Here is a 114,772-nt window from a genome sequence, read left to right on the forward strand (position 1 = left end):
CGTACCCTGGGGATGATCGTCGCACCCTGCTCGATCCGCTCGATGTCCGAGATCGCCGCCGGCACCACCGCTTCGCTTTTGACCCGCGCAGCCGACGTGGTGCTCAAGGAAAGTCGTCGGCTGGTGCTGATGGTGCGTGAAACGCCGCTGCACCGTAACCATCTGCGCCACATGACCGAGCTCGCCGAGCTGGGGGCTATCATCGCGCCGCCGGTGCCGGCGTTCTACGCCCGCCCCGGGAGCCTCGAGGAGATGGTCGATCACAGCCTTGGCCGTGTACTCGACCTGTTCGACATCGACGTCGGCGTGGTCAAGCGCTGGGGCGAACAGCAGCGTTGAGGAGGGGCGGATGGAACATCTCGACCTCCGGGTGGTGGAACGAGCGCTGCAATGGGCGCGCGAAGGCGCGTCGGTGTGGTTCGCCACCGTGCTCGCCACCTTCGGCTCGGCGCCTAGATCGCCCGGTGCGCTGCTGGTCGCCCGCGATGGTGGCGACTACCTCGGCTCGCTATCCGGCGGCTGCGTCGAGGAGCGTTTCATCGAGCAGCTCGCCGAGGGCGAGTTCGAGCGCCCGGCGACGCTGATCCGCTACGGCGAGCACGCCGATGAGCGCGAGCGGCTGCGGCTGCCTTGCGGCGGTGTGCTCGAGGTGCTGGTCGAGCGTCGCGCGGCGGATGATGAATGGATCACCCACCTCGAAGTGCTTCACGCCGCCCTGCTCGGGCGCCAGCCAATGCTGCGCCGGGTCGAACTCGACAGCGGCCGCTACCGGCTGCGTCTCGACCATGAGTTGGGCGAGGCCGCCTGGGTCGAACAGCGTGACACCGCACAGGCCGCCGCCATGGTGCGCATCGGTCCTGCGCTGCGCTTGGTGCTGGCCGGACTCTCTCCGGTCGCCGAGTACTGCGTCGAGTTCGCCCGCGCGCTCGGCTTCGAGGTGATCGTTTGCGAACCGCGGGAGCGGGAGCGGCTGGCTTTCGCTCCCCGTGCCAAAGCCGAAGGGATCGAACTGCAGGCGGTGTGGCCTGCGCTGTTCGTCGCCTCGGGGGCCTGCCATGCCGCCACCGCGGTGGTGGCGACCACCCATGACCCGCGTCTCGACGACCCGGCCATGGTCGAGGCGGTGCGCACCGACGCATTCTACGTCGGGGTGATGGGGTCGAAGGCCTCTTCGCGCAGCCGCGCCGAGCGCCTCGCCCGGTCAGGCGGTCTGACACAGGCGCAGATCGAGCGAATTCACATGCCGATCGGGCTGGATCTCGGCAGCAGGCGCCCAGCGGAGATCGCGCTGTCCATCGTCGCCGACGTGCTGCGCGTCTATCGCGGCGTCGGCCAGTGAGCCGGCTCGCGATGCTGGTGCTCGCCGCGGGAAGGGCGCGGCGCTTCGGCGCCGACAAACGCGTGGCGCGGTTGGACGATGGGCGCGGCCTGCTCGAGGCGAGCCTTGCCGCGCTCGAAGGCGTCGATGCCGAGCGCTTCGTCGCCCTGCGCGCGGGCGAGACGCTCGCCGGCCTCGCGCCGGGCTCGCATGGGTGGCGCACGCTGGCACTGGCCGAGAGCGAGCAGGGCATGGGGGCGACGCTTGCCGCCGCGGTGACCCGCATCTCCATCGCAAGCCGCGCGAGCGCACTGCTGGTGCAGCTCGGCGATATGCCCTGGGTCGCTGCGCGCACGCTCGAGGCGCTGATCGATCACATCGATGAGCGGCGGATCGTGCGCCCGCTGCATCATGGGCGCGGCGGTCATCCGGTGCTGTTCGGGCGGCGCTTCTGGCCTGCGTTGTGCAGCCTCGAAGGCGATCGCGGCGCGCGCCCGGTGCTCGAGCGCGCGGGCGAGGCGCTGATCGAGCTCGAGTGCCTTGATCCCGGCGTGCTCGCCGACGTCGATCGCTGCGAGGCGCTGCACTGGCCGCGCGGCTAGCTTGGGGGCCGGCTCAGTCGATGGTCAGCGTCTCGATCGGCGGGTCCAGGTCGGGGCGGCCGAGGGAGAACTCGGCTCGCCGCTCGGTAAGGTTCATCACGATGGTGAACAGCGTCGCCGAACGCCGTGCCGGCTCGGCCGCGGGATCGACCTCGCGACTGATCGCATTGGGGGCGCCGTCCCGGTCGCACAGGCGGGCGCGCAGCGAGGCGAAGGAGGGCGCTTCACCCAGGCCCAACTGCTCCAGCCGAGCGAGCCGGGCGAAGGAGTCGGGGGAGGGCGCATCTTCCAGGCCCGGCGGCAGGAATCTCGAGATCAGATGGTTGGTATGGCACAGCCGCCCGCCGCGCGGCAGCATCGAGGCGCCGCCCAGCGGCGAGACCTCCATCGCCACCGCATGGCAGTCGCCATCGGCGATCAGCAGGTGGGCCGGGGAGGCCGCGCCGTCGCTTTCGATTCTCGCCTGCGCCGAAGGCGCATCACCGCACTCGAGCACCCGGCGCAGCAGCACGTGGATCGGCACCTTCGGCCGGCACAGCGCGCTGCGCAGGGCGTTGAGGCAGACCCCCACGCCCGCGGCATTGAAGCCGATCTTGCCGATGATCCCCGCTTCGGTGATCAGGGTCAGGGCGGGTTTGCCGAGCGAGGGAGCGGGCCGCAGGGTGAGGCGTATCAATGCCGCCTGCTGTTCCGGCTTCCAGTCCCAGTTCTGCGCCAGCCACTGGGTTTGACCATGGCGCTCGGAGAATGCCGAGCAGCCGTCGCTCTGGGCTGGCCGGCCGGTGATCTCGGCACGGGTCAGGGCGATTTCGCTGCGCGCGTTGAGCACCAGCACGTCGAGCGGGTCGACCTTGGCGCCGAGGGCGATCCCGGCCATCTCCTCGAGCAGCTCGGGACAGCAGGCCTCTATCGGCGCCTTGAAGCCCTCGGCGATGGTGCGCGCTTCGCTCCAGGTGATGCCGTCGACCTGGTCGAACAGCTGGGCATAGTTGGACAGGCTCAGGCGGATCTCTTGCGCCGCTTCGCGCCCGTGGGCAAGGCCCAGTTGGTAATGGCTGCCGCTGGCCTCGATGTGCTTGATCATTACGCCTGCCTTGATCGCTCGTGGGGGGTCTCGTCGACCTCGTTGTCGTTGATGCCTTCGAGTGGCTCGATCGTGTCTAACCTCGCCCTCACCATAAGCGCTCGCCGCTGGGCCGTCGAGGGTCCGCGTCGGGTGGCAAACGTGCTCTAATGGCGCTCATGGACCAACCGCTGGATATCCCCCGTCTTCCGCTCAGCGGCCGCCGCCTGATCGAGGCCAGCGCCGGTACCGGCAAGACCTACACCATCGCCGCGCTCTACGTTCGCCTGGTGCTCGGCCACGGCTCGGAGCACGGCTTCGCACGCCCGCTCGCGCCGAGCGAGATCCTGGTCGTCACCTTCACTCGCGCCGCCACCGAGGAGCTGCGCGAGCGCATTCGCGCGCGCCTGCGCGAGGCACGCGATGCGCTGCTCGGGCGCCTTCCACCGGATGCGACACTGGCGGCGCTGCTTGCCGAGTACCAGGGCGACGTGGCCCTCGCCCAGGCGCGGCGTCTCGACCAGGCGGTACGGATGATGGATGACGCGGCGATCTTCACCATCCACGGCTTTTGCCAGCGGATGCTCAAGCGTCATGCCTTCGACAGCGGCACCCGCTTCGCGGTCGAACTCACCGCCGAGGGATCCGCGCTGTTCGAACAGGGGCTCGAGGACTACTGGCGGCGGCACTTCTATCCGCTCGACAGCGACGCCCAGGCGTTGATCCAGAGCTACTGGGAAGGGCCCGCCGCGCTTAGCGAGGCGCTGGCGATACCGCTCGGCGCCGATGTCGAGCGTCGGCTGCTGTGGCGCGGGAAGGAGGGCGAGGCGCTGGTCGAGGCGCCTGGCTCGGTGTTGGATGCGCTGGCTCCGTGCCGTGCCGGGCTGGCCCGTGCCGCCGACGCGGCGGCACGGGTGCGCGCGGCTTTCGATTCGCAGGCCCTCGAAGCACTGTTCGAGCAAGCGCTGGCGGAGAAGGTCTTTGCCGCCAACCGGGTCTCCAAGGCAAGCCTCGCACCTCGGCTCGATGCGCTGCGCCAGTGGTGTGCCGGCCATGCGCCGCTGCTGCCCCAGGCGCTGCTCGACGACAAGGGGCGCGCCTGGCTCGGCGCGGCGCGGCTCGAGGCGGCGGCGAAGAAAGGATGCCAGCCGCCGGAGCATGCGCTGTTCGACGCGCTCGATGCGCTCGCCGAGTGCCAGGCCGGGCTGGTCGACGCCCGCCCGGCGCTGATCGCCCATGCGCTGGAAGTGATCGAGCGCGAGCTCGCCGCGCGAAAGCGCAGCGAGGCGCTGCTCGATTTCGACGATCTGCTGGTCGAGCTCGACCAGGCCCTGGCCGGCCCGCTCGGCGAACGACTCGCGCGCAGCATCCGCGCCGAGCTGCCGGTAGCGCTGATCGACGAGTTCCAGGACACCGACGCTCGCCAGTACCGGATCTTCGAGCGGATCTATCCAGGGGGACCCGGCGCTGGCGCGCCCGGTGTCCAGGGCAGTGAGGCCATGCCCCATGCGCTGCTGTTGATCGGTGATCCCAAGCAGGCGATATATGCCTTTCGCAATGCCGATGTAGGCACCTATCTTGCCGCTCGCCAGCGGGTCGAGGCGCGCTATACGCTGAAGCGCAACTTCCGCTCGAGCGTGGCGATGGTCGAGGCGGTCAATCGCCTGTTTTCGCTCTCATCGATGCCCTTTCGCGATCCCGGCATCGTGTTCACCCCGAGCGAGGCGCAAGGGCGTGCCGAGCGATTGGCCTGCGACGGCGAGACCATCGCGGCGTTGACCTGCTGGCTGCCGGCGTCGGACGCGAGCGTGGACCGCGCTAGCTACCTGCGTACGATGAGCGAGGCGGTGCGGGCGGACATCCAGCGGCTGCTCGAAGGGGCCGGCGCTGGCCGGGCCGGCTTCGTCGGCGAGCAGGGCAGCCTGGTTCCGCTGCGCGCCGCCGATATCGCCATCCTGGTGCGCACCGGCACCGAGGCGCTGGCGGTGCGCGAGGCGCTCGCCCGCGGTGGGATCAAGAGCGTCTACCTGAGCCAGAAGGCCTCGGTGTTCGAGACCCAGGAAGCGTTCTGGCTGCTCCAGCTGCTCGAGGCGGTGGCGCAGCCCAAGCGTGATCGCGCGCTGCGCGCGGCGATCGCCACCCGATTGCTCTCCGACCAGCTCGATGAGGTCGCTCGGCTGATCGATGACGAACGCCATTGGGAGTCGATGGTCGAGCGTTTCGAAGACTATCACCGCGACTGGCGTCGGGTCGGCGTACTGGCGATGATCCGCCGGGTGATGCATGACTTCGATGTCGGCGCGCGGCTGCTCGCCCGGGACGACGGCGAGCGCATCCTCACCGACCTGCTCCATCTCGCCGAGCTGGCCCAGAGCGCGAGCCAGGCGCTCGATGGTGAACAGGCGCTGCTGCGCTGGCTGCACCGCGCGCTGAGCGGGAGGTTCGAGCGTGGGCTCGACCCCGAGGCGCTGATCCAGCGGCTGGAAAGCGACGAGGAGCTGGTGCGGGTGGTGACCATCCACAAGTCCAAGGGGCTCGAGTATCCGCTGGTCTACCTGCCGTTTCCCTGCGATTACCGGCGGCTCGACCGGCCGCAAGGCCCGCTGGTGGTCGATCACCCCGAGTATGGCCGGGTGGTGGCGCTGGCGCCCGACGATGGACTGGTCGCGCTCGCCGACGAGGCTCGTCTGGCCGAGGATCTGCGCCTGCTCTATGTGGCGCTGACCCGGGCCCGCTACGCTTGCCGTATCGGCATCGCGCCGCTTTACAAAGGCCGTCGCCTGCGCGGTGACGACGATGACGCCACCACGCTCGAGCATAGCGCGCTGGGCACATTGCTCAATGATGGTGCCGCGCTCGGCGGCCGCGTGCTGCGTGAGCGGCTCGAAGCGCTGGCCGATGGCCGAGTGATCGCGCTCGCGCCGCCTCCCGAGCCGCCGCCGCGGCCCCTGGTGGCAACGTCCGAGCCTCTTGTACCGCGCCAGGCGCGGCGCTTCGGCGGCGAGATCGCCCGCGGCTGGTGGATCTCCTCCTATACCGCGCTGGTCGAGGATGCCCGGCGCGGCGACGGCGATGAGGAGACGCCCGGCATCGCGCTGTTGCCCGCGGGGCTCGATCTCGAGGTATCTGATGAGCGCACGCCGGTGCCCGCGCCGCCGCTGGGCCGGATCAACGACTTTCCCAGGGGCCCGCGTGCCGGCACCTTCCTGCACACGCTGCTCGAGGCGCTCGACTTCGACCGGCTGGCCGAGCCGGACTACCGTATCGAGCTCGATGCGCTGGTCGAACACCGGCTCCGGCGCAGTGCCTTCGATCCCGGCTGGCGACAGCCGCTGCAAGAGTGGCTCGGGCGACTGCTCGGCGCGTCGCTCGACCCCGAGCTTCCCGGGCTGCGTCTCGATGCGCTGGGGGCGTGGAAGGCCGAGCTCGAATTCTGGCTGCCGGTGGCACCGACCCAGGCCGGGCATATCGATCGGCTGATCCGCCGTTTCGAGCCGCTAGGCGCAGAGGCGGACTATCCGACCCTTGCACCCAGGCGGCTCGAAGGCATGCTGCGCGGCTTCATCGACCTGGTGTTCTGCTTCGAGGGGCGCTGGTACCTGCTCGACTGGAAGTCCAACCATCTGGGCGATAGCGGTGAGGCCTACCGGGAGCAGGGGCTGCTCCAGGCGATCGTCAGCCACCGCTACGACGTCCAGTACGTGCTCTACACCCTGGCGCTACATCGTCACCTGAGGGTACGGATCGAGGACTACGACTACGAGCGTCACTTCGGCGGCGTGCTCTATCTGTTCCTGCGCGGGGTGGACGCGGAGCGCACCGACCAAGGGGTATTCCGGCGCCGTCCTTCGCCGGTGTTGATCGAGGCGCTCGACCGGCTGCTGGCGGGGGATGCAAGCGTCGGGGTGGCTGTCGAGGAGATCGCAAATGGCGGCTAGAACGCAGGATGACAGCCATCAAATGGCACTGTTCGAGGAGCCACGGCCGACCGCGCCGGAGCTCGATACGCTGTTCGAGCGTTGGACCGAGCTTGGCTGGCTGCGCCCGCTGGATGCCCACTTCGCGCACTTTCTCGGCACCGATGATCCCGCTGTGCGCTTGGCGGCGGCACTGGTCAGTCACCAGCTCGGGCGCGGCCATATCTGCCTCGATCTGGGTCGCGCGCTGCTCGATCCCGACGCAGTGCTGTCGCTGCCACCCCAGGATGGCCGGCGCGGCGGTGGCGAGCCGAGCGGGCCCAGGCCGCTGCTCGATGCGCTGGGGCTCGATCGCGGTGCGACCTGGGCTGCGCGACTCGTCGCCTCGCCGCTGGTGGCGCCGGCCGCTGACCTGCTCGCCGGGCGCCGGGCGCCGGCGCCGCTGGTGCTCGATGGTGAGCGGCTCTATCTCTACCGACTGTGGTCCTGCGAGGGCGCGGTGGCGCGCGCCCTCGGTGCCCGGCTCGGCGCGCCGGAGCCGCTTGGCACCGGCGTCATTGACGCGATCGCGCGGCTTTTTCCGCGCGACCCGGCGCTCGAGCCGGACGAACCTGACTGGCAGAAGATTGCCTGCGCCCTGGCGCTTTGCCAGCGGCTTACGATCATCTCCGGCGGTCCGGGCACCGGTAAGACCACCACGGTGGTCAAGCTGCTCGCCTTGCTGCAGCAGCAGGCGATCGAGGGGCAGGGCAGGGCGCTGCGGGTGCGCCTCGCCGCACCCACCGGCAAGGCGGCGGCACGGCTTTCTGCTTCGATCGCGGGCGCGGTGGAGCGCCTGGTCGACGATCCCGCGCTACGCGGGACGATCCCGCAGGAGGCGACCACGCTGCATCGGCTGCTCGGCGCGCGACCGGACACCCGTCATTTCCGCCACTATGCGGCCAACCTGTTGCCGCTCGACCTGCTGGTGGTTGACGAGGCCTCGATGATCGATCTCGAACTGATGCAGGCGCTGCTCGAGGCGCTGCCACCGGAGGCCCGGCTGGTGCTGCTCGGCGATCGCGACCAGCTCGCCTCGGTCGAGGCCGGTGCCGTGCTCGGTGAGCTCTGTGCCGATGCCGACGGTTTCGCCTTGCCGCTGCGCGAGCGCTTGGCCACGCTCACCGCGCAGACGCTGCCCGATACCGACGCGGCCTCACCGCTGGCCGATCACGTCGTCACCCTGAAGCGCAGCTATCGCTTCGATGGTGGCAGTGGCATCGGTGCGCTGGCGCAGGCGGTCAACGCAGGCGATATCGAGGCATTGCGACGCTGCTGGAGCGCAGGCTATGCCGATCTCTCGCGACTCGAGCTCTCCGGCGAGCACGACACCCGGCTGGTCGAGCGGGCCGTGGAGGGCTACCGCGGCTATTTGCAGGGGCTGGAGAGCGAAGACGATCCGCTGCTCGCGCTCGAGCGTTTCGGGCGCTTCCAACTGCTCTGCGCGCTGCGTCGCGGCCCTTGGGGCGTAGAGGGGCTCAATTCGCTGGTTCTCGCGGAGCTCGCCCGTGCGGGACTGATCTGCGCCACCCGCGGCTGGTTCGCCGGTCGCCCAGTGATGGTGACCCGCAACGATCCGCGCCTCGGTCTCTACAACGGCGATGTCGGCCTGACCCTGCCCGACCCAGAGTCTCCGGGGCGGCTCAAGGTGTTCTTCCAGCAGCGCGACGGCCTGCGCGCGATCACCCCAGGACGGCTCAACGACATCGAGACCGTGTTCGCGATGACCGTGCACAAGTCGCAGGGTTCGGAGTTCGAGCGCGTGCTGCTGGTGCTGCCCGACCAGCCGAATCCGATCCTCACCCGTGAGCTCTTGTACACCGGCATTACCCGGGCGCGGCGCCACTGCGAACTGGCCACCGCCGCGCCCGGGTTGATCGAGGCGGCCGCGGGGCGCGGGATCTGGCGCGAATCCAACCTGCGGGCGCGGCTCGAGCGTGGCTGAGCATCGGCGGCGGCTGGCAATGCTCGCTCGCCGCGCCATCCGGCTCATGCCATCATCGCCGCTTCGCCCTGTACCCTGAGGCCCTTGGTTTGAGTACCGGACCCCACAGGCTGCGCCCAGACTTCGAGATCGCCGGTCACCGCATCTCTCCGGGCCAGCGTCTCAGCCTCGACGTGCCGATCGTTCGGCTCTACACCCACGCGCCGCTGCCGATTCCCGTCGAGGTCATCCACGGCCGCCGGCCCGGACCTGTGCTGCTGGTCTGCGGCGCGCTTCATGGCGACGAGATCAACGGCGTCGAGATCGTGCGCCGGCTGCTGCACTCGTCCCGCCTCGACGGGCTGAGCGGCACCCTGGTCGCGGTGCCGATCGTCAACGTGCTCGGCTTCGTCCAGCACTCGCGCTACCTGCCCGACCGGCGCGACCTCAACCGCTGCTTTCCCGGCCGTGAGGACGGCTCCCTCGGCGCCCGGGTCGCGGCGCTGTTTCGTCGCGAGGTGGTCGATCGCGCGAGCCATATCATCGATCTGCACACCGGCGCCCTGCATCGCAGCAACCTGCCCCAGGTGCGTCTGCAGCTCGGCGTCGACGACGCATCCAGACAAATGGCCGAGGCCTTCGGCGCACCGGTGATCCTCAACGCGCCACTGCGCGAGGGCAGCCTGCGCGCCTATGCCCAGGGCAAGGGCATCCCGGTGTTGACCTTCGAGGCTGGCGAAGCGCTGCGCTTCGATGAGTGGGCGATCAGCGCGGGCGTACGCGGCATACTCAGGGTCATGCGAAAGCTCAAGATGATCTCCGCGGGACGCAGCGGCCGATCGGGCGCCTGCGAAGTAGCGCTAGGGGCAAGCTGGGTGCGCGCACCGCAGGACGGCATCCTGCGGCCTCGAATCCGACTCGGCGCCCGGGTCTCGCCCGGGCAGATCCTGGGCCTGGTGGCGAGCCCGATCGGCGACGTCCAGGCGGAAGTACCTGCCCCCGGCGATGGCATCGTGATCGGGGTCAACAACCTGCCCCTGGTCAACCGCGGCGAAGCGCTGTTCAACATCGCCCGGTTCAAGGAGCTCGACGACGCCGAAAGCGCGGTGGAGGAGTATCAAGAAGCGCTGGAGCTGGGGCTGCGCTGAAAGTCGGCATCTCCAAAATCCGCCACCGTCGTGCGCCGGAACCTAAGCGCTTCAGCGTCTGCCATGCGGTCATCATGCATAATGCGAATCCGCGCAGTGTATGAGAGACTGCGGTCTTTTTTCCGCCGCTTGGATCGCGACCCAACGTACGGCTGCGTGAAGGCGAAGGCAGATGTAGCGAGCCATGCCGCAGCGATATTTGGCTTGCTGGCCGAGTTCGGCGGCCGGGCACAGATTCCGCTCGAGGAGGTGGCCGAGCGCTACTTTGGCATCTGTGCCAAAACGGCCGCGTCCAGGCCTCTGGCGCAGCGATTGCCGGTGCCGGCGTATCGCGCGGTGCGCTCGCAGAAGGCGCCTTGGCTGGTCAGCGTGGCTGACCTTGCGACTTACCTCGATGAGTGCCGAGAGTAGGCGATGCGGGATTGGCAGAAGATGAACGAATGAGCGCCTAAACCGTGATCTGCCTTTCGAGCGAGTGTATGATTCAACATACGGATTGCAGACGGATAGGAGGACGCATACATGCGCGATGTATCTTTGGCCACCAAGCGGGCTTACTTCGAAAGGGTTAAGCTAGCGAACTATCGGCACAGCCTACGTCTCGAAGGTATTGAGCCTGCACCTGAATCTGAGCTGGGGCTTTCTAAAGACGAGCTGATTCGAAAATACCGTCGAGCGCCGGACGGAACGATACGTGACTGATAAGTATGGTATTGAGGGCGATCCCTATTGTTATAAAGGCACCGGCACGCTGCTAAATCTGCTCAATATCAAGGATTTTGATGAGCTGGAGCGAGCCGAGCGAGACATAAGCTTTATTGCTGCCAGTTCAATTAAATTCTTTCCACCGCCTTACGATCTGGGTTATCTCCAAACGCTCCATCACCAGCTGTTCTCTGAGCTCTATGAATGGGCTGGTGAATTGCGTCGTGTCGACATCTCGAAAGGCTCGACCCGCTTTTGCAACGTGAAATTCATCGAGCGAGAAGCGGATAAGTTGTTTGGACGTCTTGAGCGGGAACAATGGCTTGTAGAGCTTAACCGTGATGCCTTAGTTCCCGCTGTCGCCGAGTTCTATGGTGACTTGAACGTAATTCACCCCTTTCGCGAAGGTAATGGTCGCACGCAGCGCTTATTGTTCGAGCACTTGATTATCAATTCAGGTTTCGAGATCGACTGGGAAGGCATTGAACATACTGAATGGATAGAGGCCAATATCTCAGCCTATCTATGTGATTATGCGCCACTCGAAAGAATCTTTGATCGAGTGATCGGTATCGAGCTAAATTGATCGCCTTTAATCCCGCAATTCCAGCTCCTCGGGTTTCAGATTGGTATAGCGCGTGAGCATGTCCCAGCTCTTATGCAGCGTGAATTGCTGCACCTCGACTATGTCGTAGCCCCTTTCGAATAGCCTGGACGTGCCTTCGTGGCGTAGGTTCATGGAAGCGTAGATCATCAATCGCGAGCGCCGCCGTTGCCCGCGCCCAGCGGCTTCCGATCGATTTTGATTCATAAGGAAAGATGAAGTCGCCGCTGAGCATCTGGGCGATCTCGCGGCGGGCGAGGGGGAAGCGGCGTAGCGCATTCATCGTCGCCTTCTTCGTCCGCCCAGCACCGGCCATGTACTCTTGCTGGTAACGCTCGATCGCGTCATCGAGCGTCACTCCTTTCCATCGAGCCAGCAGTACCCCGCCCGGCTCGGCTAGCTCAAGTTCGCGGCGCTTGGCCCATTCCACGGCCATTGCCTTTCGTGGGAAGGTGCGCGCTTCAGTGTGCGCCTTGCGTCCATGACGCATAATGCGAATCTGGGCAGTGTATGAGAGACTATCGTCTTTTTTCTGCCGCTTGGTGATCGTGGCCAAGCATCGTGCTCCATGTAGCAAGGGGAGAGGGCGCGGTGTAGCAATTTGGTAGCAATCCACAGCGTAAAATCTAGTAAAACGTCCATGAATCATGCCAAATCCAACCATGCTCGACAACGCTGCAAGCCCCGTGACACCTGAGATTCCGCGCGCTGACCGGGCGCGGCGGTTTTCCGTCGCCCCGATGATGGAGTGGACTACGCGTGAGTATCGCGCTTTCGCTCGTGGTCTGACCCGCGAGGCGCTGCTGTACACCGAGATGGTGACCACCGGGGCTTTGCTGCATGGCGCGCCGCGCGAGCGTTTCATTGGGTTCGATGAGCTCGAGCAGCCTTTGGCGTTGCAGCTGGGAGGGAGCGATCCTGGAGCGCTGGCGGAGTGCGCGGCGATCGCTGAGCAGTGGGGCTTCGACGAGGTCAATCTCAACGTCGGCTGTCCGAGTGATCGGGTGCAGAACAATATGATCGGGGCCTGCTTGATGGCGCACCCCGGGTTGGTGGCTGACTGCGTGAGGCGGATGCGCGACGCGGTGGGCATACCGGTGACGGTCAAGTGCCGGATCGGTATCGACGATCAGGATGCGGAGGAGGACTTCGATCGGTTCGTCGACACGGTGGCCGACCTGGGGGGGTGCGAGACGTTCATCGTCCATGCGCGCAAGGCTTGGCTCCAGGGGCTGTCGCCGAAGGAGAACCGCGAGGTGCCGCCGCTGGACTATGCGAGGGTGCATCGGCTCAAGGCGCGTCGCCCGGAGCTTTGGGTCGCGATCAATGGGGGACTCAAGAGCCTCGAGGCTTGCGTCGAGCAGTTGGCGCCGCTTGACGGGGTGATGGTCGGGCGCGAGGCCTACCAGAATCCTTATCTGCTCGCAGAGGTGGACCAGCGGCTGTTCGGTGCCGAGCGCCCGGTGGTGAGCCGTGCCGAGGCGCTGCTGGCGTTTCGTCCCTACATGGTCGCGCGACTCGAGCAGGGCGCTCGGCTCAATCACCTCACCCGTCATCTGCTCGGGCTGTTCCAGGAGCAGCGTGGTGGGCGGCGATTCCGTCGTCATCTTTCGGAGAACGCTCATCGACCGGAAGCTGGGATCGAGGTGCTTGACCAGGCGCTGGCGATGGTGGAGGCCGTGCCTGCTTCAGCGTGACCCGCTGGTAATTTTTTTCTCCCAACCGTAAGCAAGTTCGCGATTGGCATTAAATGGATGCAATTGACGGATTTTGCCGGTTTTTCACCCCCAGATTGCGCGATTCATCGTGTTAGGCTTTGGGCTGGCATGACCGGTGTGGACTTTAGTCGCCGGTCGGCTCGGCTGCCCCGCAGCGGCTGCTTGCCGGTTCGCGAGCAACGGGGTCTTAGCCGTGCCATGCCCAATGACCCATCGCCCTCGCGCCGAATCTTTCCACTACCCGAGAAGGTGGTTGGGTCTCCTTTCGCATGATCAGAGGGAGGTCTGGATGTCGCCGGATTCGAGCCTGCTCGCCCGGATGTCGTCGCCGGCGCAGAGAAGAACGAAGATCGACACGCTGCGGGGACTCGCCTGCCTGCTGCTGGTGTTCTATCACGCGGTCGACGGCTATACCCGTGCGTCGCTTTTGAAAGAAGGCTCGCTCCTGGTCAGCTTCGGAGACTCCTTCACCTACCTGCGCATGCCGCTGTTCACCTTTCTTTCCGGCTATGTCTATGCGCTGAAACCGGTCCAGACGGCGATGCTGGTTCGTTTCGCCCAGGGCAAGCTGCGCCGCCTCGGGCTGCCTCTGCTGTTCGTCGGCCTGCCGCTCGCCCTGCTGCAGGTCTATCTCGGCAGCGAGGGTGAACATAGCCTGATTGACGCGCTGTGGTCCCCGCTCTATCCGATCACCGTGCTTTGGTATCTCGATGCGCTGCTGCTGATATTCCTGCTCGTCGCCGTGCTGGAACTGGGGGGGCTTTTGAGAACGCCGCTGCACTTGGGCGGCTGCCTGGCCGTGGCGCTGGTGGCGACGCTCTGGTCGGGGGATGGCTCTGGGCTGCTTGCGATCAGCGGTGCGCTCTATCTGCTGCCGTTTTTTCTTCTCGGCGTCTGGGCACAGCGCTTCGCGGTGCGCCCTTCGCGCTCTACCCGCCGTGTGGCGGTCGCAAGCCTGTGGCTGATCGTGCCGCTATGCGGCCTGCCGGTGCTGTTGCTCGACCGTGACACGCTGCTGGAGAGTAAGACCTTGCCGTGGGCGATCGGACTCTCCGCGGCAAGCTGCCTGGCGCTCTACTTCCTCGACTGGCGAAACATGACGCTGGCCCGCTTGGGCGCGTATTCCTACGCCGTGTTCCTGTTCCATACCCTGTTCATCTCCGGCTCGCGGATCGTGATGAAGCAGCTGCAGCTCGACGACTACATCGCTAGCGAATGGCTGCTGGCGATGAGTTTCGCCTGCGGCCTGGTCGGGCCGATCCTGCTGCAGCGCCTGGTCAGGCATTGGCGCCTGGTCCACATGGTGCTGCTCGGCAGCGCTGCCTCGCCGCGGCGGGAGAGGGGCGAGGTATCGCGGGCCTGAGCGTTAGTTTCCCTACCATCACCCTGGATGACGGAGATCGTCGCGCAGTATTGCATCGAGGGCGATGTCGATCATCGCGGTGAAGCTACGCTCGCGCTCCTCGGCGCTGGTGGCTTCACCGCGCTTGATGTGGTCGGATACCGTGCAGATGGTCATCGCTCGGGCGCCGAACTCGGCGGCGAGTCCATAGAGACCGGCGGCTTCCATCTCGACCCCGACGATGTTGAAGCGTGCCATGGTGTCGAACAGCGCGGGCTCGGGGCTGTAGAACAGGTCGGCGGAGAACAGGTTGCCGACCTTGACCTCGGTGCCGCGCGCCTCGGCGGCCTCCACCGCCGCGCGAACCAGATCGAAGTCGGCGATGGCGGCGAAGTCGTGGCCGTGGAAGCGGCTGCGATTGACCTTGGAGTCGGTGCAGGCGCCGGCGCCGATGACGATGTCGCGCAGCCCGATCGAGGGGTCGACCGCGCCACACGAGCCGACCCGAATGATGCGCTTCACTCCATATTCGCGAATCAGTTCGGTGGCATAGATCGAGCTCGATGGAATACCCATCCCCGAACCCATCACCGAGACGCGGCGGCCCTTGTATTCGCCGGTATAGCCGAGCATGCCGCGAACCTGGTTGACCAGTTCGGGGGCCTCGAGGAAGGTTTCGGCGATGTACTTGGCGCGCAGCGGGTCGCCTGGGAGCAGGACGACATCGGCGAATGCGCCGGGCGCGGCCTCGATATGGGGCGTCGGCATGGAAAGAACTCCTTGCGGTGCGGGCACTCGGCCCGCGGATGGAATCAGGCGCTGACCAGTTCGTGGATCAATACCGGCGGTTCGGCGTGTTCGCTGATCACTACCGCGCGGCCGACCAGCTCGAGCACCTCGTCGAGATCGTCCTGGTTGGCGTGCAGCACCAGCAGCGGGTCGCCTGCGCGGACCCGGTCGCCGACCTTGGCGTTGAGCACCATGCCGGTGGCGAGATCGATCGTCGAGGTCTTGGTCTCGCGACCTGCGCCGAGTTTCATTACCGCCGTGCCGAGCAGCGCGGCATCGAGCCGGGCAACGACGCCGTCGCGCGGCACCTCGACCGTCACCTGGCGGCGCGCCCGGGGCAGCCGCTCGGGATGGTCGATCAGCGAGGCGTCGCCGCCCTGGTTCGCGACGAAGCGCCTGAAGGTCTCGATCGCGCGGCCGTCGGCCATCGCCGCCTCGAGCAGGGCGCGGGCTTCATCGAGATCAGCTGCGCGCCCTGCGAGTACCACCATTTGGGCGCCGAGCGTCAGGCACAGCTCGTGCAGGTCAGCGGGGCCTTCGCCGCGCAGGGTCTGGATCGCTTCCTCGACCTCCAGGGCATTGCCGATCGCGCGGCCGAGCGGCTGGCTCATATCGGAGATCACCGCCATGGTCCGCCGGCCGACCTGATTGCCGATCCGCACCATCGCCTCGGCGAGGTGTCGGGCGTCGTCGACGCTCTTCATGAAGGCACCTTCGCCGCACTTGACGTCGAGCACGATCGCATCCGCGCCGGCGGCGATCTTCTTGCTCATGATCGAGCTCGCGATCAGCGGGATCGAATCCACCGTCGCGGTGACGTCGCGCAGCGCATAGAGCTTCTTGTCCGCAGGCGTCAGGTCGCCGCTCTGGCCGATCACCGCAAGCCGATGGCGATTGACCTGGTCGATGAAGTCGGCGCTCGAGAGCTCGACATTGAACCCGGCGATCGATTCGAGCTTGTCGATGGTGCCGCCGGTGTGGCCGAGGCCGCGTCCGGACATCTTCGCCACCGGTACGCCCAGCGCGGCGACCAGCGGGCCTAGCACCAGCGTAGTGGTATCGCCGACGCCGCCGGTGGAGTGCTTGTCGACCTTGATGCCTTCTATTTCGCTGAGGTCGAGGGTGTCGCCCGAGTTGGCCATCGCCAGGGTAAGGTCGGCCCGTTCACGATCATCCATGTCGCGAAAGTAGATCGCCATCGCCAGTGCCGCGGCCTGGTAATCGGGGATTTCGTCGCGGCTGTAGCCATTGACGAAGAATTCGATCTCCTCGCGCGACAGCGACTCGCCGTTTCTCTTCTTCTCGATGATGTCGACCATTCGCATCGGCTTTCTCCTGGGAATAATTCAGTTGAGCTCGACGAGAAAGCTCTCGCCGTGGTCGGGTGCGGCAACGCCGAAGTTCTCGGCGATGGTGGCACCGACGTCGGCGAAGCTGGTTCGCTCGGGCAGCACGCCACCGCCAGCGAAACGCGGCGAGCAGGCGATCAGCGGCACCCGTTCACGGGTATGGTCGGTGCCGCGGAAGGTCGGGTCGTTGCCGTGATCGGCGGTGATCAGCAGCAGGTCGTCGGCCTGCAGGGCCGCGAGCAGCTCGGGCAGCCGGGAGTCGAAGGCCTCGAGTGCGCGGGCATAGCCTCGTGGGTCGCGCCGGTGGCCGTAGATCGCATCGAAGTCGACCAGGTTGAGAAACGATAGCCCCTCGAATGGCTCGTCGAGGAGCTCCAGCAGGGTATCGATTCCGTGCGCGTTCGACTGGGTGCGCAGGCTCCTGGAGATGCCTTGGCCATCGAAGATGTCACCGATCTTGCCGATGCCGATGGTGGCGAAGCCGCTGGCCTCGAGCGCATCGAGCACGGTGGGGGCGAATGGCTTCAGTGCGTAGTCGTGGCGGTTGGCGGTGCGCATGAACTCTCCTGGCCGATGGCCGAGGAACGGGCGGGCGATCACTCGACCGACCCGGCAGTCCGGCGCCAGGGTGAGCTCGCGCACCTTCGCGCAGATCGCATAGAGCTCATCGATCGGCACCACCTCCTCGTGGGCGGCGATCTGCAGCACCGAGTCCGCCGAGGTATAGACGATCAGGGCGCCGGTCTCGATCTGCTCCATCCCAAGCTCGTCGAGCACGTCGGTGCCGCTGGCGGGTTTGTTGCCGATCACCCGGCGGCCACTGAGCGTCTCGATCCGCTCGATCAGCGTAGGCGGAAAACCCTCGGGGAAGACCTGGAAGGGGGTGTCGATCTTAAGCCCCATCAGCTCCCAGTGCCCGGTCATGGTGTCCTTGCCCTTTGATGCTTCGATCATCCGGGTGACCCGGCCGGTCGGTGCCGCGGCGGCCGGCACGCCGTCGATCGGCGCAAGTCCATGCGCGGTGCGGATATTGGAGAGCCCGAGCGCGGCCAAGTGGGGCAGGTGGAAGTCCTCCACGGTAGCGCCGATATGGCCCAGCGTGTCGGCACCGAGATCGCCGAACGCCGCTGCGTCAGGCGCTTCCCCGATACCCACCGAATCGAGCACGATCAGGTGGATGCGCTTGAATCGCCGCATGTTGATACTCCTTCGGTCGGTGTGGCTGCTCGGGAGGTTCCCCTTCATAGGAACAGACTAGCGATGGTTCCCGACAGCAGGCTGACCAGGGTGGCGCCGTAGAGCAACTTGAGCCCGAAGCGGGCGACCTCCGTACCCTGGGGGTCGTTGAGCGCCTTGATCGCGCCGACGATGATACCGATCGACGAGAAGTTGGCGAACGAGACCAGGAAGACGGAGATGATGCCGATCGTGCGCGGCCCGAGCTCTGGATACTGGCCGAGCTGGAGCATGGCGACGAACTCGTTGCTCAATAGCTTGGTCGCGATCAGGCTGCCCCCGGCCACCGATTCCGCCGGCGGGATGCCGATCAGCATCGCCAGCGGGGCGAACAGATAGCCGATCAGGGTCTGGAAGTCGACCCCGACCAAGGACTCGCAGAGGCCGTTGATCATCGCGATCAGCGCGACATAGCCGATCAGCATGGCGGCGACGATCACCGCGACCTTGAAGCCATCGAGGATGTATTCACCGAGCATCTCGAAGAACGCTTGATTGCGCGGATTCTCGACTTCGAGCAGGTCCTCGTCCGCGGAAACCCGGTAAGGATTGATGATCGACGCGATCATGAAGCCGCCGAACAGGTTGAGCGCCAGCGCGGTGACCACGTAGCGGGGCTCGATCATTTGCATGTAGGCACCGACGATCGACATCGAGACCGTCGACATCGCCGAGGCGCAGAGGGTGTAGAGCCGCTGCCTGGGCAGCCGGCCGAGCTGCTTCTTGAGCGAGATGAAGACTTCCGACTGGCCGAGCACCAGTGAAGCGATGCCATTGTACGACTCGAGCCTGCCCATGCCGTTGAACCAGCTGAGCACCCAGCCGATACCGCGCATCAACAGCGGCAGCACGCCGATGTACTGGAGAATGCCGATCAGCGCGGAGATGAATACGATCGGCAGAAGCACTGCGACGAAAAACGAGAACGCGCCTTCATTGACCATGCCACCGAAGACGAACTCGATGCCCTCTCCCGCGAAGCCGAGCAGCGCTTCGAATCCAGCGGCGAAGCCACCGATCAGCCAGGCGCCGGCAGTGGTATTGAGCAACAGGAAGGCGAGCACCACCTGGGTGAGCAGCATCACCAGCAAGGGGCGATAGCGAATGCCGCGGCGATCGCTGGAGACGGCCCAGGCGAGCAGGTAGATCACCGCCAGACTGGCGGGAACGAGCAGCAGCTTCATCGGTGTGGCTCCACATGAAGGCCCGGCGGCCTCGTGATTATGATTGTTCGTGGGATGCGAGCGGCTCAGTCTTCGTGCATGTCGCGGGCGCGGAAGGCGCCGGGCAGCAGTTCATCGATGCTGCATTCGCACACTTGTCCGCCGAGGTTGGCGAGCAGGATGCGGGTATGCTCGTCGCAGAACTCGGCGAGCACCTGGCGGCAGGCGCCACAGGGCGAGACTGGCTCGAGGGTGTCTGCGACCACCGCGATCGCCTTGAACCGGCGCTGGCCGGAGGAGACCGCCTTGAACACCGCGGTTCGCTCGGCGCAGTTGGTCAGTCCGTAGGAGGCGTTCTCGATGTTGCAGCCGAGGAAGACCTCACCGTCCTCGCTGAGAATCGCTGCACCCACCGCGAAGGAGGAGTAGGGCATGTAGGCCTGTCGGCGGGCCTCGATCGCCTGCGTGACGAGTGCCTGGACCTGATCGTCGTCGAGCATCGGGTGAATCTCCTGGAAGGTCAGTAGTTGGTTTCGCCGCGTTCGCCCCGGGCTATCGATACCCCTGCGCTGGTACCGAGGCGGCTGGCGCCGGCGTCGACCATGCGCTGTGCATCCTCGCGCGAGCGGATGCCGCCTGAAGCCTTGACCTCCATGCCGGGGGGAATCGCTTCGCCCATCAGGGCGACATCCTCGACGGTGGCACCGCCCGAGGCGAAACCGGTCGAGGTCTTGACGAACCGAGCACCGGCCCGCGAGGCGATCGCGCAGGCACGGCGCTTTTGTTCATCATCGAGCAGTGCGGTCTCGATGATTACCTTCACCAAAGCTTCGCCCGCCGCCTCGACCACCGCGCGCACGTCCGCCTCGACCAGCAGATCATCGCCGCTCTTCAGCGCGCCGATGTTGATCACCATATCGATCTCATCCGCGCCGTGGGAGACGGCCTCCCGGGTTTCGAATGCCTTGGTCGCGGTGGTGGTGGCGCCGAGCGGGAATCCCACCACGGTGCACACCCGTACTTCGACATCCGCCAGCCGTTCGGCGCAGGTCGCCACCCAGTAGGGATTGACGCAGACCGAAGCGAACCCATGCTCCCGGGCTTCCTCGATCAGGGCGAGGATCTCCCCGCGGGTCGCGTCAGCGCGCAGCAGGGTGTGATCGATCAGGCGGGTGAGGGACATGGCGGTCTCGTAGCAAGGGAAGTGTCTGCGCGATGTGATAGCATGAACCTGATCAGGTGTAAAACAGGATGTGAAATTTATTTCACCAATGGATCAGACATGGTCGAGCAGTGCCCGTGCGGTGTATTGATCGGTGATCAAAACGTTTGCGTAGCCGCCGCGCAGTGCCGCGTGGATGGCATCCAGGCGCTCCGCGCCCCCGGCCACCAGCACCGAGCTCTCCTTGGTCTTGAGCTCCTCGAGTCGGATGCCGACGGTGCGCGCGTCGAGGTCGGGGCTGACGATGCGCCCCTCGGCGTCGATCACCCGCGAGCAGATGTCGCCGACGCCGCGCGCGAGCAGCCCGGCGATCTCGCCCTGGTCGAAGTAGCCGAGTTGGAACAGCAGGGCTTGCGGGCTGACCACGCCGACGGTGAATACGGCGATGTTGGCGCGGCGGCCCAGCTCGATGATTCGACGCACGTGGGGATCCTCCTCGGCCATTCGCTTGACCGGTTGGCAGGCGAAGATCACCGGTAGCGGCAGGTAGTGGGGCACGGTGTGGAAGGCGTCGGCGAAGCGGTGGGCGATTTCGAAAGCGTGGGTGTCGACCTCCGAGTGGCTTATCCCGCCCTTGAGCTGGACCACCTCGACGTTCTTGATCGGCTTGGCGGCGAGTCGTCGCGCCACCGCGTACATCGTGGTGCCCCAGGTGACGCCGATGATGTCGCCGTCCTTGACGTTGTCATGGATCCACTCCGCCGCGGTCTCGCTGAGATGGCGCTGGATCTCCTCGTATTGATCGAGCGGCGAATGGCACAGCCGTGCCTCTTTGAGGCCAAAGTGTTCGACCAGGCGTGCGGCCAGCTCGTCCAGGGTATCGCGCGGGTCATGGATCTCGATGCGCACATAGCCCTGCTGCTTGGCATGCTGGAGCAGGCGAGAGACGGTGGGGCGGGAGAGGCCGAGGCGATTGGCGATCTGCTGCTGGCTGTAGTCGGCTTGGTAGTAGAGGCGGGCGGCTTCGATGCTCAGTGCTTGCTTGTCGTCGCTGATCTTGGACACGTGAGGGCACTCGATTCGGGAAGGAGGCGTGTGGCGCCGAGTGGAGCAGTGTAAGCAAAAAAGGAGCAACGAAAAAACGCGAAGCCGAGGCTTCGCGTTCGTTGGTAGCGGTCGGATGGCTCAGGCCATCTGGAATCAGAACTGGGCGCCGATGGAGAGCTGGGTGGTGTCCAGTTTGAAGTCCGAATCGATGTCGTAACGGGTGTACTCGAGACGGGTGAACAGCGGCACGGTTTCCCACTGGTACTTGACGCCAAGACCGTAGACCGGGGCCCACTCGCTGTTGACGTCGACACCCACATCGCTGCTGCTGATGTCGGAATCGATGTAGGCACCGCCGACGCGGCCATAGCCGATCAGGCCGGCCCAGACCGGGATCTCACCGATCGCGCTCAGGCTGTAGGCCTTGGAACCCAGCTCCGAGGTGGAGCCATCGGCGTTGTTGAAGCGCAGGTCGCCGAAATCGTTGAAGCCGAGTTCAGTCGAGAACCAGTTGTTGAACTTGTAGCCGACGAAGGCGTTCAAGTTGGTGTCGTTGTTGTCGTCCAGACCGGCGCTGCTCTGGACATCGTGAGCGATGGTGTTACCCACGCCGATACCGGAATACAGACCGCTGCTGACGTCTGCCGCGTTGGCGGCGTTGAGGCCGATCAGTGCGGAAGAGAGAACCACTGGTGCAGCTAGGAAAGTGGAAAGTTTCATCGACTTGCTCCTAATCAATAGTCGTTGCAAGGCATCCGCCTGGGTGTTCGATACGTTGCCGAACAGTGTTTTTTAATATGCACCCGCCGGGACATTAAATCAAGCGCCTGAGGTCGTGCAGCCAAAAAAAACTCTCGATTAGTGGAACTGTCGAGAGTATGTACATCGTATAGACGGGAAACAGTGTTCGCGCAAGAAAGGATGCTCGCCGCCGCAATGCCGAGGGCACCGCGGCGGCGAGTGGATCAAGCCTGCTCGAGCGGAATCACCGTCGATGCCGCCTGCTGGTACTCGGCGATCTCGTGGAAGTTCATGTAGCGGTAGATCTCGCCGGCCATGGCATCGAACTCGCCCATGTAGCCCATGTACTCCTCGACGCTCGGCAGCCGGCCGATCACCGCAGCGATCGCCGCCAGCTCGGCGGAAGCGAGGTAGACGTTGGCACCGTCGCCGAGGCGATTGGGGAAGTTGCGGGTGGAGGTCGAGACCACCGTCGATTTCGCCTCGACCCGCGCCTGGTTACCCATGCACAGCGAGCAGCCCGGCATCTCCAGCCGTGCGCCCGCGTGCTCGTAGATGGCGTAGTAGCCTTCCTCGGTGAGCTGGTGCTTGTCCATCTTGGTCGGTGGTGCGAGCCACAAGCGGGTCTTCAGCGAACCGGGGGGCTGCTTCTCGAGCAGTTTGCCGGCGGCGCGGAAGTGACCGATGTTGGTCATGCACGAGCCGATGAACACCTCGTCGATCTTCTCACCGGCGACTTCGGAAAGGCGGCGCGCATCGTCGGGGTCGTTCGGTGCGCAGAGCACCGGCTGGTCGACCTCGGCGAGATCGATCTCGATCACCTCGGCGTACTCGGCATCGGCATCGGCACGCAGCAGGCTGGGGTTGGCCAGCCACTCTTCCATCGCCTTGATCCGGCGCTCGATGGTGCGTACTTCGCCGTAGCCGTTGCTGAGCATCCACTTCAACAGCGTGACGTTGGACTTCAGGTACTCGGTCACGCTCTGCTCGGACAGCGTGATGGTACAGCCCGCTGCACTGCGCTCGGCGGAGGCGTCGGAGAGCTCGAAGGCCTGTTCGACGGTAAGATCCTCGAGTCCTTCGATCTCGAGGATGCGCCCGGAGAAGGCATTCTTCTTGCCGGACTTCTCGACCGTCAGCAGGCCCTGCTGGATCGCGTAGTAGGGGATCGCATGGACCAGGTCACGCAGGGTCACGCCGGGTCGGCGCTCGCCCTTGAAGCGGACCAGGATCGACTCCGGCATGTCGAGCGGCATCACCCCGGTGGCGGCGGCGAAGGCGACCAGCCCGGAGCCGGCGGGGAAGGAGATCCCCATCGGGAAGCGGGTGTGGGAGTCTCCGCCGGTGCCGACGGTGTCGGGCAGCAGCATGCGGTTGAGCCAGGAGTGGATGATCCCGTCGCCCGGGCGCAGCGAGACGCCGCCGCGGTTCATGATGAAGTCGGGCAGGGTATGCTGCATCTCGACGTCGATCGGCTTCGGGTACGCCGCGGTGTGGCAGAACGACTGCATCACCAGGTCGGCCTGGAAGCCGAGGCAGGCGAGGTCCTTGAGCTCGTCGCGGGTCATCGGTCCGGTGGTGTCCTGGGAGCCGACGGTGGTCATCCGCGGCTCGCAGTACATGCCTGGACGCACGCCTTCCATGTTGCAGGCGCGACCGACCATCTTCTGCGCCAGGGTGTAGCCCGCGGTGGAGTCCTTCGGCTGTTCGGGCTTGGCGAACACCTCGCTCGGCGCCAGGCCGAGGAACTCGCGCGCCTTCTGAGTCAGCCCGCGGCCGATGATCAGCGGAATGCGTCCCCCCGCGCGCACTTCGTCGAGCAGCACCTTGGTCTTGAGCTCGAAGGTCGAGATCACTTCCGAGCTGTCATGACGGGTGACCTTGCCTTCATAGGGATAGACGTCGATCACATCACCCATCGCCATCTTCGAGACGTCCATCTCGATCGGCAGCGCACCGGCATCCTCCATGGTATTGAAGAAGATCGGCGCGATCTTGCCGCCGAAGCAGAAGCCGCCGCTGCGCTTGTTGGGCACGAAGGGAAGGTCGTCGCCGAAGAACCACAGCACCGAGTTGGTCGCCGATTTACGCGAGGAGCCGGTGCCGACCACGTCGCCGACGTAGACCACCGGGTAGCCCTGGGAACGCACCGCCTCGATCTGGCCCTGGGGACCGCGCTTGCCGGGCTCCTCGGGCTCGATGCCCTCGCGCTGGTTCTTCAGCATCGCGTTGGCGTGCAGCGGGATATCCGGACGCGACCAGGCGTCCGGCGCGGGAGAGAGGTCGTCGGTGTTGGTCTCGCCGGGAACCTTGAACACGCTCAGGGTGATCTTCTCGGCAAGCTTCGGCCGCTTGGTGAACCATTCGGCTTCCGCCCAGGACGCGACCAGCGCCTTGGCGTGAGGATTGCCGGCCTCGACGCGCTCGGTGACATCGTGGAAAGCGTCGAACATCAAAAGCGTGTGCTTGAGCTGCTCGGCGGCCTCGGCGGCCAATGCCTCGTCGTCGAGCAGTTCGACCAGGGTGGCGATGTTGTAGCCGCCCTGCATGGTGCCGAGCAGTTTGACCGCGTGGACCTCGTCGATCAGCGGCGAGGTGGCTTCACCTTTCGCGATCGCAGCGAGAAAGCCCGCCTTGACGTAGGCGGCTTCATCGACGCCGGGCGGCACGCGATGGGTCAGCAGGTCGAGCAGGAACTGCTCCTCGCCGGCCGGCGGGGCCTTGAGCAGCTCGACCAGCTGAGCGGTCATCTCGGCGTTCAAAGGCTGCGGCGGCACGCCTTCCTGGGCGCGCTCCTCTACGTGTTGGCGGTAGGCTTCTAGCACGGGGGCATCCTCATCGGTCCGGTTGTAATGGCGCGAATTCTAGCGCGGAATGTCGACAATGTTAAGACGGATACCCCGATTGGGCGTCCGGTCTCTCCTCCTCGGCATCGATGCATTATCATGCCCGCGGCGGAGCGTGTAAGCACGTCTTCGACCATTCTATCCAGTCACTGAAACCAAGGACCTGCCGATGTCCAGTCCCGAGCTCGCCGAGCCATTGCCCCAGGCGCTGCGCGATTTTCTACCCTGTCCCACACCGGCGGCGTGGATCGAGGCGGCGCTCGGCAACGAGCGCCTCTTGCTGATCGATCACGCGCAGTGCGAGAAGAAGGCCGCGACCACCGCGATGAACCTGATGTATCGCTATGTCGACCGGTCTGAATTGTTGACAAAGATGTCGCAGCTCGCCCGCGAGGAGCTGCTCCACTTCGAGCAGGTGGTCACGCTGATGCGTGAGCGCGGGATCGAGTATCAGCACTTGAGCGCCTCGCGCTACGCCGAGGGGCTGCGACGCCATGTGCGCACCAGTGAGCCGGGCCGGTTGATCGACATCCTGATCGTCGGTGCGCTGATCGAGGCGCGCTCCTGCGAGCGCTTCGCGGTGCTGATCCCGCATCTCGATCCAACGCTTGCGAAGTTCTATCGCACGCTGGTGCGTTCGGAGGGGCGCCACTTCGAGGACTATCTGGCACTCGCGCAGCAGTACGCGCAAGAGCAGGGCGTCGGCCCGATCGACCAGCGGGTGGCGTTCTTCTGCGCCTGCGAGCGCGAGCTGATCGAGGCGCCCGACGAGGAGTTTCGATTCCACAGCGGCCCGCCGGCGGCGTAGGCGGGCACCAAGGTGATGGGCGGCGGGCTAGTGGTAGGCGAGTTCGCTGAGCGAGAACTGCTCGAGCGTCAGGGTCAGGCCGTCGTGGCGCACTTCCCAGCCGATGTCGACATCGGCCTCGCGATCGAGCCGCCAGTCGCCGACCACGTAGCGGCGTACCACCTCGTCGTCGATCAAGAAGTCGTGCACGTCGGGGCGGTGGGTGTGTCCCTGGATCAGGGTGCGTACCTGGCACTGGCGCATGATCCGTTCCACCGCCCCGGGGTTGACGTCCATGATCTCGTCGCTCTTGTTCGAGTTGGACGCGCCCGAGCGCTCGCGCAGCTGCGCGGCCATCCGCAGCCGCTCGGCGATCGGCAGGGCGAGGACCGATCGCTGCCACTGCGGGTCGCGGACCATGGCGCGAAACGCCATGTATTCCTGGTCGTCGGTGCACAGGCTGTCGCCATGCATCAGTAGAAGCGGTACGTCGCCGAGCATGATCAGCGAGGGATCCTCGATCAGTTCGGCGCCGGCCGCCGTGGCGAAGTCCTGTCCAAGGAGAAAGTCGCGGTTGCCGTGCATCAGGTAGAGCTGGGTGCCCTTGCCTGCGTACTCGGCCAGTTTGTCGGCGACCGAGCGCTCGAATTCGCCGATCGCGTCGTCGCCGATCCAATAGTCGAACAGATCGCCCAGTATGTAGAGCGCGTGCGCACCTGCAGCGCGGTAGTCCAGGTAGTCGAAGAGTGCCTGGGTGAGCTCGGGATGCTCGGGCGAGAGGTGCAGGTCTGCGATGAACAGGGTGATCATGAGGTCTCTTTGTAATGAGGATGTGACTTGAGCATATCGTGTCGTCGCGGCGGCGCAACACGGCCGCCGCGACGAGTCGCTCAGGCGTCGACCACCTGGGCGCGCTCGATCACCACGTCCTCGCTCGGAACGTCGGCATGCATGCCGCGGCGACCGGTGGCCACGCCCTCGATCGCCTCGACCACATCCATGCCTTCGACCACCTCGCCGAACACACAGTAGCCCCAGCCTTGGGAGGTCGGCGCGGTGTGGTCGAGGAAGGTGTTGTCGGCGACGTTGATGAAGAACTGTGCGCTTGCCGAATGCGGGTCGGCGGTGCGCGCCATCGCCAGGGTGCCGCGGCGGTTGCTGAGGCCGTTGTCGGCTTCGTTCTTGATTGGCGCCTGGGTCGGTTTCTGCGCGAAGTCGGTGTCGAAGCCGCCGCCCTGGATCATGAAGTTGCCGATCACGCGGTGGAACAGGGTGCCGTCGTAGTGGCCGTCGCGGACGTAGCGCTCGAAGTTGGCGGCGGTCTCGGGTGCCTTGTCGTCGAACAGACGAACCTTGATGTCGCCCTTCGAGGTGGAGAGGAGAATCATGCGGAAATCCCTGGTTGAGCGCCTTGATGGCGCAGGAGGGGGACCGGCGCGTGCGGCGGTCCCGCTGGATCGGCGCTTGGATGCGTACAGCATCGCTGCGTGGCGTTATAATAGCGGTTTCGATCGGATCGGCGAAACCGCCCTCCGCGCGCGCCCGGAACCCGGCGCCAAGCCATTTTTCCCGCGCCTCGAGCGGCGCGGTAGCCAACCACGAGGTTCAGCGACGCCCCATGAGTGTTGAGAGCAGCAGCGCCCCGAATTTCCTTCGCAACCAGATCCGCGACGAGATCGAGCGCGAAGGTGAGGTGTCGATCGTCACCCGCTTCCCGCCGGAGCCCAACGGATTCCTGCATATCGGCCATGCCAAGTCGATCTGGGTCAATTTCGGCCTCGCCGAACAGTTCGGCGGTCGCTGCAACCTGCGCTTCGACGATACCAACCCGGCGAAGGAGGAGCAGGCCTACATCGATGCGATCCAGGAGGATATCCACTGGCTCGGCTTCGAGTGGGCGGGCAAGGTACGCTACGCTTCCGACTATTTCGACCAGCTCTACGCCTGGGCCCAGCACCTGGTTCGCCAAGGGCTGGCCTACGTCGACGACCTCAGCGCGGAAGAAATGCGCGAATATCGTGGCACGCTCACCGAGCCGGGGCGGCCGAGCCCCTATCGCGAACGCCCGGCCGAGGAAAACCTCTACCTGCTCGAGCGGATGCGCCTGGGCGAATTCGCCGAGGGCGAGAAGGCGCTGCGCGCCAAGATCGATATGGCGGCACCGAACATCAATCTGCGCGATCCGGTGCTCTATCGCATTCGCCATACCAGCCATCATCAGACCGGCGACAAGTGGAAGATCTATCCTTCCTACGACTTCGCCCACGGCCAGTCCGATGCGATCGAGGGCATCACCCACTCGATCTGCACCCTCGAGTTCGAGGACCATCGCCCGCTCTACGATTGGCTGCTCGAGCATCTGCCGGTGCCGAGCCGTCCGCGCCAGATCGAATTCGCGCGGATGAACGTCAACTATACGGTGACGTCCAAGCGCAAGCTCAAGCTGCTGGTCGACCGAGGCATCGTCGAAGGTTGGGACGACCCTCGCATGCCGACCCTCTCCGGGATGCGCCGGCGCGGCTATACCCCGGCCTCGCTGCGCAAGTTCTGCGAGATGACCGGCGTCGCGCGCGCCAATGGCGTGGTCGACATCGCCATGCTGCACCATGCCATTCGCTCGGATCTCGAGGACAACGCGCCCCGGGCGATGTGCGTGCTCAAGCCGCTCAAGGTGGTGCTGACCAACCTCGACGAGGCGCATGAGGAGATCATCGAGGTGCCGGGCCATCCGGCGCGTGACGACATGGGCGTGCGTCGACTGCCGCTCAACCGCGAGATCTACATCGACGCCGACGATTTCATGGAAGAGCCGCCGAAGAAGTTCTTCCGCCTCGCGCCCGGCCAGGAGGTGCGGCTGCGCAACGCGTACGTGATCCGCTGCGACGAAGTGGTGAAGAACGCGGCCGGCGAGATCGAGGCGCTGCACTGCAGCGTCGATCTCGCCACCCTCGGCGCCAACCCCGAGGGCCGCAAGGTCAAGGGCGTGATCCACTGGGTCAGCGCACGCCACGGTGTGCCGGTCGAAGTGCGCAACTACGACAACCTGTTCACCGTCGAGGCGCCGGACAAGGACAAGGAGGGCGATTTCCTCTCCCATCTCAATTCGCACTCGCTCGAGGTGGTGCAGGGGATCGCCGAGCCGTCGCTGGCCGGTGCCGCGTCGGAGGATCGCTTCCAGTTCGAACGGGTCGGCTACTTCTGCGCCGATCGACGTGAGCATGGGGTCGACGGTAAGCGTGTATTCAATCGCACGGTAAGTCTCAAGGACGGCTGGGCCAAGGCGCAGAAGAAGGGGTGAAGTGATGAGCGTACGGATCTACAACACCCTGACCCGGAGCAAGGCACCGCTGGTGCTGCTCGATTCCAAGCGGGTGAGGATGTACGTCTGCGGGATGACCGTCTACGACTACTGCCATCTCGGTCACGGTCGAGTGATGGTCGCCTTCGATGTGGTCACCCGCTACCTGCGCTCACGCGGTTACGTGGTCGAGTACGTGCGCAACATCACCGATATCGACGATAAGATCATCAAGCGCGCCCAGGAGAACGGCGAGCCGATCGATGCGCTGACCGCGCGGATGATCGAGGCGATGCACGAGGACGAGGCACGACTCAACGTGCTGCGGCCCGACCATGAGCCTCGCGCCACCGCGCACATCGGCGATATCCAGCGGATGATCCAGACGCTGATCGTCAAGGGCCACGCCTACGCGGCCGACAACGGGGACGTCTACTACCGGGTGCGCAGCTTCGCTGGCTACGGCAAGCTCAACAACCGCAACCCTGATGAGATGCGCTCCGGTGCCAGGATCGAAGTCGGCGAGGCCAAGGAGGACCCGCTCGACTTCGTGCTATGGAAGGCAGCGAAGCCGGGCGAGACGCGCTGGCCTTCGCCCTGGGGCGACGGACGCCCCGGCTGGCATATCGAGTGCTCGGCGATGTCGACCTGCTGCCTGGGCGACAGCTTCGACATCCATGGGGGCGGGCCGGATTTGACCTTCCCCCATCACGAGAACGAGATCGCCCAGAGCGAGGCGGCCACCGGCAAGCCCTACGCGATGGTTTGGATGCACGCGGGAGCGCTCAGGGTCAACGACGAGAAGATGTCGAAGTCGCTGGGCAACTTCTTCACCCTGCGCGAGGTGTTCGAGCACCACGATCCCGAGAGCGTGCGCTACCTGCTGCTGGCCAGCCACTATCGCAGCCCGATCAGCTACACTGCGGATTCGCTCGAGGATGCCCGGCGCTCGCTGGTTCGCTTCTATACCGCGCTCGAGGGAGTCGAGGCGGCTGCCGGAGAAGTGGATGGCAGCTTCGCCGAGCGCTTCTTCGCTGCGATGGACGACGACTTCAACACCGCGCTGGCGCTGGCGGCGCTGTTCGATCTCGTCCGCGAGCTCAATCGCGCCAAGGGTGAATCGCCTCAGCTTGCGCCCGCGCTCGCTTTCGAGCTCAAGCGGCTGGCGGCGATCCTCGGCCTGCTCGAGCGTGCGCCGAGCGATTTCCTCCGTGGCGAGGCGGCGCTGCCACTGCCGGCCGAGGAGATCGAAGCGCGTATCGAGGCGCGTGCGCAGGCCAAGCGCAGCAGGGATTTCGCCACCGCTGATCGGATTCGTGACGAGCTCGACTCGCTCGGTATCGTGCTCAAGGATGGTCGCGAAGGAACCAGCTGGGTGTTCGACAAGCGCTGAGCACGGTCAGGATTCAAGGCCCGCCTTCCGTTGGATGGCGGGCTTTTTTGCGCCCGGCGGAAGGGGCGGGAGGAAGGGGCGGCGAGCGCTGCGGCGGGCCTTCACGGTTTAAGTGAATCGCTGCGGCAAAGCTGCTAGTCTTGCTCGGCTCGTCTGCAAACCAATGGGTAACCCTATGCTTCGTAAGTCGTTTACCGCCCTGGCGCTGACCCTGGTCGCGCCGCTTGCCTTCGCTCACGCCAGCCTGACATCGAGCCAACCCGCCGATGGCGCCGAACTCGCGACCGCGCCCACCGAGCTGGTATTTGATTTCAGTGAAGGCGTCGAGACCTCGCTGAGCCAGGTGACGCTCGAAGATGAAGCCGGACAGGCGATCGAGATCGGTGCGCTCACCGCCGATGCTTCGGGGACCCATCGTTACCGGGTCGAACTGCCCGAACTGGCGCCAGGCCAATACAGCGTCGAGGTGAAAGTCACTTCGGTCGACACGCATCGGATCGAAGATAGCCTGGAATTCACCGTCCAGCCGGACTGATCCATGGTGCTCAATCTGTTCGGCGAGCGGGTCAGCGAGACTCCTCTGCAACTGCTGCTCGCCGCCGTACGCGCGAGCTACCTCGGGTCGGTATCGGTCGCCCTCGCCAGCCTGGTAGTGGCGTGGCTGCTGCTGCCGGCCAGCCTAGATGGCGTTGGCGCGCTGCGCCGACGCCTGCTGTGGCTCAGTCACTGCTGCCTGCCGCTGGCGATGCTGCTTGCTTTGGGCTGGTGGCCGCTGATCGGGGTGCAGATGACTGGGGTGGAGACGCTTGGTGAGGTGCGTCCCTACCTCGAGGTGATCCTGTTCCAGACCTTCTTCGGTGGCGAGCTGCGCGTGCGTCTCGCACTGCTGGCGCTTGCCTGGGTGTTGGTCGCATTGGCGTGCTGGTCGCGCTTGAACGTCGTGGTCAAGGAGCTGCGCGGCGCGGCGCTGGTGGTGTTGGCGCTGGTCGCGCTGCTGCAGCCGATGATGGGGCATGGCGCTTCGATCGCACCCGGCTATCTATGGCCGATGACGGTGCATGTGCTGGCGGCGGCGCTGTGGCTCGGCAGCCTCCCAGGCCTGCTGATCGGCTGCATCCTGGCGCCCAGCGCGGCGGGCGTGATGCTATCGCGTTTTTCGCTGCTGGGAATGGGCTGCGTGGTGGCGCTGTTGATTAGCGGGCTGTTCCAGTCCGCGGCTCTGGTCGGCAGTTGGGAGGCGCTGTTCAACACGAGCTACGGTGTGCTGGTGCTGCTCAAGGGGATATTGTTCCTTGGCTTGCTCGCACTGGCAGCGATCAACCGGTTTTGCTGGCTCGCGCGCGCCGAGCACTCGCCGGGTGGCCTGCGAGTCACGCTGGGAATCGAGATCCTGCTTGGCTGCGCCATGCTGCTGGCCGCGGCGCTGCTCGCTGGTCAGCCTCCCCCGGGTCACATGGGGCATTGAGTGAGACGGGTGGGAGGCGCTCAAGCCCCAGTGGGAAGGTCTTCCCGTCGGGGCTTTTCGCATTCGCTAGCGGATGGAGCGTGGAGTCAGTCGAGGCGCTCGAGCATCGAGGCCACCATTCGCGCCGAGTTGGCCGCAGCGATGCCGAGGAAGGTCTCGAAATCGACGCTGTTGGCCTCGCGCTCGGGCAAGTCCGAGACCGCGCGGGTGACCACGAATGGACAGCCATGGCGATGGCAGGTCTGGGCAACGGCGGCGGCTTCCATCTCGGCGGCGATCATTTCGGGAAACCGGCTGCGCAGGCTCGCGACCACAGCGCCTCCGGCGACGAAGACATCGCCTGAACCGATCAGCCCCTCATGGGCGGTGATACCGTCCAGCCCCTCGAGCGCTTCGCGAGCGAGGGCGACCAGCCGCGGGTCGGCGGCGAAGCGAGCCGGCATGCCCGGCACCTGGCCCAGTGCGTAGCCGAACGGGGTAACGTCGACATCGTGATGGCAGACTTCGCTCGAGATCACTACGTCGCCGATCGCGAGCCGATCGCCGAAGCCGCCGGCGGAGCCTACGTTGATCACCGCCCTAGGCGCGAAACGCTCGAAGGCAAGCGTAGTGGCGATCGCTGCATTGACCTTGCCGATCCCCGACTCGAGGACCACGACCTCGATGCCGCGCAGGCGGCCGAGGTGGAAGGTCGAGCCGCCATGCTCCAAGCGCTCGCCTCTCTCCAAATGAGTGAGTAGCGCGTCGACCTCCTGGGCCATTGCGCCGATCAGCGCGACCTGCACACCGCTACTCGCCGCCATCAGGCGAACACCTGCGACCACTCGTCACGCTTGGCGAGAAACGCCTGGGCGAGGCGCTTCGCGCCGTTGAGGCTGTGGCTGGCCGCCCAGCCGCACTGCACTTCGTTGCAGGCCGGCACTTCATCGGCCTCGAGCACGTCACGCAGGGTCTTCTCGAGCAGCGCGAGTACGTCGTCGTAGTCGTCGTGGTTGATCAGCGCGACGTAGAAGCCGGTCTGGCAGCCCATCGGGCTGATGTCGACGATCTTGTCGCTATGGTTGCGCGACAGTTCGGCCATCAGGTGTTCCAGCGAGTGCAGCGCAGGCATGTCCATGTGCTCCACGTTGGGCTGGCAGAAACGCATGTCGTACTTGTGGATGCGATCACCGTTGACGCCTTCCTTGATGCCTGCAAGGCGAACGAACGGCGCCTTCACCTTGGTGTGATCCAGGTTGAAGCTTTCGACGTTCATTCTCTTCTCTTCGCTCATGGAGTTCTCCAGGTTGAGTGTGTGGGCGCTGGCTTGAGGGCGGCCGCTGGATGAGAAGTATAGAGGATCGGCTCAGTGCGCAGCGTCGTGCAGCTGTGCCGCCAGCAGCGTGTTCTCCAGCAGCGAGGCGACGGTCATCGGCCCGACGCCGCCGGGCACCGGCGTGATCCAGGCCGCGCGCTCGGCGGCTGGAGCGAACTCGATGTCGCCATAAAGCCGGCCGTCTTCCATGCGGTTGATCCCCACATCGATGACGATGGCGCCCTCGCGGATCCATTCGCCCTTGACCAGCCCAGGCTTGCCTACCGCGACCACCAGCAGCTCGGCATTGCGCACGTGGCGTTCGAGGTCGTGGGTGAAGCGATGGCAGATGGTGGTCGTCGCGCCGGCGAGCAGCAACTCGAGCGCCATTGGACGGCCGACGATGTTACTGGCGCCGACGATCGTGGCATCGAGGCCGCGAGTGGGCAACTGGTAGTGCTCGAGCAAGCGCATGATCCCTTTCGGCGTGCAAGGACGCAGCACCGGCAGGCGCTGGGCGAGGCGGCCGAGGTTATAGGGATGGAAGCCGTCGACGTCCTTGTCCGGGTGAATGCGCTCGAGGATCGGGCGTGCATCGAGGTGGGCGGGCAGTGGTAGCTGAAGCAGGATGCCATCGATGCTCAAGTCTGCGTTGAGGTTGTCGACCAGCCGCTCGAGTTCGGCCTGGGTCGTATCGGCGCCGAGCCGATGCTTCACCGAATGGATGCCAGCCTGCTCGCAGGCGCGCTGCTTGTTGCGCACATAGACTTCCGATGCGGGGTCCTCGCCGACCAGGATCACCGCAAGCCCCGGGGTGCGCTGGCCGTTACGATGGCGTTTCGCTATTTCGGCGGCGACCTCCTTGCCAATGAGTTGGGCGACCGTCTTGCCATCGATCAATTGCGCGGCCATCGATTGAGTATCCTCTTGCTTGAAGCCGGTGATTGGAAGGAGAGGGGTCCGTATCCCGGCGGGAATGGCGAGGGTGCGCGGGTGACCACGGCCGTGCCGGCGGAGTGCGCGCAGCGCAAACCGCAGGGACGAGAATGCGACGATTGTCTCACGCCACCGCGAGCAGGCAAAGCCGCCGGCGCGGGCATCGTGGAGGAGGATGCTTGACCGTCGCGAGAAAGCCGGTAGAATGCGCCTCGCATCGATGGAGATCGACGCCGCCTCGGGGTATAGCGCAGTCTGGTAGCGCGCCTGCTTTGGGAGCAGGATGTCGGGGGTTCGAATCCCTCTACCCCGACCAACTCTTTGATTTGGAATGAAAATTTCAAAAAAGAGTTTGACGAGAAGGGTTGCTGGACGTACCATGCGCCCATAGCTCAACCGGATAGAGCAACGGCCTTCTAAGCCGTAGGTTGCAGGTTCGAGTCCTGCTGGGCGTGCCAAGCATCGTCCGCATGGGTGAGGCCCAAGGTTGGGTGAGTCGGCGAAATCCGATGCGTTGTTTCGGTAGTGGTGGATGTAGCTCAGTGGTAGAGCCCCGGATTGTGGCTCCGGTGGTCGTGGGTTCGATCCCCATCATCCACCCCATTGCCGAATCGCCTCTCGTCTGCCAGCGGTTGGCTGAACGGGAAGGAAGAGAAAAAAAGAGAGCCTTGATGCTCTCTTTTTTTATGCCTGTCAGTTTGTCCGAGGCTGAACGCCGATTCGCCTCTCTCGACCAAATAATCCCTGGAAAACCGCTGCCAGGCTTGAATCAGCCGATTTTATCCCCATTTTTAGCCTTCGAGTGCGCTTGCCAGCGCGGGGCGGGGTTCTTAGAATCTTCGCCTTTGATATCCAGTCTCGATTCATTCCTGTCGCCGTGCGAGCGTCGTTTGACCAGGATTCGCACGGTGCGCCAACACGCAACTCCCAGCGGGTAGAGGATCATCCATGCAAGTGTCTGTCGAAACGACTTCTGCGATCGGGCGCCGCCTGACCATCCAGGTACCGGCCGCTCAGGTCGACCAAGCCGTCGATGCCCGTCTGCAGCAGACTGCCAGGAATGTGAAGCTCAAGGGTTTCCGCCCGGGCAAGGTGCCGATGAAGGTGGTGCGCAGCCGTTTTGGTTCGGAAGCGCGCAGTGAAGCCGTAGGCGAGCTGATTCGTCAGAACTACGTACAGGCGCTGACCCAGGAGTCGCTGAACCCGGCCGGTTTCCCCGAAATCGAGCCGACCGTCAACGAGCCGGGCAAGGATCTTGAATTCGTCGCCAGCATCGAAGTCTATCCGCAGATCGAGCTGGTCGGCATCGAAGGCGCCGAGATCGAGCGTCCCAAGGCCGAGATCACCGACGCCGACGTCGACGAGATGGTCGAGACCCTGCGCAAGCAGGCGGCCGACTGGAGCGTGGTCGAGCGTGCGGCCGAAGATGGCGACCAGGTCACCATCGATTTCGAAGGATTCATCGGCGATGAGGCTTTCGAGGGCGGCAAGGGCGAAGGGCACAAGCTGGTGCTCGGATCCGCAAGCTTCATCCCTGGCTTCGAAGGCCAGCTGGTCGGCGCCAGCGCGGGCGACGAGCCGACTCTCAGCGTGACTTTCCCGGCTGACTACCAGGCCGAGCACCTGGCGGGCAAGGAAGCGACCTTCAAGACCAAGGTGCACAAGGTCGAGGCGCAATCACTGCCCGAGATCGACGCCGAGTTCACCAAGCGTTTCGGTGTCGAGAGTGGCGATCTCGCCGAATTCAAGGCCGAGGTCCGCAAGAACATGCAGCGCGAGCTGGATTCGGCGGTCGAGAACCGGGTCAAGCAGCAGGTGATCGATGCGCTGAAGAGCGCTAATCCGATCGAGGTGCCCAAGGCGCTGGTGCAGCAGGAAATCGACGCGCTCAAGCGTCAGGCTGCGCAGCAGTTCGGGCTCGGGGATGACTTCGACGTCACCCAGCTACCGAACGAACTGTTCGAAGAGCAGGGGCGTTCGCGCGTGCAGGTCGGTCTGCTGCTCGCCGAGGTGATCAGCCAGCAGGGCGTCGAGGCGAGCGACGAAGAGATTCGCGCATTCGCCGAGCGCGTCGCCCAGCAGTACCAGCAGCCCGAGCAGGTGGTCGAGCAGTACCTCGCCAACGAGCAGATGAAGAATCAGCTCAAGTCCGCGGTGCTTGAGAACAAGTCGGTCGAGAAGCTGCTCGAGCAGGCCAAGGTGAGCGAGGTCGAAATGTCCTATCAGGATGCGCTGGCCGCCGCGCAGGCGAAGGAAGAGGACGAGCAGGATGCCGATGCCGACGCCGAGGAAAAGCAGACCCAGGCGTGATTTCTCCGGCGGGTGCGCGGTCGCACCCGCCTGGGGAGGCGATGCGCTGATCGCAGCGGGTCGCGCGCGACCCGGCTTCGGCCGGGTCGTGGGTTTGCAATGCAGGGTCATTGGCATGACAGCCCCATGACGTGCGTTGAAGAGTGTGCTTTCATTGGCTAGTCGCGTGGTGATCGCCGTCGAGCCTCTTTCCACGGCGATCTTCAAGGCTAGGCACGACGATGGATCTACATGACTAAGGGCAGGGTCACGATGCGCAGCGAGTTCGATATCAGTAACGCCGGTGGACTGGTCCCCATGGTCGTGGAGCAGAGCGCGCGGGGCGAGCGCGCTTATGACATCTACTCCCGGCTGCTCAAGGAGCGGGTGATCTTCCTGGTCGGCCCAGTCGAAGACTACATGGCCAACCTGGTGGTGGCGCAGCTTCTGTTCCTCGAGTCGGAGAACCCCGACAAGGACATCCATCTCTACATCAATTCGCCGGGTGGTTCGGTCACCGCAGGGATGTCGATCTACGACACCATGCAGTTCATCAAGCCCGACGTCTCCACGCTCTGCATCGGTCAGGCGGCCAGCATGGGCGCGCTGCTGCTGGCAGGCGGCGCGGCCGGCAAGCGCTACTGTCTGCCCCATTCGCGGGTGATGATCCATCAGCCGCTGGGCGGCTTCCAGGGCCAGGCGAGCGACATCGAGATCCACACGCGGGAGATTCTCACCATTCGTGAGAAGCTCAATCGGATCCTCGCCCATCACACCGGGCAGGACATCGAGACCGTCGCGCGTGACACCGATCGCGATAACTTCATGGATGGCCAGCGCTCCGTAGAGTACGGTCTGATCGATGCCGTGCTAGAGAAACGTCCAAGCGTCTGACGTCCGATTGCTCTTGCCCGACGGGTGAGGGAAGAACCAGCTAGAGCGGCGGGCTCATTGGCCCGCCGCGAATCGAAGAGGTACACGAATGGCCGACGGTAAAGACAAGGACCGGGATGAGAACGGTAAGCTTTTGTACTGCTCGTTCTGCGGCAAGAACCAGAACGAAGTACGCAAGCTGATCGCGGGCCCGTCCGTCTACATCTGCGATGAGTGTGTCGATCTCTGCAACGACATCATTCGTGAAGAGGTACTGGAGGCCGAGGGCGAGGAGGATCAGGAACGCCTGCCCACGCCGCACGAGATCCGCCAGACGCTCGACGAATACGTGATCGGGCAGGAGCGCGCCAAGACCGTGCTCGCAGTGGCGGTGTACAACCACTACAAGCGTCTCAAGCTGAGCGCTGGTGACGATGTCGAGCTGGGCAAGAGCAACATCCTGCTGATCGGTCCCACCGGCAGCGGCAAGACGCTGCTGGCCGAGACCCTCGCGCGACTGCTCAACGTTCCCTTCACCATCGCCGATGCGACCACGCTGACCGAGGCGGGTTACGTCGGTGAGGATGTCGAGAACATCATCCAGAAGCTTCTGCAGAAGTGCGACTACGACGTCGAGAAAGCGCAGCGCGGCATCGTCTACATCGATGAGATCGACAAGATCTCGCGCAAGTCCGACAACCCCTCGATCACCCGTGACGTGTCCGGAGAAGGGGTACAGCAGGCGCTGCTCAAGCTGATCGAGGGCACCACCGCCTCGGTGCCGCCGCAGGGCGGGCGCAAGCATCCCCAGCAGGAGTTCCTGCAGGTCGATACCGGCAACATCCTGTTCATCGTCGGCGGTGCCTTCGCCGGGCTGGACAAGGTGATCCGGGATCGCGCCGAGAAGGGCGGGATCGGCTTCAACGCCACGGTGAAGAGCAAGGAGTCCAGCAAGGGCGTGGGCGATATCCTCGCCGATGTCGAGCCGGATGATCTGGTCAAGTTCGGCCTGATTCCCGAGTTCGTCGGGCGTCTGCCGGTGATCGCCACGCTCAACGAGCTCGATGAAGCGGCTTTGATCCGGATCCTCACCGAGCCGAAGAACTCGCTGGTGCGCCAGTACGCGCGCCTGTTCGAGATGGAGGGCGTCGAGCTGGACTTCCGTGAAGACGCGCTCAAGGCGGTCGCGCACAAGGCGATGTCCCGTCGCACCGGTGCACGTGGCCTGCGCTCGATCATGGAGTCGGTGCTGCTGGACACGATGTACGACATCCCTTCGGCGAGCAATGTCTCCAAGGTGGTGGTCGACGAGAACGTCATTGCGGGCTTGAGCGATCCGCTGCTGATCTACTCCTCCGCCAAGGATGAGGAAAAAAAGAAGCGTACCGTCAACCGCGACGCTTGAAGCCGCGATAGCGATGACGGCAAAAAGGGGCCCGATGGGCCCCTTTTTCGATCCCGATGCGCGTGTTCGCACCAAATGGTGGTTGCAATCGCTTCGTATTGCCCTCATCAAGGAAGCAATCCAGGTAGCTGCCGGTCGATGATTCGCCAGGCAGGGCCGCTCATTTTAATCACGAGGACAGTCTGCGATGGCGAACTCTCCCGAACAGACGCAAATCCTGCCTCTGCTGCCACTGCGTGACGTGGTGGTCTATCCGCAGATGGTGATCCCGCTCTTCGTTGGTCGCGAGAAGTCCATCCGCGCGCTCGAAGCGGCGATGGAGGAGAACAAGCGCGTGCTGCTCGTTGCGCAGCGCGAGGCCGGCCAGGACGATCCGGACGGCGAGGATCTGTTCTCGGTGGGAACGGTCGCTGAGATCATGCAGCTGCTCAAGCTGCCTGATGGCACCGTCAAGGTATTGATCGAAGGCGTTGCGCGTGCCGATGTCGGCGCCATCAACGAGACCGAGGAGTACGCCAGCGCCGAGGTTCGCCTGCGTGAGAGCCAGGCGTTGAGCGAGCGTGAACGGGATGCGCTGGTGCGTGTACTGCTCGAGCAGTTCGAACAGTACGTCAAGCTGTCCAAGAAGGTGCCCAACGAGGTGCTGACCTCTCTGCAGGGCATCGATGACCCTGGCCGGCTGGTCGATACCATCAGCGCGCATCTTTCGCTGGGCATCGGCGACAAGCAGTCGCTGCTCGAGATGGACAAGGTCCGTGAGCGCATCGAGCACTTGATGGCGCTGATCGAGGCCGAGATCGACCTGCTCCAGGTCGAGAAGCGCATCCGCTCGAGAGTCAAGGAGCAGATGGAGAAGTCCCAGCGCGAGTACTATCTCAACGAGCAGCTCAAGGCGATCCAGAAGGAGATGGGCGAGCTCGATAACGTTCCCAACGAGGCCGAGCAGTACGAGAAGCGCATCGAAGAGAGCGGGATGCCCAAGGAGGCCGAGGAGAAGGCCCGCCAGGAGCTCGGCAAGCTCAAGATGATGGCGCAGAGCTCGGCCGAAGCGACCGTGGTGCGCACCTACCTCGACTGGGTGCTGTCGGTGCCATGGAAGAAACGTACCCGGGTGCGCCACGACATCCCGCGTGCGGCCAAGATCCTGGACGAGGACCACTACGGTCTCGAAGAGGTCAAGGAGCGCATCCTCGAGTATCTCGCGGTGCAAAAGCGGGTCAAGAAGCTCAAAGGACCTGTGCTCTGCCTGGTTGGCCCTCCTGGCGTCGGCAAGACCTCACTCGGCCAGTCGATCGCCCGGGCGACCAATCGCAAATACACCCGTCTCGCGCTCGGCGGGGTGCGCGACGAGTCCGAGATTCGCGGCCACCGGCGTACCTACATCGGTTCGATGCCCGGCAAGCTGCTGCAGCGGATGGGTAAGGTCGGGGTCAAGAACCCGCTGTTTTTGCTCGACGAGATCGACAAGCTCGGTATGGATCACCGCGGCGATCCCGCCTCGGCGCTGCTCGAAGTGCTCGATCCTGAACAGAACGACAAGTTCAGCGACCATTACTTCGAGCTCGACTACGATCTCTCCGACGTGATGTTCATCTGTACCGCCAACTCGATGAACATTCCCGGGCCGCTGCTCGACCGCATGGAAATCATCCGGCTGCCTGGCTACACCGAGGACGAGAAGCTCGCGATCGCCAGGCGCTACCTGGTGCCCAAGCAGCTCACCGCCAATGGGCTCAAGGATGACGAACTGGCCTTCGACGACAGCGCGTTGCTCGAGCTGATTCGCTACTATTCCCGCGAAGCCGGGGTGCGCGAGCTCGAACGCCAGATCGCCAAGGTCGCGCGCAAGGTGCTGCGTGAACGTGTCGAGCGTGAGCGCGACGCGGCGGCGCAGGCCAGCCAGACGCTCGGGTTCGAGGACATCGAGCGCTACGCCGGTGTACGCAAGTACAGCTACGGCCTCGCCGACCAGACCGATCAGGTAGGGCGGGTCACTGGACTTGCCTGGACCTCCGTTGGCGGCGAGCTGCTTTCGATCGAATCGGTGACCACTCCCGGGAAAGGGCGGGTGAACAAGACCGGCTCGCTTGGCGATGTGATGAAGGAGTCGGTCAGCGCCGCGCTCACCGTGGTACGCTCCCGCGCCAAGTCGCTGGGGATCGATCCCGATCGGTTCGAAAAGGAAGACCTGCATATCCACGTTCCCGAGGGGGCGACACCCAAGGATGGTCCCAGCGCCGGTATCGGCATGGTCACCGCCATGGTCTCCGCCTATACCGGGCGCGCGGTGCGCTGCGATGTGGCGATGACCGGCGAGGTCAATCTGCGCGGTGAAGTGATGCCGATCGGTGGCTTGAAGGAGAAATTGCTGGCCGCTAGGCGCGGTGGTATAAAGACGGTGCTCATTCCTGAGGAGAATCGGCGAGATCTCAAGGAAGTTCCCGATTCGATCAAAGGCGCACTGGACATCCGTGCCGTCAAATGGATTGATGAGGTACTGAGTGTGGCGCTCGGGGAAAAGACGAACGTCGAAGCCGAAGACAAGCGCAAGGATGAGCTTGGCGCTAATCGGACAACGATTAGTACCCATTGATCACAAAGTTTCACCATGCTGCAGCAAAAACTGCGGCATGGTGCGGCCCGTACGCTGCTATTGCTTGACGCTATTTGGGCTCATTGCTATACAATGATGCCCGATGCGATCCTTCATTTTGCATTGATCACCGCGTACAGGCCTAGTCATTATCCGTTAACCCAAGGGGTGAAAAGTGAATAAATCCGAACTGATCGAAGCCATCGCGGCTTCCGCCGACATTCCGAAGGCGGCTGCCACTCGTGCTCTTGACGCGATGATCGATTCTGTCACTGATAGCCTCAAAAAAGGCGACACCGTTGCGCTGGTAGGTTTCGGTACCTTCACCATCAAGGAGCGCGCCGCTCGCACCGGTCGCAACCCCCAGACCGGTAAGCCGATCGAGATCTCAGCGGCTAAAGTCCCGAGCTTCAAAGCCGGCAAAGCACTCAAGGACGCGGTCAACTAAGCCGTTCCCACGTCAACGGGCGGTGAATGGCGCAATGACCTGATAGCATTCGTTTATCTCCTAGCCCGTGATACGTAAAGCGCATCGGATCCGATGCGCTTTTTGTTTGTCCGTGGTCATGGCGTCAAGCCGGAGCTTCGATCCCAGCGACCTCTCTTAAGCAGGTGAGTGGGCGTCGCTTGGCGTGGCGCGGGCCGGCATGGGTATAATGCTGCGCCATACCGGGACAGCCAGCGATCAATCGAGGTCTGAATGCTGCAAGATATCAGGGACCGCTCCAAGGGGTGGGGCGCGAAAATCATCGTTGGTGTGATCGTCGTCGTGTTTGCGCTGTTTGGCCTCGAGTCACTCGGCTACTTGCTTTCCGGCTCGAGCAACGATGCCGCGACGGTGAACGGTGAAGGGATCAGTCGACAGAGCGTCGACGAGGAGCTGATGCGGGCGATGCGGATGGGCCAGCTGCCGCCCGGCCAGGAGCAGGCCGCGCGCGGGCAGTTCCTCGACCAGCTGATCCAGCGTGAGCTGCTCTCGCAGTACGCGCACGGGGGCGGGATGGGCTTCTCCGATGGCCAGATCGACCAGCTGCTGGTGGGGCTGCCGGACTTCCATGACCAGAGCGGGCGTTTCTCGAGCCAGATCTTCCTGCAGCGGCTGGCCCAGATCGGCCACTCGCCGGAGAGTTTCCGCGCCTACCTGCGCGAGGACATGGTGATCCGCCAACTCCAGGATGGGTTCGGTCTCGCCAGCTTCTCCACGCCGAGCGAGCGCAGCCGTCTGGCGAGCTTGAGCAACGAGACGCGCAGCTTCCGCTATGCGACGCTTTCGCCTGATGACCTGGGCGAATCACCCAGCGTCGATGAGGCTGAGCTCCAGGCCTACTATGAGGCCCATCAGGCTGACTACCTGCGCCCGGAGCAGGTGCGCCTCGATTACATCGTGCTCGACAAATCGACGCTCGCGCAGAACATCGAAGTGAACGACGAGGAGCTGCGCGAGGAGTATGCCCGCCAAGCGGCGGACGTGCCGCGCCAGGTCTCCGACATCGTCGTCTCGATCGACGACCAGCGCGATGAGGCCGAGGCTCGGGAGCTGGTCGCGACGATCCAGAGCCGGCTGGCCGAGGGCGAGGATTTCGCCGCGCTCGCCCGCGAGTTTTCCGATGATGCTGCCTCCGCCAGACGCGGTGGCGACCTGGGCAGCGTAACGCCCGGCATCTTCGGCGATCCCTTCGACAGCACCATCACCGCGCTCGAGGTCGGCCAGGTCGGCGAGCCGATCCTGTTCGACGGTGCTCTCCACCTGCTTAAGGTCACCGGTCTGGACATGCCCTCGTTCGATGAGCTGCGCGATCAGCTTGCGGATCAGCAGCGCATGCAGCGTATCGATGGCGAGTTCCAGCAGCTGGCGCAGGAGCTCTACGACCAGAGCTTCACCGCCGATGACCTGTCGAGCGTCGCCGAGGCGACCGATCTACCGCTGCAGCACAGCGAGTGGATCTCCCGCGACACCGACGAGGCGCCATTCAGCGAGCCCGGTGTGATGGATGCTGCGTTCTCCTCCCAGGTGCTCGAAGAGGGCTTCAACAGCGACGTGCTCGAACTGGGCGACGATCGCCGCCTGGTACTGCGCGTCGCCGAGCATCGCGACCAGGAGACCCTGCCATTCGAGCAGGTGCGTGATCAGGTGCGCGAGGCGGTGATCTTCGAGAAGAACCGCAGCGCACTGGCGCAGCGGGCCGAACAGCTGATCGAGTCGCTGCGCAGTGGTGAACAGCCGAGCGTCGACTGGCAGCGTGCCGATGCGGTGGGACGCGATGCGCAGGCGCCGGAGCGTGCGGTGATCGACGCCGCCTTCTCACTGCCGCGTCCGCAGCAGGAGGGTCCGCGCTACGGTCGCATCGCGCTCGAGGATGGCCGCGAAGTGGTGATCGCGCTCGATCAGGTCGGCACCCGCGACGATGCCGCCGCAGAGGGCCAGATCGCCACCTCGCTGCGCCGCGTCGAAGCCCAGAGCGCAGTGGGTGGGCTATTCAGGGAGTTGAACGAGCGGGCCGAGATCGAGCGTCACTGAGCTCGGCCCCTCACGCAAACGGGCAGCCTTCGGGCTGCCCGTTTGCGTTTGCGGGAATCATCAGGTGCTGGATTCGAGCCAGCTCAAGCGTACGAGGGCTGTCGCTGCATCGCTTGCGCAGATCTCGCGGTCGAAGGAGAAATCGAGGCATACCTTCGGCCGCGAGGGCTGGCCGAACAGCCTGCAGCGATTGTCCTCATCGAGCTGCACGCAGCGTACTCCCGCCGGCTTGCCCAGCGGCATGCCTGGAATCGTCGAGCTGATCGACGGCGCGATGCAGCAGGCACCGCAGCCGGCTCGGCAGCCCGCTGCGGTCATCGCTTCGCCTCGGCGGTGGCACCCTTGCCGATTCCCTCGAAGGCCTGTACCCGGATTCGACCGCCATGGGCCAGCGCGGTCTCCTCGGCGAGCCAGTGGGCGATCTGCTCGACGGTGGTGGTGAAGGGCATCAGCACCACCCGTTCCCGCGGCAGGCGAATACGGAACTGGCCCTGGAGGGATTCATAGGCGAAGCGCAGTGACTCATCCTCTTCGCTGCCCACCAGGTCGGCGCGATCGGCGAGATAGATGTCGGCGAGCCGTGCGCACCAGCGCTGGATCAACGCCTCGTCGAGCTCTCCATCGCGCCAGATTCCGAGCCGCGAACGGTGCCCGTGGGCGATGCGCTGGCAGTTGCCGGCATGGTGCTTGAGGCCGTGGCTATAGGTATAGCCAAAGCCCGGCGCAATGGGCTCCTCGCGCAGCTGCACGCGGACTTCGCCGACCCGGGGCGGTGGGCGCTTGCCGAGCTGCTCGCCCAGGTAGCGGCTGAGCCGCTGCGGCTCGATCGTCGACCAGGGCAGCAGAGTGAAGGCCTGGCGCGGCGCGCGTACCTCCATCGGCCAGGGCAGCTGGGTACGCACGCAGAGCCCTTCGGCGCACTCGCTGACGCTTAGGCCCGGCATTTGCGTCGGTACGATCAGGGTATGGTCGAGGGTGGCGTCGATCTGGCGCTTGGCCCAGGGTTTGACCTCGCCGAAGTCGAACAGCATGCCGTCTTCGCCGAGCTCGCCGTCGAGCTCGACGTCGACCTGCCAGCTGGCGCCGACCAGGCCACGCTCGGCGCACCAGTAAGAGGCGTCGAGCGCGGTAAGGGAGTGCACGAACAGGTTCATCAGTCGATTCCTACGATCTTGTGCATCTGCAGCGACAGCCGCCAGCGCGGATGGCGCATGCAATATTCGAGCGTCTCCTTCAGGGTATCGCCTTGGCCGCCGCGCGGTGCAAGATCCATCGCCTGGAGGAAGAAATGGGTGAATCCAAGCGCCTCGAAGCGCTCCGGCGGCGCTTCGAGCTGCGGATAGACCAGTTTGATCTCGTCTCCGCCGCTCACCGCAAGCTGGCTCGCGCCCTTGGGGCTGACGCAGAGCCAGTCGATTCCCGCCGGTGGCGCCAAGGTGCCGTTGGTCTCCACCGCGATTTCGAAGCCGCGCGCATGCATTTCTTCGATCAGCGCGGTGTCGAGCTGCAGCAGCGGCTCGCCGCCGGTGAACACCACGTAGGGCACGACGCCCGCCGCGCGGCTCGGCCACAAACGATCGATATGTTCACCGAGCGCCTGCGCGGTGCGAAAACGCCCGCCGTTCTGGCCGTCGGTGCCGACGAAGTCGGTGTCGCAGAAGCGACAGATGCTGCGCTCGCGGTCCTTCTCCCGCCCGGACCACAGATTGCAGCCGGTGAAGCGGCAGAACACCGCCGCCCGGCCGCTGCGCGCACCTTCCCCCTGCAGGGTGTAGAAGGCTTCCTTGACCGCGTACATCAGCGCACGCCGTCGACGTAGTCGAGCGGGTCCTCGAGCCCATGGGCGGCGAAGGCGGCCAGCCGCTCGCGGCAGCTGCCGCACTCGCCGCAGGCCTGCGCCTCGCCGAGGTAGCAGGTCCAGGTCTGCGCGTAGTCGAGTCCCATCGCCAGGCCATCGGCGAGGATGCTCGTTTTGTCGGCATGCAGGTAGGGGGCGACCACCTCGACCGGCTGGTAGTTGGCGATCGCCGCCACCGCATTGATCTTTTCGACGAATTCGGGGCGGCAGTCGGGGTAGATCGCATGATCGCCACCATGGGCGCCGTAGAAGCACACCGGCGCTTCGATATTGACCGCATGGCCGATCGCCAGCGCAAGCAGGATCATGTTGCGGTTCGGCACCACGGTCGAACGCATGTTGTCGCCGGCATAGGCGGCCTTGGGCAGCGGCTTCGACGCATCGGTCAGCGAGGATGCATCGATCAGGCCGTGGATCGCGCGCAGATCGACGACGCGATGGTCGATGCCGAGCCGGCTGCAGACCCGTGCGGCGACCTCGAGTTCGCGGCGGTGGCGCTGGCCGTAGTCGAAGGAGAGGGCGTGGACCTCGAAGCCTTCGTTGATCGCACGGTGCAGGACGGTGAAGGAGTCCATACCGCCGGAGTAGATGACGACGGCGCGGCGGGAAGCAGCGCGAGGGTATTGGGCATTACTGGACATGGCGGAGAATTTGTTCCGATGGATGATCGGGCCCGGGATCCGGTCCGGGACGTCAGGAGACGCCGATGGCGTGCCATTGGCGTCGAGAGCGCGCGATTGTAACGCCCCAAACGCGGCGAGGCCAGTTGGCTTCGCCGCGGTGCGCCACTGCTGGGCGGGTGTGGGGCGGCGAGACTCATCGATGTCATGCCGCCGGTTCGCTCAGCTCTGCAGGTAGGTCATCAGCGACTGGAACGCCAGCACCACGCCGACCACCATCAGCGCGGCGGTGATCCAGCCGATCACCAGCATCCAGCGCGGGTGCCGGTAGTCGCCGACGATCTCGCGGCGGGTCGCCGCGACCAGCAGGCAGGCGAGCGCCAGCGGCAGCACCAGGGCGTTGAGCGCACCCGCTGCGACCAGGATCTTCACCGGTCGGCCGATGCCGGTGTAGATCGCGGTGGAGATCACGATGAAGGCGATCACCGCCCAGCGGCTGTAGGGTTGGATCAGCCTGTGCCAGGAGTACATGAACGTGGTGCTGGTGTAGGCTGCGCCGATCACCGAGGTGAGCGCGGCACAGAACAGCACCAGTCCGAACAGCCGGTAGCCGATGTCGCCGAGGGCATAGCCGAATACCGATGCGGCCGGGTTCGAGGCATCGAGCAGGTGCCCGGCGGTGACCACGCCGAGGGTGGCGAGGAAGATACAGACGCGGATCACACCGGTGATCAGGATCCCGGTCACTGCGATGCGGGTCACGTCACGGACGTGCTCGACGCCGGTGATCCCGGCATCGACCAGCCGGTGGCCGCCGGCGAAGGTGATGTAGCCGCCGACGGTGCCGCCGACCAAGGTGACGATCGGCAGGAACAAGAGCCAAGGCGCCTCGGGCACGAAGGCCTGGCGCAGTGCCTCGAGCACCGGCGGTCGCGTGAGCAGCATGGCGTAGATGATCATCACCAGCATCACCAAGCCCATCACCTGGATCACCACGTCCATCGCTCGGGTGGCGTTGCGAACCAGGAAGATGGCGATCACAAGTGCCGCGGAGATCACCGACCCAAACACGGGATCGATGCCGAACATCGCATTGAGGCCGAGCCCGGCACCGGCGATGTTGCCGATGTTGAAGGCCACGCCGCCGAGCACGATCAGCACCGCGATCAGGTGCCCCGCGCCCGGGAACACGCGGTTGGCGATGTCCTGGCCGCGCAGCCGGGAGACGCTGATGATGCGCCACACGTTGAGCTGCACGGCGATGTCGATCAGCACCGAGACCAGGATCGCGAAGGCGAAGCTGGCCAGGTACTGCTGGGTGAACACGGTGGTCTGGGTCAGGAAGGCGGGGCCAACGGCGGAAATCGCCATCAGCGACATCGCACCGCGCAGGGCGCTGCGCTTGCCTGAAGCACTAAGATTCGGAGCTTCTGCCATGGGGGTCTCGATTTGTTGTCTTTGAATTGAGCGCTGCTCGGCATCGATGCGACGAACTCATGCTGTTTAGTGCAATGGCTCGATGCAGTCCCGCGTGAGTCGGCTGATACTGGATCGGTGGTACATGCTGTTGGCGCGGCATGGGCGCAGTGCTCGACGCTGGACCAGACCGGGTGGAAAACCACACGGATCCGGTGAAGCGCGCACCATGACCGGCGATCGTGTTGTTGATCTTTTGTCGATCGTGCTGTCGTCGGTCGCAGCGAGGCATCGCTGCGTCGCTGTATGCTGGTCCATCTTGTTGAGCTGGCCGGACATCGTCCAGCAAAAAAAATCGTTCGCGGGAGATAAGGAAAATACGATGGGCGCGAGTCTTTCATGTCGCTCGGAGGTGGGGCGGTGAACGTCCGCTTTCTCGAAACCTTCGTCTGGGTCGCACGCCTTGGCAGCTTCAGGCTCACCGCCGAGAAGCTCTCGACCACCCAGGCCGCGGTCTCCAGCCGCATCGCCGCGCTCGAGAATTCGCTCGGTGCCAAGCTTTTTCTGCGCGACGCCCGCGGCGCCACGCTGACCACTGCCGGGCGTACCGCGCTCGAACACGCCGAGCGGATGCTCGAGGAGTTCGGCGCGCTGCGCCGCGCGCTGAACCACGATGCGCCGCTCGCCGGCCGCCTGCGCCTGGGGGTGATGGATACCGTGGTCCACAGCTGGCTGGGGGCCTTCTGCCGACGCATGGTCGAACGCTTCCCAGGGGTCGAGATCGAGCTCAGCGCCGACACCTCCTTCGGGCTGATCGATCTGCTCCGCCGAGGCCAACTCGACGTCATCCTGCAGACCGACGTCGTTCGGGTCGAAGAGGTCTTCAACCGTAGGTTGATGGGGTTTCCACTCGGCTGGGTGGTGGCGGTGGGCTCGGAGCTCGACCGTGACCCCGCTGATCTGGAGGCGCTCGCCCGCGAGCGCCTGTTGACCTTCTCGCGGCTGTCACGTCCGCACCAGGACCTGCTCGAGTTCTTCGGGCGCCGGGGCATCAAGTCGCCGCGAATCGGTACGGTCAACTCGGTAGCGGCGATCATCCAGCTGGTCAGCGATGGCTTCGGTATTGGGGTGATTCCCCCAGCGCTGATTTCGACCGCGCTCGACCAGGGGCGAATGCGCTGCCTGGCGCTGCCGACGCCGCCCGCGGTCGAGGTCTATGCCTCCTGGCGCGGCGGCGTGGGACTCGAGCTCGGCGAGGCGGTGAGCGAAGTCGCCGTCGAAGTGGTCGAGGCATTCTGCCGCGAGCAGGGAGAGGCGCGCGCCCGGCTCGACTGAGAGCGTCACCCGATGCGATCGTCGCAAAACCCCCCGTCCATCCCGTCCCACACCCTCTAGCACCCCGCGCACCGACGGCGCTTCCGACCCAATGGAGGCGCCACTCTATTTGCACACCGTCACTCACATACGAATAAGCGACGCATTGGCCCGCGGACGATTGTCGAGCATGCGCTTGCCGCCGTAATTTCGTCGCATGTCATATCGCGAACAACAACTCAGGCCTTCACATCGTTGCCGCTGGCTTCCAGGAGCGTCCCACCGTGTCAGACATTTCCCAACCGAAGGATCAGCCTCGCATCGTCATCATCGGTCTCGGTGTGGTGGGTGCGGCGCTCGCTGATGAACTCACGCAGCGGGGCATGAAGCACGTCACGGTCTTCGAGCAAGGTCCGTTGTACGAGACTGGCGGCTCCTCGTCCCACGCCCCGGGATTCGTCTATCAGACCTCGCCGAACAAGACCATGAGCGAGTTGGCGACCCGCACGCTTGACAAGCTCGACGGCCTGGAGCTCGATGGCCAATGGCTTTTGAAACGGGTCGGCGGGCTGGAGATCGCCTGCACGCCGGAGCGCCTGCACGACATCCACCGCCGGCACGGGCTCGCCCGTGCCTGGGGCATCGAGTCGAGGGTCATCTCCGCGGCCGAGTGCGCCGAGCTGTGGCCGGGGCTCGATCAAAGCAAGATCCTTGGTGGCTTCTTCACCCCCGGCGATGGGATCGTGAAATCCACCCGCGCGGTCGAATGGCAGGCCAGGAGGGCGGCCGAGCACGGCGCTCGAATCGTCGGCCACACCCAGGTGACGGCAATTTTGCGCGAGGGCGGGCGGGTCACCGGGGTCGAGATCCGCGCGACGCCGAAAGGCCCGGATGATCGCGTCTCGGATGCCACCGAGACCGTAGCGGCGCAGATCGTGGTCTGCTGCGCCGGGCTCTGGGGGCCGGGAGTGGCCAAGAACCTGCTTGGCTTCGAGCTGCCGATGCTGCCGGTCGAGCACGGTTTCGGATTCAGCCGGCAGGTTCCATCGCTGGCCGGGCTCAACGACGAGCTCGACGAGGCCAAGCGGCCGATCCTGCGCCACCAGGACTTCTCGATGTACTTTCGCGAGTACAACGACGTCATCGGCATCGGTGCCTACAATCACCGCCCGATCGGCCTGGAGCAGGAGCAGATCAGCACGCCCGAGGAGTTCGCCAGAACCCAGGTGCATCCGGCGATGCACCCGTTGACCTGGGAGGACTTCGAGCCGACCTGGCAGGAAGCGCAGAGGCTCCTGCCCGAGCTCGAGGAGGTCGAGTTCGATCACGGTTTCAACGGCATCTTCTCGTTCACCCCGGACGGCGGCCCGCTGCTAGGGCCGGTGCCGGGCAACGAGGGGCTGTGGCTCGCCCAGGCGGTCTGGGTGACCCAGTCCGCCGGGGTCGCCCAGGTGGTCGCCGACTGGATCGTCAGCGGCGACCCTGGCATCGATACCCACGGCCTCGAGTTCACCCGCTTCGACCCCCAGGTGGTCAGCCACGCATTCACCGTCGGCCGCGGCGAGGAGTCCTACGACGAGGTCTACGACATCCGCCACCCGCACCAATCGACCCAGGTGCTGCGCGGCCTGCGCACTTCGCCTTTCTACCTGCGCCAGCAGGCGCTCGGCGCGGTGTTTGGCGAGGCCAATGGCTGGGAGCGCCCGCTGTGGTTCGAGTCGAACGAGCACCTGCTCGCCACCCTCGACAAACGTCCGCGTCGCGACCCCTGGGCGGCCACCGATTGGTCGCCGATCGCCGCGGCGGAGGCCAAGGCCACCCGCGAGGGGGTGGCGCTGTACGACATGTCGTCTTTGACCCGCCTTGAAGTCGAAGGCCCCGGCGTGGTCGATTTTCTCCAGCGCGTGCTGACCAACCAAATCGATAAATCGATCGGCTCGGTGACCTACTCGCTGATGCTCGACCAGGGCGGGGGATCCTCTCCGACGTCACCGTCACCCGGCTCGGCACCGAGCTGTTCCAGATCGGCGCCAACGGCCACCTCGACGAGGTCTATCTCAACTCGCTCCTGCCGAGGGATTCGATGATCCGCGTGCGCGACATCACCCCGGGAAGCTGTGGTCTCGGCCTGTGGGGACCGAAAGCCCGCGAGGTGCTCGCCCAGCTCACCAGCGACGACATTTCCAATGAGGGACTCAAGTACTTCCGCGCCGCCCGCATAGAGGTCGCAGGCGTCCATGTGCTCGCCCTGCGAGTGAGCTATGTCGGCGAACTCGGCTGGGAGCTCTATGCCAGCGCCGATCACGGTCTATGGCTCTGGGACAGGATCTGGGAGGCGGGGCAGGCGTTCGGCATCGTCGCCGCGGGCCGGCGGGCGTTCAACAGCCTGCGTCTCGAGAAAGGCTACCGCTCCTTCGGTACCGACATGACGCGCGAGCATTCACCGCAGGAGGCCGGTCTCGGCTTTGCCGTGCGCCCCGCCAAGGGCGAGTTCATCGGCCGGGAGGCGCTCGAGGTCAGGCCGGTCGAGCGCCGTCTGGCCTGCCTGACCCTGGACGATCCGGAGGCGATCGCGCTGGGCTCGGAACCGGTGTTCGCCGCTGGAACGGACGAGTGCATCGGTTATATCACCAGCGCCGACCAGGGTTACACCATCGGTGCGACGATCGCCTATGCCTGGGTGCCGGCGCGGTTCGCCGAAGCGGGACAGCGACTGGAGCTCGAGTACTTCGGCAAGCGATTCGCCGCCACCGTGCGTTGCGAACCGCTCTTCGACCCTGAAATGGCGCATATCAAACGCTAGAACTTCCACCAATGAACAAAGCGAGCAGAGTGTGATGGAACATTACGATGTCATCGTCATCGGGGTCGGCTCCATGGGTGGTGCCGCGGCCAACGTGCTGGCCGAACGAGGCGTCAAGGTGCTAGGGCTCGAGACCTTCTGGCCGGGACATGACCAGGGTTCGGCCCACGGCGGTACCCGGATCGTCCGCCAGGCCTACTTCGAAAGCCCCGACTACGTGCCGCTGCTGCGCCGGGCCTACGAGGGCTGGCACAAGCTCGAGCGCGAGTCCGGGCGCGAGATCGTCAATCTCTGCGGTGGCATCTACATTGGCGATCGCGACAACTTGGTGTTCAAGGGCAGCATGGAAGCGGCGCAGCTGCATGGCATCGAGCACGAGGTGCTCGATGCCACCGAGGTAAAGCGCCGCTTCCCGACGATGAACCCGACCGATGACGCCTTCGCGCTCTACGAGCCCAACGCGGGCTACGTGCGCCCGGAGGAGACCACCATGGCGAACGCCGAAGTGGCGGCGCGCAAGGGCGCGACGATCCGCTTCGGCGAGCCGGTGACCCACTGGTCGGCGACGCCGGGCGGCGGTGTCGAAGTGGTCACCAGCCAGGGCCAGTATGGCGCCGACAAGCTGATCATCACCCCCGGCGCCTGGGCACCGCAGCTGCTACCGGAGCTGCGCTTCCCGCTGAGCATCGAGCGGATGGTGTTCTACTGGTTCACTCCCGAATTCTCCGACGCCGTGCCCTATGAGCTCTACGAGGACAAGCGTCACCCGATCTACATCGAAGAGACCCACGGCAACCAGCAGATCTACGGCTTCCCGATGACCGACGGCCGCGAGGGCGGTTTCAAACTGGGCTTCTTCCGCCTCGGCACCCCGACCACACCGCAGACCATCGACCGCAACGTCTACGACGCCGAAGTCGAGCAGATGCGCCGTCGCGCGCTCGAGCTGTTCCCCTATCTGACCGGGGGGCTGGTGCAGGCCAAGACCTGCCTCTACTCAGTCACCCCGGACGAACACTTCATCCTCGGCCCCTACCCGGACAAGCCCCAGGTGGTGCTCGGCTGCGGCTTCTCCGGCCACGGCTTCAAGTTCGTACCGGTGATCGGAGAAGTCCTCGCCGACCTGGCGACCACCGGCACCACCGAGCATCCGATCTCGCTGTTCGATCCGAAGCGGTTAGTGCTCAGCCCTGGCTGACCTTTACACTGGTTTTCACGAGGGCGGTTCTACGAACTCACTACGAACGGATATGTAAGTTCCGCCACTACGGGTTGGTCGAGGGATCTGTACGACGCATCTCTCTCCCGGGTTTTCGCGCAATTCCTAAGCCGGCCTTGAGCCGGCATCCCTCCCTTTTGGTCTAGCAGCAGGCGCATCGATTCGCGTGCTAAGCTGGGCCGAACCGTGGCTTGCGTGCTTGGCGGCATGCGGCCGGCTTACTGGGATCGCCCCCAGCAGAGGGGCGGCGAATGTCCGGTATCGACGCTGGATGAGGAGAGGTGATGAGTATCAGAGTGACCCGACGAGGGTTTTTCAAGCTCGGGGCGGCGGGGGTGGCAAGCTCGAGCATGGCGATGATGGGCTTCGCCCCGGAGGCCGCCGCGGCTTCCGTGCGCCAGTTCAAGCTCACCCACACCCGCGAGACCCGCAACATCTGCACCTACTGCTCGGTAGGCTGCGGTGTGTTGATCTACAGCCGGGGCGATGCGGCGAAGAACGCCCATCAGCAGATCATCCATATCGAAGGCGACCCCGACCATCCGGTCAGCCGCGGCGCGCTGTGCCCCAAGGGCGCGGGGCTGCTCGACTTCGTCAAGAGCCCGTCGCGGCTCAGGTTCCCCGAGGTGCGCGAGCCCGGCACCAGCGAGTGGAAGCGGATTTCCTGGGATGAGGCGCTGACGCGCATCGCCCGTCACATCAAGACCGACCGCGACGCCAACTTCGTCACCACCGACGAGCAGGGCCACACGGTCAACCACTGGGCCACGACCGGCTTTCTCGCTGCCTCGGCTTCTTCCAACGAATCCGGCTATCTGACCCACAAGGTGGTCAGGAGCCTCGGCATGGTCGCATTCGACAACCAGGCGCGCGTCTGACACGGACCGACGGTGGCAGGTCTTGCCCCAACATTCGGTCGCGGTGCGATGACCAATCACTGGGTCGATATTCGCAACGCCGACGTCATCCTGGTCATGGGTGGCAACGCCGCGGAGGCGCATCCAGTGGGATTCCGCTGGGTCACCGAGGCGAAGGAGCACAATAACGCCACGCTGATGGTGGTCGACCCGCGCTTCACGCGGACCGCGTCGGTGGCGGACTACTACGCGCCGATCAGGACCGGTACCGACATCACCTTCCTCGGTGGGTTGATCAAGTACCTGATCGACAACGACCGGATCCAGCGCGAGTACGTGCTCAACTACACCGACGCAGCGCTCCTGGTCGACGAGGCGTTCGGCTTCGAGGATGGCCTGTTCGACGGCTACGACGAGTCGCGCCGCAGCTATGCCAAGGAGAGCTGGCGCTATCAGACCGGTGCGGATGGCTTCGTGCTGCGCGACGATTCCCTCAGTCACCCGCGCTGCGTGTATCAATTGATGCGCGCGCATTTCGACGCCTACACCCCGGAGATGGTCTCGAGCATCTGCGGTACGCCGGTCGACCGGATGCTGCACGTGTGGGAGCAGATGGCCTCCACGGCGACCGAGGATCGTACGCTGACGATCCTCTATGCGCTCGGCTGGACCCAGCACTCGATCGGTGCGCAGATCATCCGCACCGCGGGGATGGTCCAACTGCTGCTCGGCAACATCGGGCTGCCGGGCGGTGGGGTCAATGCGCTGCGCGGCCACTCCAATATCCAGGGGCTGACCGACCTGGGGCTGTTGTCGAACCAATTGCCTGGTTACATCGCGGCCCCCGCGGCGATCGAGCAGTCGCTTGCCGGCTTCCTCGACGCCCGGCGCAAGATGCCCACGGTGGCTGACCAGGTCTCCTACTGGCAGCACATGGACGCCTTCTTCATCAGCCTGATGAAGGCGTGGTACGGCGAGCGTGCCCAGGCCGACAACGACTGGTGCTACGGCTGGCTGCCGAAGCTCACCCAGCCCCTGTACGACGTGCTCGACACCTTCGATCGGATGTCGCGAGGCGAGATCTACGGCTACTTCTGCCAGGGCTTCAACCCGCTGGCGGCGATCCCCGACAAGAACAAGGTGTCGAAGGCGCTGGCCAAGCTCAAGTACCTGGTCTCGATCGATCCGCTCAATACCGAGACCGCCGAGTTCTGGCGCAATGCCGGCGAGTTCAACGACGTCGACCCCAGCGAGATCCAGACCGAGGTGTTCCGCCTGCCGGCCAACTCGTTCGCCGAGGACGAGGGCTCGATCGTCAACAGCGCCCGCTGGCTGCAGTGGCACTACGTCGCCGCCGATGGTCCGGGCGAGTCGATGCCGGACACCCACATCATCGGTGCGTTGTTCCACCGGGTGCGTGAGCTCTATGCCAGCGAAGGCGGCGCGTTCCCTGAGCCGATCCTGAACCTTGCCTGGGACTACAAGCAGCCCGAGCGTCCGGAAGCCGACGAGATCGCGCGCGAGTTCAACGGCCGCGCGCTTGCCGATATCCGCGACCCGAACGGTGTGCTGGTGCGCCGGGCCGGCGAGCAGCTCTCAGGGTTCAGCGAGCTGCGCGACGACGGCTCGACGCTCTCCGGCTGCTGGGTCTTCGCCGGTGCCTGGACCGAGCAGGGCAACCAGATGGCCAACCGCGACAACTCGGACCCCTACGGCAATGGCCAGACGCTCGGCTGGGCCTGGGCGTGGCCCGCCAATCGGCGGATCCTCTACAACCGTGCCGCGGCGCGGCCGGACGGCACACCCTGGGCGCCGCGCAAGGCGTTGATCTGGTGGAACGAGGCCCAGTCGCGCTGGGTCGGCTCCGACGTGCCCGATTTCCCAGCCAACTCGCCACCGGCGCTCGGCCAGATGCCATTCATCATGAATCCCGAGGGGGTGGGGCACCTGTTCGCCGGCCAGAGCATGAACGATGGGCCGTTCCCGACCCACTACGAGCCGTTCGAGAGCCCGGTGCCGGAGGGCAACCTGCTGTTCCCGCGCAAGGAAAAGGTGAAGAACAACCCCGCGGCGCGGATCTTCGACGCCGACCGCGCGATGCTCGGGGATTGGCAGGAGTTCCCTCACGCCGCGACCACCTATCGGCTCACCGAGCACTTCCACTACTGGACCAAGCACTCGCATCTCAATGCGGTGGTCCAGCCGGAGCAGTTCGTCGAGATCGGCGAGGCGCTCGGCAATGAGTTGGGGATCCGCGCGGGCGATTGGGTCAAGGTGTCGTCGAAGCGCGGCTACATCCGCGCGGTGGCGGTGGTGACCAAGCGGATCAGGGCGATCACCGTGGGTGGCCGGATCGTCCACCAGGTCGGTATCCCGATCCACTGGGGTTTCCTCGGCCAGGCGCGCAAGGGCTTTCTCGCCAACACGCTGACCCCTTCGGTCGGCGACGCCAACACCCAGACGCCGGAGTACAAGTCGTTCCTGGTCAAGGTCGAGAAGGACGATGCCGATCATGGAGGTGAACGATGACCAACCCGCAGAACATCGTGCGCCGCTCGGCGACCACCACCACCCCGCCGCGGGTGCGCGAGGAGGTCGAGGAGGTCGCCAAGCTGATCGATGTCTCCAAGTGCATCGGCTGCAAGGCCTGCCAGGTCGCCTGCATGGAGTGGAACGACATCCGTGACGAGGTCGGGATCGTCGATGGCACCTACAACAACCCAACCGACCTCACCGAGCACTCCTGGACGGTGATGCGCTTCACCGAGCACGAGAACCCGGCGGGCGATCTCGAGTGGCTGATCCGCAAGGACGGCTGCATGCACTGCGCGGAGCCGGGCTGCCTCGAAGCCTGTCCGGCGCCGGGGGCGATCGTCCAGTACGCCAACGGGATCGTCGATTTCGACTCCGACAAGTGCATCGGTTGCGGCTACTGCGTCACTGGCTGCCCGTTCGACATCCCGCGGATCTCCAAGCACGACAGCAAGTCGTACAAGTGCACGCTCTGCTCAGACCGCGTCTCGGTCGGGCTCGAACCGGCCTGCGTCAAGACCTGTCCGACCGGCTGCATCGAGTTCGGCTCCAAGGATGCGATGCTGATTCGCGCGGCCAAGCGGGTGGACGATCTCAAGGCGCGCGGCTTCGACCAGGCAGGGATCTACGACCCCGCCGGCGTCGGCGGCACCCACGTGATGTACGTGCTGCACCACGCCGATGAGCCGGGACTCTATGCGGGTCTGCCCAAGGACCCGCGCATCTCGCCGCTGGTCGGCGCCTGGAAGGGTGTGACCAAGCCGCTGATGAGCGCGATCCTCGGCATCACCGCCTTCGCTGGCTTCATCCATTACGTCACCAAAGGGCCCAAGGAGGAGCCGACGGATGAAGAGGTGTTCGGCGCAGAGGGTGAAGAGGGCTACCTGCGCGACACCCGGGGCGAGGAGGCGGCCGCGACGGTGCGCGACCCGGCCAAGGAGGAAGAGCGATGAAGCACGACGAGGTCAAACGCAACCAGCGCGGCCAGCGGATGATGCTGCGCTATCCCGCCTCGACCAGGGTCAACCACTGGACCATGGCGGTGAGCTTCATCCTGCTGGCGCTCTCGGGGCTGGCGTTCTTCCATCCGGCGTTCTTCTTCCTCTCCCATACGCTTGGGGGGCCGGTGTGGGCGCGGATACTCCACCCGTTCATCGGCGTGGTGTTCTTCCTGCTCTTCGTCGCCATCGCGGTGAGCAACGTGCGCTACAACCTCTGGATCAAGAACGACCTGCGCTGGGTGCGCCAGATCGGCGATGTGCTCGGCAACCACGACGAGCGGCTGCCGCCGATCGGCAAGTTCAACCCCGGCCAGAAGCTGGTGTTCTGGTGCCTGGTGATCAGCGTGCCGCTGCTGCTGGTCACCGGGGTGATCATGTGGCGGCCGTGGTTCGCAGGCTACTTCCCGATCCCGCTGATCCGCCTGGCGAGCCTGCTCCATGCGCTCGCTGCGTTCGTCGCCATCGCCACCATCATTGTCCACATCTATGCGGCGATCTGGGTCAAGGGCTCGATCAGGGCGATGACCCGCGGCTGGGTCAGCCGGGCCTGGGCCAAGCACCATCACCCGCTTTGGTACGAAGACCACGTCGACCAGGATCTCGCCGAGCAGCGTAAAGCGCGAGACGGGCAAGGCGAGCGGCCGGGCGCCGAGCGCGATCTCAAGGCACGGGAATGACCATGAGCGAGTGGATATCGGATACCCCCTTCGACCCCAAGCCCGCGCGCCACGGCGAACCGCCCCAAGTGGTGGTCGCCGGGCAGCGGATCTTCGCCCATCGCGCCGAGCGCCTGCGCCAGCTGGCCGCGCGCCTGCCGGCAATGGGCGAGTTCCTCCACTTCTCGGCGCTGCTGTGTCAGGCGCAGCACCGGACCAGCCTCGACCGCGTTTCCACCGTCGGCTTCGATGCGCGTGCCTGGCGCGTCGCCGTCGAGCAAGGCGTACCGCCGCTGACCCCGGCGGCGCTGCTCGGCTCGCTGGACTGGCGGGACGATCTCGATGCGCTGCTGGAGACGCTCGACGCAATACTCGCGCGGGAGGGCGAGCGTTTTGCCGCCCAGCGCCTGCTGCTTGGGCGGCTCATCGACGTTGCTGCGCAGCGGCGCCTGGCGCTGGCGCGACGGCTGCTCGACCATGCACCGATCCCGCGCGATACCCGGGCGCTTGCACCTTTCGTGGGTGGCGCATTGCAGGTCGCCTGGACGCGCCTCGCCCGCACGCTCGAGCCGCTGCCCGGCCGACCGCTGGCCGGTGCCGAAGGCCGCTGCCCGTGCTGCGGCTCGGCACCGCTCGCCTCGGTGGTGCAGCTCGGCCGCCAGCGTTCTCGGACGCGCTACCTGCACTGTGGCCTGTGTGCCACTGAGTGGTACTTCGAACGCGCGCGCTGCAGCCAGTGTACCGGCACCGCCAAGCTCGACTACATCGGCTGCGAGGATGAGCAGGGCAAGCGTGGGCTCGCGCTGCGCGCGGAGTGCTGCGGCGAGTGTGGCGGCGGCCTCAAGCTGGTCGACCGGGAGTGGGAGGCCGACGCGGAGCCGCTCGCCGAGGACCTCGCAAGCCTCGGGCTGGACGCGCTGCTCGACGCCGAAGGCTACGCCCGCGCCGGCTTCAACCCGCTGCTCGCCTTCGGTGATTAGGCAAATGCATGGAACGCCGCTCGGTTCCACTTCGCTTCTTTCGGGACGAACTGCAAGGGTCGATCCACGGCCTGGCGCCGATGTCCGGCTCCTCGCGTCGGGTTGACCCGGATGGAACATTTGCCCCGCAGGGTGCCGTTGAGATGCTCGAAGCGATTGCCGGGCGGGACTCTCAGGTCGGCTTCGCTCGTCGAGGCATCGATGAGGTCCAGTTTTCTGGCCAAGGCCCCTTCGAGGCTGGCCAGAATGGATCGATGGCTGGCACCGAAATTGAAGAAGTCATGCAGCCACCCGTAGCGAAATCGAATGGACATCCATCTCCTTGTGCGTATGACCGCTATACCGCCTTGTGTAATAGGAGCAAGTCGGTGCGTTACCGGTGTTGCCGAACACGGGCGTTTCGCTACTACGAGATATCCCTGAATGCAGGTCTCGGCACAGAAGCGGGAATGTTTAGCCATCGGCCCGCTGCGGGTGTCCCGCGTACGGCCTGAAATATGAACCCGACGGGCGTTGGCTGGCGTCGGGTTGATCGCTGAGCGATCCTGATTTCATCAATCTTCGTTGATCGAGAGTCCCATGCCTGATCTTCCCGCCTCTATCGTCGATGCCCGCCGGCTGCTGCCCTCGGTGGACCGTCTACTGCGCCATCCCCTGCTGCAGGCCGCGGTCGAGCGCTACGGCCACAAGCTGAGCCTGCGCATGGTGCGTGACGAGCTGGCCTCGGCGCGTGAAGGGGCGACCCTCGAGGCAGTGACCGAGGAAGCGCTGGCGCGAGCCGTGCTCGAGCGCCTTAGCCGCTGGACCCGGCCCCGGGCGCGGGCGGTGTTCAATCTCACCGGCACGGTGATCCACACCAATCTCGGCCGCGCGCTGCTCTCGGAGCCGGCGATCGAGGCGCTGGGCCGAGTGGCGCGCGCGCCGGTGGCACTCGAGTACGACCTCGAGGACGGCGGACGGGGCGATCGTGATGCGCTGGTCGAGGCGCTGCTCTGCGAGCTCACCGGTGCCGAGGCCGCGACGGTGGTCAACAACAACGCGGCCGCCGTGGTGCTGACCCTCGGCGCGCTCGGCGCCGGGCGCGAGGCGATCGTCTCGCGCGGTGAGTTGATCGAGATCGGCGGGGCCTTCCGCATGCCCGATATCATGGCCGCCGCCGGCTGCAGGCTGCGCGAGGTCGGCACCACCAACCGCACCCACCCGCGCGACTACCGGGATGCGATCAACCAGGAGACCGGGCTGCTGGTCAAAGTCCACGCCTCCAACTACGCGATCGAGGGCTTCACCAGCACGCTCAGTGAACGCGAGATGGCCGAGATCGCCCACGCCGCCGGGCTTCCGCTGGTGGTCGACCTGGGCAGCGGCGCGCTGATCGATCTCGCCGATTTCGGGCTGCCCCACGAGGCCCTGCCGCGCGATGCGATCCTTGACGGCGCCGACGTGGTCACCTTCAGCGGCGACAAGCTGCTCGGCGGCCCGCAGGCCGGCATCATCGTCGGCCGGCGCGACTGCATCGAGCGAATCAAGCGCCATCCGCTCAAGCGCGCGCTGCGCCTCGACAAGCTGGTGCTCGCCGCGCTGGAGGCGACCCTGCGCCACTATCGCGACGACGACCATCTCGAGCGAACGCTGCCGACCCTGCGTCTGCTATGTCGCGACGAGGGCTCGATCCGCGCCACCGGTGAACGCCTGCTGGCGCGGCTGGGCAACGACCTCGACGCCCGCTTCGAAGGATTCAATATCGAGCTCGCCGCCTGCATGAGCCAGCTCGGCAGCGGCTCGCTGCCGGTCGACCGACTGCCGAGCCACGCCTTGGTATGGCGCCCCCGGGCCGAGCGACGCGAGGAGCGCGAGCGCGCGCTGCGCCGGCTCGAGGCGCAGATGCGCGGGCTCGAGCGCCCGGTGATCGGACGGCTCAAGGAGGGCGCACTGTGGCTCGACCTGCGCTGCCTGGAAGAGGGCGACGAGGCGGCCTTCATCGACCAGCTCGCACGGCCCACCGGGACGGAGGGGCTGCGGTGATCATCGGTACCGCCGGCCACGTCGACCACGGCAAGACCGCGCTGATCAAATGCCTCACCGGCATCGACACCGACGCGCTCAAGGAGGAGAAGGCGCGGGGGTTGACCATCGAGCCGGGCTTCGCCTATCCGCAGGGACTCGAAGGCGTCGAGCTCGGTTTCATCGACGTGCCCGGGCATGAGAAATTCATTCACAACATGCTCGCCGGCATCGGCGGCATCGACGGTGCGCTACTGGTGGTCGCCTGCGACGACGGGATCATGCCGCAGAGCGTCGAGCACCTTGCGATCCTGCGGCTGCTGTCGATTCCGGTACGCGCAGTGGCACTGACCAAGTGCGACCTGGTCGACGCCGATCTGATCGAACAGCGCCAGTTGGAACTCGCCGATTGGCTCGGCGAGCCCGCGCCGATCTTCGCGCTGTCCAACCGCAGCGGCGAGGGGATCGAGGCGCTGCGCGACTGGCTCTGGCAGTGCGCCAGCCGCTGGCGCGCCCGCCCCGCACCGGGGCTGTTTCGTCTCGCGGTCGACCGTGCCTTCGTCAAGACCGGCGCGGGGCTGGTGGTCACCGGCACCGTGGTCGATGGCGAGGTCGAGGAGGGTGCCCAGCTGCGGCTCTTTCCCGCCCAGGAGAGCGTCCGGGTGCGCGGGCTCAGGCGCCAGAACCGGCCCGCCGAGCGCGCCCGGCGCGGCGATCGCTGCGCGCTCAACCTCGCTGGCGTCGAGCGCAACGAGATCCAGCGCGGCGGCTGGGTGGTCGAAGCGAGCGAGCCCCCCGAGGGCCACGAGCGCTTGGACATCGACCTGCGCCTGCTCGCCGATCTCGACCGGCCGCTGGCCCACTGGACCCCGGTGCACGTGCATCTGGGCGCCGCCCACCTCACCGGCCGGGTAGGGCTGCTCGAAGGCAGCGAGCTTGCTCCCGGTGGCCGCGCACTGGCCCAGCTCACGCTCGACCAGCCGGTGCTCGCCTGCTGCGCGGACCGGGTGGTGATTCGCAGCCACGGCGCCGATCGCACGCTTGGTGGCGGCCGGGTGCTCGATCGCCGCCCACCGCGGCGCGGCGCCCGGCGAGCCGAGCGGCTGGCATGGCTTGGCATACTGCGCCGCGCGCTCGATCACGGCGCGACCGAGTCGGCCGAGGGCTTCGACTCCGCCCTCGCCGCGCTCGCCGAACTGCGCGGCGACGGCATCGAGCTGGCGCCGCTCGCCGCCAACCTCAACCGCCGGATGGAAGCGCTACGCCTGCGCGCCGAGGCCCAGGGTCTGGTGATCATCAGCGCCGACAGCGAGACCCGGCTGTTCGCCCCGGGCCACCTCGCCGCGCTGGAACAGCGCCTGTGCGAGGTCGTCGCCGCCAACCACCAGCTCGAACCCGCCGCCGCCGGCACCGAGCGCGAGCGCCTGCGCCGCCAGGCCGCCCCCAGGCTCGCCAGCCCGATCTTCCGCCAGCTGCTCGAGCGGCTGCTCGCCCAGGGCCGGCTGGTCAGCCACGGCCCCTTCATCGCCGAACCCGGCCATCGCGCCCGGCTGGGGGAAGAAGACGAAGCGCTATGGCAGCGCATCGCACCGCTGCTCGATGAAAGCTTCGATCCCCCCCGGGTCCGCGACATCGCCCAGAGCCAAGGGCTCGCTGAACAGCGGGTGCGCGAAGTACTCAGCGCCAGCGCCCGGCTCGGCGCGCTTTACCAAGTGCGCAAGGATCACTTCTACCCACTCGCCACCATCCAAACCCTGGCTGAAATAGGATTGGCAATCGAGGCTGAGCATGGCAGCATCCTCGCCCGTGAATACCGTGATCGCATCCAGGTAGGCCGCAAGCTCGCGATCCAGCAGCTCGAATTCTTCGACCGCATCGGCTTCACCCGGCGGGTACGCGACGTGCACCGCATTCGACGGCCCGATATGTGGCACTGAAGGACCGAGCGGCAAGCGCATCAAAGGAAGAGGATCGACCCCCGGTGGGGCGACCGGACTTCAACTCCGTGTGGGGGCTGCCAAGCAGTCCTCGGTGGGTTCGACTCCCACGCTCTTCCGCCATCACTCCCCTCTACCGTTCGTCCCGAGCGGCGTCCTTACGCGCCGAAGCGGCGATTCGTCTCGGCATTGATGGACGCCTGTCGAGGGATACAGACGAAGCCCCGGCGTTAGCTTGCTCGAGGTGATTCAATACCCGCTATAAGCTTATGGTTGGAGCGATAGGCTAGGCGCCGCGCGCTGATCGACCGGCTGTCACTTCGGTATCCCTGTGCCATCTTGTGCCCGAAAGGCCGAGAGTGGAGGCGAGACACCACGCACTGCTACTGCCAATGGCTCGAAGCGCTGATCGGCTGGTCTCACGCAATAGGGAGGGCGACGCTATCACAGTTCATTCTTCTGTCTAGTGTCAGTACCCTTCGCCTGGAGCGGGAGCAGGCCATATAGCGCCAGCGCAGCTGATCGCCAACAACATTCACCCCAGGCCTGATCGCGTACTGCACGACCTGTCCTTTGGTGCACCGATTTCGCCATCGTGCTGCGACCCTCGCCTGCGCATTTTCGACTCTCCGCCCCGCGTGCGCGCTAAATGGGTGGGTTTTTCGGCAGGCCGGACACGGCCGAAAGCCGCGCCAGTGCTGGGGCGGCGGACAGGGGAGGGAGGGCAAAAAATTATGCGGATTTATGCGTTTTTTCGAGAAGGGAAGGAAAAATGCGGCGAGAGTCTGGAAGCTATGCTACAGATTGTGTCAAATTGATTCAAAATGTGTTCTTGTTGAAGCCACGGTGTTCCTGACAGGTCTGACGTTCTAAGCAGCCGCCGCCTCGGCGAAAGTTGAGAGCTGTTTTATTGGTTTGAATTTGTTAAAGCGTATTTAGACTAAAGAGCGATCTGGGAATAGAGGACTATCACACAAAATGATTCTCTGGCTTTAGTAGATCCGCGTTATAAATTAAGAATAAGTCTTGAAATTCCGCTGTTCGCAAGAATAATAAGTCCCAGTCGGAGGAATGTTGATTCAATGAACTATGAAAAGCAGGCACAAGATTATTATAGTAAGGCTCCTTTAATAATATTAGGAAGCGGAGCTTCTTGCGCCCATGGAATGTCAGGCATGGAAGCATTGGCGGAATATTTAGTAAAAAAAATTGACATATCAGACATTTCTGCCAAAGATAAAATCACTTGGTCTGAATTTTGTAGGGTTCTTGAGTCAGGTACCGACCTGGAGACAGCTCTCCATCAAGTGGCAACTTCAGAAGAGCTGACATCATGCATAATAAGAAAGACATGGGAGCTTATAAATGCTGAAGATCTAGGAATATTTCACGAGTATCTTCAAAATAACCAACGCTTTAGCTTGGGAAAGATAATTTCCCATATGTTTAAATCTAGCATATCTAACATCAATATTATTACTACTAACTATGATAGACTCGCTGAGTACGCATGTGAAAGGGAAAAAATCCACCACTATACAGGATTTACTCATGGCTTTTTTCGGCAGTTAAGTCAGCCGAAAGAAATAAAAGTAAATCGGAAGGTTAACATATGGAAGGTTCATGGATCGATCGACTGGTTTAAGTCTCCTTTAGAAGATATTATAGGATTACCGCATCTTCAAGACATCCCTAAGGGATATGGCCCTCAAATAGTCACTCCTGGCACACAAAAATATCAGAGAACTCATTTAGAACCTTATCGCTCCATTATTAATAATGCTGATCAGGCTATTACAGCAGCGACTTCATATTTATGTATCGGATATGGGTTCAACGATGAGCATATACAGCCTAAACTCATGACCAAATGCGCTCGCCAGGGTGCACCTATCACTATAGTGACATATGCACTTTCTGATGCTACAAAAAGGTATGTCATTAATGGCGGTATGAGCAACTATTTGGCGATTGAGCGTGGTGATCATGACGATCAGTCTGTGGTTTACAGTTCTCTAGAAGAAAATCCTGTAATAGTTGAAAAAAACTTCTGGAACATCGATGGCTACTTAACTCTAATAACGTAGGAGAGTAATAATGTCTATTTTCAATTTTGTTGATGATGAAGCGCTTGGAAAAGTAGCATCTGTTGACACTGCAACGGTAATTGTTGATGTCGAAAATATAAATCAATTGAAAAGGTTACAGGTTAATCATTTGGCTGTATTACAAAGCAGTAGGCCTGGCCAGCATTTGATTGGTCTAATTACTCAAGTTACTCGAAAAAAGTCTGCTGCTGAAGAGTTAAATGATGGTATTGTCGATCAATATGCGGAACTCAATCTTTGCAGAATCGCATTAATAGGGACATTATTAGATCGCGATGGGAATAAAGAGAATGTGTTTCGTCGTACCTTAGAGTCTGTTCCAGAAATAGACGCCAATTGTTTTTCTTTAGAAGGAGATAATCTTACCGGCTTCATGAGAACCCTGTCGAGTATAGCTGCAGATAAAAACTCATTGACGCTGGGAAGATATACTCTTGATGAACATGCTGTGGCTTATTTGAATGGAAATAAATTTTTCCAGCGACATGCTTTTATTGGTGGTAGTACAGGATCCGGAAAGTCATGGACAACCGCTAGGATTATTGAGCAGATGGAGAGGCTGGACTCAGCAAATGCGATAATCTTTGATCTTCATGGTGAATATTCACCTTTGGTAGGCGACGGCATTCAACAGCTTAAAGTGGCAGGCCCAGCCGATGTGGAGAGTGCGCGCACACTAGATGAAGGCATAGTTTTCTTGCCCTATTGGTTGCTTTCTTATGAAGCATTAGTTTCTATGTTTGTCGACCGTAGTGACCAGAATGCGCCCAATCAAGCCATGATTATGGCAAGGGAAATAAACCAAGCAAAAAGGAAATACCTTGAAGATAGAAATTATGTGGATATATTATCACATTTTACCGTTGATAGTCCCGTTCCATTCGATCTGAAGGAGCTCTTAGCAAGATTGAACTCTATAAATACAGAGATGGTCGCGGGTGCAAGAGGAGATAAACAAGGCGAATTCTATGGAAAACTGGCAAGAATGATTTCTAGGCTAGAGAATAAAATTTCTGATAGACGTTTGGGTTTTTTGTTTAGTGGCGGTGAAGATGTTTTAGATTTTTCATGGTTGAACAAGCTTTCTGCTAATTTAGTAGGGTGTACTTCAGAAAATAATATTGCAGGAATAAAAATAGTTGATTTTTCAGAAGTTCCATCAGATATTCTCCCATTAATCGTTTCACTGGTTGCACGTGTCGCATTCTCTATCCAGCAGTGGACTCCCTCTGAATTGCGCCATCCAATAGCGTTGCTATGTGATGAGGCTCATCTCTATATACCACAAAGAAGTATGGCGGATTCTGCCAATAATATATCAATTGATATATTTGAAAGAATAGCTAAAGAGGGTAGGAAATATGGCCTGAGCCTTGTGGTTATAAGCCAAAGGCCTTCAGAGGTTAATAAAACCATACTTAGTCAATGCAGCAATTTTATTTCAATGAGATTAACCAATGCTGAAGACCAAGGGGTAATTAAAAAGCTGCTTCCAGATAGCTTGGGTGGTTTTGGAGATATTCTCCCTACTTTGGATACAGGAGAAGCATTAATGGTTGGCGACGCAAGTTTACTCCCTAGTCGAATAAGGGTAGACGAGCCAGCGAATAGACCCAATAGTGGAACTGTAGATTTTTGGGACGAGTGGCAGGCACCTGTTGAGGAACATCGACTTACAGCGGCAATCGATAATTGGAGAAAGCAAAATATTCAATAGTCAGGATAAGGTATGTATAAAGATGAAAATAGTAAATAGTTTTACTAGAAAACTTTTCGGAATATAGCATATGGTTGCTAGCTATTTATATAAATTGTTTGTGTAATGAATTTAGCATGTGAATTGTCAATAAAATACGTTAATTGCACAACTTAAAGGAGTTTATATGTCAACCAATTTAGAAAAAGAGGTTGCTTGCCTCCTCTGCGGTATACGAGTGAAAAAATATAATTTACAGCGCCACCAGATCAAGCATCATTGCCTGAATCCAGATGACTATATATCGTGTTCTTTTTGTCGGTTTCCTGTCAAGAACAAAAATTACCATAAGCATATTAAGTGCCATCTTAAAGATATTACGATCAAATCCGGTCGGACAAAGCTTTGTGATATGATGCCTGCTCAACGTCGTCGCTGGCTTGATAATCTTGACCGACCGGATCGAGAATACAGTGAAGACGCGTTATCACCTGGACGATATCTCTTAGGTGGTAGTTATGGGCTTGGTAAAAACCGGAAAAACTAAAGGGAGTAAGGTAAACAAATTGTCAAACTTTCATTAAATAAATTATTTATGACGCCTGAATCTATTTAGAATATTTTGTAGCTGGGCTATTTACATGTTCAGTCTTGGATTCTGTTGACCAAGTCTGGCTTAATAGGTATTAATTAGATCCTTGAGTTACTATTAATCCAGTCTGTCCAGAAAGGAAAATGGTTTGACTATATTTAAATAATATTTTGACTCCACAGTGTAGCCATGCTCGATGGCAGGAGATCGAAGGTTGTTGGCATGACATGGCTCATGCGCTTTTCGATAGGGTCAAGCGAGCGCGTGGTAGGGAAGAATCCGCAAGCGATTCTATGCTTTCTTTACGTGTGCAAAGACATAAGCGGACTTGATGAAATTTATTAGGTATATTCGTGACCTGATATTTCATTAGGTATATTGATAGGTATATTTGGTATGGAAAAAAATTTCATTCCTCCATTAATCAATGGGTTGCATGCTTGGTTATCATCCCGCCAGGCCTGTATTCTTACCTCGCAGATCATCGCGAGGCAAAAAGCCCCGAAGAACAGCTAATTCGCTGGCTTTCGGGGCTTTTCCATTGTGGGCATTCCTTGGCATTCGAGCCTCGGAGATGCGCTGATAGCGCGTCTAGGCTAGCGTAGTGGAAGGCCTGCGTCGTGGCCTCCTTCAGCGTCCGATTCATCCGCTCGACTTGGCCGTTGGTCCACGGATGATAGGCCTGGGTCCGCCGATGCTCGATGCCGGTGGCAAATGAGATCGAAACGATGGGGCTTGTATGTCTCGGTCCTCGGACGCTTGGCGAACTGCACACCGTTGTCGGTCAGTACCGTGTGAACACGGTACGGTAGTTGGGACAGCGTTTCCTAGAGAAAGGCAGCGGCCTCGTTTCGGCCCGCTTGGCGGTTCAGCTTGGCGTGCACGAACTTCGAGGTACGATCGACGGCGACGAACAGATACGCCTTCCCTTCGCCAGTGCGGATCTCATTGAAATCGATGTGCAGATAACCGATCCGATAGGATTTGAAGCGTTTGGGGGTGGGCTGTTCATGGCTGTCTTCCGGCAGCCGGCTGATCTCATGACGTTGGTAGAGTCGATGGAGTTTCGCCCGGGTCAGGTGCGGGATGAATCGCTGCAAGGTGAACAGACAATCATCGAGCGGGTGCAAGGTCCGTCGACGAAACTCGAGCGCCGCGCTTTCCTCCAGCGGTGCTAAGGAGTGTGAGCGAGGGCGTTTGGGTCCCATGGCCACGTCCTCGACCGAGTCCCGTGCACGCCATTTGCGAACGGTCTTGGGATTGAGGCCATAGCGGCGGCTCAATGCCGCGACCGAAGCCTTCGATCGCTGTATTTCTTTTCGGATGGCGTGCACGGTCTTGGCGCGTGAGTGAAGAATCTGAGCCATGGGTCCTCTGCAGACATAGGTTGATACCACAATCCCCTACACCTAGACTCTGATTTACCGACTCTTCAAATATTTATGGTATATGAAAGGGTATATTACGATTGGTTTGCATCGTATTTAATGCCATTAAAATCAATGTGTTATAGTGCATTGTGGCATCTCACGCTCTCCGCCACATTGCTGTTCTGAATCATTGGGTTGTGATCATATTTCTGGGTTCTTGGGACTTGTCTGGGGCAAATCTCCTTTGAGTGCTGTGTCCAGCCCCACCATCTCCATGTGGCTTTGAGCGCCATCCAGCCACCTGGAGTGGGTGTACAAGATCACCTCTATGCTTTGGCCCAGTTGCCTTGCGCAAAATGCCGGCATCAAAGCCCCCACCTTTTTCGATCTTTGCTTGATCCTCGCCAACCTTGGCAATCCCTTCGCTAACCATGAGAATCCAGGCTCCGATGTTTTCCACCCCTTGGATGGAGGGAGCGGCGATGAGTGAGCCGATCCGCTTGACCCAGTACAGCCACGGTGCGGGCTGCGGCTGCAAGATTTCGCCCAAGGTGCTGGAGGTGATCCTCGCTGGCAGTGGGGCGCAGCATCTCGATCCCAGGCTGTGGGTGGGCAATGCCTCGCGTGACGATGCGGCGGTCTATGCGATCGACGAGGAGCGCGGGGTGATCTCGACCACCGATTTCTTCATGCCGATCGTCGATGATCCGTTCGATTTCGGTCGGATCGCGGCGACCAATGCGATCAGCGATGTCTATGCGATGGGGGGTGATCCGCTGATGGCGATCGCGATCCTCGGTTGGCCGGTCGACAAGCTCGGTCCGGAGGTGGCGCGTGAGGTGATTCGCGGTGGACGGGCGGTGTGCGATGAAGCGGGCATTCCGCTGGCTGGGGGCCATTCGATCGATGCGCCGGAGCCGATCTTCGGTCTCTCGGTCACGGGCCTTGTCGACAAGCGTTGGATCAAGCGCAACGACACCGCCACCGAGGGCTGCCGGCTCTACCTGACCAAGCCGCTGGGCATTGGCATCCTCACCACCGCGGAGAAGAAGGGCGCGCTCTTCGATCAGGACGTCGGCGTGGCGCGGGATCTGATGTGCACGCTCAACCGCGCGGGCAGTCGCTTCGCTCGGCTCGAGGGGGTCAGGGCGATGACCGATGTGACCGGCTTCGGCCTGCTCGGGCATCTGGTCGAGATGGCCGACGGCAGCGAGCTCACCGCCAGCATCGATGCCGCCAGGGTGCCGGTGCTCGAGCGGGTGGATGAGTACATCGAGCGCGGCTGCGTGCCGGGCGGGACGCAGCGCAACTTCGCAAGCTACGGTGAGCGGATCGAGGGGCTGAGCGAGCGTCAGCGGCAGGTATTTTGCGATCCGCAGACCAGCGGTGGGCTGCTGGTCGCGGTCGAGCCGCGCGAGGAGGGGGCGTTCCTGGCGATGGCCGCGGAGCTCGGCCTTGCGCTGGTCTCTTTCGGCGAACTGGTGGCGAAGCGGCGCCATGCGGTCGAGCTGCGTTGATGCGCACTGCGCGACCCGCCCCGCGAGCGTTCAGTCCCGCGTGGCCAGCGCAGGGCGCGCTTGCCTGAAGGAGACCAGCCGTCGTTGGTCTTCGTCCCACAGCATCAGGCGCACCAGGGCGAGGCTCTGCCCCAGGGTCAGCCGGCCGATGTCGCGGAGCTCGGGATGTTCCCGCAGCACTTCGGGCAGGCGGTAGCAAGGGATGCGCGAGCACAGGTGGTGGACATGGTGGACGCCGATGTTGGCGGTGAACCAGCGCAGCACGGCCGGCAGGTCATAGTGCGAGCTGCCGTGCAGCCCCGCTACGCGCACGTTCCACTCCTCGTCGCGGGCCCAGAAGGTCTCCTCGAACTGGTGCTGGACGTAGAACAGCCATACCCCGATCGAGGCGGCCAGCAGCATGATCGGTAGCTGCACGAGCAGGAAGGGGACGACGCCGACCAGCCAGATCATCGCCGCCGCCACGGTGGCGATCGCTAGATTGGTCGCCATGGTGCTCAGCCAAGGCATCGCGCCTGCACGCATGAAGCCCACCGGCAGCCGGTTGTCGAGCAGGAAAATGTACGCCGGGCCGAGTCCGAACAGTACCAGCGGGTGGCGGTAGGCGCGATAGCGCAGCCGCTGGAGCGGCGTAAGCGCACGATACTCGCGCACGGTCAGGGTGTCGATGCCGCCGACGCGCGAGCGGTCGAGATTGCCTGAGTTGGCGTGATGGAGCTCGTGGGTGTGGCGCCAGAAGTCGAACGGGGTCAGGGTCAGCACGCCGATTGCCCGGCCGACCCAGTCGTTGGCGCGCCGGGAGCGAAAGAACGAGCCGTGGCTGCAGTCGTGCATGATCATGAACATGCGTACCAGCAATCCCGCCGCGGGGATGACCAGCGCCAGGCCTATCCAGTAGCCCTGGCTTACGCAGTACCAGAGCAGCGCCCAGACGAGGACGAAGGGAATCACCGTGATCGCGATCTCCGCCAGGCTGCGGGACAGATGCGCTACGCGGTAGCCACCCAGCGCGCGCACCAGCGTGCGGGTCTGTGCGGTGGCATCGACTGGCGCGGCCAGAGGTTTCATAGCGCAGCTCCTGAGAGGCTCGGAGGCTCGCCGGGCAACCGTTGAAGCGATTGCCCGGCGAGCCTGTCCGGGGCAGGGGGCGTGCCGAGGTGAAGTTCGGCGAAGGGTATTCTGTGACCCCATTGTGCGCCGTGCGCCGTCCGATGTCTGAGCATTATTGATCACCGTCGCCGTGCTACGCTCGATCAGAGCGGTTCCAGCGGCCGCCGTATGGCTCTAGCGCCGATGCCATCGGCGCTTCCCAGCGATAGCCTGCGGTGCGTCACCAGAGGAGGTCGTGTCATGACGATCCGTCATCCGCCGTCGTTCGAGGCCGCATCGGTGCTGTCGAGGATCGGCGAGGGGCAGCGCATCGAGCGCTACCAAAGCGATCAAACCGTGTTCGTCCAGGGCGAGGTGGCCGATGCGGTCTTCTACCTCCAGTCGGGCAAGGTCAAGGTCAGCGTGGTCTCCGCGCAGGGCAAGGAAGCGGTGGTCGCGATGCTCGGCAAGGAGGAGTTCTTCGGCGAGGGGTGCCTCGCCGGGCAGGCGCTGCGCATCTCGACAGTGACGACCATGACCGATGCGGTGATCGTGCGCCTGGAGAAGCCGGCGATCGTTCGCCTGATCCGCGAGCAGCCGGAGTTCTCCGAAGCCTTCATCGCCCATCTGCTGAGCCGCGCCATTCGTGTAGAGGCGGACCTGGTCGACCAGCTGTTCAACTCGAGCGAAAAGCGCCTTGCCCGGACCCTGCTGCTGCTGGCGAATTTTGGCCAGGAGGGGGGCCCTGAGCCTGTGATCGCGAAGATCAGCCAGGAGACGCTGGCGCAGATGATCGGCACCACGCGCTCGCGGGTCAGTTTCTTCATGAATCGCTTCCGCGAGCTCGGCTTCATTTCCTATAACGGCGGTATCGAGATCCACAGCTCGCTGCTCAACGTCGTGCTCCACGATCACCCGTGGATCGACCCCTGATCGCGCCCATTCAGGCCATCGGCTTATCGCCTGTGATCTGGTTTTTTTGTTGGACACCGTGCGCGTGGCTTGCGCAGACTCGTCGTCCAAGCTTCGACAACAGCATTCAATAACGACGAGCTACAGGAGAGACCCCCGCATGGCACGGCTGCTGCTCAATTGCGATATGGGTGAGAGTTTCGGTAACTGGCGGATCGCCGACGAGGCGCCGGCGATGGCGCTGGTCGATCAGGCCAACCTGGCCTGCGGCTTCCACGCCGGCGATTTCAGCGTCATGGCGCAGAGCGTGCGGCTTGCCGTCGAGCACCGGGTATCGATCGGCGCCCATCCCGGCTATCCCGATCTGCAAGGCTTCGGACGCCGGGCGATGGCGATGCGTGCTGATGAAGTCACCGACCTGCTGCTGTACCAGATCGGTGCGCTGGACGCCTTCTGCCGCGCCAATGGCACCCAGGTCGACTACGTCAAACCCCACGGTGCGCTGTATCACGCGATCTACCAGCAGGCGGAGATGCTCGACGCGGCGCTGCGCGCCTGCCGGCTCTACCGAGAGGGCCTACCGCTGATGACGCTGGCGGTGGCGGATCGCGCGCCGGTGCTCGCGGCCGCCGAGGCGGCGGGGGTGCCGGTGCTGTTCGAGGCCTTCGCCGATCGCGCCTACCTCGCGGATGGGCAGCTTTCGCCGCGCTCGCGTGCGGATGCGGTGCACAAGGACCCGGAGCGGATCGTCTCCCAGGCGCTTGCGATCGCGCGCGGCGAGGCGTTCGACGACATCGACGGCCAGCCGATGCGGCTCGCCGCCGACACCCTCTGCGTTCACGGTGACAATCCGCAGTCGCGCGCGGTGCTGGCCCGGCTGCGCGCAGCGCTGGAGGCCCAGTGATCCGGATCGAACCCGCCGGGGCCGAGGCTGCGCTGATCAGCTTCGAGCGCCCGCCGAGCCGTTTGCTTTCCAGCTCGATCATCGACTTCGCCCGCCGGGTCGAAGCCCGCCTCGGAGAGGCAGTGCTCGACATGATTCCCGGCTGGGACACCCTGCTGATTCACTATTCGCTGCGTCGCATCGACTACCCGAGCCTCGAGCGCTTGCTCGGGCCGATGCTCTCCGAATGGCGTGAGCTCGATACTGGCCAGGCACGCACCGCGCGCCGCCACGAGATGCCGGTGTGGTACGCCGGCGAAGACCTCACCGAGGTCGCCGAGGCTTGCGGGCTCTACGTGGAGGAGGTGATCGAACGCCACGCCGCCGGCGACTACTACGTCGGCGCGGTCGGCTTCGTGCCTGGCTACGCCTATCTCGGTGGGCTCGACCCGCTGCTCGTGCGTCCGCGTCGTGCTACCCCGCGCACCCTGGTGCCGGCGGGGAGCGTGGCGATCGCCGAGCACCAGACCGGGATCTACCCGCAGGCCCTGCCGGGTGGCTGGAACCTGATCGGGCGCTGCCCGACCCGACTCTACGACCCATCGCGCTGGCCGCCCGGGCGCTTCGAGGTAGGCGACGCGGTGCGCTTCTACGCCATCGACGAAAACGAGTTCCATGCCCTCGACGGCGAGTGGGAGATGCCGGTGGGGAGAGTGACATGACCCAGCGAAAGAAGGGCGGGACGGGGGCGCTTGAGCTACTCGAACCGGGGGTGCTGTCTTTGATCCAGGATCGTGGCCGGATCGGCAGCCAACGCTTCGGCGTCTCCCGCTCCGGGGTGATGGACCCCCACGCGGCGGCCTGGGCCAACCGGATGCTCGACAACCCGGTCGGGAGCGCCTTGATCGAGGTCACCCTCGGCGGCCTGCGGCTGCGTGCCCGCGAGGATACCTGGCTGGCTTTCACCGGCGCGCGAATGGCGCTGCACCTCGACGGGCGTCCGCTCTCCGGCTGGAGCCGCTTCGCCATCCGCGCCGGGCAGACCCTGAGCGTCGGCTTCGCCTCCAGCGGCCAGCGCGGCTACCTGGCGGTGCGCGGTGGATTCTTGGTTGAACCCAAGCTGGGCTCGGTAGCCACCCACGCGCGCAATCGCCTCGGTGGCCTGCACGGTGACGGACGCCCGCTTGCGCGCGGCGACCTGCTCGCCCATCCGCCCGGTGGGGACGCCTTTCGCTTAGGCGCGCGCGCGCCGTGGAAGATGATTCCCGACTATCGGGAGGTACCGCTGCTGCGCGTGCTGCCGGGAGGCGATCATCGTCACTTTCCCGCGGCGCAGATCGAGCGATTCTTCGACCAGCGTTGGCAGGTCTCGGCCAGCTCGGACCGGATGGGGATCCGCCTCTGCCACGAGCAGCCGCTGCGCGAGGTGCCGAGCCGCAAGATGTCGCTCGGCATCTGCCCGGGCGCAATCCAGGTGCCGCCCAATGGCGAGCCGATCGTGCTGATGTCTGACTGCCAGACGATGGGGGGCTACCCGCTGTTCGGCTGGCTGCACCCGCTCGATCTCGGCCGTCTGTCCCAGGTGCCGGCGCGCCAGGAGGTGCGTTTCGCGCCGATCGATGTGGAGACCATGCAAGCGGAGCTCGCGCGCTTCAACGACTTCTTCGATCATCCGCCGCCGCAGCCGTACTGAGTGTTGTGGCCTGGCTGGCGATCAAAAAGCTGCCTGTGTCAGGCCTTTCGAGCAAATGACAAGAAGGGTGAAACCATATACGGGACAATACGTTAGCGCTTTCTCTTGGAAGTTGCCGGGCGTGAGCCGCTGTCAGCCAGGAGCCGCACAAGAGCCTAGAAAAAGAAAGCTGGAGCGTGCTGCAGGGGGATAACTGATCTTTCCTGCGGATGCCTTTGCCCGATAGGCCGTTGCACTATCCCACGACGGCAGCGACGTCGATGCCCCGCACCAATCGCGCCGCCAGCCGCTTGTTCTTCAACTGCTCTAGCCACCAATCCAGCCCACGTCCCTGATGGTCGCCGCGCCAAGCCACGAAGAGTTGGTTGGGCTCGCGCGGATCGACCATCTCCTTCTCGATCAATTCGCCACGCTTGAGCAAACCGGCGACACGATCGCGCGGTAACCAGCCGACGCCTAGAGCCTGGCGCTGGGCCTCGATCTTGGCGCGCATACTTGGTACGGCGAGCGTTGCCTGGCCGCCCTGCACGCCATAGCCGCGCACATCCAGCCTGCGCGAGGTATCGGCCACGACGATCGATCGGTGCTGAATGACGGCATCCCTGTCCAGCGGCTTCTTCGCCTTGGCCAGCGGATGGCGCGGCGATACAGCGAAGACCCAATCCATCACGCCCAGCTCGAACCAGCGCAGCCCGGGAATGACCGGCGGCTCGTTGGTGGCGCCCACCACTAGATCCGCGCGGCCTTCGCGCAACGCATCCCAGGTGCCAGTCAATACCTCCTGGGTAAGGCGCAGTGTGACGCCGGACTTCAGTGCGTCGAACGCCTGGATAACCGGCACCAGGGTCTCAAATTCGAGCACTTCGTCAGTAACGATCCACAAACGGTTTTCCCAACCACCAGCCACCTGCTTGACTCGCTGCGTCAATCTGGAGACGTCCTGCATGAGCCGCGCGGCCTCGTGAGCCAAGACGTGACCGGCTGGGGTGAGCTGTAGCCGGTAGCGACGGCGGTCGAACAGCAGAGCGTCGAACCGGTCTTCCATCTGCCTCGCGGCGTGCGACACCGTGGACGGTGCTTTGCCCAATCGAACTGCGGCGCGCGACAGGCTACCAGTATCCCGGATGGCTTCCAGCAGGGCCAGTTCATCGAAGGACAACATGTTCGATTCCTTCGCACGATTTCATCGTGGACATGATGCGTAAAACTGCTAATGACGCTCCATCATTCAGCTACAGCAATTCGCTGATATCGAGGGAGAAATCTCATGAACCGCTTTTCCGATAAGACCGTACTCGTCACCGGCGGCAGCAGTGGCATCGGCCTGGCCTCCGCTAAAGCATTCGCCGCCGAAGGCGCCCGTGTGGTCATTACGGGCCGAGATGTCGTCGCATTGGAGCAAGCTCAAGCCGCGCTGGGCGGCAACGCCATTGGTTTGCGTAACGATGCAGGCGACTTGGCCGACGCCAAGGCACTGGCCGGGAGCCTTATCGAGCTCGATATACGCCTGGATGCCGTTTTTCTCAACGCCGGCGTGGCGAAGTTCGCCGCCTTTCCGGACGTGGACGAGCGCTTGTGGGAGCAGACGTTCGACATCAACGCCAAGGGCCCGTATTTCCAGCTCCAGGCACTGCTGCCGCTGTTCAATCCGGGGGCGGCGATCTTGATCAATGGTTCGATCAATGCTCGCATCGGAATGCCGAATTCTTCGGTCTACGCCGCCAGCAAGGCTGCAGTCATCTCGCTGGCCAAGACGCTATCGGCGGAATTGCTGCCGCGCGGCGTGCGGGTCAACGTGGTTAGCCCGGGGCCGGTCGCCACACCGATCTACGGCAAGCTGGGGCTGGATACGTCTGCGCAGGAGGCCACAGCCGCGCAGATCCAGAGCCAGATCCCGCTCGGGCGCTTCGGCACAGCGGAAGAGATCGCTGCGACGGTGCTGCACCTGTCGGCGCCAGAGTCCGCCTACATCGTGGGCACCGAGATCATTGCCGACGGCGGCATGAGCCAACTTTGACTCAAATCCTCTAGCACCAAGGAGAAGATCATGAATGCCTCGCTGCGATTTATGCAATTCGCAATGGCTGCCGTGCTGATGGTGCTGCAGCCAGCCGCCCATGCGGCGGATGGCGATGCCATCCAGAGCCATACCGCCCAGATCAACGGTGTCACGCTGCACTACCTGCAGGCTGGCCAGGACCAGGAAACGCCTGTTGTGCTGCTGCACGGCTAGCAAGCATCGCGCGATTGCGATTCCCTCTGAGCGCTTCTCCAAGAATCTTCTCCGACAGACCCTTCGAATAGATATCGGCTGTGTCAGAGAGAACGATTCCATGATCGAGGCAAAGATCGACGATGCGTCGAGCCTCATCGATCCCCGTCTTCCCAAACTGTTCAAAGATCTTGCCCTTTCCACCGGATGTGGCTATACCCCAGGCTCAAGGCAGGAACCTTCAGCCCGGAGCGGCCCAACTGTCTGTACTCCATCGCAATCTCTCTCAAAATTCGTCATGTTGGACAGGCCCCCGGCTGCAAGAGCGTGAGGCAGGACATCCGTCCTGCCAGCACGTTGCCAATAGCCGATAGTCAGTGACTGCAAGCCAGACTAACCACGCGATGAATCGAGTATCCACATCGAGCACCAAGCCGGTGACAAAAGTCGCGGCGGCCAATCGCTGCGTCGACTCTTCCTCGCCAATAGTTCGGTTCCTGAGCCAGCAATATATGCTGGCTCGTTAAACCGGGACGTAAGGCGAATAGTCCACGTATCCCTTTGCCGTGCCGCCGTAGTACGTATCGCGATCTGGGGTGGTCAGCGGCCAACCGTTCTTCAGCCGCGCAACCAAGTCAGGATTGGCGATGAAAGGCTGGCCAAAGGCCGCGAGGTCGATCAATCCAGCGTCAACGAGATCCTGCGCGCGTTCCAGTGTCATATTTCCCGCCAGAATCAACGCCGTAGTTCCCAACTTTTCTTTGCAGTGTTTCAGGAGCCTGACAAATGCCTGTTCCTGTACTGCAACGCTTTCGTCGAGCAGGAAGAAACCGTTCTGATCCGACACGTGGACATAGGCAATGCCACGCTCGCTCAGGCCCTCGCAGAGAGCCAGGTATGTTTCGTCGATCTCAGGAAAATCCGGCATATCGAAAAGCCGGCCGTAGGGTGAGATCCGGATACCCACTCGCTGCGCGCCAATGCGGGCGCAGACCGCGTCAACCACTTCAAGGACGAAGCGCAGGCGATCAGCCAGATTGCTTGCCGCGTAGCGATCCGTACGGTCGTTCACCAGCGGGTTCAGGAACTGCTCGATCAGATAGCCATTGGCGCCATGGATTTCCACGCCATCGAAACCAGCATCCACGGCATTGGCGGCGGCCTGAGCGAAATCCTCGACCACTCGGGCGACTTCATCGGTAGTCAGCGCGCGAGGAGTGGAAGCCGGCACTTCACCTGGTTCGCCCGACTCTGTATAGCCGAACGCCGTGACGCCCTGCGCGGCCTTGTTCGAGGCGCTGACCGGAGCCCGGCCATCGAGCTGCAGTGACGTATGGGACACCCGCCCCACATGCCACAATTGTGCGAAGATCTTGCCGCCGACACTATGCACGGAGTCGGTGGCCAGCTTCCATCCTTGAACCTGCTCTTGGCTGTAGATGCCAGGAACGAACAGGTAGCCCTGTCCTTCGCGGGAAATCGAAGTTCCCTCAGTGATGATCAAACCAGCAGTGGCCCTTTGTGCGTAGTGCAAGGCCATTTGCTCCGTCGCGATGTGTTGCGGTGCGCGTGATCGTGTCATGGGAGCGATGACGAGACGATTTTTCAGGGGCAGTCCACCGAGGGTGTAGCTATCGAACAGGTCAGTCATTTGGATAAGTCCTCAAGTTAAAAAAAAGTGCTGTCGAACGATCCGGTTTGGAATACGTTCATTTCGTTCGGCAGAGTCCATGCAAAGCCGGTGATGCCCAATATCAAAAAGGCGTCGGCATGCTGTTTTCGCTGCTTCTCTTCACGCAGTGAATCCACCATTCACATCGAGCACGGAGCCGGTGATGAAGGCCGCGTCGGGTCCGGCAAGAAAGACAATCGCCGCCGCGACTTCCTTGAGTTCCGCAGGCCGCTGAATCGCATGCGATTCCATGACGATCGGCGGAAGATTCTCCAGCGACCCGACGGCGTCCGCGGCCATGTCCGTATCCACCACCCCCGCCTGGACGACGTTCACCGTGATGTTGCGCGGGCCAATATCACGTGCCGCGCCGCGCGTGTACCCAATGACAGCGGCCTTGCTCGCCGCATAGTCCGCGACGCCAGGGAAGCCAACGCGCGTGCCAAGACCCGAGCCGACCGAGATGATGCGACCGCCCTCCGGCAGCACTTTGACGGCCGCCCGGATATTGGCGACCACACCCAAGGTGTTGACCCTCCACTGACGGTCCAAGCCGGCGTTGTCGATGGCCGGGTCATCGATGGTCTTGCCCTGCAACGCGATGGCGGCGTTGTTGACCAGGATGTCGAGCTTGCCGAGTTCCGCGACCACCTTCTGAATCAGCGGCTCGGACGCGGCGGGATCGCCCTGATCGGCCTGGATCGCCACAGCGCGCACGCCCTTGGCCTTCAGCGCGGCTACGACGGCCGCGGCCTTTTCGGCTGAAGCCACATAGCTGATGGCCACATGCGCGCCTTGATCGGCCAGCGCGAGCGCGGTTGCAGTTCCCAGGCCGCGCGAGCCTCCGGTTACGAGGGCAACCTTGCCCGCAAGCGTCTTACTCATGATGAAGTCCTCGTTGGATGAAACCTTGTGTAGAAAGGAAATAGAACGCGACGCTCACCAGGGCAGGCGCTCGTCGAGAAAGAAGAGGCCGCCCGTCGCCCCCTGCTCGTCGAGACTCGCGTACTGGACGGCAGTGCGCGCACCCTCTTCGACGCTCATGTCCGCCTGGCTGCCGCCCATGGTCGTGCGCAACCAACCCGGGTGGATCGCATTGACCTTGATCGGCGTACCGCGCAACTCCTCGGCAATCAGTACGGTGAAGGCGTTGAGAGCGGCTTTGGAGGTGTCGTAGGCAAGCGCATGCCCCGGATAAACGGGCGAACTTGGATCCGATAGGTGCGTGAGGGAGCCCCTGATGCTCGACACATTCACGACCCGGCCCGCGGCCGACCGTTTCAGCAACGGGAGCAGGCCTTGCGTCAGAAACAATGGAGCGAAGAAGTTGGCCTCGAACGTATGCCGTACCACGTTGACTGGCGTCTGGCTGGGGCGCCATGTCGCCGGCATACCCGCATCAGGACTGTCGAGCAGCACGCCCGCGTTGTTGACCAGTATGTCGAGCCGGCCATGCGACTGGTCGATCGCCAGGTACGCCGCGCGTCGGTCGTCGTCGCTGGTCACGTCGAGCTGGAGCGCAGAAGCCATCAGGCCTTGGCTGCGCAAATCGGACGCGACCGCTTCGGCCTTCACGCCATCCCGCGCTCCGACAATCACATGCGCGCCTCGCGCCGCAAGCTGTCTGGCGATTTCAACACCCAAGCCGCGTGCGGCCCCGGTGACGAGCGCAATCTTGCGGTTGAGGGGGGCTGCTGGGTTATTTGCCATGGCGATGCTTCTTTAATGTTTGCGTGGCCGGACGACATGCACCGGAGCGTCCTTGGTGCTTCCCTCGCGCAGCGGTTGTTCCCGGCGATGGGCGACGTCGATGAGATAGTCCAGCTTCCCGACCTTCGCACCGAGGTGGCGCAAGATTGCGTAGGCGGTCGTCACGTGGAAGAAGAAGTTGGGAAGCGCGAACTCGACCAGGTATGAAGCCCCATCGAAGGTCACCCAGCGACGCCTGAAATTGACCTTGATCGTCCGCGCTTCGCCGCCGATAAGATCGGCAGGCACTATCTGGCGCAGGATTTCCTCGGTCTTGCCGATACGTTCCCGCAGCTCGTGCAACGAACTTTCCGTGTCATCCAGGCTGGGCACACTGCGACCGGCAAGCCGCATGACGCAGGCCTTGGCCGTATCACTGGCATGCTGGATCTGCCGACGGAACGGATCCATATCTGCAGCCAACCGCGCCTCAAGCAGCCGCGCCTCGGTGAACGCACCGGCGGCCACGCATTCCTCTGCCTTGTCCAGTAAATGACGGAGGGTCCGCAAGCCTCCCAGCAATGCGCCAACAGAAACGTCATGCAGGATCACAGAAGAATCGCTCATGCCGATGCCTCCTGTTCAGGTGCGAACAGTTCAAGCAAGTGCAGCGGGGCCTCCAGCTCCATGAGGCGCCCCCCGGTGGCGAGGGTGCCGAGCGCGACCGGACGAAAACCAATCGCTTTGATCAGTCCACAGACTGTCTTGAGCGCCTCTCCATCGTCGCCCGCCGCGAACAGAACTCGCTGAACGCCTGCCGGCGGCGGCGAAAACATGACGCCGAAGTCGAGCGTGTTGAATGCCTTGACGACCCGCGCAGACGGTGCGAGACGCGCAATGATCTCGCTGCCCGAATCATCCTTCAGATCATCGGCCCGGTAGTTGGGTGGATAGCTGAGATACGTGTTCGTCGCGTCGAGGAGGATGCGGTCCTTCCAGTCATGAGCCGGATCCAACACCTCTTCGCGCGTGATCCAAGGCGCGGCCAGAACCACCAGTTCGCAGTCCAGAACCTCGGGCATCGTCGCCGGCGTGATCTTCGCTTTGCCACCTTGGCGTGCCAGCTTCTCCCTGACGCCCTCAAGCCCGCCGCTGTTCGTCATCAGAATGTCGTGACCGGCGCGCTCGAACTCCGTGGCAAGCCGCATACCGACGGTATGGGCGCCGATGATGCCAATCTTCATATCTGTTTCTCCAGTTGTGAATCCGCGTCACAGGATTCGCTGCGAGAATCAACTCGTTGAGCAGCCAATCGAACGTCTGTGCTTTTGCAAGCGGGAGTTCGTCAGCCAACCCGACGCCAGCGCCAGCGCCAGCGCAGCCGTGGATAGCAGTCCGCCGGCCCAGTTCGGAGAGGCATAACCGAACCCATGGGCGATGACCCAACCACCCAGCCAAGCCCCGATGGCATTGCCCAGGTTGAACAGGCCGATGTTGACGGACGCTGCCAAGTTTGGCGCGCCTGCGCTTCTGGCCTTGTCCATCACCAGGCGTTGGATCGGCGAGACCGTCGCAAAGCCGAAACCAGCCATCAGCAGTACGCACACAGCCGAGGCCGCGCGACTTTCCACCACGAAGAAGAATGCGAAGAGCACGATTGCCTGCGCGGCCAGGCTGGTGTACAGCAACGGCATCAATGCGCGGTCAGCCAGCTTTCCGCCCAGGATGTTTCCAACCACCAAGCCCAGGCCGAACAAGAACAAGATGCCAGTCACGCCGTGTTCGCTGTAACCAGCAAGCTCCGTCATCATCGGTGCGATGTAAGTGATCGAGGTGAAGAATGCTGCCGGGCCGAGCACAGTGATGCCCATTGCAATCAACACCTGCACGTCCAGAAAAGCAGCGAACTCGTAGCGCATGTTGGGAACGTCGTGCTGTCTGCTCTTGGGCAGCAGTATCGCGAGAGCGACCGTCGTTCCCACGCCGATTATGGTGATCGCCAAGAAAGTCGCACGCCAGGTGACGGCCTGTCCGAGCCAAGTGCCAGCGGGAACACCTAGCAGATTGGCAGCCGTCATTCCGGTAAACATGAAGGCGATGGCACTGGTACGGCGGTTTGGCGCCACCAGATCCGCTGCCAGGACCGAGCCAATGCCGATGAAGGCTCCGTGCGTCAGCGAGGTGACGACGCGGCCGGCCAAGGCCCAGGCAAAGCTCGGGGCCAATGCGGTGATCAGGTTTCCCACGACGAAGAACCCCATCAACGAAATCAGCATCACCTTTTGCGGCAACCGCGCTCCCAGGATGATGAGCAGCGGTGCGCCAACAAAGACGCCAAGTGCGTAGCTGGTCGCCATGTATCCCGCGGCCGAGATCGTGATGCCGAACTCGGCCGCAACGCTGGGCAGCAAACCGGCGATGACGAACTCGGTAGTGCCAATGCCGAAGGCCGCAATGGCGAGTGCCCAGATGGCAGCGGGCATGCTGCTTCCGTTCGTCCTTTTCACCGGGTGACTCCACCATTCACAATGATGCCGTTCATATCCGTTCTTCTTCGGACGCCTGGTTCACCGCATGCCGGCCGGATAGTTGGTCGAATACATGGTCGGTGGCCTGCGCAAGTGTTGTGGACCTATCGGTCCATTTTTAGGTAAAAAAAATCACCCGGTCGCCGGCTGCCCCGCCAGCTTGCGTATCAAGGTCTCGAAGGCGTCGACCGACTGACCGCCGACGATCGCCTCGCGCTCGTTGAAGACGATGGTCGGCACCGACCGAACGCCACGATCGATCCATTCCCGCTCGCGTGCGCGAACCTCGGCTGCGAACAGGTCAGTGTCCAGGATCCGGCGCGCCTCCACGGGATCGAGTCCGGCCTCGGCGGCCAGCGCCACGAGCAGGTTGTGGTCACCCGGGTCACGACCGTCGGTAAAGTGAGCGCGGAACAGCAGGATCTTCAATGCGTGCTGGCGCCCTGCCAAACCTGCCCAGTGGAGCAAGCGATGCGCATCGAACGTGTTGTAGATGCGACTTTCTTCGTCGAGATTGAAGGTGAAGCCGACCTCTTCACCACGCGCGCGGAACATCGCCCGGCTCTGGGCGAACTGGCTGGGCGTCGAGCCATACTTCTGGTTGACGTGTTCAGTCAGGTTCTGCCCGCCGGGGGGCATGCCGGGATTCAGCTCGAACGGCTCGAACACGATCTCGGCGCCAACGGCATCGCCGACACGGTTCAGCGCCGTCTGCAGGGAATGCAGGCCGATCGCGCACCACGTGCAGGAAATGTCTGAGACGAATTGGATTTTGAGCATGTCAGTGGCCTCCAAGCCCGCCGAGTTCATCGCAGCAGGAAGTTGTGTACCGATCGGTTCCCAATTATTCAAGGATGCCGATCGGATGTCAACATGCCTGTGGATGCCCCTCGTCGTCAGCGTGGAACGCAGTAGTTCCATTCGAGGCTGGTTGCTCGGTTAGGACGGTCTGTGGCTGGGTCAAGGCTGGTCGCGGGCACCCGAAGGCTCGGACTTGACGCGCCCGAGGAAGACGGGCGCTACCTCGCTCCAGCCAAAGTCCGGTAAGCTGTTGGAATCAGGACCGCTCGGTCTATATCACATTGGATTAGGAATAACGGGCAAGCAAAATGGCACGTCCGCGAGAGTTTGAGGAAGACCAGGTTTTGCAGGCTGCCCTTCAGGTCTTCTGGGATAAGGGCTATGAGGGCACTTCGCTCAGTGACCTGCTGGAAGCGATGGGGCTGACCAAATCCAGCCTCTACAAGGCCTTCGGCAGCAAGGAGGCGCTCTTCCGGCGCATCGTCGAACGATACTATCGTGACTTTCTGGGTTTTCGGCAGGAAGCGCTTGCAGAGCCAACGCCGCGTCGCATCGTCGAGCGGCTGCTCTACGGAATGACGGAGTTGCATCGCGGCGCACTGACCCCGCCGGGCTGCCTCGAAACCAACGCCGCGGTGGCCTGCTCAGCGGACGCTGAGCCGATCAGGCTGGAACTGGCGCGCAACCGCGAGCGCTTCAGACTGCAGCTCCGCGACCGACTTGAAGAGACGGCGGCGGCGGGTCCGCTGCCGCCGGGCATGACCAGCGACGATGCCGCCTCGCTCATCGTCTCGTTGATCCAGGGCTTGGCCGTCCAGGCGAAAGCCGGCGTCTCGCGGGAGACTGCCCGCCAGGTCGTGCGTGCCGCTCTGCTGTCTTGGCCCGAAGCCTGACAACGCATTCTCAGTCGCAGTTGCTGTTCGTTCGAACTTTCGGCGCAGCAGACCGGCCGCCTCGATACCGTGAGCAGGTTGGTATCCCCGGCACTGTCAAGGACACTCGTTCCTTGGGCTGGTAACGCCACTCGGATCGTCGCATGGGCCTACGCGCCGACTACTAGACAATTCCGGGGCCACGTTGCCGTCCGACTTCCCATGACACGTCGGCGCCGCGCGCTGTTGCAGTGAGCTGCTGCCCCAGCCGTTGTTCGATCACCGGCCGCCACGGCACCAGGCTGAAGCCTATGCCGTTGATGGGCGCGCGTAAGCTATTGATAAAAATGATGTATCGAGCTACGTCGCAGTCCAGCGAAGAACCGGGCAGGAGTCATCGTCAAACCAAAAAACGCACGCCCCGGGGCGTGCGTTTTTTTCGTCGATGCCGTCAGCGGCGTGCGTGCTTACTGGGCATGAAAGTCGAGGCCGTTGACGGTGGCCTTGATGATCCCTGCACGGATCACGAAGTCGCCGAAGCACTCGCCCGGCTCGCGCTCCCGGCCGTAGCGGTGGATCATCGGGGTAAGTTCCTCGAGGATCGTCTTCTCGTCGATGTTCTCGCGATACATCTTGTTCAGTCGGGTGCCGGTGAAGTTACCGCCTAGATAGAGGTTGTAGCGCCCGATCGCCTTGCCGACGAAGCCGATCTCGGCCATGAACGGGCGGCCGCAGCCGTTGGGGCAGCCGGTCATCCGCAGCACGATCGGGTCCTGCTCGAGCCCTGCGTCGCGCATCACTGCGTCGAGCTTGTCCAGCAGGGTCGGCAGGTAGCGCTCGCTTTCGGCCATCGCCAGGCCGCAGGTCGGCAGTGCGACGCAGGCGATCGAGTGCTGGCGCAGCGGGGTGACGCTCTTGACCATGTTGAACTTGTCGAGCAGCTCATCGATGCCGGCCTTGGCGGCCTCCGGCACATTGCTGATGATCACGTTCTGGTTGCAGCTCATCACGATGTCGCCATCGAACGATTCGGCGATCGCCTTCAGCCCGCTCTTGAGCTTCATCCCGGCATGGATCGGGCTGTCCTCGGGATAGTCCTTGATCCGGCCGTTCTCGACGAACAGCCCGTAGTGCCACAGGCCGTCCTCGCCCTGGTACCAGCCGAGCAGGTCGCCGGTGGTTTCGAAGCGATGGTCGCGCGTCGGCTCGAGCGCGTAGCCGAGGTAGTTCTCGAGCTCGGCCTTGAAGCCCTCGATGCCCATGGTATCGACGGTGTACTTGACCCGCGCGTGCTTGCGGCTCTTGCGGTTGCCGTTGTCACGCTGGACCAGCATGATCTTCTCGGCGACGTCGACCGCCTTGTCGACCGGCACGTAGCCGATCACGTCGGAGATCCGCGGATAGGTATCGGGCTCGCCGTGGGTCGAGCCCATGCCGCCGCCAACCGTGACGTTGAAGCCGACGATTTCACCGCCCTCGACGATGGCGATGAAGCCGATGTCGTTGGTGTGGATGTCGATCTCGTTGTCCGGCGGCAGGGCCAGGCCGATCTTGAACTTACGCGGCAGGTAGTGCTTGGTGTAGAGCGGCTCGACCACTTCGTCCGGGCCGCCGTAGACCCGCTCCTCGCCGAGGAATATCTCGTGGTAGGCGCGAGTGTGGGGCAGCAGATGGTCGCTGATCTTCGCCGCCAGCTTGAAGAGTTCCAGATGCAGGCGCGAGCGGTGCGGGTTGGCGGTCGAGGTGACGTTACGGTTGACGTCGCCGCAGGCGGCGATGGTATCGACCATCACGTCGTTGATCGTTTTCAGGTGCGCGCGCAGGTTGCGCTTGAACACGCCATGGTACTGCAGCGTCTGGCGGGTGGTGACGCGCAGGGTGTCGTTGGCGTAGTCGGTGGCGACCCGGTCCATCACCAGCCACTGGGCCGTGCTCAGCCGACCGCCTGGAATGCGCAGCCGCACCATGAAGGAGTAGAGCGGCTCGAGCTTCTGCTGGCGGCGCTCGCTTCTCAGGTCGCGGTCGTCCTGGAGGTAGAAGCCGTGGAACTTGGTCAGCTGCAGGTCTCCATCGGAGACCGCGCCGGTGGCGATATCGGCCATATCCTCCATCAGCTGTCCACGGAGGTAGTCGCTATCGACCTTGAGCTTCTCGTTGGCGGCGTAGGTCGTCAGGTCCTCGTCGCGCAGTTTGGCAATGATATCGGTCATCAGTAAACGTCCCGCTGGTAGCGTTTGGCCTGCTGCAGTTCGCGCAGCCAGGCGGTCGCCGACTCCTCGTCGCGGCCACCGTGGGTCTTGGCGATCTCGATCAGCGTATTGTGCACATCCACCGCCATGCGCTCCCCATCACCGCAGACGTAGAAGTGGGCACCGTTTTCCAGCCACTCGTAAAGCTCGCGACCCTTTTCGCGCATCCGGTCCTGGACGTAGATCTTCTCCGCCTGGTCGCGGGAGAACGCCACGTCGAGCCGGGTCAGGAGCCCCTTGGCGCGCATGTTCAGCCACTCGGCCTGGTAGAGGAAGTCGGACTCGAAGTGCTGGTCGCCGAAGAACAGCCAGTTGTCGCCCTTGGCACCGTCCTCCTCGCGCTGCTGCATGAACGAGCGGAACGGCGCGATGCCGGTGCCCGGCCCGACCATGATGATCGGCGTGTCGCCGCTCTCTGGCAGCTTGAAGTTCTTATTGTGGTCAATGTAGATCGGCACCGTGTCGCCCGGCTGGACACGATCGGAAAGCCAGGTGCTGGTGACGCCGCCGCGGGCGCGGCCGTAGGCCTCGTAGCGCACGATGCCGACGGTCAGGTGGACCTCGTCGGGGTTGGCGTCGAGCGAGGAGGCGATCGAGTAGAGCCGCGGCGGCAGCTTGCGCAGTGCGCTGACGAAGGTCGGCGCGTCGATGCCGGTGACCGGATAGTCGCGGACGATGTCGATCAGCTGGCGGCCGTAGAGCCAGTCGCGCAGTTCGTCCTTGGCATCTTCCGCGAGCAGGCGCTTGAGTTCCGATGCCTCGCTCAATTCGGCCCAGTGCTTGACGAACGGGCGGGTGAGAGTGGTGACCTCGAGCTCCTTGAGCAGGGCATCGCGCAGCAGTCGTCCTTCACCGAGGTCGTGTTCGGCATCCATCGCCAGGGTATCGAGCATCTCATCGACGTAGCTGGGATCGTTCTGCGGCACGATGCCCAGCGCATCGCCGGGCTGGTAGCTGAGCCCGGAGCCCTCGAGCGAGAGCTCGATATGGTGGGTCTCCTTCAGCGAGCCGCGGCCGTTGAGCTGGATCGACTCGAGCACCTCGGCCTCGAACGGGTTCTTGCGCGAGTAGGCGCTCGGCGCCGCGGCGGCGGTCGGCATGGCGAAGCCCGCGGCCGGCTGGGGAGCCTGGGACTCGCCCTTGAGCGCCTGATAGGCATCCAGCGTGGCCTCGATCCAGCGCTCGGCGGGCTCATCGTAATCGACGTCGCAATCGACCCGGTCGAGGATGCGCTCCGCGCCCAGCTCGGCGAACCGTGCATCGGTGAGCTTGCCCATCTGGCAGAAGTATTCGTAGCTGGAGTCGCCAAGGCCGAGCACCGAGAAGCGCGAGCCCTTGAGATCCGGCGCCTTGCGGCCGTTGATCAGCTCGAAGAAGCCTTCGGCGGTGTCGGGCGGATCGCCCTCGCCCTGGGTGCTGACCACGATCAGGTAGTTGGCGGGCGCCTTGAAGTCCTTCTTGCCGAACTCGGCCATATCGGCCAGCCGGGCTTCGAAGCCCCGAGCCTTGGCGCGCTCGAGCGCGAGCTCGGCCACTCCTTCGGCGTTGCCGGTCTGGCTGCCGTAGAGGATCACCAAGGGAAACGCGGTGTCAGTGCCGCTGGCGGGAGCCTGCACGGGTGCCGACAGCGTCCCGGCCGCGCCGAGCCCGGAGAGATAGCCCGAGAGCCAAGTGAGCTGGCGCGCGTCGAGGCCTGCCAGGGCCTGATTGAGACGCTCCGCCTGAGCCGCGCTCAGCGGGCTATTGGTGTCGAGCAGGGGGCCACTGGACATAGTCTTTCCTCATCGTCGTCCTCAGGTCGCGGGCGAGCATGCTAACGAGGAGCGACTAGAATTAGAAGGTATGAAAAGAGATCTTCTTATAGCGTGATGATTGGATGGGATGCCATTCACGCGACAGGCCCCCGATGGGAACCGAGGGCGTATGGATCTTGACTGCGATGGTATCCCAGCCTTTGGTAAGGCACTATTCAGGCCTTCTTATCCAAGCTTTCAATACCCCTTATCTTTGTCGGGAATGGTTTTCATTGATGAGCGCGGCGGACAGTGAAGATCACCATCGAGTAGACAGGCCCGGCGACCTGCGGCTGCGCCGGTTGGCGCGCGGAGATCGCGCGTTGGGCACCTTGAGTGGCTGGCAGTACGGGCAGTGGGGCGGACTTCACCCTCATCAGAAGGTGCGCAGTTGGGAGGCGGCGCTCATCGATGAGTGTGGCGAGCCCGGCCAGCCGGTGCCCTCCAGCTACGTGCTCGAGCTGGACGGCGAGATGCTCGGCGGCATCCAACTGCTGGCCTACGACATGGATCTGGAGCCGGCCTGGACACCCTGGCTTGCCTCGGTTTTCATCGCACCCCAAGCGCGCGGGCAAGGTCTCGCCAGTTGGATGGTGGCAACGCTTGCCGAGCGGGCCCGCAGCGCGGGCCTCGAGCGGCTCTACCTCTATACGCCCAACCAGCAGGCCCTCTACGCTCGACTTGGCTGGCGCGAGATCGACCGGCGTGAGTGGCTCGGCGAATGGGTCAGCGTGATGCTGCGCGAGCTCTGAGCAGTGTAAGGCTCGCCGAGTCGAACCACGCCCGCTACGCCAAGGCCAATGGGGATCTGAACGCTTGCTCAGCTCGCGAGCAGCGGGAACATGCCCAGCGCCATGGCCGCGAACATCATCACCAGCGAGGTGATGATCGCGAGGAAGAAAGTGAAGCGCTGGTGATCGCCGAAGTCCACCCCAGCCAGGCCGACCAGCAGGTAGGTCGAGGGCACCAGCGGGCTGAGCAGGTGGAACGGCTGGCAGATGATCGAGGCGCGGGCGATTTCGACGGTCGAGATGCCATAGTGGCTGGCGGTCTCGGCGAGCACCGGCAGTACCCCGAAGTAGAAGGCGTCGTTGGACATCAAGAAGGTGAACGGCAGCCCGAGCAGGGCGGTGATCGGTGCCAGATAGGGGCCCATCGACGGGGGGATCACGCTGATCAGCGATGTCGACATCGCCTCGACCATGCCGGTGCCGCCGAGAATGCCGGTGAACACGCCTGCGGCGAAGATGATCGAGACCACCGCCAGTACGCTTGGCGCGTAGCTATCGATCCGCGCTTTCTGCATCGCCAGGCTTGGGTAGTTGACCACCATCGCGATACAAAAGCCGATCATGAACAGTATCGGCAGCGGCAGTATGCCGCTGATCAGCGCGGCCATCAGCCCGAGCGTCAGCAGGCCATTGAACCACAAAAGCTTCGGCCGGCGTGCGTGCTCGTCGGGGGAGACGAACACCTCGGTGTCGTTCTCCACCAGGCGCTCCTTGAGCACGCCGAGGCGCTTGCGCTCGCGCAGGCCGAACAGGCTGGCAAGCAGGAACAGCCAGGCGATCGCCGCCACCATCGGCAGGATCATCGGCACGAAGATGTCGGCCGGGTCGAGCGAAAGCGCACTCGCTGCGCGCGCGGTCGGGCCGCCCCAAGGGGTGAGGTTCATCACGCCGCTGGCGAGCATGAAAAGACAGGTCATGATCAGCGGATTGATGCCGAGGCGCTTGTAGAGCGGCAGCATTGCCGCGCAGCAGATCATGTAGGTGGTCGAGCCGTCGCCGTCGAGCGAGACCAGCAGCGCCAGCGCTACTGAGCCGATCACCACCTTGAGCGGGTCACCCTTGACCAGCTTGAGAATCAGCCGCACAGGGTGATCGAAAAGACCGGTATCGATCATGATCCCGAAGTAGAGGATCGCGAACATCAGCAGCACCCCGGTGGGGGCGATGTTGCGGATGCCGTCGAGCATCATCGCGCCAAGCTCTCCGCCGGCGCCTGCGAGCAGGCCGAAGATGATCGGCACCAGGATCAGCGCGAGCACGGGGGTCAGCCGCTTGCTCATGATCAGATACATGAAGGAAGCGACCATGCCAAAGCCAAGCGTCGTCAACATCTCACGGTTCTCCAGATCGAATGGAAAGCGATGCGCATCGTTTTGATGTTCTAGTCGGCATCGTTGAATCGCCGCATGCGCTCTTGAGCGGCGTTCGTGGCGAGGACGGAGGAACCCTAATCGATGCTTGGTCGAGGCGATACGGGCGCGAACGCCAATCTGTGTTGTGCTTTGGTAGGGGGGATTTTTGTCACTAAATAAAGTGGTTTTTTGCCCGTTATTCGCAGGTCGCTTAACCTTAATATAATCTTTACTTGATCCCGTTGTGGTATTGGCGGCTCGAAAAAGGCGCCCGGCCTCGCCGTGGCGCCCGCATCCGTCCGGGCTACCGCTTGGCCGTGGCCACCTCGATGCACTCCGCGGTCAGCTCGCCCAGCCACGCGATCTCCTCTTCGCTGATCACATAGGGCGGCATCCAATAGATCACGCTGCCGAGCGGGCGCAGCAGCGCACCGCGCGACAGCGCATGCTGGAACACTTTCAGGCCGCGGCGCTCCTGCCAGGGGTAAGGGGTCATCGTCGCCTTGTCGGCGACCATCTCGATCGCCACTACCATGCCGGTCTGGCGCACGTCGCCGACCTGGGGGTGATCGCGCAGCGGGGCGCTCGCCCGCGCCATCGCCGCGCTCTTCGCCCGATTGGTCTCGATCACTTGGTCGCGCTCGAAAAGCGCCAGGGTCGCCAGCGCCGCCGCGCAGGCGAGCGGGTTGCCGGTGTAGCTGTGCGAATGGAGAAAGGCACGCATCCGCTCGTAGTCGTCGTAGAAGGCGTCGAATACCTGGTCGGTGGTCATCACCACCGATAGCGGCAGGTAGCCGCCGGTGAGCGCTTTGGACAGGCAAAGGTAGTCCGGGCCGACCCCTGCCTGTTCGGCGGCGAAGAGCGTGCCGGTGCGACCGAAGCCGACTGCGATCTCATCGAAGATCAGCTGCACGCCGTGGCGGTCGCAGGCCTCGCGCAGTCGCCGCAGATAGCCGGGTGGATACATTCGCATGCCGCCCGCGCACTGGATCAACGGCTCGAGGATGACCGCGGCGAGCTCGTCGGCGTGCTCGGCAAGCGCCGCTTCCATCGGCGCGAACATCGTCTCGGCGTGGGTCTCCCACTGCTCACGCGGCAGGCCGACGCAGTCCGGCGCCGGCACCTTGATCACATCGAGCAGCAGCGCGCGGTAGGTGTCGGTGTAGAGGCCGACGTCACTGACCGAGAGCGCGCCGAGGGTCTCGCCGTGGTAGCCGTTGGTGATGGTCAGGAAGCGGCGCTTCTCGGGGCGGCCGCAGTTGCGCCAGTAGTGGAAGCTCATCTTCAGCGCGATCTCGATCGCGGCCGACCCGCTGTCGGCGTAGAAGCAGTGGCCGAGACCCGGTGGCGCGAGCTCGGCGAGGCGCTCGGAGAGCTCGATCACCGGACGGTGAGTGAAGCCGGAGAGAATCACGTGCTCGAGCTCATCGAGCTGGGCCTTGACCCGGGCATTGATCTCCGGATTGGCGTGGCCGAGCACGTTGACCCACCACGAGCTCACCGCGTCGAGATACCGCTTGCCGTCGAAATCCTCGAGCCACACGCCACGGCCGCGGCGAATCGGCACCATCGGCAGGCGTTCGTGGTCCTTCATCTGGGTGCAGGGGTGCCATACCGCGCGCAGGTCGCGTTCGGTCCACTGGGCGTTGAGGCTCATTCGGCTCTCCTCGGCGATGCCTCGATAAGAGGCGTCAGGGTGAGATGGGCGGCCACGGCGGCGGGCGTGGGTGCGTCAAGATGCGGTACCACGCCGAGGCAGGGGGCGGGCAGCCAGTGGGCGAGGCTCGCCAGGTTGGCGTCCAGCCGGGACGCTTGCGGCGCGCAGGCCATGCCTGGGTCGACGAGGTTGGCGACCCAGCCGGCGACGCGCAGACCGTCGGCCTCGATCGCCTCGAAGCTGAGTCGGGCGTGGTTGAGCGCGCCGAGGCGCACGCCGACCACCAGGATGACGTCGAGATCCAGCGTCTGCGCCAGGTTGGCCAAGGTATGACGATCGTCGATCGGTACTCGCCAGCCGCCGGCGCCCTCGATCAAGCTGAAGTCGGCCCGCTGTGCGAGCAGCTCGCGCATCGGCGCGGCCACCGCAGGCAGAGACAGAGCCGCTCCCGCCTCTCGCGCGGCGATGTGCGGCGCGATCGCCGGGGCGAAGGTGAACGGGTTGACCATGGCATAGGGCAGGCTCGGCCGGCATTCGGCGGCGAGCGCCAGGGCGTCGTCGTTGCGCAGGCCCTCGGCGTATCGTTCGGCTCCCGAAGCGAGCGGCTTGCCGGCGGCGGTGGAGAGGCCGCGGGCGCGGGCGAGGTGGAGCAGCGCACAGGCGATCCGGGTCTTGCCGACATCGGTGTCGGTGCCGGTGACGAAGTAGGCGTGATGGGACATGGCTTGGTTCAACCGGGCTTGCGCAGGATGATGAAATGGGTGTCGTAGCTGGCCGGTACGCCTTCGGGATAGCGAAGGCCGGCGAGCCGCTCGAGTGCGACGAGCCCGGCGCGGCCGCCGAGGCCTGCTGCACGGGCGTGCAGGTGCGTGGGATACGCGAGATGGTGCGCGCCGAGCTGCTTGAGCTCGCGCATCAGCGCCCAGGCGTTGGGATAGCAGCGCACATGGCGCGAGCGGCGCTGGGCTTCCAGGCGCAGCGGGGCGCGCTCTAGGCTGGCGTTGAGCTTGTCCTTGGTGATGAAGCGATTGACCCGTGACGGCTGGGCGACGTCGCGGCACAGGCGCTCGAATTCGGCGAGCGTCTGGCTTCCCAGCGTGGTGAATGCGAGCCAGCCGCCAGGGCGCAGGGTGCGCGCGGCTTCGGCGAGAAACCGCTCGAGCCCATCGAGCCACTGCACCGCCAGATTGGAGATGATCAGGCCGAAGCTTCGGTCATTAAACGGCAGCCGCTCGGCGTCGGCGCACAGCCATCGCGCCCCGGGCTGGCGGCGTCGCCCCTGCTCGAGCATCGGCATGGCCAGATCGGCACCGAGCAGATCGCGCACCGCCACGCCGCGGGCGGCCAGCTGGTCGAGGATGAAGCCGGTGCCGCAGCCAAGATCCAGGCAGCGGCCGCCCGGCGGCATCGCCGCATGGCCCGAGAGCTCGTCGAGCAGCGCCAGGCCGATCTCACGCTGCAGCGCGGCGGCGTGGTCGTAGCTTGCGGCGGCGGCGGCGAAACAGGCGCCGATCCGGCGCTTATCGGCGCTTGCCCGGGGATGCGCCGCGGGCAGGGTCACCGCTCGCGCCCCGTCGAGTTAGCGGCGATGAAGGCTTCGATCCGCTCGGCGCTGAGCGCGGCTTGATCGATCACGAAGGCGTGGCCCGCATTCTCGATCTGCATGCACGTGGCCTGGTGGGTGCAGAGCCGCTGCACCTCCCGCTGCGAGGCGAAAGGCACCAGCGCGTCGTGCTCGGCGAACAGGTAAAGCTGCGGAAGCGTAAGGGTCGAAAGCGCGGTGCGGTTATCCAGCCAGCGCAACAGCTTGAGCCCGGCGCGGGTTTCATGCAGCGATACGTCGAGCAGCGCCTGCACCAGCACCCGCGCCAGCCGTCGGGTATCGCGGCTGCCTTGGGCGGCGAGCGCGCCGAAGCGGTGCAGGGTGTCGTGGGGGCTGTGTTCGAGCTCGCTGGCAAAACGCTGGAAGGTCGCCGGTCGCATCGCTTGCGGCCAGTCGCTGGCGCTGAGGAAGCGGGCGTTGGCGCCGAGGCCGATCACGCCGGCGAAGCGCTCGGGGCGCCTGGCGGCGAGCGCCACCGCCAGCATGCCGCCGAGCGACCAGCCGCCGATCCAGGTGGGACGCGGGTCCTGGCGGCTGTCATCGAGGCCGAGCGCCAGGCCCAGCGCTTCGAGCCAGACCTCCGGGCGGGCATGCCCGTAGGGCGGCAGCGTCGGGGTCTCGACCTCGAGCCAGCTCGCCGCCTGCTCGAGGCTTTCGACCAGGGGGGCCAGCGCTCGCGGGCCGATCGCCCAGCCGGGCAGTAGAATCAGGCGCTGTGGATGCATCACGGCTTCTCCGTCAGCGGGTTGAGACCGAGAGCGCGGCGGTGGTGAACGATTCGTTCGACCAAGTGCTCGATCTGGTCGGCGTGGTGTCGTGCGCTGAGCGTGATGCGAAGCCTCGAGCCGCCGAGCGGTACGGTCGGCGGGCGAATCGCGCCGACCCGAATGCCATCCTGCGCCAGCGCCTGTGCCAGCGCCATCGTCTCCCGTTCATCGCCGACCGGCAGCGGCTGGATCGGCGTGGTGCTAGGCGCGAGCGCAAGGCCAGCCGCCTGGGCTGCGTCGTGCAGGTGGGCGATGTTGGCACCGAGGCGCTGGCGGAGCTCCGGCTCGGTGGTGATGATTCTCAGCGCCTCGAGCGCACCATTCGCCAGCGCTGGGGCGAGCCCGGTGGAGTAGACGTAGGGGCGGGAGAACTGGACCAGCGAATCGATCAAGCCCTCGCTGCCGGCGACGAAGGCGCCCTGTACGCCGAATGCCTTGCTCAGCGTGCCGACCAGCACCGGTACCTGCTCAAGGGAAAGCCCGGCGGCGCTCGCTGCGCCTGCGCCGCGCGAACCGAGCACGCCGACGCCGTGGGCGTCGTCGATCACAAGCCATGCGCCATGCGCACTGCTGACCCGGGCGAGCTCGGCGAGCGGGGCGATGTCGCCATCCATGCTGAACACCGCATCGCTGACCACCAGCCGCGCCCCCGTCGCCTGCGCGCGCGTCAGGCGGGCGTCGAGGTCGCCGGCATCGGCATGCAGGAAGCGTTCGAGCCGGGCGCCGCTCAGCCGGGTGCCGTCGAGTAGCGAAGCGTGGTTGAGCCGGTCATGGAAGGTCTGGTCACCGCGTCCGGCCAGCGCGCCCAGCACCCCGAGATTGGCCTGGAAGCCGCTGGAGAAGAGCAGTGCGCGTGGACGATCCAGCAGTTCGGCGAGCGCTGCCTCCAGCCGCTCGTGGACCTCGAGCTGGCCGCCGACCAGCGCAGAGGCGGTGGCTCCCGCGCCATAGCGGCGTGCGCCCTCGGCCAGCGCATGGTGCAGGCGTGGGTCAAGGGCAAGGCCGAGATAGTCGTTGCCGGCGAAGTCGAGGGTGCGCTCGGGCAGTTCGCGCACCGTGCGGCGGCGATGACGCCCGCTTGCATGGCGCTGCTGCAGGCGCGTGGCGAGATGGGCGTCGAGGCTTGCCGACATGTTCAACGTGGCGTCCTCAACGTGCCGCCGCATCGACGCTCAGCTCGGCAACCCGCTGGGCACCGAGGGTCTGCTGGATCGCCAGATCGAGGGTGTCGTCGTCGAACTCCTCTCGCCGCTCGGGATGCAGGCCCAGGCGTTCGAACAACCGCTGGTCGCGGCTCGCCTGCGGATTCGTCGTGGTCAGCAGGCGCTCGCCGTAGAAGATCGAGTTCGCCCCGGCGTGGAAGGTCAGCGCCTGGAGCTCATCGGACATCTGCTCACGCCCGGCGGAGAGCCGCACGTGGGAGCGGGGCATCAGGATGCGGGCGGCGGCCACGGTGCGCACGAATTCGAACGGGTCGAGATCCTCGGTATGCTCGAGCGGGGTGCCCTTGACCTTGACCAGCATGTTGATCGGCACGCTCTCGGGATGCACCGGCAGGTTGGCCAACTGCTGCAGCAGTCCCGCGCGGTCTCGCACCGATTCGCCCATGCCGAGAATCCCGCCGGCGCAGATCTTCATCCCCGCATCGCGCACGTGATCGAGCGTCTCGAGGCGCTCGGCGTAGGTCCGGGTGGTGATGATGCTGGCGTAGAACTCAGGCGAGGTGTCGAGATTGTGGTTGTAGTAATCGAGGCCGGCATCGGCGAGCGCGCGGGCCTTGTCGGCATCGAGCCGGCCGAGGGTCATGCAGGTCTCGAGCCCGAGGGCGCGTACTCCTTTGACCATCTCGATCACATAGGGCATGTCGCGGGCGCTGGGGTGCTTCCACGCCGCGCCCATGCAGAAACGGGTGGCACCAATCGCCTTGGCCTGGCGCGCCTCTTCGAGCACGCGCTCGACCGCCATCAGTTTTTCGCGGGTGAGGCCGGTGTTGTAGTGCCCCGACTGCGGGCAGTACTTGCAATCCTCCGGGCAGGCGCCGGTCTTGATCGACAGCAGGGTCGACACCTGCACCGCATTGGGGTCGAAGTGCGCACGATGCACGCTCTGGGCGTCGAACAGCAGGTCGTTGAACGGGCGCGTAAGCAGTGCCTCGATCTCATCGCGTCGCCAATCGTGTCTGGGCTCGGTCATGGAATTCGCTTTTTATCGAAGTGAAGGCGGTCACAGTTTCCCGATTCGATCGCGAATATGTCAACCTTGTGTGGTGTATTAGGTTTACATCTACATTTCGACTCGCCTGGTAACGCTCTCGCTATGTTGGCGGAGAGGGAAAAAGGCTAATCTCATCAACTTGGAAACCGACTTGTACCGAAGGACTTGCGACCTTGAGTGACTGGATGGGCAGTGATCCCACGGGCGTTGTCCTGCACCTCGCCACAGCGTGGCTCGCAGGCAGTCTGATTGGGCTGGAACGTAGCTTTCACGGTCGTCCGGCGGGGTTTCGCACCCATGCGCTGGTGTGTATCTCCTCTTCGCTTTTGACGCTGATCACCACCTATCAGGCCGAGTGGCTGCCGAGTGGGATGGTCGGCCACGTCCAGACCGACCCTACCCGCATGGCCCAGGGGATCATGACCGGGATCGGCTTCCTCGGTGCCGGGGTGATCCTCAAGGAGGGGCTGACCGTGCGCGGCCTGACCACCGCCGCGTCGATCTGGATCACCGCCTCGATAGGCATCCTCTTCGGCATCGGCTTCTGGTGGCCGGCGGTGCTGACCACGGTGGTGACGCTGGTGACGCTGGCACTGTTTCGCCAGGTCGAGTCGCGCATGCGCAGCCAGATGTTCGCCACCCATACCCTGCGCTTTCCGGCCAGCAGCACGCCGGACGAGAAGTTCGTCCGCACGCTGATCGAGTCATACGGCTGCCGGGTGCTCAGCATCAGCTACCATCTCAGCCATTCCACCGAGACCTTCGAGTACCAAATGATGCTGCGCTCGTATTCGCGCGACAATTTCACCCGGCTCAGCGAGCGGCTTCGCAGTCTCGAGCACTTGGTCGGTTTTCGCCTGACCCCGGTCGCCGGTTAAGGAGCGCACTTGAGCATTCGATTGATCCTCAACGGCAAGTCATCGGACCAGCCTAAGCTGCGCAAGATGGTGACCCGGCTACGCAAGCAGGGCATCGGTGTCGACGTTCGCGTCACCTGGGAAGGCAGCGACATCGAGGATTTCATCCATCAGGCCAGCGCCAATGGGGTCGAGCGGGTGATCGTCGGCGGCGGTGACGGCACCCTCCACGGCGCCGCCAACGCACTGATGAAACTGCCGGCCGGGCGTCGCCCTGCGCTCGGGGTGATTCCGCTCGGTACCGCCAACGACTTCGCCCGCGCGGCGGGTATTCCGCTGGAGCCCACCGAGGCGTTCTCCTTCGCGGTACGCGAGAACGCCTATCCGATCGACCTGGGCAAGATCGGCGACGCCTACTTCATCAATGTGGTGTCCGGTGGCTTCGGTGCCTCGGTTACCGCGAGCACCCCGGCGATCCTCAAGCGGATGCTCGGCGGCGGGGCGTATTCCCTGGTCGGCGCGGCACGCATCCTGAGCTTCTCGCCCTACGAAGGGCGGTTGAGGATGCCGGGCTACGAAGGCAAGGCCGCGATGGTGGTGATCGCGATCGGCAACGGTCGCCAGGCCGGCGGCTCGCAGGAGCTGGCACCGAAGGCCTTCATCGACGATGGGCTGCTCGACGTGCTGGTGATCGATGCCTTCCGGCTGCGCGACGTGCCCCGGCTGGTCCGCGAATTGGAGCAGCTTTCCGGGCGCGGCGACCTGGTGCGCTACTTCCAGGTGCCGTGGCTCGAGATCGAGTGCGAGCAGTCGCTGCCGGTGACCCTCGACGGCGAGATGCGCGAGATCAAGCAGGCCCGCTTCGAGGTGGTGCCTAAAGCGATCGAGGTGGTACTGCCGGAAGACAGCAAGCTGCTCGAACGCAATGGTACGCATGCCCTGGTCGGCAGCGACGAATGATTACTGGCGGAGGTAAGAATGGACGCTTTCATGCAAGCGGCGTTCGATGAGGCGCTCAAAGGCTACGAGGCTGGTGGTGTCCCGATCGGATCGGTGATCGTCCACCAGGGCAAGATCATCGGCCGCGGACACAACCAGCGGATGCAAAATGGCAGTCCCATCCTGCACGGTGAAATGGCCGCGCTCGAGGACGCCGGGCGGCAGTCAGCCTCGGTTTACCGAGACAGCGTAATCTACACCACGCTCTCGCCTTGCTCGATGTGCGCTGGAGCGATCGAGCTCTATGGCTTCCCCAAGGTGGTCGTCGGCGAGAATCGAAACTTCCTCGGGCAGGAGCAGCGCCTGCGCGATGCCGGGGTCGAGGTGAGCGTCTTGCAGGACCAGCAGTGCATCGAGCTGATGGCGAGGTTCATTCGCGAGCACCCTGAAGTGTGGAACGAAGATATCGGCGAGTGACGATCCTGGTGCCAGGCGAGATCGACTCGAGGAGCATGGATACAAAACGTATTGTGCCTTTACTTGCCCCGAGTTAGTGCCTCTGCTGCAATGTAAGGCGTTCTGTGATCACTATTTGGGCATAACGGTAGGACACGCAATGACAAGGAGGCGGAACGTGAGCAGGAAGACTCTCGCTTTTGCAGGCATCACGCTGGTGGCAGCGCTTGGCCTCACGGCCTGTGGCGGTGGCGATGACGATGCGCCGCCGGTCGATCAGGCGCCGTCTGGCAGCACGCCGGCGCCGACCGAGCAGACTACGCCGCCGGAAACCACGGCGCCTCCGGCTCCGGAGACCACCGCTCCGCCGAGCAGCGACAGCCCGACGCCCGGTGACGACGCGACCCAGGAGCCCATGCCCGAGTCGACGCCCGATGACGCCAGCAGTGTGCCAGAGGCGGACCCGCAGTCGGGTACCCTCGAAGGTGACGTCGATGGCGGTGCTTCCTCGGAAGACGACACCACCACTACGCCCTAGCGTTATGGGGTGAGCGGGGGCGGGGCGCTGCAAGGCAGCTCCGGCCCGCTCTTCGGTCCCCGGCGGGAGGGTGCGCCGTCGGGGGTTTATGACGGAGCGATACGAAAAAAGCCCGCTCTGATGAGCGGGCTTTCGATGTTCTTGCCGGCGCTAGGAGAGCCGGGCGATCAAGCGTCGCTTAGTTGACGACCTTGATGTTGGCTGCCTGAAGACCCTTCTTGCCTTGAGTGACGTCGAAGGAGACTTTCTGACCATCCTGAAGGGACTTGAAGCCTTCAGCCTGGATTTCGGAGAAGTGAGCGAACAGGTCGTCACCGCCGTCGTCCGGGGAGATGAAGCCGTAGCCTTTGGTGTCATTGAACCACTTGACAGTACCAGTTGCCATGTCGATTTCCTTACATACCTGAGTAATGAACGAGCCTGGGCTCGATATTGCGTGGGGCTTATCAGGGGGGAATGACGCTCGGAAATCGAAAGATCGACCGCTACCAACGACATCCAACCTGCAAACCTACGCTCGCAGGATGCGTCAGTGGCAGGCAAAGCGTCAAGTCGATTCTTTGCCACCGCCACCTAGCCCCGCCAGAGCAACATAGAGCGAAATTCGACGCAGGTCCATAGCAAGTAGATGACGAAATCTCCCTTTGGTCTGCGTGTTCGAACCAATCTTCCTCCCGCGCGCTGCCGGCCCGGCGGCGGTTGGCTGCGACATCATGCCGGCGCGTGGAGACACTCATGCAAAGTTCTGATAAAGAAAGAAGAGGAGGCGCCGCGAAAGCCGAATCGCGATACCCTCTTGCGCGTAGCGCATTCGCTACCCCTACTTCGCCGGAGTCGTCGATGAGCCAGAGACTACCCCATCGTTTCGACCTCGCAGTCTCTCCTTTCATCCTGCCCAGAGGTTGGCGCCGGGCGGAGGGGGAGGAGGATGCCGAGTTCGCCTGTCGGCTGGTGGAACGTACCATGTCACCCTATTGGGCGCGCCGGCAGATGCGCTTCAGCCCGAAGATGTTCATGCAGCAGTGGCAGGGGCTGGATGCGCTGATCCTCGAGCATCACGGCGTGGCATCCGGTGTGATCGCTTGGGACATCAAGGGCGAGTACGCCTACCTGCGCGAGCTGCACCTGAGCGAGGCGGTGCGCGGGCAGGGGCGTGGACGATTGATCCTCGAGGCGTGGATCGCGCGTCGGCGCAGCGAAGGGGTGCACGGCCTGCGGCTCAAGGTCTTCGCCGAGAATCCCGCCCGCGAGCTTTACGCTCGAGTCGGTTTCGACGTGTCCGGGGGCGACCCGGACATCGAGGGGCTCCTCGACATGCAGCGAACGATCTGATCGGAAGGGAAGGGGTAGCGGGCGCCTGGGCGTTCGCTACCCCGTGGTGTAAAGGGTGTCGCGTGCCCGTATCCAGCGGTGATACGGGGATGTCATCAAGCTTTGGGAGTCACGATGGGTTATTCCGCTTCTCCAACACTCAACGACACGCACAGCAAGCTGCTGGGCTACCTGCTCTGGCTGTTCGGCTTCACCGGGGCGCATCGCTTCTACTACGGCAAGCCCGTCACCGGCACGATATGGTTTTTCACCTTCGGCCTGTTCCTGATCGGCTGGTTGATCGACCTGTTCTTGATCCACCGGATGGACCGCGACGCCGATCTTCGTTTCCGCAGCGGCCGGATCAACTTCTCACTGGCCTGGGTGCTGCTCACTTTCACCGGCATCTTCGGCCTGCACCGCATGTACATGGGCAAATGGGTGACCGGGGTGATCTATCTGCTCACCGGCGGCCTGTTCCTGCTCGGCGTGCTCTATGACTTCTGGACCCTGAACGATCAGATATCGATGCGCAATGTGCGCAAGAGCTATGGCAGCTCGCTGCGCTGAGCCGCTATCGGTGCGACGGCGCAGGGTATAGACTCGGCGCTTGGATGGGGGTGCGCGTCTCGTTCGGCGCGCTGAGAGTGCTCGGCACAACCCCTCGAACCTGATCCGGCTGAATACCGGCGGAGGGAATCCAGCGCTGATCGAATCACCGCGCCCCTCGCTCGAGCCGCTCGCATCACGAGGTCGTCGCGCGCCCCCATGGCCCCTGCCGTTCCCCCCGCCGAAATCCTGCGTATTTCCGAAGCCTCGCTGCGCTTCGCCGACGGTCGACCGCTGTTCGAAACGCTCTCGCTGTCGCTACCCGGACGCGGCTGGACCTGCCTGATGGGGCGCAGTGGCTGCGGCAAGAGCAGCCTGCTGCGGATGGTTGCCGGCCTGCCGGTGGAGGTCGGTCCCCAAGGCCATGCGCACATTAAGCGGCGCAACGGCGAGGGTGGTGAGTTCTCGGCATCGATCGCGTGGATGCCGCAGCGCGACATGCTGATGCCCTGGCGCCGGGTGGTCGAAAACGTCGCCGTCGGCGCTGCACTGCGTGGCCAGCGATGGAGCGACGCACGCGAGCGGGCCGAAGCGCTGCTCGCACGCGTCGGGCTTGCCGGCCTGGGCGCGCGCTGGCCGGATAGCCTCTCGGGCGGCCAGCGCCAGCGGGTGGCGTTGGCGCGTACGCTGTTCGAGGCCGACGGCGTGGTGCTGATGGATGAGCCTTTCTCGGCGCTCGACGCGCTGACCCGCCTCGAACTGCAGGATCTCGCGGCCGAGGTGCTGGCCGAGCAGAGCGTGCTGTTGGTCACCCATGATCCGCTCGAGGCGCTGCGTCTCGCCGACACCCTGTACGTATTCGGCACCGATGCCCAGCTCCATGCCATGGCGCTGCCCCCGGGTGATCCGCCCCGCGCGCCGGGCGACGTCGCGGTGGCCGGGATCCAGGCCGCGCTGTTCGAGCGACTGCGCGGCACCGGCGGGGAGCGCTCTAATGCGTGAGCCTGAACGCGGGACGCTGATCTGGGCGCCTGTCACGATTTTGATCTTGCTGCTCGCCTGGCAGCTGCTGGTCATGCTGCTGCGTCCGCCTACCTATCTGCTGCCCGATCCCCTGAGCGTGTTCGAGACCCTGGTCACGCGGATCTCACTGATCGCCCCCCATGCCTGGGTCACGCTGGTCGAGATGCTGCTCGGCCTCGCGGTGGGCGTATCCGGTGGCGTGCTCACCGCTCTCGCCCTGGCCTCCAGTGCGCTGCTGCGACGTCCGCTGCTGCCGCTCTTGATCGCCTCCCAGGCGGTCCCGCTGTTCGCCCTGGCGCCGTTGATGATGCTGTGGTTCGGCTACGGTATGACGCCGAAAGTGCTGATGGCGGCGCTGATCATCTACTTCCCGGTGGCCTCGACCTTTTACGACGGCCTGCGCCAGACCGAGCGCGGTTGGCTCGACCTGGCACTGATCATGCGGGCGAGCCCCCTGCGCACCATGCTGCTGGTGCGCCTGCCGGCGGCACTGCCGTCGTTCTGCTCCGGCCTGCGCCTGGCGGCGATCTGCGCACCGATCGGCGCGGTGATCGGGGAGTGGGCAGGCGCCAGCGCGGGGCTCGGTTACCTGATGATCCAGGCCAACGCGCAGATGCAGACCGCGCTGATGTTCGCGGCGCTGCTGGTGCTGATCGTCTTCGCCTTGCTGCTCTACGCGGCGACCGAGCTGGTTTCCAGGTGGCTGCTTCCCTGGCGCTCGGTCAGCCATCGCTGAACCACGTTCGCCGCCGCGCGCTTTGCTGCGTTCAACCACGAGGACGTTTCGATGAAATCCGCTACCACCTACGCACGCTTTGCCCGCTGGTCGCTGACCCGGGCCTGCGCGCTGCTCATCGTCACCGCCGCCGCGCCGGGATGGGCGGCCGACGCGCCACCCACGCCGCTGCACCTGATGCTCGACTGGTACGTCAATCCGGATCATGCGCCGCTGGTCATCGCCGAGCAGCGTGGCTTGTTCGCCCGGCACGGGCTCGAGGTGACCATCGATGCGCCGGGCGATCCCTCCACGCCTGGGCGTCTCGCCGCCGCGGGCCAGGTGGACGTAGCGATCGGCTACCAGCCGCAGCTGCATCTCGAGGTCGACCAAGGTCTGCCGCTCAAGCGCATCGGTACGCTGGTCGCCACTCCGCTGAATACCGTGATGGTACGTGCCGACAGCGGTATCGAGGATCTCGCCGGGCTTCGCGGCCGGCGCATCGGCTATTCGGTGGCGGGGGTGGAACAGGCGCTGCTGCGGACGATGCTCGAGCATGCGGGGATCGGGATCGACGACGTCGAGAGGGTCAACGTCAACTTCTCGCTCGCCCCGGCGCTGCTGAGCGGCCAGGTCGATGCGGTGATCGGTGCCTACCGCAACGTCGAAGCCGCCCAGCTCGAGTCCCAAGGCGTCGAGCCGCGCAGCTTCTTCGTCGAGGAGCACGGGGTGCCGGTCTACGATGAGCTGATCTTCGTCGCCAGTCCCGCCACCATCGCCGCCAAGGGCGATGCACTGCGCGCCTTCATCAGCGCGGTCGAGGAGGCAACGCTTTGGATCGACAACCACCCCGAGGAGGCCTGGGAGTCGTTCAGGCGCTATGACGCAAGCCTCGACAGCGAGGTCAACCAGCGTGCCTTCGAGCTGACGCTGGGGCGCTTTTCGCCCAGCCCCGCCGCGCTCGACAGCGGCCGCTACCTCGGCATGCAGCGGTTTCTGCTCGAGCAAGGATTGATCGAACGCGAGCAGCCGCTCGATGCGCTCGCGGTCGATCTCAATGCCCCGGCCCCTTGATCCACCGCCTCAGCCCGAGCGCATCGAGGCGTCGTAGTAGGCGTTGCGCTCGACGTCGCTGAGCATCTCGACGCCTTCGCTCGAGCCCTTCGCCAGGCTTTCGAAGATCGCACGATAGGCGAGCACCGCGAGCACGTACTCGCGGGTCTCGCGGAACGGGATGCTTTCGACGAACAGGTCGAACGGCTGGTTGCCGTTGGCGAGCCAGCGATCGACCCGCCCGGGGCCTGCGTTGTAGGCCGCGGCGGCGGCGATGCGGTTGTTCGAGTACCGGTCGAGCATGTCGCGAATGTAGGCCGAGCCGAACGCGACGTTGACCTCGGGATCCTCGAGGCTCTCCACCCCGGCGTACGGGATGTTGCGACGCGAACTCAAGTGGCGCGCGGTGTCCGGCATCAGCTGCATCAATCCGCGGGCGCCGACCGGGGACTGGGCCCGCTGGTTGAAGGCGCTCTCGCGACGGGCGATACCCATCAAAAAGTAGGGATCGACGCCGCGAGAGGCGCCCCACTTGACGAATTCGGGCTCGAACGCATGGGGGAAGCGCCAGGCCAGGGCATCCCAGGCGCGGGCGCTGATCGAGGCCTGCACCGCGAGCTCGTACCAGCCCTGCTGGATCGCATAGGCGGCCATCGCCTCGCTGTGGGCATGGTCCGAGCGCTCGAGCAGCGCGACCCACTCGCTGCGGGCGAGGCCGGGTTCGTCGATCCGATAGAGTGCGCCGACGCGCTGCACCGCCAGGGTCTGCGCGACCTGCGCGATGCGCTCGGGCGGCACCGGGCGCGAGGCGTCGTTGAGCGCATAGGTGCGCCCGAGCCTGTCGGCGGCGGCGAAGGCGAAGAAATTGCGCCCCTGGGCTGCGGCCTCGAAGGCGCTGCGCGCGGTGGTCGGGTCACCGAGCTCGGCGCTGGCGCGGCCCAGCCAGTACTGCCAGCGTGCCTCCGTTCGCACGCTGTCCGGCATCCTCGGCACCCAGTCGAACACCGCCTGCCAGTCGCGCGCGGCCAGTGCGTTACGTACCCGCAGTTCGTAGAGATCGTCGGCTTCGAGCCGGGGCAGGGCGCGATCGACCCATGGTTGGCTACCGGGCACGCTGCGTGCCATCGCGTAGAAGGCCAGGTCGTGCTCGATCGATCGGCGCTGCTCGGCGCCCAGGGTGGCCTGCTCGCCCAGGCGCTGCCAGGCGGCCAGCGCCGCGGCGGTATTGTCGCGGGTCAGCCGATGGAAGGTCGCGGCAAGCAGGCTCGGGCCTGCGCTGCCATCGGGGCCGAGCCGGGCAGGCAGGGTCGCCACCTGGGAGGGATCGGCGTTGACCCGGTCGAAGGCGCTGAGCGCATCGCGCCAGGCCGGGTCGTCGATCAGGCGGCGCAGATAGTTGACCAGGCCGGTGCTGCCGTTCTCCCATGCCAGCATCAGCCGCGTCCAGTCGTCCTCAGTGGTCAGCGCGCCGCTCGCTCGCAGTCGCTCGAACAGCGGATCACAAGCGTTGGGCTGGGAGCTTCCGACCCGCCACAGTGCCCGTCCTCCCGCCGCCGCGGCGCTCGGCTCGCGCTCCAGCAGCGCGGTGTAATAGTAGCACTGGCGCTCGGTGCCGATCGGTTCGCCGTCGCTGACCGCGAGCAGGGCGGCGAAGTCGCCCCTGCGCCCGTAGGCGGTCTGGGCCTGGCCGCGCAGCCAGCCGGCCAGCGGGGAGTCGTCGTGGCGGGCAATGAAATCGTTGATTACCTGCGGCGCCACGTCGGGCAGGGCGTGACGCAGGCGATGGTACTCGATGTAGCCGTCCAGCAGATGATCGACACGCTCGGTGCGCTGATCGATGCGGCTCCAGCTTCCTTGACGGGCATCGGCCAGCGCCTGGCGCATCGCCATATCGTCGGCCTGGGCGGGGAGTGGCGCAAAGAGGCCGGCGCAGAGTGCGGTGGCGATACCGAGGCCGAGCAGGTGGCGCAGGGGCGAGGGCGGGGCGGGGGGCGTTCTGGACACATCAACTCCTGTCGTCGGACCAGGTGCGGCGGTGCACGGGCTTGCGTTTACGTCGCGCGGCCCCCATCTCCATGGGTGCCTGGGGCGTTTGTTCGGCGGCGAAGGTATCTTGACCGGCTTGGCCTGCGCATAGGAGTGCACGCGATGAAACGACGAAAGTTCAACCTGTTCGGTCTGCTGGTCGGGCGCGGCAACGTGCTGCTCAGGATCGGCAAGGCGCTGCGTACGATCGTCCCGATGATGCATGACTATCTGCGCGGTGACTACCGTCCGCTACCCAAGCGGGCGATGGCGCTGCTGGTCGTGGCGCTGGTCTATTTGTTCTTCCCTTTCGATCTGGTGCCCGACTTCATTCCGTTCTGGGGGCAGCTCGACGATCTGATCATCAGCGGCTGGCTGCTGGCCAAGCTCGACGAGGATCTCGACGGCTATCGCGCCTGGCGACGGGCGCGGGATGCCCGTCGGGACTCTTGAAAATCGCCGCGCTCGCCCCATCTTTGCGCATATTCCACCGTTGACCTAGGGACGTTTTGCAGATGTCGGCAGACCAGAAAGAGACGCTAGGATTCCAGACGGAAGTGAAGCAGCTTCTGCATCTGATGATCCATTCGCTTTACTCGAATCGCGAGATTTTCCTTCGCGAACTGATCTCCAATGCGGCGGATGCCTGCGACAAGCTTCGTTATCGTGCCCTCGATGACGATTCGCTGTTCGAGGGCGATAGCGAACTGCGCGTGGAGATCGAGTTCGACGCCGAGGCGCGCACCGTCACCGTGCGCGACAACGGCATCGGGATGAGCCGCGATGACGTGATCGCCAATCTAGGCACCATCGCGCGCTCCGGCACCGCGGAATTCCTCAAGCAGCTCTCCGGCGAGCAGCAGAAGGATGCCAAGCTGATCGGCCAGTTCGGCGTTGGCTTCTATTCCTCCTTCATCGTCGCCGACGAGGTGACGGTGCGTACTCGCCTGGCGGGCAGCGAGCGCTCCGCGGGTACCCAGTGGGTCTCTCGCGGCGAGGGTGAGTTCACCATCGAGCCGATCGAGCTCGAGCGCCATGGCACCGAGATCAGGCTCGCGCTCAAGAGCGACGCGGCGGAGTTCGCCGACGAGTACCGCCTGCGCGCGCTGGTGCGCAAGTATTCCGACCATATCGATCTGCCGGTGCAGATGCAGAAGGTCGAGGAGCAGGAAGGCGAAGACGGCGAGAAAAGCAGCGTGGTCAGCTGGGAGACGGTCAACGAGGCCCAGGCGCTGTGGACCCGGCCGAAGGGCGAACTCTCCGATGACGACTACAAGGCGTTCTACAAGCACATCGCCCACGACTTCACCGACCCGCTGAGCTGGAGCCACAACAAGGTCGAGGGCAAGCTCGAGTACACGAGCCTGCTCTACGTGCCCGCGCGGGCGCCGTTTGATCTCTACCAGCGCGAGGGCGTGCGCGGGCTCAAGCTCTATGTCCAGCGCGTCTTCATCATGGATGATGCGGAGCAGTTCCTGCCGCTGTACCTGCGCTTCGTCAAAGGGGTGATCGACACCCGCGACCTGTCGCTCAACGTCTCGCGCGAAATCCTCCAGCAGGATCCGCAGGTGGAGAAGCTGAAGAGCGCGCTGACCAAGCGCGTGCTCGACATGCTCAAGAAGCTGGCCAAGGAGCCCGAGCGCTACCAGGAGTTCTGGAACCAGTTCGGTTCGGTGCTCAAGGAAGGGCCCGCGGAGGACTACGCCAACCGCGAGAAGATCGCCGAGCTTTTGCGTTTCTCCACCACCCATACCGACAGCGCGGTGCAGGATCAGTCGCTCGCCGACTACGTCGGGCGAATGAAGGAAGGCCAGCAGAAGATCTACTACCTGGTCGCCGACAGCTTCAACGCCGCGCGTCATAGCCCGCATCTCGAGATCTTCCGCAAGAAAGGTATCGAAGTGCTGCTGCTGAGCGACCGCGTGGACGAGTGGCTGATGAGCCATCTGTCTGAGTTCGACGGCAAGGCGCTCGTCGATGTCGCCAAGGGCGATCTCGATCTCGGCGATGTCGAGGACGAAGAAGAGAAGAAGGCCCAGGAAGAGAGCGCCAAGGCCAAGCAGGCGCTGGTCGATCGGCTCAAGGAGCAGCTCGGCGAGCGCGTCGCCCAGGTGCGGGTCACCCATCGCCTGACCGACTCTCCGGCCTGCGTGGTGCTCGACGAGCACGACATGGGCTTCCAGATGCGCCGCCTGATGGAGGCCGCGGGGCAGCCGGTGCCTGAGAGCAAGCCGATCCTCGAGATCAACCCCGATCATCCGCTGATCGCGCGGCTCGAAGGGCTCGAGGGAGAGGCGTTCGACCGTCTTGGGGAAGTGCTGCTCGACCAGGCGATCATCGCCGAAGGCGGGCAGTTGGACGATCCCGCGGCCTACGTCAAGCGGCTCAACGCGCTGCTGGTAGGCTGAGCCCCGCCGACAGGTCTCGCCGCGCCCGCGGCGGGACCTGTCGGGCCGTCTTGCCGACGGCTGGTTCGATCTTCTGGCCGGGCGGATGCCCGCCTGCTCGAGTGCGCCCGTTCATCTTGCTAACCGACTGTGAGCGAAGGTTTTTTCAGGTTTTCATAGAGCGCTGTTTTGTGTACAGATCGGCGATGCTGGGCGCAGTTGGATGCATTTTCGCGTTGATGCTGTTAGTCTCTGCGCGACATGAACTAGAGTACATCCTCGATGACACGAACGTTTGATCCCAGGACGCTCGTGCTGACGCTCATTCTTTCGGCATTTCCTTTGCAGTTCTCGCTCGCCGCCGATAGTGAAACGAGTGGAGAAGCACTCCTCGATGACAGCGTCGTCACCAGCATGCCGGACCTGCGAGAGCAACGTGCCGGGCCGGACCGCAAGATCGCTTTCTTCAATCTGCTGATTCCGATCATCGAACGGCAGAACGCAATGGTTCGAGCCGATCGTGAATTCCTGCTCGCCGCCCGCGAGCGCAATACCTGGACGCGCCCGGCCCGCGAGCGGCTCAAGCGTATCTGCGATGACTACCGGATGAACTGCGCCGATCCCCAGCGCACCGATTGGGATCAGCTGCTGAGCCGGGTCGATACCCTGCCGATGCAGCTGGTGCTGGTACAGGCGATCGAGGAATCCGGCTGGGGCACCTCCCGCTTCGCGCGTGAAAGCAACAACCTCTTCGGCATGCGCTGCTTCGGCACCGAGTGCGGCGTCGAACAGCGCGGCACCGGCGACCGCTACCAGCAGTTCGCCTCGGTCGAGGATGGCGTCCACGCCTATTTCCTCAACCTCAACGGGCACAAGGCGTACGACAACCTGCGCAAGCAGCGTGCCGCGCTGCGCGGCCAGGGTCGCGAGGTCACCGCCGAGGCGTTGATCGCATCGCTCGGCCGCTACTCGGTGCGCGGAACCGCCTACATGGACCAGCTCCGACTGCTGCTCAACATCAACACCGACATGATCGAATCCTTGCGTGGGCAGGTCGACGAGCCTGCGGCGTGAAGCCATAGCGTGAAGCGCATGTGCATCGACGCCGGCGACCGATGGTCGCCGGCGTTTTTCGTTTGACTCCGCAATGGCGCTCAGCGATGGGGCGAGTGATCTTGCGCGACGGCGGTATCTTTCGGCGTCGCAGGCCAGGTGATGCGTGCTTCGAGCCCGCCTTCGTCGCGATTGCGCAGGTGCAGCTGCGCTCGCTGCTGCTTGATCAGCGTCGCCACGATCGATAGCCCCAACCCGCTGCCCGAGGCGCGCGGCGCCGACCCGCGGCGAAACCGCTCGGTCACCTTGTCGAGCAGCTCAGGCTCGATGCCGCTGCCATCGTCGACCACGCAGAGCGAGGGCACGCCCTCGATGCGCTCGAGGCGGATTTCGACGCTGCCGCCGTTGGGGGTGTAGCGCAGCGCATTGTCGAGCAGATTGCGCAGCAGTACGCCGACTTCGGTGGGGTCCGCGTAGATGTCGAGCCTGGTCAGGCCGCTCATCGCCAGACGCTGGCCTCGCGCCTCGGCGAGGGGCCATAGCTCGCTGGCGAGCTGTGCGGCGATGGGATAAAGATCCACCCGGGCGGGCGCGTTCGGCCGATGACGGTCGAGCCGCGCCAGCGTCAAAAGCTGGTCGACCACGCGCTGCAGCCGCTCGATCCCGAGGCGCGCCTTGTCGAACGAGTCCTCGCTCTGTACGCCGTCGCTGGCGCGGGCGTTGTCGAGATGGATCTTCAGCGCCGCCAGCGGCGTGCGCAGCTCATGGGCGGCGTCGGCGGTGAACCGGCGCTCGCGCTCGAGCGCCTCGCGCAGTCGCTCGATGAAGGCGTTGAGCGCGTTGTGCAATCCGGCGAGTTCGCGCGGTACCTCGCCTTCGATCGGCGAAAGATCCTGGTCATGGCGACGCGACAGCTGGCGGGAAAGATTGCCCAGCGGCGACATCCCATGACGGATGACGAAATAGATCAGGATCGCGGCGAGCATCACGCTGATCGCATCGGGCAGGGTATTGCCGAAGGCGATCTTGCGCGACAGCAGGGTCTGGAAGCGTTCGCGCAGCCCGATCGAGACCCATATCCGGCTCGCCTCGTCGTAGCGGGTATAGACGCGCCAGCTGTGGTCCTGGTACTCGACCCAGGCATAGCCCGGCCGCTGGGGGGCGGGGAAGGGGGGATCGGCGCTCCAACTGCCGCTGAGCAAGCGTGGAGTGCCGTCGTCGTTCCAGAATCCCAGGGCGAGCACCGGCTCGTCGGGGGAGGGCTGATTGGGATCGGCCGCGTCGTCGTCGGTGAGGCGGCCATGGGACATCGTCAGCGAATAGAAGCGCGCGATGTTCTCCTGGTCGGTGAGCTGCTCGGCGATTCGCTGGTACTCTTGTGCGCTCGTCTCGGCAGTGGTCATGCCGGTGACGATACGCCCGAGCATCGACAGCTGGGCGTCGAAGATTTCATCCATCTCGTCGTCGATGATGACGTAGGAGACCACCAGCGAGGCGGCGGAGCTGGCGAACAGGATCACCAGGATCGCTCGGGTCAGGTAGCGGCGGATCGAACCGATGCCGCGCCGCCTTTCGCTGCGCGGCTTGCCACTCACCGGGCGTTGTCCTCCAGCCGGTAGCCGATCCCGCGCAGGGTGACGATCAGTTCAGGGGCGAGCTTCTTGCGCAAGTGGTGGATGTGTACCTCGAGCGCGTTGGACTCCACTTCGTCGTCCCAGCCGTAGAGCAGCTGCTCCAGGTGAGGGCGGGTGAGCACCTGGCCCGCATTGTTGGCAAGTTCCAGCAGCAGGGCGTATTCACGCCGGCCGAGCTTGACCGGCTTGTCCTTCCAGGTCACTTCGTGGCGCGATTCATCGATGGTCAGGTCGTTGACGGTGAGCACCTGGGTGGTCCGTCCGACCGCGCGGCGCATCACCATACGAAGCCGCGCCAGCAGTTCCTCGAGTTCGAACGGCTTGAGCACGTAGTCGTCGGCGCCGGCGTCGAGCCCCATCACCTTGTCATCGAGACTGTCCCTCGCGGTGAGGATCACCACCGGCAGCGATTGGGTCTCGCGCAGCCGGCGCAGCACCTCCATGCCATCCATGCCCGGCAGGCCGAGATCCAGCACTACCGCGCCGAACTCGCCCTGCGCCAAAGTCTCCAGTGCGCTGGCACCATCGTGCAGCCATTCGACCTGGTAGCCCTCGCGCTTGAGCGCGGTCTCGACGCCGTCACCCAAGAGTGGATCGTCTTCGACGAGTAGAATTCTCATCTGTTTCCCTTTTGTCTTGTCCTGTGGTCGACCAAGCATCGCTATCGTGCCGATTGCCGGATCATGGCCCCGCGCCCGGGTATCCGTACCGAGATTCGGATGCTACTGCGTCCATGATGCGCCATCCATCGGCATCGTCGCCCGCTGCGATGACGCCGATGTGGATGACGATCGATTGTACCGGGCGCCCATCGCCCTCATTGTCTATCCAAAGCGCTGGCTGCCGATCCCGCGATCAGCGGCGAAGCCTTGATTCGACCGCATGCGAGCGCTGGGGTTCGCCGCCAGCTATGATGCAGGCTTCGGGCCAAGTGGAAAGGGCCTCGGGAGGTAGGGCAATGACAGAGTATCAGCGAGAGCACGGCGATGGGGCCGAGCTGGACGCGGGTCTCGAAGGCTTCGCTGCGCGTTTCGACAATCGCTACGCGCGGCTGCCGGCGCATTTCTTCACCCGGGTCGCGCCGACGCCTCGCAAGGGCACTCGCCTGCTCGATGTCAGCCCGGGCTGTCTGGCGCTGCTGGGCCTCGATGCCGGTCGGCCGGGAACCGAAGCGTTCACCGCGCTGCTCGGTGGCGAGCAGCTGTGGCCGGGGATGGACCCGATCGCGCAGAAGTACACCGGCCACCAGTTCGGTATCTATAACCCGTCGCTCGGCGACGGCCGCGGTCTGCTGCTCGGCGAGTGGCTGGCGCCGGATGGGCAACGTTTCGACCTCCACCTCAAAGGCGCAGGCGTCACCCCCTATTCACGCTTCGCCGATGGCCAGGCGGTGCTGCGCTCCTCGCTGCGCGAGTATCTGGCCAGCGAGGCGATGGCCGCGCTCGGCGTGCCGACCAGCCGCGCGCTGGCCGTGGCGGTCAACCAGGAGCGGGTACGCCGTGAGCGCTGGGAGCCGGGTGCGACGCTTTTGCGGGTGGCGCCGAGCCATGTCCGCTTCGGTCATTTCGAATGGCTGGCCTTCGGCGGTGATAAGCCCGGCCTGCGCAAGCTGATCGATCATGTGATCGATGACCATTGGCCGCATCTGCGCGGGCACGAGTCGCCGACCGCGGCGATGTTCGACGAAGTCGTCGCCGCCACCGCCGAGATGATCGCCGCCTGGCAGGCCTACGGCTTCGTCCATGGGGTGATGAACACCGACAACATGTCGATCCTCGGGCTCACCTTCGACTATGGCCCCTTCGCCTTCCAGGATGCCTTCGATCCAGGTTTCAACCCCAACCACACCGACCAGGAAGGACGTTACTCCTATGCCGAGCAGCCCTCGGTCGGACTTTGGAATCTCAGCCGGCTGGCGTCGGCGCTGCTCGGGCCGATCAGTGACGAGCTCGGCGGCGAGGAGCGCGCTCGCGATGCGCTCGCCGGCGCCTTGGAGCGCTACGGCGAGCGGCTCAACCTGCGTTTTGGCGAGCGCATGCGCGCGCGGCTCGGGCTCGAGCTCGAGCAGCCCGACGACCCTCGGCTCTTGGGCGACTTCCTCGCCCTGCTGCAGGCAGGCCGATGCGATTATCACCTCTGCTTTCGCGCGCTCGCCGACTGGCATGGCGATGAGCCCGGCGAGCGGCTCAGGGCTGCGCTCGGCGACGGCGCGGCGAGCCGCGACTGGCTCGCGCGCTATCGCGACCGGCTCGGCAGGGAGACCCGCGCCGAGGCCGCCCGCATGGTCGCGATGAATGCGGTCAACCCACTCTATGTGCTCAGGACTCATCTGGCCCAGCGTGCGATCGAGGCGATCGAAACCTCGGCGGACACCGCCGAGCTCGTGCGTTTGCGTGCCTGCCTGAGCGCGCCCTTCACCCCCCAACCTGGCGCCGAGGCGTATGCCTCGGCGCCTCCCGCGGGCGCTCCGGTTTGCCTGTCGTGCTCATCTTGAGCGCGCAGGCAGTGCGCTCCGGTCGATGATGACGATGGAAACGAGTCGATGAGCAAAGAGACTTTACGGGTCGCGGTCCTCGGCGGCGGCAGCTTCGGCACTGCGCTGGCGAGCATCGCTTCGGTGGGCGGCGCCACCGTGCGCCAGTGGATGCGCGATGCATCACTGGTCGAGCGGATCAACCGTGAGCGGCGCAACGACCGCTATCTGCCGGACTTCGAGATCGATCCCGGCGTGGTCGCCTCGACCGAGCTCGAGTTCGTGCTCGAGCAGGCCGCCCTGGTGCTGGTGGCGATCCCCTCCAAGGCGTTTCGCCAGGTGGTTCGGCAGGCCGCGCCCTGGATCGGGGCCGAGACCATCCTGGTCAGCACCACCAAGGGGATCGAGGAGCACGGCTTCCGGCTGATGAGCGAGATCCTCGCCGAGGAGACCACCAGCCGCCACATTGGCGTGCTCTCCGGCCCCAACCTCGCCGCCGAGGTGGCGCGGCGCCAGCTCACCGCCAGTGTGATCGCAAGCGATGACGATCTCACCCGCGCCCAGGTGCAGCGGGTGCTCAGCTGCGAGTACTTCCGCGTCTATGCCAGTAACGATCGCTACGGCGTCGAGCTCGGCGGCGCGTTGAAGAACATCTATGCGATCGCCGCCGGCATGGCCCACGCGCTGGGCATGGGCGAGAACACCAAGAGCATGCTGATCACCCGGGCGCTGGCCGAGATGAGTCGCTTCGCGGTCAGCCAGGGCGCCAATCCAATGACCTTCCTCGGGCTCGCCGGGGTGGGTGATCTGATCGTCACCTGCTCGTCGAAGCTTTCGCGTAACTTCCGTGTCGGGCTCGCGATGGGAGAGGGAATGAGCCTCGACGCCGCGGTCGAGGGCTTGGGGCAAGTCGCCGAAGGGGTCAACACGGTGCGGTTGAT

At 64.1% G+C, this 114,772-nt stretch carries 103 protein-coding genes, 4 tRNA genes, 2 pseudogenes and 1 riboswitch (2 of these 110 only partly in view); of the genes and pseudogenes, 62 read left to right on the forward strand and 47 right to left on the reverse strand.

What is annotated here, in order from left to right; translation table 11 throughout:
* The 3 genes in view from A5892_RS09580 to A5892_RS09590 are tightly spaced (at most 10 nt apart) and all read left to right on the forward strand, a layout consistent with a single transcriptional unit that may run on beyond the window.
* Positions 1–339, forward strand: the 3' portion of a protein-coding gene (locus A5892_RS09580) for a UbiX family flavin prenyltransferase (protein ID WP_064122610.1). It extends 267 nt beyond the left edge of the window; only the last 339 of its 606 coding nucleotides appear in the window; its start codon lies beyond the left edge, outside the window; its stop codon occupies positions 337–339.
* A gap of 10 nt (positions 340–349) precedes the next feature.
* Positions 350–1,339, forward strand: coding sequence for an XdhC family protein (locus A5892_RS09585; protein ID WP_064122611.1), 990 nt, complete (start codon positions 350–352; stop codon positions 1,337–1,339).
* Positions 1,336–1,920: a nucleotidyltransferase family protein gene (locus A5892_RS09590; protein WP_223302851.1), complete on the forward strand. Its 585-nt coding sequence runs from the start codon at positions 1,336–1,338 to the stop codon at positions 1,918–1,920. Before A5892_RS09585 ends, A5892_RS09590 begins: the two co-directional genes overlap by 4 nt.
* A gap of 13 nt (positions 1,921–1,933) precedes the next feature.
* On the opposite strand, the gene A5892_RS09595 is transcribed toward A5892_RS09590, so the two are convergent.
* Positions 1,934–3,004: a C45 family autoproteolytic acyltransferase/hydolase gene (locus tag A5892_RS09595; RefSeq protein WP_064122613.1), complete on the reverse strand. Its 1,071-nt coding sequence runs from the start codon at positions 3,002–3,004 to the stop codon at positions 1,934–1,936.
* Positions 3,005–3,153: 149 nt separating this feature from the next.
* Here A5892_RS09595 and recB point away from each other — a divergent pair, with 149 nt between their 5' ends.
* The 6 genes from recB (at position 3,154) to A5892_RS09620 (ending at position 11,302) form a co-directional block, all read left to right on the forward strand.
* Positions 3,154–6,921 (forward strand): exodeoxyribonuclease V subunit beta, encoded by a 3,768-nt coding sequence (gene recB / locus A5892_RS09600; protein WP_064122614.1) that lies wholly within the window; start codon positions 3,154–3,156, stop codon positions 6,919–6,921.
* Positions 6,911–8,884, forward strand: coding sequence for an exodeoxyribonuclease V subunit alpha (gene recD / locus A5892_RS09605; RefSeq protein ID WP_064122615.1), 1,974 nt, complete (start codon positions 6,911–6,913; stop codon positions 8,882–8,884). Before recB ends, recD begins: the two co-directional genes overlap by 11 nt.
* Positions 8,885–8,973: 89 nt before the next feature.
* Positions 8,974–10,011, forward strand: coding sequence for a succinylglutamate desuccinylase/aspartoacylase family protein (locus tag A5892_RS09610; RefSeq protein WP_223302852.1), 1,038 nt, complete (start codon positions 8,974–8,976; stop codon positions 10,009–10,011).
* A gap of 204 nt (positions 10,012–10,215) precedes the next feature.
* Positions 10,216–10,422 (forward strand): pyocin activator PrtN family protein, encoded by a 207-nt coding sequence (locus A5892_RS20905; protein WP_263281434.1) that lies wholly within the window; start codon positions 10,216–10,218, stop codon positions 10,420–10,422.
* A 111-nt stretch (positions 10,423–10,533) separates the two neighbouring features.
* Positions 10,534–10,713, forward strand: a complete 180-nt coding sequence (locus tag A5892_RS21005; protein WP_223302853.1) for a YhfG family protein — start codon at positions 10,534–10,536, stop codon at positions 10,711–10,713.
* The gene (locus tag A5892_RS09620) at positions 10,706–11,302 is read left to right on the forward strand and encodes a putative adenosine monophosphate-protein transferase Fic (protein ID WP_064122616.1); all 597 of its coding nucleotides are present in this window, start codon (positions 10,706–10,708) and stop codon (positions 11,300–11,302) included. The genes A5892_RS21005 and A5892_RS09620 overlap by 8 nt, the downstream gene beginning before the upstream one ends.
* Before the next feature lie 70 nt (positions 11,303–11,372).
* Here the strand turns inward: A5892_RS09620 and A5892_RS09625 are convergent, their stop codons facing one another.
* Complete coding sequence (locus tag A5892_RS09625) at positions 11,373–11,876, reverse strand: hypothetical protein (RefSeq protein WP_064122617.1); 504 nt, start codon at positions 11,874–11,876, stop codon at positions 11,373–11,375.
* 91 nt (positions 11,877–11,967) lie between these two features.
* Between A5892_RS09625 and dusA the strand changes: the two genes are divergently transcribed.
* On the forward strand, positions 11,968–13,017 hold the full coding sequence (gene dusA / locus A5892_RS09630; protein WP_082890369.1) for a tRNA dihydrouridine(20/20a) synthase DusA: 1,050 nt from the start codon (positions 11,968–11,970) through the stop codon (positions 13,015–13,017).
* Positions 13,018–13,327: 310 nt separating this feature from the next.
* On the forward strand, positions 13,328–14,401 hold the full coding sequence (locus A5892_RS09635; protein ID WP_064122619.1) for an acyltransferase family protein: 1,074 nt from the start codon (positions 13,328–13,330) through the stop codon (positions 14,399–14,401).
* Positions 14,402–14,419: 18 nt separating this feature from the next.
* Here A5892_RS09635 and deoD read toward each other — a convergent pair whose 3' ends face one another.
* The 9 genes from deoD to acnB all read right to left on the reverse strand — a co-directional run bounded on the left by deoD (position 14,420) and on the right by acnB (position 24,692).
* Entirely contained in the window at positions 14,420–15,148 is a 729-nt protein-coding gene (gene deoD, locus A5892_RS09640) for a purine-nucleoside phosphorylase (protein WP_064122620.1), read from the reverse strand.
* A gap of 44 nt (positions 15,149–15,192) precedes the next feature.
* Positions 15,193–16,494 carry a pyrimidine-nucleoside phosphorylase gene (locus tag A5892_RS09645; RefSeq protein ID WP_064122621.1) on the reverse strand — a complete coding sequence of 434 codons (1,302 nt, stop codon included), beginning with the start codon at positions 16,492–16,494 and terminating at the stop codon, positions 15,193–15,195.
* A 21-nt stretch (positions 16,495–16,515) separates the two neighbouring features.
* Entirely contained in the window at positions 16,516–17,715 is a 1,200-nt protein-coding gene (locus tag A5892_RS09650) for a phosphopentomutase (RefSeq protein WP_064122622.1), read from the reverse strand.
* 44 nt (positions 17,716–17,759) lie between these two features.
* Positions 17,760–18,938: a NupC/NupG family nucleoside CNT transporter gene (locus A5892_RS09655; protein ID WP_064122623.1), complete on the reverse strand. Its 1,179-nt coding sequence runs from the start codon at positions 18,936–18,938 to the stop codon at positions 17,760–17,762.
* 65 nt (positions 18,939–19,003) lie between these two features.
* Entirely contained in the window at positions 19,004–19,417 is a 414-nt protein-coding gene (locus tag A5892_RS09660) for a cytidine deaminase (protein WP_064122624.1), read from the reverse strand.
* 20 nt (positions 19,418–19,437) lie between these two features.
* Positions 19,438–20,100 (reverse strand): deoxyribose-phosphate aldolase, encoded by a 663-nt coding sequence (deoC, locus tag A5892_RS09665; protein ID WP_064122625.1) that lies wholly within the window; start codon positions 20,098–20,100, stop codon positions 19,438–19,440.
* Positions 20,101–20,193: 93 nt separating this feature from the next.
* Positions 20,194–21,144, reverse strand: coding sequence for a sugar-binding transcriptional regulator (locus A5892_RS09670; RefSeq protein WP_223302854.1), 951 nt, complete (start codon positions 21,142–21,144; stop codon positions 20,194–20,196).
* 135 nt (positions 21,145–21,279) lie between these two features.
* Positions 21,280–21,846 (reverse strand): outer membrane beta-barrel protein, encoded by a 567-nt coding sequence (locus A5892_RS09675; protein ID WP_064122626.1) that lies wholly within the window; start codon positions 21,844–21,846, stop codon positions 21,280–21,282.
* Positions 21,847–22,091: 245 nt separating this feature from the next.
* Complete coding sequence (gene acnB / locus A5892_RS09680; RefSeq protein ID WP_064122627.1) at positions 22,092–24,692, reverse strand: bifunctional aconitate hydratase 2/2-methylisocitrate dehydratase; 2,601 nt, start codon at positions 24,690–24,692, stop codon at positions 22,092–22,094.
* Between the two features lie 190 nt (positions 24,693–24,882).
* Here acnB and A5892_RS09685 point away from each other — a divergent pair, with 190 nt between their 5' ends.
* A complete protein-coding gene (locus tag A5892_RS09685) occupies positions 24,883–25,521 on the forward strand; it encodes a tRNA-(ms[2]io[6]A)-hydroxylase (protein WP_064122628.1) in 639 nt (212 codons plus the stop codon).
* 27 nt (positions 25,522–25,548) lie between these two features.
* On the opposite strand, the gene A5892_RS09690 is transcribed toward A5892_RS09685, so the two are convergent.
* Complete coding sequence (locus A5892_RS09690; RefSeq protein ID WP_064122629.1) at positions 25,549–26,310, reverse strand: UDP-2,3-diacylglucosamine diphosphatase; 762 nt, start codon at positions 26,308–26,310, stop codon at positions 25,549–25,551.
* 80 nt (positions 26,311–26,390) lie between these two features.
* Complete coding sequence (locus A5892_RS09695) at positions 26,391–26,888, reverse strand: peptidylprolyl isomerase (protein WP_064122630.1); 498 nt, start codon at positions 26,886–26,888, stop codon at positions 26,391–26,393.
* Positions 26,889–27,118: 230 nt separating this feature from the next.
* On the opposite strand from A5892_RS09695, the gene A5892_RS09700 reads away from it, so the two are divergent.
* The 4 genes from A5892_RS09700 (at position 27,119) to A5892_RS09715 (ending at position 31,656) form a co-directional block, all read left to right on the forward strand.
* Positions 27,119–28,798: a glutamine--tRNA ligase/YqeY domain fusion protein gene (locus A5892_RS09700; protein WP_064122631.1), complete on the forward strand. Its 1,680-nt coding sequence runs from the start codon at positions 27,119–27,121 to the stop codon at positions 28,796–28,798.
* A 4-nt stretch (positions 28,799–28,802) separates the two neighbouring features.
* Positions 28,803–30,191, forward strand: coding sequence for a cysteine--tRNA ligase (gene cysS / locus A5892_RS09705; RefSeq protein ID WP_064122632.1), 1,389 nt, complete (start codon positions 28,803–28,805; stop codon positions 30,189–30,191).
* A gap of 175 nt (positions 30,192–30,366) precedes the next feature.
* Complete coding sequence (locus A5892_RS09710) at positions 30,367–30,726, forward strand: copper resistance CopC family protein (protein ID WP_190295675.1); 360 nt, start codon at positions 30,367–30,369, stop codon at positions 30,724–30,726.
* 3 nt (positions 30,727–30,729) lie between these two features.
* On the forward strand, positions 30,730–31,656 hold the full coding sequence (locus A5892_RS09715; RefSeq protein ID WP_064122634.1) for a CopD family protein: 927 nt from the start codon (positions 30,730–30,732) through the stop codon (positions 31,654–31,656).
* A gap of 86 nt (positions 31,657–31,742) precedes the next feature.
* Here the strand turns inward: A5892_RS09715 and A5892_RS09720 are convergent, their stop codons facing one another.
* From A5892_RS09720 to folD, 3 genes are all read right to left on the reverse strand, one after another.
* A complete protein-coding gene (locus tag A5892_RS09720; protein WP_064122635.1) occupies positions 31,743–32,459 on the reverse strand; it encodes a 5'-methylthioadenosine/adenosylhomocysteine nucleosidase in 717 nt (238 codons plus the stop codon).
* Positions 32,459–32,929, reverse strand: coding sequence for an S-ribosylhomocysteine lyase (locus A5892_RS09725; protein WP_064122636.1), 471 nt, complete (start codon positions 32,927–32,929; stop codon positions 32,459–32,461). The genes A5892_RS09720 and A5892_RS09725 overlap by 1 nt, the downstream gene beginning before the upstream one ends.
* Positions 32,930–33,001: 72 nt before the next feature.
* Complete coding sequence (gene folD, locus A5892_RS09730; protein ID WP_064122637.1) at positions 33,002–33,862, reverse strand: bifunctional methylenetetrahydrofolate dehydrogenase/methenyltetrahydrofolate cyclohydrolase FolD; 861 nt, start codon at positions 33,860–33,862, stop codon at positions 33,002–33,004.
* 263 nt (positions 33,863–34,125) lie between these two features.
* Between folD and A5892_RS09735 the strand changes: the two genes are divergently transcribed.
* From A5892_RS09735 to A5892_RS09775, 9 genes are all read left to right on the forward strand, one after another.
* Positions 34,126–34,202, forward strand: a tRNA-Pro gene (locus A5892_RS09735).
* Between the two features lie 65 nt (positions 34,203–34,267).
* Positions 34,268–34,344, forward strand: a tRNA-Arg gene (locus tag A5892_RS09740).
* A 70-nt stretch (positions 34,345–34,414) separates the two neighbouring features.
* Positions 34,415–34,489, forward strand: a tRNA-His gene (locus A5892_RS09745).
* Positions 34,490–34,834: 345 nt separating this feature from the next.
* Complete coding sequence (tig, locus tag A5892_RS09750) at positions 34,835–36,196, forward strand: trigger factor (RefSeq protein WP_064122638.1); 1,362 nt, start codon at positions 34,835–34,837, stop codon at positions 36,194–36,196.
* Positions 36,197–36,448: 252 nt separating this feature from the next.
* Positions 36,449–37,069, forward strand: coding sequence for an ATP-dependent Clp endopeptidase proteolytic subunit ClpP (gene clpP / locus A5892_RS09755; RefSeq protein ID WP_027350718.1), 621 nt, complete (start codon positions 36,449–36,451; stop codon positions 37,067–37,069).
* Between the two features lie 88 nt (positions 37,070–37,157).
* A complete protein-coding gene (gene clpX, locus A5892_RS09760) occupies positions 37,158–38,453 on the forward strand; it encodes an ATP-dependent Clp protease ATP-binding subunit ClpX (RefSeq protein ID WP_027350717.1) in 1,296 nt (431 codons plus the stop codon).
* Between the two features lie 187 nt (positions 38,454–38,640).
* Complete coding sequence (gene lon / locus A5892_RS09765) at positions 38,641–41,046, forward strand: endopeptidase La (protein ID WP_064122639.1); 2,406 nt, start codon at positions 38,641–38,643, stop codon at positions 41,044–41,046.
* Positions 41,047–41,221: 175 nt separating this feature from the next.
* A complete protein-coding gene (gene hupB, locus A5892_RS09770) occupies positions 41,222–41,494 on the forward strand; it encodes a nucleoid-associated protein HU-beta (RefSeq protein WP_027350715.1) in 273 nt (90 codons plus the stop codon).
* 252 nt (positions 41,495–41,746) lie between these two features.
* Positions 41,747–43,564 (forward strand): SurA N-terminal domain-containing protein, encoded by a 1,818-nt coding sequence (locus tag A5892_RS09775; protein WP_064122640.1) that lies wholly within the window; start codon positions 41,747–41,749, stop codon positions 43,562–43,564.
* 60 nt (positions 43,565–43,624) lie between these two features.
* Here the strand turns inward: A5892_RS09775 and A5892_RS09780 are convergent, their stop codons facing one another.
* The 5 genes from A5892_RS09780 to A5892_RS09800 form a co-directional block, all read right to left on the reverse strand.
* Positions 43,625–43,882 (reverse strand): YkgJ family cysteine cluster protein, encoded by a 258-nt coding sequence (locus tag A5892_RS09780; RefSeq protein ID WP_064122641.1) that lies wholly within the window; start codon positions 43,880–43,882, stop codon positions 43,625–43,627.
* Positions 43,879–44,718, reverse strand: a complete 840-nt coding sequence (locus tag A5892_RS09785) for a 6-pyruvoyl trahydropterin synthase family protein (RefSeq protein ID WP_064122642.1) — start codon at positions 44,716–44,718, stop codon at positions 43,879–43,881. Before A5892_RS09785 ends, A5892_RS09780 begins: the two co-directional genes overlap by 4 nt.
* Positions 44,718–45,362, reverse strand: coding sequence for a 7-carboxy-7-deazaguanine synthase (gene queE / locus A5892_RS09790; protein ID WP_064122643.1), 645 nt, complete (start codon positions 45,360–45,362; stop codon positions 44,718–44,720). The genes A5892_RS09785 and queE overlap by 1 nt, the downstream gene beginning before the upstream one ends.
* Positions 45,362–46,063, reverse strand: a complete 702-nt coding sequence (gene queC, locus A5892_RS09795; protein WP_064122644.1) for a 7-cyano-7-deazaguanine synthase QueC — start codon at positions 46,061–46,063, stop codon at positions 45,362–45,364. The genes queE and queC overlap by 1 nt, the downstream gene beginning before the upstream one ends.
* Before the next feature lie 201 nt (positions 46,064–46,264).
* Positions 46,265–47,479: an NRAMP family divalent metal transporter gene (locus tag A5892_RS09800; protein ID WP_064122645.1), complete on the reverse strand. Its 1,215-nt coding sequence runs from the start codon at positions 47,477–47,479 to the stop codon at positions 46,265–46,267.
* Positions 47,480–47,857: 378 nt separating this feature from the next.
* Here A5892_RS09800 and A5892_RS09805 point away from each other — a divergent pair, with 378 nt between their 5' ends.
* The 7 genes and pseudogenes from A5892_RS09805 to fdhE all read left to right on the forward strand — a co-directional run bounded on the left by A5892_RS09805 (position 47,858) and on the right by fdhE (position 58,820).
* Positions 47,858–48,793: a LysR family transcriptional regulator gene (locus A5892_RS09805; protein WP_223302615.1), complete on the forward strand. Its 936-nt coding sequence runs from the start codon at positions 47,858–47,860 to the stop codon at positions 48,791–48,793.
* Between the two features lie 263 nt (positions 48,794–49,056).
* A pseudogene (locus A5892_RS09810) lies at positions 49,057–51,575 on the forward strand (GcvT family protein).
* Between the two features lie 34 nt (positions 51,576–51,609).
* On the forward strand, positions 51,610–52,773 hold the full coding sequence (solA, locus tag A5892_RS09815; RefSeq protein ID WP_064122646.1) for an N-methyl-L-tryptophan oxidase: 1,164 nt from the start codon (positions 51,610–51,612) through the stop codon (positions 52,771–52,773).
* A gap of 311 nt (positions 52,774–53,084) precedes the next feature.
* A complete protein-coding gene (gene fdnG / locus A5892_RS09825; protein ID WP_150123633.1) occupies positions 53,085–56,180 on the forward strand; it encodes a formate dehydrogenase-N subunit alpha in 3,096 nt (1,031 codons plus the stop codon).
* Entirely contained in the window at positions 56,177–57,136 is a 960-nt protein-coding gene (gene fdxH, locus A5892_RS09830) for a formate dehydrogenase subunit beta (RefSeq protein ID WP_082890374.1), read from the forward strand. Before fdnG ends, fdxH begins: the two co-directional genes overlap by 4 nt.
* Positions 57,133–57,861, forward strand: a complete 729-nt coding sequence (locus A5892_RS09835; RefSeq protein ID WP_064122649.1) for a formate dehydrogenase subunit gamma — start codon at positions 57,133–57,135, stop codon at positions 57,859–57,861. The genes fdxH and A5892_RS09835 overlap by 4 nt, the downstream gene beginning before the upstream one ends.
* Positions 57,862–57,863: 2 nt before the next feature.
* Positions 57,864–58,820, forward strand: coding sequence for a formate dehydrogenase accessory protein FdhE (gene fdhE / locus A5892_RS09840; protein ID WP_064122650.1), 957 nt, complete (start codon positions 57,864–57,866; stop codon positions 58,818–58,820).
* Here the strand turns inward: fdhE and A5892_RS09845 are convergent.
* Positions 58,817–59,134, reverse strand: a complete 318-nt coding sequence (locus A5892_RS09845; protein ID WP_064122651.1) for a type II toxin-antitoxin system RelE/ParE family toxin — start codon at positions 59,132–59,134, stop codon at positions 58,817–58,819. The genes fdhE and A5892_RS09845 overlap by 4 nt on opposite strands.
* A gap of 265 nt (positions 59,135–59,399) precedes the next feature.
* On the opposite strand from A5892_RS09845, the gene selA reads away from it, so the two are divergent.
* The 6 genes from selA to A5892_RS20230 all read left to right on the forward strand — a co-directional run bounded on the left by selA (position 59,400) and on the right by A5892_RS20230 (position 67,109).
* Positions 59,400–60,842 (forward strand): L-seryl-tRNA(Sec) selenium transferase, encoded by a 1,443-nt coding sequence (gene selA / locus A5892_RS09850; RefSeq protein ID WP_064122652.1) that lies wholly within the window; start codon positions 59,400–59,402, stop codon positions 60,840–60,842.
* On the forward strand, positions 60,839–62,758 hold the full coding sequence (gene selB / locus A5892_RS09855) for a selenocysteine-specific translation elongation factor (protein WP_064122653.1): 1,920 nt from the start codon (positions 60,839–60,841) through the stop codon (positions 62,756–62,758). The genes selA and selB overlap by 4 nt, the downstream gene beginning before the upstream one ends.
* 25 nt (positions 62,759–62,783) lie before the next feature.
* Positions 62,784–62,881 (forward strand) — tRNA-Sec (locus tag A5892_RS20225).
* A gap of 959 nt (positions 62,882–63,840) precedes the next feature.
* Entirely contained in the window at positions 63,841–64,845 is a 1,005-nt protein-coding gene (locus A5892_RS09860; protein WP_064122654.1) for an SIR2 family protein, read from the forward strand.
* 10 nt (positions 64,846–64,855) lie between these two features.
* Entirely contained in the window at positions 64,856–66,583 is a 1,728-nt protein-coding gene (locus tag A5892_RS09865) for an ATP-binding protein (RefSeq protein WP_064122655.1), read from the forward strand.
* 166 nt (positions 66,584–66,749) lie between these two features.
* Entirely contained in the window at positions 66,750–67,109 is a 360-nt protein-coding gene (locus tag A5892_RS20230) for a hypothetical protein (protein ID WP_150123519.1), read from the forward strand.
* A 526-nt stretch (positions 67,110–67,635) separates the two neighbouring features.
* On the opposite strand, the pseudogene A5892_RS21010 reads toward A5892_RS20230, so the two are convergent.
* Positions 67,636–68,521 (reverse strand): annotated as a pseudogene (locus A5892_RS21010) (DDE-type integrase/transposase/recombinase).
* Positions 68,522–68,834: 313 nt separating this feature from the next.
* Here A5892_RS21010 and A5892_RS20475 point away from each other — a divergent pair.
* Together A5892_RS20475 and selD are read left to right on the forward strand one after the other, a co-directional pair.
* On the forward strand, positions 68,835–69,014 hold the full coding sequence (locus A5892_RS20475; protein ID WP_190295588.1) for a hypothetical protein: 180 nt from the start codon (positions 68,835–68,837) through the stop codon (positions 69,012–69,014).
* A complete protein-coding gene (selD, locus tag A5892_RS09880) occupies positions 69,007–70,041 on the forward strand; it encodes a selenide, water dikinase SelD (protein ID WP_064122658.1) in 1,035 nt (344 codons plus the stop codon). Before A5892_RS20475 ends, selD begins: the two co-directional genes overlap by 8 nt.
* A 30-nt stretch (positions 70,042–70,071) precedes the next feature.
* Here selD and A5892_RS09885 read toward each other — a convergent pair whose 3' ends face one another.
* Positions 70,072–71,109, reverse strand: coding sequence for a fatty acid desaturase (locus tag A5892_RS09885; RefSeq protein WP_064122659.1), 1,038 nt, complete (start codon positions 71,107–71,109; stop codon positions 70,072–70,074).
* Positions 71,110–71,391: 282 nt separating this feature from the next.
* Between A5892_RS09885 and A5892_RS09890 the strand changes: the two genes are divergently transcribed.
* The 4 genes from A5892_RS09890 to A5892_RS09905 all read left to right on the forward strand — a co-directional run bounded on the left by A5892_RS09890 (position 71,392) and on the right by A5892_RS09905 (position 74,618).
* Positions 71,392–72,063: a Crp/Fnr family transcriptional regulator gene (locus tag A5892_RS09890; protein ID WP_064122660.1), complete on the forward strand. Its 672-nt coding sequence runs from the start codon at positions 71,392–71,394 to the stop codon at positions 72,061–72,063.
* A 139-nt stretch (positions 72,064–72,202) separates the two neighbouring features.
* Positions 72,203–72,946 (forward strand): 5-oxoprolinase subunit PxpA, encoded by a 744-nt coding sequence (locus A5892_RS09895; protein WP_064122661.1) that lies wholly within the window; start codon positions 72,203–72,205, stop codon positions 72,944–72,946.
* Positions 72,943–73,647, forward strand: coding sequence for a 5-oxoprolinase subunit PxpB (pxpB, locus tag A5892_RS09900; protein ID WP_064122662.1), 705 nt, complete (start codon positions 72,943–72,945; stop codon positions 73,645–73,647). The genes A5892_RS09895 and pxpB overlap by 4 nt, the downstream gene beginning before the upstream one ends.
* Positions 73,644–74,618: a biotin-dependent carboxyltransferase family protein gene (locus A5892_RS09905; protein WP_064122663.1), complete on the forward strand. Its 975-nt coding sequence runs from the start codon at positions 73,644–73,646 to the stop codon at positions 74,616–74,618. The genes pxpB and A5892_RS09905 overlap by 4 nt, the downstream gene beginning before the upstream one ends.
* A gap of 235 nt (positions 74,619–74,853) precedes the next feature.
* Here A5892_RS09905 and A5892_RS09910 read toward each other — a convergent pair whose 3' ends face one another.
* On the reverse strand, positions 74,854–75,780 hold the full coding sequence (locus A5892_RS09910) for a LysR family transcriptional regulator (RefSeq protein ID WP_064122664.1): 927 nt from the start codon (positions 75,778–75,780) through the stop codon (positions 74,854–74,856).
* Between the two features lie 105 nt (positions 75,781–75,885).
* On the opposite strand from A5892_RS09910, the gene A5892_RS09915 reads away from it, so the two are divergent.
* Both A5892_RS09915 and A5892_RS09920 read left to right on the forward strand, forming a co-directional pair.
* A complete protein-coding gene (locus tag A5892_RS09915; protein ID WP_064122665.1) occupies positions 75,886–76,635 on the forward strand; it encodes an SDR family oxidoreductase in 750 nt (249 codons plus the stop codon).
* A 30-nt stretch (positions 76,636–76,665) separates the two neighbouring features.
* Entirely contained in the window at positions 76,666–76,851 is a 186-nt protein-coding gene (locus A5892_RS09920) for a hypothetical protein (RefSeq protein ID WP_064122666.1), read from the forward strand.
* Here the strand turns inward: A5892_RS09920 and A5892_RS21015 are convergent.
* From A5892_RS21015 to A5892_RS09955, 8 genes are all read right to left on the reverse strand, one after another.
* Complete coding sequence (locus A5892_RS21015; protein WP_082890607.1) at positions 76,787–77,047, reverse strand: aldo/keto reductase; 261 nt, start codon at positions 77,045–77,047, stop codon at positions 76,787–76,789. The two genes, A5892_RS09920 and A5892_RS21015, sit on opposite strands and share 65 nt — an antisense overlap.
* 306 nt (positions 77,048–77,353) lie before the next feature.
* Positions 77,354–78,481: an alkene reductase gene (locus A5892_RS09925; protein ID WP_064122667.1), complete on the reverse strand. Its 1,128-nt coding sequence runs from the start codon at positions 78,479–78,481 to the stop codon at positions 77,354–77,356.
* A gap of 141 nt (positions 78,482–78,622) precedes the next feature.
* The gene (locus A5892_RS09930; RefSeq protein WP_064122668.1) at positions 78,623–79,387 is read right to left on the reverse strand and encodes an SDR family NAD(P)-dependent oxidoreductase; all 765 of its coding nucleotides are present in this window, start codon (positions 79,385–79,387) and stop codon (positions 78,623–78,625) included.
* A gap of 54 nt (positions 79,388–79,441) precedes the next feature.
* Positions 79,442–80,212, reverse strand: coding sequence for an SDR family oxidoreductase (locus A5892_RS09935; RefSeq protein WP_064122669.1), 771 nt, complete (start codon positions 80,210–80,212; stop codon positions 79,442–79,444).
* Positions 80,213–80,224: 12 nt separating this feature from the next.
* On the reverse strand, positions 80,225–80,818 hold the full coding sequence (locus tag A5892_RS09940) for a DUF1993 domain-containing protein (RefSeq protein ID WP_082890377.1): 594 nt from the start codon (positions 80,816–80,818) through the stop codon (positions 80,225–80,227).
* The gene (locus tag A5892_RS09945; RefSeq protein ID WP_064122671.1) at positions 80,815–81,435 is read right to left on the reverse strand and encodes an NADPH-dependent F420 reductase; all 621 of its coding nucleotides are present in this window, start codon (positions 81,433–81,435) and stop codon (positions 80,815–80,817) included. Before A5892_RS09945 ends, A5892_RS09940 begins: the two co-directional genes overlap by 4 nt.
* A gap of 48 nt (positions 81,436–81,483) precedes the next feature.
* Positions 81,484–82,674, reverse strand: coding sequence for an MFS transporter (locus tag A5892_RS09950; protein ID WP_064122672.1), 1,191 nt, complete (start codon positions 82,672–82,674; stop codon positions 81,484–81,486).
* A gap of 177 nt (positions 82,675–82,851) precedes the next feature.
* Entirely contained in the window at positions 82,852–83,499 is a 648-nt protein-coding gene (locus tag A5892_RS09955; RefSeq protein WP_064122673.1) for a DsbA family oxidoreductase, read from the reverse strand.
* Positions 83,500–83,828: 329 nt separating this feature from the next.
* Here A5892_RS09955 and A5892_RS09960 point away from each other — a divergent pair, with 329 nt between their 5' ends.
* A complete protein-coding gene (locus A5892_RS09960) occupies positions 83,829–84,413 on the forward strand; it encodes a TetR/AcrR family transcriptional regulator (RefSeq protein WP_064122674.1) in 585 nt (194 codons plus the stop codon).
* A 163-nt stretch (positions 84,414–84,576) separates the two neighbouring features.
* Here the strand turns inward: A5892_RS09960 and A5892_RS20960 are convergent, their stop codons facing one another.
* The 3 genes from A5892_RS20960 to A5892_RS09970 all read right to left on the reverse strand — a co-directional run bounded on the left by A5892_RS20960 (position 84,577) and on the right by A5892_RS09970 (position 88,413).
* Positions 84,577–84,783: a DUF3363 domain-containing protein gene (locus tag A5892_RS20960; RefSeq protein WP_082890379.1), complete on the reverse strand. Its 207-nt coding sequence runs from the start codon at positions 84,781–84,783 to the stop codon at positions 84,577–84,579.
* 76 nt (positions 84,784–84,859) lie between these two features.
* Complete coding sequence (locus A5892_RS09965) at positions 84,860–86,602, reverse strand: NADPH-dependent assimilatory sulfite reductase hemoprotein subunit (protein ID WP_064122675.1); 1,743 nt, start codon at positions 86,600–86,602, stop codon at positions 84,860–84,862.
* A complete protein-coding gene (locus A5892_RS09970) occupies positions 86,602–88,413 on the reverse strand; it encodes an assimilatory sulfite reductase (NADPH) flavoprotein subunit (RefSeq protein WP_064122676.1) in 1,812 nt (603 codons plus the stop codon). Before A5892_RS09970 ends, A5892_RS09965 begins: the two co-directional genes overlap by 1 nt.
* 257 nt (positions 88,414–88,670) lie before the next feature.
* Here A5892_RS09970 and A5892_RS09975 point away from each other — a divergent pair, with 257 nt between their 5' ends.
* Positions 88,671–89,186 (forward strand): GNAT family N-acetyltransferase, encoded by a 516-nt coding sequence (locus A5892_RS09975; protein WP_190295589.1) that lies wholly within the window; start codon positions 88,671–88,673, stop codon positions 89,184–89,186.
* Between the two features lie 68 nt (positions 89,187–89,254).
* Here A5892_RS09975 and A5892_RS09980 read toward each other — a convergent pair whose 3' ends face one another.
* From A5892_RS09980 to bioB, 7 genes are all read right to left on the reverse strand, one after another.
* Positions 89,255–90,556, reverse strand: coding sequence for a CitMHS family transporter (locus A5892_RS09980; protein WP_064122677.1), 1,302 nt, complete (start codon positions 90,554–90,556; stop codon positions 89,255–89,257).
* A 325-nt stretch (positions 90,557–90,881) separates the two neighbouring features.
* Complete coding sequence (locus A5892_RS09985; RefSeq protein WP_064122678.1) at positions 90,882–92,234, reverse strand: adenosylmethionine--8-amino-7-oxononanoate transaminase; 1,353 nt, start codon at positions 92,232–92,234, stop codon at positions 90,882–90,884.
* The gene (bioD, locus tag A5892_RS09990; protein ID WP_064122679.1) at positions 92,231–92,956 is read right to left on the reverse strand and encodes a dethiobiotin synthase; all 726 of its coding nucleotides are present in this window, start codon (positions 92,954–92,956) and stop codon (positions 92,231–92,233) included. The genes A5892_RS09985 and bioD overlap by 4 nt, the downstream gene beginning before the upstream one ends.
* A gap of 8 nt (positions 92,957–92,964) precedes the next feature.
* Positions 92,965–93,795, reverse strand: a complete 831-nt coding sequence (locus A5892_RS09995) for a methyltransferase domain-containing protein (protein ID WP_064122680.1) — start codon at positions 93,793–93,795, stop codon at positions 92,965–92,967.
* Positions 93,792–94,562 (reverse strand): alpha/beta fold hydrolase, encoded by a 771-nt coding sequence (locus tag A5892_RS10000; protein WP_064122681.1) that lies wholly within the window; start codon positions 94,560–94,562, stop codon positions 93,792–93,794. Before A5892_RS10000 ends, A5892_RS09995 begins: the two co-directional genes overlap by 4 nt.
* Positions 94,562–95,770 carry an 8-amino-7-oxononanoate synthase gene (gene bioF / locus A5892_RS10005; RefSeq protein ID WP_223302617.1) on the reverse strand — a complete coding sequence of 403 codons (1,209 nt, stop codon included), beginning with the start codon at positions 95,768–95,770 and terminating at the stop codon, positions 94,562–94,564. The genes A5892_RS10000 and bioF overlap by 1 nt, the downstream gene beginning before the upstream one ends.
* Positions 95,754–96,797 carry a biotin synthase BioB gene (bioB, locus tag A5892_RS10010; RefSeq protein ID WP_064122683.1) on the reverse strand — a complete coding sequence of 348 codons (1,044 nt, stop codon included), beginning with the start codon at positions 96,795–96,797 and terminating at the stop codon, positions 95,754–95,756. The genes bioF and bioB overlap by 17 nt, the downstream gene beginning before the upstream one ends.
* Positions 96,798–96,991: 194 nt before the next feature.
* Here bioB and A5892_RS10015 point away from each other — a divergent pair, with 194 nt between their 5' ends.
* The 4 genes from A5892_RS10015 to A5892_RS10030 all read left to right on the forward strand — a co-directional run bounded on the left by A5892_RS10015 (position 96,992) and on the right by A5892_RS10030 (position 99,608).
* Positions 96,992–97,696: an MgtC/SapB family protein gene (locus A5892_RS10015; RefSeq protein WP_223302618.1), complete on the forward strand. Its 705-nt coding sequence runs from the start codon at positions 96,992–96,994 to the stop codon at positions 97,694–97,696.
* Between the two features lie 9 nt (positions 97,697–97,705).
* Positions 97,706–98,635 carry a lipid kinase YegS gene (gene yegS, locus A5892_RS10020; protein WP_082890381.1) on the forward strand — a complete coding sequence of 310 codons (930 nt, stop codon included), beginning with the start codon at positions 97,706–97,708 and terminating at the stop codon, positions 98,633–98,635.
* Between the two features lie 18 nt (positions 98,636–98,653).
* On the forward strand, positions 98,654–99,091 hold the full coding sequence (locus tag A5892_RS10025; RefSeq protein ID WP_064122685.1) for a nucleoside deaminase: 438 nt from the start codon (positions 98,654–98,656) through the stop codon (positions 99,089–99,091).
* 157 nt (positions 99,092–99,248) lie between these two features.
* The gene (locus A5892_RS10030; protein WP_064122686.1) at positions 99,249–99,608 is read left to right on the forward strand and encodes a hypothetical protein; all 360 of its coding nucleotides are present in this window, start codon (positions 99,249–99,251) and stop codon (positions 99,606–99,608) included.
* 178 nt (positions 99,609–99,786) lie between these two features.
* Here A5892_RS10030 and A5892_RS10035 read toward each other — a convergent pair whose 3' ends face one another.
* Positions 99,787–99,993 (reverse strand): cold-shock protein, encoded by a 207-nt coding sequence (locus tag A5892_RS10035; protein ID WP_027349934.1) that lies wholly within the window; start codon positions 99,991–99,993, stop codon positions 99,787–99,789.
* A 455-nt stretch (positions 99,994–100,448) separates the two neighbouring features.
* Between A5892_RS10035 and A5892_RS10040 the strand changes: the two genes are divergently transcribed.
* The 5 genes from A5892_RS10040 to A5892_RS10060 all read left to right on the forward strand — a co-directional run bounded on the left by A5892_RS10040 (position 100,449) and on the right by A5892_RS10060 (position 104,280).
* The gene (locus A5892_RS10040; RefSeq protein WP_064122687.1) at positions 100,449–100,940 is read left to right on the forward strand and encodes a GNAT family N-acetyltransferase; all 492 of its coding nucleotides are present in this window, start codon (positions 100,449–100,451) and stop codon (positions 100,938–100,940) included.
* A gap of 114 nt (positions 100,941–101,054) precedes the next feature.
* Positions 101,055–101,489, forward strand: coding sequence for a TM2 domain-containing protein (locus tag A5892_RS10045; protein ID WP_064122688.1), 435 nt, complete (start codon positions 101,055–101,057; stop codon positions 101,487–101,489).
* 36 nt (positions 101,490–101,525) lie between these two features.
* Positions 101,526–101,634, forward strand: a riboswitch (TPP riboswitch).
* Between the two features lie 53 nt (positions 101,635–101,687).
* The gene (locus A5892_RS10050; RefSeq protein WP_064122689.1) at positions 101,688–102,470 is read left to right on the forward strand and encodes an ABC transporter ATP-binding protein; all 783 of its coding nucleotides are present in this window, start codon (positions 101,688–101,690) and stop codon (positions 102,468–102,470) included.
* The gene (locus tag A5892_RS10055) at positions 102,463–103,227 is read left to right on the forward strand and encodes an ABC transporter permease (protein WP_064122690.1); all 765 of its coding nucleotides are present in this window, start codon (positions 102,463–102,465) and stop codon (positions 103,225–103,227) included. Before A5892_RS10050 ends, A5892_RS10055 begins: the two co-directional genes overlap by 8 nt.
* Positions 103,228–103,278: 51 nt before the next feature.
* Positions 103,279–104,280 carry an ABC transporter substrate-binding protein gene (locus tag A5892_RS10060; RefSeq protein WP_082890383.1) on the forward strand — a complete coding sequence of 334 codons (1,002 nt, stop codon included), beginning with the start codon at positions 103,279–103,281 and terminating at the stop codon, positions 104,278–104,280.
* Positions 104,281–104,289: 9 nt separating this feature from the next.
* Here A5892_RS10060 and A5892_RS10065 read toward each other — a convergent pair whose 3' ends face one another.
* Positions 104,290–106,263: a transglycosylase SLT domain-containing protein gene (locus A5892_RS10065; protein WP_223302619.1), complete on the reverse strand. Its 1,974-nt coding sequence runs from the start codon at positions 106,261–106,263 to the stop codon at positions 104,290–104,292.
* A 144-nt stretch (positions 106,264–106,407) separates the two neighbouring features.
* Here A5892_RS10065 and A5892_RS10070 point away from each other — a divergent pair, with 144 nt between their 5' ends.
* The 3 genes from A5892_RS10070 to A5892_RS10080 all read left to right on the forward strand — a co-directional run bounded on the left by A5892_RS10070 (position 106,408) and on the right by A5892_RS10080 (position 109,745).
* Positions 106,408–106,737, forward strand: coding sequence for a YkvA family protein (locus A5892_RS10070; RefSeq protein ID WP_064122691.1), 330 nt, complete (start codon positions 106,408–106,410; stop codon positions 106,735–106,737).
* 62 nt (positions 106,738–106,799) lie between these two features.
* Positions 106,800–108,692 carry a molecular chaperone HtpG gene (htpG, locus tag A5892_RS10075; RefSeq protein WP_064122692.1) on the forward strand — a complete coding sequence of 631 codons (1,893 nt, stop codon included), beginning with the start codon at positions 106,800–106,802 and terminating at the stop codon, positions 108,690–108,692.
* Between the two features lie 261 nt (positions 108,693–108,953).
* A complete protein-coding gene (locus tag A5892_RS10080; RefSeq protein ID WP_082890384.1) occupies positions 108,954–109,745 on the forward strand; it encodes a protein bax in 792 nt (263 codons plus the stop codon).
* Between the two features lie 80 nt (positions 109,746–109,825).
* Here A5892_RS10080 and A5892_RS10085 read toward each other — a convergent pair whose 3' ends face one another.
* The gene (locus A5892_RS10085; protein WP_223302620.1) at positions 109,826–111,319 is read right to left on the reverse strand and encodes an ATP-binding protein; all 1,494 of its coding nucleotides are present in this window, start codon (positions 111,317–111,319) and stop codon (positions 109,826–109,828) included.
* On the reverse strand, positions 111,316–111,978 hold the full coding sequence (locus A5892_RS10090; protein ID WP_064122693.1) for a response regulator: 663 nt from the start codon (positions 111,976–111,978) through the stop codon (positions 111,316–111,318). Before A5892_RS10090 ends, A5892_RS10085 begins: the two co-directional genes overlap by 4 nt.
* Before the next feature lie 338 nt (positions 111,979–112,316).
* Between A5892_RS10090 and A5892_RS10095 the strand changes: the two genes are divergently transcribed.
* Together A5892_RS10095 and A5892_RS10100 are read left to right on the forward strand one after the other, a co-directional pair.
* Positions 112,317–113,852, forward strand: coding sequence for a protein adenylyltransferase SelO (locus A5892_RS10095; protein ID WP_082890385.1), 1,536 nt, complete (start codon positions 112,317–112,319; stop codon positions 113,850–113,852).
* A 48-nt stretch (positions 113,853–113,900) separates the two neighbouring features.
* Positions 113,901–114,772 carry the 5' portion of an NAD(P)H-dependent glycerol-3-phosphate dehydrogenase gene (locus A5892_RS10100; protein ID WP_064122694.1) on the forward strand. The gene runs 199 nt beyond the window's last position, so 872 of the gene's 1,071 nt are visible here — the first part of the coding sequence; its start codon is at positions 113,901–113,903; its stop codon lies off the right edge, out of view.

It is taken from the genome of Halotalea alkalilenta (genome assembly GCF_001648175.1).
Taxonomy (GTDB): Bacteria; Pseudomonadota; Gammaproteobacteria; order Pseudomonadales; family Halomonadaceae; genus Halotalea; species Halotalea alkalilenta_A.

Coding starts and splice junctions, on each gene's coding strand:
- A5892_RS09835 (WP_064122649.1), top strand. CDS start 57,133: ATGAAGCACGACGAGGTCAAACGCAACCAGCGCGGCCAGCGGATGATG.
- A5892_RS09675 (WP_064122626.1), bottom strand. CDS start 21,846: ATGAAACTTTCCACTTTCCTAGCTGCACCAGTGGTTCTCTCTTCCGCA.
- bioD (WP_064122679.1), bottom strand. CDS start 92,956: ATGTCCCATCACGCCTACTTCGTCACCGGCACCGACACCGATGTCGGC.
- A5892_RS10000 (WP_064122681.1), bottom strand. CDS start 94,562: ATGCATCCACAGCGCCTGATTCTACTGCCCGGCTGGGCGATCGGCCCG.
- A5892_RS09725 (WP_064122636.1), bottom strand. CDS start 32,929: ATGAGCGAAGAGAAGAGAATGAACGTCGAAAGCTTCAACCTGGATCAC.
- A5892_RS10045 (WP_064122688.1), top strand. CDS start 101,055: ATGGGTTATTCCGCTTCTCCAACACTCAACGACACGCACAGCAAGCTG.
- A5892_RS09910 (WP_064122664.1), bottom strand. CDS start 75,780: ATGTTGTCCTTCGATGAACTGGCCCTGCTGGAAGCCATCCGGGATACT.
- A5892_RS09950 (WP_064122672.1), bottom strand. CDS start 82,674: ATGCCCGCTGCCATCTGGGCACTCGCCATTGCGGCCTTCGGCATTGGC.
- A5892_RS09960 (WP_064122674.1), top strand. CDS start 83,829: ATGGCACGTCCGCGAGAGTTTGAGGAAGACCAGGTTTTGCAGGCTGCC.
- A5892_RS10090 (WP_064122693.1), bottom strand. CDS start 111,978: ATGAGAATTCTACTCGTCGAAGACGATCCACTCTTGGGTGACGGCGTC.
- A5892_RS09720 (WP_064122635.1), bottom strand. CDS start 32,459: ATGGCGGCGAGTAGCGGTGTGCAGGTCGCGCTGATCGGCGCAATGGCC.
- fdxH (WP_082890374.1), top strand. CDS start 56,177: ATGACCAACCCGCAGAACATCGTGCGCCGCTCGGCGACCACCACCACC.
- A5892_RS09715 (WP_064122634.1), top strand. CDS start 30,730: ATGGTGCTCAATCTGTTCGGCGAGCGGGTCAGCGAGACTCCTCTGCAA.
- A5892_RS20230 (WP_150123519.1), top strand. CDS start 66,750: ATGTCAACCAATTTAGAAAAAGAGGTTGCTTGCCTCCTCTGCGGTATA.
- A5892_RS09660 (WP_064122624.1), bottom strand. CDS start 19,417: ATGCTCGACGACGATCAGGTCCAGGCACTCGTCACGCAGGCGATCGAG.
- A5892_RS09895 (WP_064122661.1), top strand. CDS start 72,203: ATGGCACGGCTGCTGCTCAATTGCGATATGGGTGAGAGTTTCGGTAAC.
- A5892_RS09985 (WP_064122678.1), bottom strand. CDS start 92,234: ATGAGCCTCAACGCCCAGTGGACCGAACGCGACCTGCGCGCGGTATGG.
- solA (WP_064122646.1), top strand. CDS start 51,610: ATGGAACATTACGATGTCATCGTCATCGGGGTCGGCTCCATGGGTGGT.
- clpP (WP_027350718.1), top strand. CDS start 36,449: ATGCGCAGCGAGTTCGATATCAGTAACGCCGGTGGACTGGTCCCCATG.
- A5892_RS09965 (WP_064122675.1), bottom strand. CDS start 86,602: ATGACCGATATCATTGCCAAACTGCGCGACGAGGACCTGACGACCTAC.
- A5892_RS09800 (WP_064122645.1), bottom strand. CDS start 47,479: ATGGCAGAAGCTCCGAATCTTAGTGCTTCAGGCAAGCGCAGCGCCCTG.
- dusA (WP_082890369.1), top strand. CDS start 11,968: ATGCCAAATCCAACCATGCTCGACAACGCTGCAAGCCCCGTGACACCT.
- A5892_RS09695 (WP_064122630.1), bottom strand. CDS start 26,888: ATGATTCTCCTCTCCACCTCGAAGGGCGACATCAAGGTTCGTCTGTTC.
- recB (WP_064122614.1), top strand. CDS start 3,154: ATGGCGCTCATGGACCAACCGCTGGATATCCCCCGTCTTCCGCTCAGC.
- fdhE (WP_064122650.1), top strand. CDS start 57,864: ATGAGCGAGTGGATATCGGATACCCCCTTCGACCCCAAGCCCGCGCGC.
- A5892_RS09865 (WP_064122655.1), top strand. CDS start 64,856: ATGTCTATTTTCAATTTTGTTGATGATGAAGCGCTTGGAAAAGTAGCA.
- A5892_RS09635 (WP_064122619.1), top strand. CDS start 13,328: ATGTCGCCGGATTCGAGCCTGCTCGCCCGGATGTCGTCGCCGGCGCAG.
- A5892_RS09585 (WP_064122611.1), top strand. CDS start 350: ATGGAACATCTCGACCTCCGGGTGGTGGAACGAGCGCTGCAATGGGCG.
- folD (WP_064122637.1), bottom strand. CDS start 33,862: ATGGCCGCGCAATTGATCGATGGCAAGACGGTCGCCCAACTCATTGGC.
- A5892_RS09690 (WP_064122629.1), bottom strand. CDS start 26,310: ATGATCACCCTGTTCATCGCAGACCTGCACCTCTCGCCCGAGCATCCC.
- A5892_RS09780 (WP_064122641.1), bottom strand. CDS start 43,882: ATGACCGCAGCGGGCTGCCGAGCCGGCTGCGGTGCCTGCTGCATCGCG.
- A5892_RS09940 (WP_082890377.1), bottom strand. CDS start 80,818: ATGAGCGATTCTTCTGTGATCCTGCATGACGTTTCTGTTGGCGCATTG.
- A5892_RS09930 (WP_064122668.1), bottom strand. CDS start 79,387: ATGAGTAAGACGCTTGCGGGCAAGGTTGCCCTCGTAACCGGAGGCTCG.
- A5892_RS09595 (WP_064122613.1), bottom strand. CDS start 3,004: ATGATCAAGCACATCGAGGCCAGCGGCAGCCATTACCAACTGGGCCTT.
- A5892_RS10035 (WP_027349934.1), bottom strand. CDS start 99,993: ATGGCAACTGGTACTGTCAAGTGGTTCAATGACACCAAAGGCTACGGC.
- queE (WP_064122643.1), bottom strand. CDS start 45,362: ATGTACGCGGTCAAGGAAGCCTTCTACACCCTGCAGGGGGAAGGTGCG.
- htpG (WP_064122692.1), top strand. CDS start 106,800: ATGTCGGCAGACCAGAAAGAGACGCTAGGATTCCAGACGGAAGTGAAG.
- A5892_RS09805 (WP_223302615.1), top strand. CDS start 47,858: ATGTCGCTCGGAGGTGGGGCGGTGAACGTCCGCTTTCTCGAAACCTTC.
- queC (WP_064122644.1), bottom strand. CDS start 46,063: ATGTCCAGTAATGCCCAATACCCTCGCGCTGCTTCCCGCCGCGCCGTC.
- A5892_RS10040 (WP_064122687.1), top strand. CDS start 100,449: ATGAGCCAGAGACTACCCCATCGTTTCGACCTCGCAGTCTCTCCTTTC.
- A5892_RS10050 (WP_064122689.1), top strand. CDS start 101,688: ATGGCCCCTGCCGTTCCCCCCGCCGAAATCCTGCGTATTTCCGAAGCC.
- A5892_RS09645 (WP_064122621.1), bottom strand. CDS start 16,494: ATGCGAATGGTCGACATCATCGAGAAGAAGAGAAACGGCGAGTCGCTG.
- clpX (WP_027350717.1), top strand. CDS start 37,158: ATGGCCGACGGTAAAGACAAGGACCGGGATGAGAACGGTAAGCTTTTG.
- A5892_RS09890 (WP_064122660.1), top strand. CDS start 71,392: ATGACGATCCGTCATCCGCCGTCGTTCGAGGCCGCATCGGTGCTGTCG.
- A5892_RS09710 (WP_190295675.1), top strand. CDS start 30,367: ATGCTTCGTAAGTCGTTTACCGCCCTGGCGCTGACCCTGGTCGCGCCG.
- A5892_RS10025 (WP_064122685.1), top strand. CDS start 98,654: ATGGACGCTTTCATGCAAGCGGCGTTCGATGAGGCGCTCAAAGGCTAC.
- A5892_RS09775 (WP_064122640.1), top strand. CDS start 41,747: ATGCTGCAAGATATCAGGGACCGCTCCAAGGGGTGGGGCGCGAAAATC.
- A5892_RS09920 (WP_064122666.1), top strand. CDS start 76,666: ATGAATGCCTCGCTGCGATTTATGCAATTCGCAATGGCTGCCGTGCTG.
- A5892_RS10080 (WP_082890384.1), top strand. CDS start 108,954: ATGACACGAACGTTTGATCCCAGGACGCTCGTGCTGACGCTCATTCTT.
- A5892_RS09975 (WP_190295589.1), top strand. CDS start 88,671: ATGAGCGCGGCGGACAGTGAAGATCACCATCGAGTAGACAGGCCCGGC.
- tig (WP_064122638.1), top strand. CDS start 34,835: ATGCAAGTGTCTGTCGAAACGACTTCTGCGATCGGGCGCCGCCTGACC.
- A5892_RS09970 (WP_064122676.1), bottom strand. CDS start 88,413: ATGTCCAGTGGCCCCCTGCTCGACACCAATAGCCCGCTGAGCGCGGCT.
- A5892_RS09915 (WP_064122665.1), top strand. CDS start 75,886: ATGAACCGCTTTTCCGATAAGACCGTACTCGTCACCGGCGGCAGCAGT.
- A5892_RS09845 (WP_064122651.1), bottom strand. CDS start 59,134: ATGTCCATTCGATTTCGCTACGGGTGGCTGCATGACTTCTTCAATTTC.
- A5892_RS09860 (WP_064122654.1), top strand. CDS start 63,841: ATGAACTATGAAAAGCAGGCACAAGATTATTATAGTAAGGCTCCTTTA.
- A5892_RS10095 (WP_082890385.1), top strand. CDS start 112,317: ATGACAGAGTATCAGCGAGAGCACGGCGATGGGGCCGAGCTGGACGCG.
- A5892_RS09925 (WP_064122667.1), bottom strand. CDS start 78,481: ATGACTGACCTGTTCGATAGCTACACCCTCGGTGGACTGCCCCTGAAA.
- A5892_RS09655 (WP_064122623.1), bottom strand. CDS start 18,938: ATGAAGCTGCTGCTCGTTCCCGCCAGTCTGGCGGTGATCTACCTGCTC.
- bioB (WP_064122683.1), bottom strand. CDS start 96,797: ATGACCGAGCCCAGACACGATTGGCGACGCGATGAGATCGAGGCACTG.
- A5892_RS09700 (WP_064122631.1), top strand. CDS start 27,119: ATGAGTGTTGAGAGCAGCAGCGCCCCGAATTTCCTTCGCAACCAGATC.
- A5892_RS09905 (WP_064122663.1), top strand. CDS start 73,644: ATGACCCAGCGAAAGAAGGGCGGGACGGGGGCGCTTGAGCTACTCGAA.
- A5892_RS10055 (WP_064122690.1), top strand. CDS start 102,463: ATGCGTGAGCCTGAACGCGGGACGCTGATCTGGGCGCCTGTCACGATT.
- recD (WP_064122615.1), top strand. CDS start 6,911: ATGGCGGCTAGAACGCAGGATGACAGCCATCAAATGGCACTGTTCGAG.
- A5892_RS09785 (WP_064122642.1), bottom strand. CDS start 44,718: ATGAACCTGTTCGTGCACTCCCTTACCGCGCTCGACGCCTCTTACTGG.
- deoD (WP_064122620.1), bottom strand. CDS start 15,148: ATGCCGACGCCCCATATCGAGGCCGCGCCCGGCGCATTCGCCGATGTC.
- A5892_RS09650 (WP_064122622.1), bottom strand. CDS start 17,715: ATGCGGCGATTCAAGCGCATCCACCTGATCGTGCTCGATTCGGTGGGT.
- A5892_RS21005 (WP_223302853.1), top strand. CDS start 10,534: ATGCGCGATGTATCTTTGGCCACCAAGCGGGCTTACTTCGAAAGGGTT.
- A5892_RS10060 (WP_082890383.1), top strand. CDS start 103,279: ATGAAATCCGCTACCACCTACGCACGCTTTGCCCGCTGGTCGCTGACC.
- A5892_RS09945 (WP_064122671.1), bottom strand. CDS start 81,435: ATGAAGATTGGCATCATCGGCGCCCATACCGTCGGTATGCGGCTTGCC.
- lon (WP_064122639.1), top strand. CDS start 38,641: ATGGCGAACTCTCCCGAACAGACGCAAATCCTGCCTCTGCTGCCACTG.
- selD (WP_064122658.1), top strand. CDS start 69,007: ATGAGTGAGCCGATCCGCTTGACCCAGTACAGCCACGGTGCGGGCTGC.
- selA (WP_064122652.1), top strand. CDS start 59,400: ATGCCTGATCTTCCCGCCTCTATCGTCGATGCCCGCCGGCTGCTGCCC.
- A5892_RS09980 (WP_064122677.1), bottom strand. CDS start 90,556: ATGTTGACGACGCTTGGCTTTGGCATGGTCGCTTCCTTCATGTATCTG.
- cysS (WP_064122632.1), top strand. CDS start 28,803: ATGAGCGTACGGATCTACAACACCCTGACCCGGAGCAAGGCACCGCTG.
- A5892_RS10070 (WP_064122691.1), top strand. CDS start 106,408: ATGAAACGACGAAAGTTCAACCTGTTCGGTCTGCTGGTCGGGCGCGGC.
- A5892_RS09885 (WP_064122659.1), bottom strand. CDS start 71,109: ATGAAACCTCTGGCCGCGCCAGTCGATGCCACCGCACAGACCCGCACG.
- deoC (WP_064122625.1), bottom strand. CDS start 20,100: ATGTCCCTCACCCGCCTGATCGATCACACCCTGCTGCGCGCTGACGCG.
- A5892_RS09955 (WP_064122673.1), bottom strand. CDS start 83,499: ATGCTCAAAATCCAATTCGTCTCAGACATTTCCTGCACGTGGTGCGCG.
- A5892_RS09685 (WP_064122628.1), top strand. CDS start 24,883: ATGTCCAGTCCCGAGCTCGCCGAGCCATTGCCCCAGGCGCTGCGCGAT.
- bioF (WP_223302617.1), bottom strand. CDS start 95,770: ATGCGGCGGCACGTTGAGGACGCCACGTTGAACATGTCGGCAAGCCTC.
- A5892_RS09935 (WP_064122669.1), bottom strand. CDS start 80,212: ATGGCAAATAACCCAGCAGCCCCCCTCAACCGCAAGATTGCGCTCGTC.